The sequence below is a fragment of the Planomonospora alba genome (genome assembly GCF_039534085.1).
GTDB lineage: Bacteria > Actinomycetota > Actinomycetes > Streptosporangiales > Streptosporangiaceae > Planomonospora_B > Planomonospora_B alba.
The window spans coordinates 56,964-172,306 of sequence record NZ_BAAAUT010000005.1 but is presented as its reverse complement, the minus strand read 5'-3'; the positions used below and the strand labels follow the sequence as shown (position 1 = coordinate 172,306).

Annotated in this window: 91 protein-coding genes and 2 pseudogenes (1 of these 93 only partly in view); 49 read left to right on the top strand and 44 right to left on the bottom strand. The window is 69.2% G+C overall.

Annotated features, from left to right (window positions below):
• Positions 1-170 precede the first annotated feature (170 nt).
• From ABD823_RS04560 to aceA, 3 genes are all read right to left on the bottom strand, one after another.
• Positions 171-311 (bottom strand): hypothetical protein, encoded by a 141-nt coding sequence (locus ABD823_RS04560; protein ID WP_344856211.1) that lies wholly within the window; start codon positions 309-311, stop codon positions 171-173.
• Between the two features lie 59 nt (positions 312-370).
• Positions 371-583 carry a hypothetical protein gene (locus ABD823_RS04555; protein WP_344856209.1) on the bottom strand — a complete coding sequence of 71 codons (213 nt, stop codon included), beginning with the start codon at positions 581-583 and terminating at the stop codon, positions 371-373.
• A 472-nt stretch (positions 584-1,055) separates the two neighbouring features.
• Complete coding sequence (aceA, locus tag ABD823_RS04550) at positions 1,056-2,345, bottom strand: isocitrate lyase (protein ID WP_344856207.1); 1,290 nt, start codon at positions 2,343-2,345, stop codon at positions 1,056-1,058.
• A 348-nt stretch (positions 2,346-2,693) separates the two neighbouring features.
• Here aceA and ABD823_RS04545 point away from each other — a divergent pair, with 348 nt between their 5' ends.
• From ABD823_RS04545 to ABD823_RS04530, 4 genes are all read left to right on the top strand, one after another.
• On the top strand, positions 2,694-4,163 hold the full coding sequence (locus tag ABD823_RS04545; protein ID WP_425566563.1) for a helix-turn-helix domain-containing protein: 1,470 nt from the start codon (positions 2,694-2,696) through the stop codon (positions 4,161-4,163).
• 90 nt (positions 4,164-4,253) lie between these two features.
• Positions 4,254-5,210, top strand: a complete 957-nt coding sequence (locus ABD823_RS04540; protein ID WP_344856205.1) for a glucosyl-3-phosphoglycerate synthase — start codon at positions 4,254-4,256, stop codon at positions 5,208-5,210.
• Positions 5,211-5,419: 209 nt separating this feature from the next.
• On the top strand, positions 5,420-6,640 hold the full coding sequence (locus ABD823_RS04535; RefSeq protein WP_344856203.1) for an acyl-CoA dehydrogenase family protein: 1,221 nt from the start codon (positions 5,420-5,422) through the stop codon (positions 6,638-6,640).
• Between the two features lie 266 nt (positions 6,641-6,906).
• A complete protein-coding gene (locus ABD823_RS04530; RefSeq protein ID WP_344856201.1) occupies positions 6,907-7,944 on the top strand; it encodes an ADP-ribosylglycohydrolase family protein in 1,038 nt (345 codons plus the stop codon).
• A 118-nt stretch (positions 7,945-8,062) separates the two neighbouring features.
• Here ABD823_RS04530 and ABD823_RS04525 read toward each other — a convergent pair whose 3' ends face one another.
• Positions 8,063-9,241 (bottom strand): HNH endonuclease, encoded by a 1,179-nt coding sequence (locus ABD823_RS04525; protein WP_344856199.1) that lies wholly within the window; start codon positions 9,239-9,241, stop codon positions 8,063-8,065.
• Positions 9,242-9,416: 175 nt separating this feature from the next.
• Between ABD823_RS04525 and ABD823_RS04520 the strand changes: the two genes are divergently transcribed.
• A complete protein-coding gene (locus ABD823_RS04520) occupies positions 9,417-10,247 on the top strand; it encodes a carbon-nitrogen hydrolase family protein (protein ID WP_344856197.1) in 831 nt (276 codons plus the stop codon).
• A gap of 96 nt (positions 10,248-10,343) precedes the next feature.
• The gene (locus ABD823_RS04515) at positions 10,344-10,991 is read left to right on the top strand and encodes a hypothetical protein (RefSeq protein ID WP_344856195.1); all 648 of its coding nucleotides are present in this window, start codon (positions 10,344-10,346) and stop codon (positions 10,989-10,991) included.
• 357 nt (positions 10,992-11,348) lie between these two features.
• Here the strand turns inward: ABD823_RS04515 and ABD823_RS04510 are convergent, their stop codons facing one another.
• The gene (locus tag ABD823_RS04510; RefSeq protein ID WP_344856193.1) at positions 11,349-11,867 is read right to left on the bottom strand and encodes a DUF2199 domain-containing protein; all 519 of its coding nucleotides are present in this window, start codon (positions 11,865-11,867) and stop codon (positions 11,349-11,351) included.
• Positions 11,868-12,170: 303 nt separating this feature from the next.
• On the opposite strand from ABD823_RS04510, the gene ABD823_RS04505 reads away from it, so the two are divergent.
• From ABD823_RS04505 to ABD823_RS04495, 3 genes are all read left to right on the top strand, one after another.
• The gene (locus tag ABD823_RS04505; RefSeq protein WP_344856191.1) at positions 12,171-13,610 is read left to right on the top strand and encodes a hypothetical protein; all 1,440 of its coding nucleotides are present in this window, start codon (positions 12,171-12,173) and stop codon (positions 13,608-13,610) included.
• Entirely contained in the window at positions 13,607-16,192 is a 2,586-nt protein-coding gene (locus ABD823_RS04500) for a phospholipase D-like domain-containing protein (RefSeq protein WP_344856189.1), read from the top strand. The genes ABD823_RS04505 and ABD823_RS04500 overlap by 4 nt, the downstream gene beginning before the upstream one ends.
• A gap of 184 nt (positions 16,193-16,376) precedes the next feature.
• On the top strand, positions 16,377-17,837 hold the full coding sequence (locus tag ABD823_RS04495; RefSeq protein WP_344856187.1) for an SNIPE associated domain-containing protein: 1,461 nt from the start codon (positions 16,377-16,379) through the stop codon (positions 17,835-17,837).
• Positions 17,838-17,911: 74 nt separating this feature from the next.
• On the opposite strand, the gene ABD823_RS04490 is transcribed toward ABD823_RS04495, so the two are convergent.
• From ABD823_RS04490 to ABD823_RS04475, 4 genes are all read right to left on the bottom strand, one after another.
• Entirely contained in the window at positions 17,912-18,562 is a 651-nt protein-coding gene (locus ABD823_RS04490; protein ID WP_344856185.1) for a DUF2637 domain-containing protein, read from the bottom strand.
• A gap of 199 nt (positions 18,563-18,761) precedes the next feature.
• Positions 18,762-20,027, bottom strand: a complete 1,266-nt coding sequence (locus ABD823_RS04485; RefSeq protein ID WP_344856183.1) for a tyrosine-type recombinase/integrase — start codon at positions 20,025-20,027, stop codon at positions 18,762-18,764.
• A gap of 2 nt (positions 20,028-20,029) precedes the next feature.
• Positions 20,030-20,311 carry a helix-turn-helix transcriptional regulator gene (locus tag ABD823_RS04480; protein ID WP_344856181.1) on the bottom strand — a complete coding sequence of 94 codons (282 nt, stop codon included), beginning with the start codon at positions 20,309-20,311 and terminating at the stop codon, positions 20,030-20,032.
• A gap of 86 nt (positions 20,312-20,397) precedes the next feature.
• Positions 20,398-21,408 carry a DNA-methyltransferase gene (locus ABD823_RS04475; protein ID WP_344856179.1) on the bottom strand — a complete coding sequence of 337 codons (1,011 nt, stop codon included), beginning with the start codon at positions 21,406-21,408 and terminating at the stop codon, positions 20,398-20,400.
• Positions 21,409-21,849: 441 nt separating this feature from the next.
• On the opposite strand from ABD823_RS04475, the gene ABD823_RS04470 reads away from it, so the two are divergent.
• Genes ABD823_RS04470 through ABD823_RS04455 form a run of 4 tightly spaced genes read left to right on the top strand, consistent with a single transcriptional unit; the run spans position 21,850 to position 27,285 of the window.
• On the top strand, positions 21,850-23,001 hold the full coding sequence (locus tag ABD823_RS04470; protein ID WP_344856177.1) for a hypothetical protein: 1,152 nt from the start codon (positions 21,850-21,852) through the stop codon (positions 22,999-23,001).
• A gap of 5 nt (positions 23,002-23,006) precedes the next feature.
• A complete protein-coding gene (locus ABD823_RS04465; protein ID WP_344856175.1) occupies positions 23,007-24,596 on the top strand; it encodes a TrbL/VirB6 family protein in 1,590 nt (529 codons plus the stop codon).
• A complete protein-coding gene (locus ABD823_RS04460) occupies positions 24,593-25,531 on the top strand; it encodes a PrgI family protein (RefSeq protein ID WP_344856173.1) in 939 nt (312 codons plus the stop codon). The genes ABD823_RS04465 and ABD823_RS04460 overlap by 4 nt, the downstream gene beginning before the upstream one ends.
• Positions 25,528-27,285, top strand: a complete 1,758-nt coding sequence (locus ABD823_RS04455; RefSeq protein ID WP_344856171.1) for a VirB4 family type IV secretion system protein — start codon at positions 25,528-25,530, stop codon at positions 27,283-27,285. The genes ABD823_RS04460 and ABD823_RS04455 overlap by 4 nt, the downstream gene beginning before the upstream one ends.
• Before the next feature lie 14 nt (positions 27,286-27,299).
• Here ABD823_RS04455 and ABD823_RS04450 read toward each other — a convergent pair whose 3' ends face one another.
• Positions 27,300-27,899, bottom strand: a complete 600-nt coding sequence (locus tag ABD823_RS04450) for a hypothetical protein (RefSeq protein ID WP_344856169.1) — start codon at positions 27,897-27,899, stop codon at positions 27,300-27,302.
• Between the two features lie 188 nt (positions 27,900-28,087).
• On the opposite strand from ABD823_RS04450, the gene ABD823_RS04445 reads away from it, so the two are divergent.
• Genes ABD823_RS04445 through ABD823_RS04435 form a run of 3 tightly spaced genes read left to right on the top strand, consistent with a single transcriptional unit; the run spans position 28,088 to position 32,777 of the window.
• Complete coding sequence (locus ABD823_RS04445) at positions 28,088-30,493, top strand: type IV secretory system conjugative DNA transfer family protein (protein WP_344856167.1); 2,406 nt, start codon at positions 28,088-28,090, stop codon at positions 30,491-30,493.
• Positions 30,494-30,513: 20 nt separating this feature from the next.
• A complete protein-coding gene (locus ABD823_RS04440; RefSeq protein WP_344856165.1) occupies positions 30,514-31,419 on the top strand; it encodes a replication-relaxation family protein in 906 nt (301 codons plus the stop codon).
• Positions 31,416-32,777, top strand: a complete 1,362-nt coding sequence (locus ABD823_RS04435; RefSeq protein WP_344856163.1) for a C40 family peptidase — start codon at positions 31,416-31,418, stop codon at positions 32,775-32,777. The genes ABD823_RS04440 and ABD823_RS04435 overlap by 4 nt, the downstream gene beginning before the upstream one ends.
• Before the next feature lie 592 nt (positions 32,778-33,369).
• On the opposite strand, the gene ABD823_RS04430 is transcribed toward ABD823_RS04435, so the two are convergent.
• Entirely contained in the window at positions 33,370-33,864 is a 495-nt protein-coding gene (locus ABD823_RS04430) for a hypothetical protein (RefSeq protein ID WP_344856161.1), read from the bottom strand.
• A 182-nt stretch (positions 33,865-34,046) separates the two neighbouring features.
• Here ABD823_RS04430 and ABD823_RS04425 point away from each other — a divergent pair, with 182 nt between their 5' ends.
• A complete protein-coding gene (locus ABD823_RS04425; protein WP_344856159.1) occupies positions 34,047-34,901 on the top strand; it encodes a hypothetical protein in 855 nt (284 codons plus the stop codon).
• Positions 34,902-35,006: 105 nt separating this feature from the next.
• Here ABD823_RS04425 and ABD823_RS04420 read toward each other — a convergent pair whose 3' ends face one another.
• From ABD823_RS04420 to ABD823_RS04380, 9 genes are all read right to left on the bottom strand, one after another.
• A complete protein-coding gene (locus ABD823_RS04420; RefSeq protein WP_344856157.1) occupies positions 35,007-36,035 on the bottom strand; it encodes a DUF932 domain-containing protein in 1,029 nt (342 codons plus the stop codon).
• A 111-nt stretch (positions 36,036-36,146) separates the two neighbouring features.
• Complete coding sequence (locus ABD823_RS04415) at positions 36,147-37,643, bottom strand: YifB family Mg chelatase-like AAA ATPase (protein WP_344856155.1); 1,497 nt, start codon at positions 37,641-37,643, stop codon at positions 36,147-36,149.
• A gap of 5 nt (positions 37,644-37,648) precedes the next feature.
• Positions 37,649-38,707, bottom strand: coding sequence for a DUF4192 domain-containing protein (locus tag ABD823_RS04410; protein WP_344856153.1), 1,059 nt, complete (start codon positions 38,705-38,707; stop codon positions 37,649-37,651).
• Positions 38,708-38,853: 146 nt separating this feature from the next.
• Entirely contained in the window at positions 38,854-39,282 is a 429-nt protein-coding gene (locus tag ABD823_RS04405) for a hypothetical protein (protein ID WP_344856151.1), read from the bottom strand.
• Positions 39,269-39,496 (bottom strand): hypothetical protein, encoded by a 228-nt coding sequence (locus tag ABD823_RS04400; RefSeq protein WP_344856149.1) that lies wholly within the window; start codon positions 39,494-39,496, stop codon positions 39,269-39,271. The genes ABD823_RS04405 and ABD823_RS04400 overlap by 14 nt, the downstream gene beginning before the upstream one ends.
• Positions 39,497-39,578: 82 nt before the next feature.
• The gene (locus ABD823_RS04395; RefSeq protein WP_344856147.1) at positions 39,579-39,737 is read right to left on the bottom strand and encodes a hypothetical protein; all 159 of its coding nucleotides are present in this window, start codon (positions 39,735-39,737) and stop codon (positions 39,579-39,581) included.
• A gap of 57 nt (positions 39,738-39,794) precedes the next feature.
• Entirely contained in the window at positions 39,795-40,133 is a 339-nt protein-coding gene (locus ABD823_RS04390) for a hypothetical protein (protein ID WP_344856145.1), read from the bottom strand.
• 580 nt (positions 40,134-40,713) lie between these two features.
• Positions 40,714-41,535, bottom strand: a complete 822-nt coding sequence (locus ABD823_RS04385; RefSeq protein ID WP_344856143.1) for a hypothetical protein — start codon at positions 41,533-41,535, stop codon at positions 40,714-40,716.
• A gap of 511 nt (positions 41,536-42,046) precedes the next feature.
• A complete protein-coding gene (locus ABD823_RS04380) occupies positions 42,047-42,559 on the bottom strand; it encodes a hypothetical protein (RefSeq protein WP_344856141.1) in 513 nt (170 codons plus the stop codon).
• Positions 42,560-42,976: 417 nt separating this feature from the next.
• Between ABD823_RS04380 and ABD823_RS04375 the strand changes: the two genes are divergently transcribed.
• Positions 42,977-43,630: an HAD family hydrolase gene (locus tag ABD823_RS04375; protein ID WP_344856139.1), complete on the top strand. Its 654-nt coding sequence runs from the start codon at positions 42,977-42,979 to the stop codon at positions 43,628-43,630.
• On the opposite strand, the gene ABD823_RS04370 is transcribed toward ABD823_RS04375, so the two are convergent.
• Complete coding sequence (locus tag ABD823_RS04370; RefSeq protein ID WP_344856137.1) at positions 43,627-44,982, bottom strand: helix-turn-helix domain-containing protein; 1,356 nt, start codon at positions 44,980-44,982, stop codon at positions 43,627-43,629. The genes ABD823_RS04375 and ABD823_RS04370 overlap by 4 nt on opposite strands.
• 200 nt (positions 44,983-45,182) lie before the next feature.
• Here ABD823_RS04370 and ABD823_RS04365 point away from each other — a divergent pair, with 200 nt between their 5' ends.
• From ABD823_RS04365 to ABD823_RS04310, 12 genes are all read left to right on the top strand, one after another.
• Positions 45,183-45,794 carry an ATP-binding protein gene (locus tag ABD823_RS04365; protein ID WP_344856135.1) on the top strand — a complete coding sequence of 204 codons (612 nt, stop codon included), beginning with the start codon at positions 45,183-45,185 and terminating at the stop codon, positions 45,792-45,794.
• Positions 45,795-45,874: 80 nt separating this feature from the next.
• The gene (locus tag ABD823_RS04360; protein ID WP_344856133.1) at positions 45,875-46,195 is read left to right on the top strand and encodes a hypothetical protein; all 321 of its coding nucleotides are present in this window, start codon (positions 45,875-45,877) and stop codon (positions 46,193-46,195) included.
• Positions 46,196-46,254: 59 nt separating this feature from the next.
• Positions 46,255-46,377, top strand: a complete 123-nt coding sequence (locus ABD823_RS04355; protein WP_344856131.1) for a hypothetical protein — start codon at positions 46,255-46,257, stop codon at positions 46,375-46,377.
• A complete protein-coding gene (locus tag ABD823_RS04350; protein ID WP_344856129.1) occupies positions 46,374-47,351 on the top strand; it encodes a thymidylate synthase in 978 nt (325 codons plus the stop codon). The genes ABD823_RS04355 and ABD823_RS04350 overlap by 4 nt, the downstream gene beginning before the upstream one ends.
• The gene (locus ABD823_RS04345; protein WP_344856127.1) at positions 47,348-49,075 is read left to right on the top strand and encodes a carbamoyltransferase family protein; all 1,728 of its coding nucleotides are present in this window, start codon (positions 47,348-47,350) and stop codon (positions 49,073-49,075) included. Before ABD823_RS04350 ends, ABD823_RS04345 begins: the two co-directional genes overlap by 4 nt.
• Positions 49,072-50,130 carry a glycosyltransferase family protein gene (locus ABD823_RS04340; RefSeq protein WP_344856125.1) on the top strand — a complete coding sequence of 353 codons (1,059 nt, stop codon included), beginning with the start codon at positions 49,072-49,074 and terminating at the stop codon, positions 50,128-50,130. The genes ABD823_RS04345 and ABD823_RS04340 overlap by 4 nt, the downstream gene beginning before the upstream one ends.
• Positions 50,131-50,238: 108 nt before the next feature.
• Positions 50,239-50,745, top strand: coding sequence for a P-loop NTPase family protein (locus tag ABD823_RS04335; RefSeq protein WP_344856248.1), 507 nt, complete (start codon positions 50,239-50,241; stop codon positions 50,743-50,745).
• A 43-nt stretch (positions 50,746-50,788) separates the two neighbouring features.
• The gene (locus ABD823_RS04330) at positions 50,789-51,622 is read left to right on the top strand and encodes a class I SAM-dependent methyltransferase (protein WP_344856123.1); all 834 of its coding nucleotides are present in this window, start codon (positions 50,789-50,791) and stop codon (positions 51,620-51,622) included.
• Positions 51,619-52,374, top strand: coding sequence for a phosphotransferase (locus ABD823_RS04325; RefSeq protein WP_344856122.1), 756 nt, complete (start codon positions 51,619-51,621; stop codon positions 52,372-52,374). The genes ABD823_RS04330 and ABD823_RS04325 overlap by 4 nt, the downstream gene beginning before the upstream one ends.
• Entirely contained in the window at positions 52,371-53,018 is a 648-nt protein-coding gene (locus ABD823_RS04320) for a histidine phosphatase family protein (protein WP_344856121.1), read from the top strand. Before ABD823_RS04325 ends, ABD823_RS04320 begins: the two co-directional genes overlap by 4 nt.
• On the top strand, positions 53,015-53,854 hold the full coding sequence (locus ABD823_RS04315; protein ID WP_344856120.1) for an aminoglycoside phosphotransferase family protein: 840 nt from the start codon (positions 53,015-53,017) through the stop codon (positions 53,852-53,854). The genes ABD823_RS04320 and ABD823_RS04315 overlap by 4 nt, the downstream gene beginning before the upstream one ends.
• Before the next feature lie 20 nt (positions 53,855-53,874).
• Positions 53,875-54,879: an NAD-dependent epimerase/dehydratase family protein gene (locus ABD823_RS04310; RefSeq protein WP_344856119.1), complete on the top strand. Its 1,005-nt coding sequence runs from the start codon at positions 53,875-53,877 to the stop codon at positions 54,877-54,879.
• 47 nt (positions 54,880-54,926) lie between these two features.
• Here the strand turns inward: ABD823_RS04310 and ABD823_RS04305 are convergent, their stop codons facing one another.
• Positions 54,927-55,226: a hypothetical protein gene (locus tag ABD823_RS04305; RefSeq protein ID WP_344856118.1), complete on the bottom strand. Its 300-nt coding sequence runs from the start codon at positions 55,224-55,226 to the stop codon at positions 54,927-54,929.
• Positions 55,227-55,762: 536 nt separating this feature from the next.
• Here ABD823_RS04305 and ABD823_RS04300 point away from each other — a divergent pair.
• Entirely contained in the window at positions 55,763-56,224 is a 462-nt protein-coding gene (locus ABD823_RS04300; RefSeq protein WP_344856117.1) for a hypothetical protein, read from the top strand.
• Positions 56,225-56,273: 49 nt separating this feature from the next.
• Here ABD823_RS04300 and ABD823_RS04295 read toward each other — a convergent pair whose 3' ends face one another.
• The 12 genes from ABD823_RS04295 to ABD823_RS04240 form a co-directional block, all read right to left on the bottom strand.
• Positions 56,274-58,766: an AfsR/SARP family transcriptional regulator gene (locus tag ABD823_RS04295; RefSeq protein ID WP_344856116.1), complete on the bottom strand. Its 2,493-nt coding sequence runs from the start codon at positions 58,764-58,766 to the stop codon at positions 56,274-56,276.
• A complete protein-coding gene (locus tag ABD823_RS04290) occupies positions 58,763-59,194 on the bottom strand; it encodes a pilus assembly protein TadG-related protein (protein WP_344856115.1) in 432 nt (143 codons plus the stop codon). Before ABD823_RS04290 ends, ABD823_RS04295 begins: the two co-directional genes overlap by 4 nt.
• Positions 59,191-59,676, bottom strand: a complete 486-nt coding sequence (locus tag ABD823_RS04285; protein ID WP_344856114.1) for a hypothetical protein — start codon at positions 59,674-59,676, stop codon at positions 59,191-59,193. The genes ABD823_RS04290 and ABD823_RS04285 overlap by 4 nt, the downstream gene beginning before the upstream one ends.
• The gene (locus ABD823_RS04280; RefSeq protein ID WP_344856113.1) at positions 59,673-60,071 is read right to left on the bottom strand and encodes a TadE/TadG family type IV pilus assembly protein; all 399 of its coding nucleotides are present in this window, start codon (positions 60,069-60,071) and stop codon (positions 59,673-59,675) included. The genes ABD823_RS04285 and ABD823_RS04280 overlap by 4 nt, the downstream gene beginning before the upstream one ends.
• A gap of 77 nt (positions 60,072-60,148) precedes the next feature.
• Positions 60,149-60,361 (bottom strand): hypothetical protein, encoded by a 213-nt coding sequence (locus ABD823_RS04275; protein ID WP_344856111.1) that lies wholly within the window; start codon positions 60,359-60,361, stop codon positions 60,149-60,151.
• 13 nt (positions 60,362-60,374) lie between these two features.
• Positions 60,375-61,199, bottom strand: coding sequence for a type II secretion system F family protein (locus ABD823_RS04270; protein ID WP_344856109.1), 825 nt, complete (start codon positions 61,197-61,199; stop codon positions 60,375-60,377).
• Positions 61,200-61,225: 26 nt separating this feature from the next.
• Entirely contained in the window at positions 61,226-62,092 is an 867-nt protein-coding gene (locus tag ABD823_RS04265; RefSeq protein WP_344856107.1) for a type II secretion system F family protein, read from the bottom strand.
• Complete coding sequence (locus tag ABD823_RS04260) at positions 62,089-63,522, bottom strand: TadA family conjugal transfer-associated ATPase (protein ID WP_344856105.1); 1,434 nt, start codon at positions 63,520-63,522, stop codon at positions 62,089-62,091. Before ABD823_RS04260 ends, ABD823_RS04265 begins: the two co-directional genes overlap by 4 nt.
• Entirely contained in the window at positions 63,519-64,298 is a 780-nt protein-coding gene (locus ABD823_RS04255) for a CpaE/TadZ family protein (protein ID WP_344856103.1), read from the bottom strand. Before ABD823_RS04255 ends, ABD823_RS04260 begins: the two co-directional genes overlap by 4 nt.
• Complete coding sequence (locus tag ABD823_RS04250; RefSeq protein ID WP_344856101.1) at positions 64,299-64,982, bottom strand: SAF domain-containing protein; 684 nt, start codon at positions 64,980-64,982, stop codon at positions 64,299-64,301. It abuts the gene before it with no gap.
• On the bottom strand, positions 64,983-65,774 hold the full coding sequence (locus tag ABD823_RS04245; protein ID WP_344856099.1) for a hypothetical protein: 792 nt from the start codon (positions 65,772-65,774) through the stop codon (positions 64,983-64,985).
• On the bottom strand, positions 65,753-66,022 hold the full coding sequence (locus tag ABD823_RS04240) for a hypothetical protein (RefSeq protein ID WP_344856097.1): 270 nt from the start codon (positions 66,020-66,022) through the stop codon (positions 65,753-65,755). The genes ABD823_RS04245 and ABD823_RS04240 overlap by 22 nt, the downstream gene beginning before the upstream one ends.
• 893 nt (positions 66,023-66,915) lie before the next feature.
• Between ABD823_RS04240 and ABD823_RS04235 the strand changes: the two genes are divergently transcribed.
• A complete protein-coding gene (locus ABD823_RS04235; protein ID WP_344856095.1) occupies positions 66,916-67,482 on the top strand; it encodes an SHOCT domain-containing protein in 567 nt (188 codons plus the stop codon).
• 62 nt (positions 67,483-67,544) lie between these two features.
• Here the strand turns inward: ABD823_RS04235 and ABD823_RS04230 are convergent.
• The 9 genes and pseudogenes from ABD823_RS04230 to ABD823_RS04190 all read right to left on the bottom strand — a co-directional run.
• Positions 67,545-67,859: pseudogene (locus tag ABD823_RS04230) on the bottom strand (transposase family protein); the annotation flags it as partial.
• Positions 67,860-68,537: 678 nt separating this feature from the next.
• Positions 68,538-71,612, bottom strand: coding sequence for a putative dsRNA-binding protein (locus ABD823_RS04225; RefSeq protein ID WP_344856093.1), 3,075 nt, complete (start codon positions 71,610-71,612; stop codon positions 68,538-68,540).
• A 34-nt stretch (positions 71,613-71,646) separates the two neighbouring features.
• Positions 71,647-73,734, bottom strand: coding sequence for a UvrD-helicase domain-containing protein (locus tag ABD823_RS04220; RefSeq protein ID WP_344856091.1), 2,088 nt, complete (start codon positions 73,732-73,734; stop codon positions 71,647-71,649).
• A gap of 13 nt (positions 73,735-73,747) precedes the next feature.
• Complete coding sequence (locus tag ABD823_RS04215; protein ID WP_344856089.1) at positions 73,748-74,935, bottom strand: McrC family protein; 1,188 nt, start codon at positions 74,933-74,935, stop codon at positions 73,748-73,750.
• Positions 74,932-77,046 carry an AAA family ATPase gene (locus ABD823_RS04210; RefSeq protein WP_344856087.1) on the bottom strand — a complete coding sequence of 705 codons (2,115 nt, stop codon included), beginning with the start codon at positions 77,044-77,046 and terminating at the stop codon, positions 74,932-74,934. The genes ABD823_RS04215 and ABD823_RS04210 overlap by 4 nt, the downstream gene beginning before the upstream one ends.
• An 18-nt stretch (positions 77,047-77,064) precedes the next feature.
• Complete coding sequence (locus ABD823_RS04205) at positions 77,065-81,162, bottom strand: Eco57I restriction-modification methylase domain-containing protein (RefSeq protein WP_344856085.1); 4,098 nt, start codon at positions 81,160-81,162, stop codon at positions 77,065-77,067.
• Positions 81,159-83,990: a helicase-related protein gene (locus tag ABD823_RS04200; protein ID WP_344856082.1), complete on the bottom strand. Its 2,832-nt coding sequence runs from the start codon at positions 83,988-83,990 to the stop codon at positions 81,159-81,161. The genes ABD823_RS04205 and ABD823_RS04200 overlap by 4 nt, the downstream gene beginning before the upstream one ends.
• Positions 83,991-89,195, bottom strand: coding sequence for a DEAD/DEAH box helicase (locus ABD823_RS04195; protein ID WP_344856080.1), 5,205 nt, complete (start codon positions 89,193-89,195; stop codon positions 83,991-83,993).
• Between the two features lie 511 nt (positions 89,196-89,706).
• A complete protein-coding gene (locus tag ABD823_RS04190; protein WP_344856078.1) occupies positions 89,707-90,243 on the bottom strand; it encodes a GNAT family N-acetyltransferase in 537 nt (178 codons plus the stop codon).
• Positions 90,244-90,528: 285 nt separating this feature from the next.
• On the opposite strand from ABD823_RS04190, the gene ABD823_RS04185 reads away from it, so the two are divergent.
• From ABD823_RS04185 to ABD823_RS04130, 12 genes and pseudogenes are all read left to right on the top strand, one after another.
• Positions 90,529-93,849: a hypothetical protein gene (locus ABD823_RS04185; RefSeq protein ID WP_344856077.1), complete on the top strand. Its 3,321-nt coding sequence runs from the start codon at positions 90,529-90,531 to the stop codon at positions 93,847-93,849.
• 19 nt (positions 93,850-93,868) lie between these two features.
• Positions 93,869-98,494, top strand: a complete 4,626-nt coding sequence (locus tag ABD823_RS04180) for a DEAD/DEAH box helicase (RefSeq protein ID WP_344856075.1) — start codon at positions 93,869-93,871, stop codon at positions 98,492-98,494.
• Between the two features lie 243 nt (positions 98,495-98,737).
• On the top strand, positions 98,738-99,490 hold the full coding sequence (locus tag ABD823_RS04175) for a hypothetical protein (protein ID WP_344856073.1): 753 nt from the start codon (positions 98,738-98,740) through the stop codon (positions 99,488-99,490).
• A gap of 155 nt (positions 99,491-99,645) precedes the next feature.
• Positions 99,646-101,157, top strand: a pseudogene (gene istA / locus ABD823_RS04170) (IS21 family transposase); the annotation flags it as partial.
• A gap of 83 nt (positions 101,158-101,240) precedes the next feature.
• Positions 101,241-102,014: an IS21-like element helper ATPase IstB gene (istB, locus tag ABD823_RS04165; protein ID WP_344856071.1), complete on the top strand. Its 774-nt coding sequence runs from the start codon at positions 101,241-101,243 to the stop codon at positions 102,012-102,014.
• 436 nt (positions 102,015-102,450) lie between these two features.
• The gene (locus ABD823_RS04160; RefSeq protein WP_344856069.1) at positions 102,451-102,918 is read left to right on the top strand and encodes a hypothetical protein; all 468 of its coding nucleotides are present in this window, start codon (positions 102,451-102,453) and stop codon (positions 102,916-102,918) included.
• A 112-nt stretch (positions 102,919-103,030) separates the two neighbouring features.
• Positions 103,031-103,795 carry a hypothetical protein gene (locus ABD823_RS04155; protein ID WP_344856067.1) on the top strand — a complete coding sequence of 255 codons (765 nt, stop codon included), beginning with the start codon at positions 103,031-103,033 and terminating at the stop codon, positions 103,793-103,795.
• 1,573 nt (positions 103,796-105,368) lie between these two features.
• Entirely contained in the window at positions 105,369-106,490 is a 1,122-nt protein-coding gene (locus ABD823_RS04150; protein ID WP_344856065.1) for an acyl-CoA dehydrogenase family protein, read from the top strand.
• 13 nt (positions 106,491-106,503) lie between these two features.
• Positions 106,504-107,355: a phosphate/phosphite/phosphonate ABC transporter substrate-binding protein gene (locus tag ABD823_RS04145; RefSeq protein WP_344856063.1), complete on the top strand. Its 852-nt coding sequence runs from the start codon at positions 106,504-106,506 to the stop codon at positions 107,353-107,355.
• Complete coding sequence (locus ABD823_RS04140) at positions 107,352-108,551, top strand: hypothetical protein (protein ID WP_344856061.1); 1,200 nt, start codon at positions 107,352-107,354, stop codon at positions 108,549-108,551. Before ABD823_RS04145 ends, ABD823_RS04140 begins: the two co-directional genes overlap by 4 nt.
• A gap of 427 nt (positions 108,552-108,978) precedes the next feature.
• On the top strand, positions 108,979-109,320 hold the full coding sequence (locus ABD823_RS04135) for a YciI family protein (RefSeq protein WP_344856060.1): 342 nt from the start codon (positions 108,979-108,981) through the stop codon (positions 109,318-109,320).
• Positions 109,317-110,519, top strand: coding sequence for an RNA polymerase sigma factor (locus tag ABD823_RS04130; RefSeq protein WP_344856058.1), 1,203 nt, complete (start codon positions 109,317-109,319; stop codon positions 110,517-110,519). Before ABD823_RS04135 ends, ABD823_RS04130 begins: the two co-directional genes overlap by 4 nt.
• Before the next feature lie 271 nt (positions 110,520-110,790).
• Here ABD823_RS04130 and ABD823_RS04125 read toward each other — a convergent pair whose 3' ends face one another.
• On the bottom strand, positions 110,791-111,456 hold the full coding sequence (locus ABD823_RS04125) for an ArsR/SmtB family transcription factor (RefSeq protein ID WP_344856056.1): 666 nt from the start codon (positions 111,454-111,456) through the stop codon (positions 110,791-110,793).
• A gap of 225 nt (positions 111,457-111,681) precedes the next feature.
• Here ABD823_RS04125 and ABD823_RS04120 point away from each other — a divergent pair, with 225 nt between their 5' ends.
• From ABD823_RS04120 to ABD823_RS04100, 5 genes are all read left to right on the top strand, one after another.
• Positions 111,682-112,842: an NAD(P)/FAD-dependent oxidoreductase gene (locus ABD823_RS04120; protein WP_344856054.1), complete on the top strand. Its 1,161-nt coding sequence runs from the start codon at positions 111,682-111,684 to the stop codon at positions 112,840-112,842.
• A gap of 55 nt (positions 112,843-112,897) precedes the next feature.
• Positions 112,898-113,608, top strand: coding sequence for an ArsR/SmtB family transcription factor (locus ABD823_RS04115; protein ID WP_344856052.1), 711 nt, complete (start codon positions 112,898-112,900; stop codon positions 113,606-113,608).
• Between the two features lie 230 nt (positions 113,609-113,838).
• Entirely contained in the window at positions 113,839-114,177 is a 339-nt protein-coding gene (locus ABD823_RS04110; RefSeq protein WP_344856050.1) for an ArsR/SmtB family transcription factor, read from the top strand.
• A 51-nt stretch (positions 114,178-114,228) separates the two neighbouring features.
• A complete protein-coding gene (locus ABD823_RS04105; protein ID WP_344856048.1) occupies positions 114,229-114,684 on the top strand; it encodes an SRPBCC domain-containing protein in 456 nt (151 codons plus the stop codon).
• A gap of 356 nt (positions 114,685-115,040) precedes the next feature.
• A protein-coding gene (locus ABD823_RS04100; protein WP_344856046.1) for a DUF1702 family protein crosses the window boundary here: on the top strand, positions 115,041-115,343 show its 5' portion. It continues 630 nt past the right edge of the window; 303 of the gene's 933 nt are visible here — the first part of the coding sequence; the start codon lies at positions 115,041-115,043; its stop codon lies beyond the right edge, outside the window.

Below are 115,343 nucleotides of genomic sequence, written 5' to 3'. Positions count from 1 at the left end.
GGGCTGATGACCGGGCCCTCGTCGTGCCCTTCCGCACAGAACACGGCGGGGTGCCCGTACGGTCCCCGCATGCCGTACCGGGCCGGAACGGCGGATGCCCGCCGCCCCCGGTCCGGGGGCGGCGGGCATCCGGTGCCCCTCGCGGGAGGGGCTCGGGCGCGCGGGCCGTCTCAGCGGTGTCGCGGCGGCGGGAACGGCGGGCGGCCGGATCCGGCGGCCAGTCGCTCCGCCTCCCACCGCAGGGCCTCGACGAGGAGGAGCTCCAGCCGGAGGTCCTCGTCGGCGAGGCCGTCCGGGATCTTCACTTCCATCGGGCCTCCCTGACTACACCGACGCCCCGTCGTGCACGGAAGTTCACGGCCATGCCGAATCACGCGGTGACGTGGCCGAACCTTTGCCGCTCGTCGTCGTCGGCCATGACCAGCTCCGCCAGGTCCACGTACCGGCTCACCTCCCGCACGTCGGCGCAGTCGGCCACGAGCGTGCGCTTCCCGCCCACCAGGCGGGTGATCCGCAGGCACGGTCGATCGTTCATCACGAGCGCCTCGACCTCGATGCCGTTCGGTCCCAGCCAGATCCCCATAAGGCCGAGGCTAGGGAGCAATAGGTAAGAACGGGGTAACCCGTGGGGCATATAACGATGGAATGCCGATGACTGCGCAAATCTCCGTAAGAACCATGGCATTCCCGAATTCACGCTGAGGCGCCGGGCCGTACGGCGGGCACCCGGGACCGGACCCGCGGGCCCGGGCCGGCACGGCGCCGACGGCGGGGAGGCGGGCCCCGGGGCGGGCGGAGAACACCGGGAGACGAGGAACACCGGGGACGAGGAACACCGGAAGACGAGGAACCCCGGAAGACGAGGAACCCCGCCTCCCTGGGGGGAAGGAGGCGGGGTCTTCGTCCTGGTCAAGGCGTCCGAGCCCGGGGGACGGGACGGGGCGGTGGACCCGCTTCAGGCGGGGTTCGCCGGGCTGGGTGGGCGGGCTCCGCATGCCCTGAGAGCAGCCGTCGCCTGCCCGGCGTGCGGGACCTCCGCTCCGTCCTTCCTCGGATCAGTGAGCCTCGAACTGCTCCTCCTCCGTGGAGCCCTTCAGGGCCGTGGTGGAGGAGTCCGGCGCGATGGCCGTGCTGACCAGGTCGAAGTATCCGGTGCCGACCTCGCGCTGGTGGCGGGTGGCGGTGTAGCCGCGGGACTCGGCGGCGAACTCCGCCTCCTGCAGCTCCACGTAGGCGGTCATGCCCTCGTTGGCGTAGCCCTGGGCGAGGTTGAACATCGAGTAGTTCAGCGAGTGGAAGCCCGCCAGCGTGATGAACTGGAACTTGTAGCCCATGTGGCCGAGCTCGCGCTGGAACTTGGCGATGGTCGAGTCGTCCAGGTGCTTCTTCCAGTTGAACGACGGCGAGCAGTTGTAGGCCAGCATCTGGTCCGGGTACTGCGCCTTGATGGCCTCGGCGAACTCGCGGGCCACGTCCAGGTCCGGAGTGGAGGTCTCCATCCAGAGCAGGTCGGAGTGGGGCGCGTAGGCCAGGCCGCGGGCGATGCAGGCGTCGACGCCGTTGCGGACCCGGTAGAAGCCCTCGGCGGTGCGGTCGCCGGTGACGAACTTCTGGTCGCGGGGGTCGACGTCGCTGGTCAGCAGGGTCGCGGCCTGGGCGTCGGTCCGCGCGATGATCAGAGACGGCACACCCGCCACGTCGGCCGCGAGACGGGCCGCGTTGAGGGTCTTGATGTGCTGGCCGGTCGGGATGAGGACCTTCCCGCCGAGGTGGCCGCACTTCTTCTCGGAGGCCAGCTGGTCCTCCCAGTGCACGCCGGCGGCACCGGCAGCGATCATGCCCTTCATCAGCTCGAAGGCGTTGAGCACGCCGCCGAAGCCGGCCTCGGCGTCGGCGACGATCGGGGCGAGCCAGTGCGGCGCGTTCTCGTCGCCCTCGGACCAGGTGATCTGGTCGGCGCGGAGCAGGGCGTTGTTGATGCGGCGCACGACGGCCGGGACCGAGTTGGCCGGGTACAGGCTCTGGTCCGGGTAGGTCTGCGCGCCGAGGTTGGCGTCCGCGGCGACCTGCCAGCCGGACAGGTAGATGGCCTTCAGGCCGGCCTTGACCTGCTGGACGGCCTGGTTGCCGGTGAGCGCGCCGAGGGCGTGGACGTAGTCCTCGGTGTGCAGCAGGTTCCACAGCCGCTCCGCGCCGAGCCGGGCGAGAGTGTGCTCCTCCTGGACCGAGCCCCGCAGCCGCACGACGTCCTCGGCGGTGTAGGTGCGCTCGATGCCCTTCCAGCGGGGGTTGGTCTCCCACTCACGCCGCAGTTCCTCTGCGGCTCCCTTGAGGCGATCGTTCATTTTTCACTCCTTGTCGTCCCCTGGGATGCCTTGCCCTGAGTCTGTGCCCCGGCGAAACGTGCAAACAAGACACTTTTCTCGGAAAGATTGCGATTTTTTCTGCCCTATGCAATACTCGCCGGTATTCGGGAGAGAAGAAGTTCAGAGTTTTCGCTATGGACTAGACCAATCGAGTGTGTGGTCCAGCTCGCGGCGGAGGGCGCCGCCGGTGGCCGGCGTGCCCGTCGCGCGGCGGGCGCGCCGGCGTCGGCGCGGAGCCGGGGCGGGATCGGGGGATACCCGTCCCTGACCTGGTGATGCGGGTCGCCGCTGTGGAAGATGGGCAGAAATTTCGCTTAGGATCGGGTCATGACACCTCTGGTCGGAGAAGAACCGCTTTCTTTGACGCAGGAGCTCGACCTCATCGCCTTCGGTCAGCGCCTGCGCCACCTGCGCAAGCAGCGCGGTCTCACCCTGTCCGACCTGGGAGAGCGCGTGGGCAGGGCGCCCAGCCAGCTCTCCCTGCTGGAGAACGGCAAGCGCGAGCCGAAGCTCTCGCTGCTGAAGTCCCTGGCGTCCGCGCTGAACGTCCCGGTGGAGGAGCTGCTCCGCCGCCAGGCGCCCAACCGGCGCGCACAGCTGGAGATGGCGCTGGAGGAGGCGCAGCGCGACCCCGTCTACGCCGGTCTCGGCCTGCCCCGGCTCAAGGTCTCCGCGCGCGTGCCCAACGACGTGCTCGAGCACATCCTCGGCCTCTACGGCGAGCTGCGCGCCCGCCAGGCCAAGGGGACGGCCACCCCCGAGGACGCCCGCGCCGCCAACGCCGAGCTCCGCCGCAAGCAGCGCGAGCAGGGCAACTACTTCGCCGAGATCGAGAAGGCCGCGGCCGAGGCGCTGTCCGCCGTCGGCTACCGCTCCGGAGCGCTGTCGCAGAGCACCGTCCAGGCGCTGGTCACCCACTTCGGCTACACCGTGCAGACCGTCCCGGACCTGCCCCGGACGGTCCGTTCGATCACCGACCTGCGCAACCGGCGCATCTACGTCAAGCACGAGCAGCTCGGCATGCACACGCCGCGCACGATCCTGCTGCAGACGCTCGGCCACCTGGCGCTCGGCCACCACAAGCCGCGCGACTTCGCCGACTTCCTGCGCCAGCGGACCGAGGCCAACTACTTCGCCGCCGCGGTGCTCGTGCCCGAGGCCGCAGCCGTGCCGTACCTGAAGGAGGCCAAGCAGGACCGCGCGCTCAGCGTGGAGGACCTGCGCGACGTGTTCGCCGTCTCCTACGAGATGGCCGCGCACCGCTTCACCAACCTGGCCACGCACCATCTGGACCTGGTCTGCCACTTCGTCCGCAACGACGCCGGCGGGATCATCTACAAGGCCTACGAGAACGACGGCATCGTCTTCCCCGCCGACGAGCAGGGCGCGATCGAGGGCCAGCGCATGTGCGTGCAGTGGTCGGGCCGTCAGGTCTTCCTGTCGCCCGACCGCTTCTCGGTCTTCTACCAGTATTCCGACTCGCCCACCGGCACCTACTTCTGCGTGGCGCACGTCGACCCGAGCCGCGAGCGGGACTTCGCCATCACGCTCGGCGTTCCGTACCGCGAGTCGCGCTGGTTCCGCGGCCGGGAGACCACCGTCCGCACCAAGTCCGAGTGCCCGAACGGCGACTGCTGCCGGCGGCCGCCCGCCGAGCTGGCCCAGCGCTGGGAGGGCTACGCCTGGCCCTCGGCGCGCGCCAACTCCCACATCCTCGCGGCGCTCCCACCCGGCTCCTTCCCCGGCGTGGACGAGGCCGACGTCTACACCTTCCTGGAGCGCCACGCCGCCCGGTGACCGGGGACCGGCCCGGCCGGTGATCGGGCGTGCCGCGGTGCGGCATAGGGTGTATACCCGTGCATTCCGGGGCAATGGGGAGGAAGAACTGTGCTGCCTGAGGTGGAGGCATGGCTGCGCAGCCGTACGTCCTCCTCGGCCGACTGGCCTCTGGCGCGGCTGCTGGAGGCCCGGGGGGACACCACGGTCAGCGTCGTGCTGCCCGCCCGCGACGAGGGCGCGACCGTCGGGGAGATCGTCACCGCGATCCGGCGCGAGCTGATGGAGGCGGTGCCGCTCGTCGACGAGCTCGTGGTCATCGACTCCCGCTCGACGGACGACACCGCCGCGCGCGCGGCGGCGGCCGGGGCCCGGGTGGTGGCGCAGGACGAGATCCTGCCGGACCTCAAGCCGCTGGACGGCAAGGGGGAGGCGCTGTGGAAGTCCCTCGCCGCGACCTCCGGCGACCTGCTGGTCTTCGTCGACGCCGACCTGCGGGAGTTCCGCACCTCCTTCGTGACCGGCCTGCTCGGCCCGCTGCTGGCCGACCCCGGCGTGGCCTACGTCAAGGGCTGCTACGACCGGCCGCTGGCCGACGCCCACGCGGGCGGCGGGCGGGTCACCGAGCTGGTCGCGCGGCCGCTGCTCAACCTGCACTGGCCGCGGCTGGCCGGGTTCGTCCAGCCGCTGGCGGGCGAGTACGCCGGGCGCCGCTCGGTGCTGGAGCGCGTCCCGTTCGTCACCGGGTACGGGGTGGAGCTCGGGCTCCTGATCGACCTGCTGGAGCTGTGCGGCCTCGACGCGCTGGCCCAGGTCGACCTGGGCCGCAGGATCCACTCCCACCAGTCCGTCGAGGCGCTGGGCGGCATGGCCGCGCAGATCATGCAGACCTCGTGGTCCCGGCTGGAGCGCCAGGGGAAGATGGTCCCCCTGCACACGCCGGCGCCGACTCTGGCGCAGTTCCGCAGGGAGCGGGGCGGCCACCGGGCGACGGTCCGGGACGTGGCCGTCGCCGAGCGCCCGCCCATGGTCACCGTCCCCGGGTACGGCTCCCGCCCGCGCCTCTGACCGGCCCGCACGCCTTGCCCGCCCGCGCATCCGGCCCCGCCGGCCCCGCCGGCCCCGCCGGCGGGCGCGGTGGCCGTTTCACCGCCCCCGGTGCGGGGACGGTGAGGAACCGGCCGTACGGGAGAGGGCGGGGTGCTTGCGCGGGAGGCTCTACCGACCAGTAAGGTAGGGGTGTTACCGGTGGTAACCCTTGCCTGGAGGGGTGGACGATGAGCGAGACCGGCTTCTGCCCGGAACTGAGCGACGACGTGCGCGAGGTACGCGACTGGGTGCACGAGTTCGCCCGCACGGTCGTCCGCCCGGCCGGTGCCGAATGGGACGAGCGGGAGGAGACGCCCTGGCCGATCATCCAGGAGGCGGCCAAGATCGGTCTTTACTCTCTCGACTTCTTCGCCCAGCAGTCCTTCGAGCCCACGGGCCTCGGCCTGGCGGTGGCCTTCGAGGAGCTCTTCTGGGGTGACGCGGGGATCGGCCTGTCCATCGTCGGCACCGGCCTGGCCGCCGCCGCGCTCTCGTCCGCCGGCACCCCCGAGCAGCTGGGGGAGTGGCTCCCGCAGATGTTCGGCACCCCCGACGACGTCAAGCTCGGCGCCTTCTGCGCCTCCGAGCCCGACGCCGGCTCGGACGTGGGCTCCATCCGCACCCGGGCCGTCCACGACGGGGCCACCGGCGACTGGATCCTCAACGGCGTCAAGACCTGGGCCACCAACGGCGGCATCGCCAACGTGCACGTCATCGTCGCCTCCGTCGACCCCGAACTGGGCACCCGGGGCCAGGCCTCCTTCGTCGTCCCGCCGGGCACCCCCGGTCTGTCGATGGGCCAGAAGTTCAAGAAGCACGGCATCCGCGCCTCCCACACCGCCGAGGTCGTGCTCGACAACGTCCGGATTCCCGGCTCCTGCCTGCTCGGCGGCAAGGAGAAACTGGACGCCCGGCTGGCGCGGGTCCGCGAGGGCGGCCGGGCCCGGGAGCAGGCGGCCATGCGCACCTTCGAGACGACCCGGCCGTCGGTGGCCGCCCAGGCGGTCGGCATCGCCCGCGCCGCCTACGAGTACGCCCGTGACTACGCCCGCGAGCGCGAGCAGTTCGGTCGCAAGATCGGTGAGAACCAGGCCGTCGCCTTCCTCCTCGCCGACATGGCCACCCGCGTCGACATGGCCCGGCTGATGACGTGGCGCGCGGCCTGGATGGCCCGCAACGGCCGCCCGTTCGACCAGGCCGAGGGGTCGATGTGCAAGCTGGTGGCGGGGGAGACGGCCGTGTGGGTGACCGAGCAGGCGATCCAGATCCTGGGCGGCGCCGGCTACACCCGCGAGCATCCGGTCGAGCGCTTCCACCGCGACGCCAAGATCTACACCATCTTCGAGGGCACGTCCGAGATCCAGCGCCTGATCATCGGCCGCGCCGTCACTGGCCTGCCCGTTCGCTAGAATGTCCGGTTTTCTGATCATGGTGTGAGGCCCCGGTTCCGGCCCCTGTTCCGTCGCTGTTCCGTCAGAGCATCCGGCCTTGCCTCGGGGGAGATCATCCCCTGGCGTGGCGGCCCGGTCCGATCGTCACGGAGAGTGATGTTCTCCTCTGTCTCGCGGTGAGCGGTGAATGTCGGCTTTGCGATGTATGTGAGTATTGTGGCGTCAACGTGCAGGCAAGCCGATGGTGACAGGGGCACTCTCGCCGGTCCCCGGGAAGGCGACCGATGAGTGGACCCGCTACCTGGGCCAACCGGGTCCGCGGCCTGGTGCTGGGCCTCGCGCTGGGCGACAGCGTCGGCCGCGGGGTGGTACCCGCCTCCGGGCCCATCCGGGCCGGGGTCAGCACCCAGCTGGCGGCCTTCACGATCGACGGGATCATCCGCGCCTGGATCCGCGGCGAGCACAAGGGTGTCTGCCATCCGCCGTCGGTGGTCTGGCACGCCTACTGCCGGTGGGCCGCCCTGCAGGGCATCCAGCTCCACAAACGGCACCAGAAGTGCATAGAGGGGGAAAAGTGGCCGGACGGGTGGCTCGCCGATGTATCGATACTGCGGGAGCGACGCGGATCGGCGCCCGCCACCGTCAAGGCGCTGACCGGCGCTGACACGCAGCCCTCATCCAGCTTCGGCTGCCATGCCCTGACCAGGGCACTGCCCATGGCCGCGCTACATCGCAAGCTCACCGCGGATAAGCTGGCCGACCTCGCCCGGGATGTGGCCGCGCTGACCCACGGGGAGTTGCACGCTGGTCATCCGACCGCGGCAGCGGTGGTTCTTGCCGCGCGGTGTCTGAGCATGGCCACCTTTGAGGAGGCGACAGGGCTCGAACCCGACCTGATCCGGCTGCCGCACGTGGCGTGGCTCTTTGGCATGGTCCACGAGGCTCTTGGCCATGTGCGGCAGGCGCCCCGGCAGAAGGCCCGGCTGGCGCAGGTCGCACCCGATGCCACGGCGTCGGCGGCGCTGTCGGGCGGTGTGTACGTCGCGGCCTCCTACCCTGCTCCGGGTGAGGCGATGGAGGCTCTGGCCTTCGCCGCCACGGCTCCTGACGGCGACTCCGTCGCCGTCGTCGCCGGTGCCCTGCTCGGAGCGTTGCACGGCGTCGATGTATGGCCGGTCGAGCTGATCAGCAGGTTGGAGTTGGCGTGGGTCATGGACACGCTTGCCCGTGACCTGGCCTTGCAGATCACCGAGAGTCCCGCCGGTGACGGGTACGGGCCTCCGAAGGATCCGTTCTGGTGGGACCGCTACCCAGGATGGTGATCATCACGGAGCCTCGCTGCGCTGCCGGGCCGCGAAACTGCGGGCGACGGGCAGGACGCGGATCCCACCGGCCGCTTGGGTGATCGCCGACCGGCCCGCGGTCTCCGGAGGTCGTGGATCAGAGGGCCGAGGGAGCAGTACGGTCCTCGGTTCCGTGGGCGGGCCCGATGTTTCTGCGGTGATAGGTGAGATGCTCCGGGCTGATCTCGTGGTTCGGGGCGAGCCGGAGGGTGCCCAGGCGGTTGCCGGAGACCATGTCCACGATGGTCAGGTCGTCCTGGATCGTGATCATTCCCCGGTCGAACAGGACATGGTGGTTGGGGCACAGGCACAGCAGGTTGCCCGGCTCGTGCGGCCGGCCGAGCGGGCGGATGTGCGCTCCCTCCGCGTAGAAGCCCTGGCGGAGGGCGAGGCGGGTGCCGCAGATCTGGCAATGGTGGTCGTGGGCGCGCTTGACCTGCTCGGAGAGGAGAGAGTCGCGGATCGCGCGGGTCGTGGTGATCTCGCGCCGACCGGGTGCCGGCGATCCACCGTCCGGCGCCAGGCCGACTCGGGCCAGGAGCGCGTTGAGGTCGACGCCGTGGAAGTAGACGGTGAGCAGCCGCACCACGATCTGCGCGCGGACGTTCTCCTGCGCGGTGACGAGGTCGTGCACCCAGGCCTGCAGTCCGCTGTCCGGATGGTGTGTTCGCATCCATCGCTGCGCGACCTGGCCGCTGGCGGGCGGTGCGTCGGTGTGGCCGGGCAGGTCCCACAGGCCGTGGTGGTGGAGCCGCAGGACGGGGAACTCGGGGTTGGGCCGGTCGTCGTCGAGACCGAACTCCTCGATGAGCGCTCGGAGTTCCGCGGAGGTGGTCTGCCAGGAGGTGAGGCGTTCCTCACCGCGGACCGCCCGGCCGATCGCCCACAGCAGGGTCAGCGGCTGGTGCCGTTTCGGTGCGCGGGTCACCGGGGAGGTGGCGGTCCTGAGCGAGTTGATCTTCTGGAGGAGGTCTTCGACGGAGTGCCTGTCGATGGCGGTGCCCGGTGTGGTCACCTCGAAGCCGAGGCGGATGAGGGCGCGGGCCACGGTGGCGTTGCCGCCGGAGAACTCGTCGGCGCGCAGGGGCCTGCCGCCGACACCGCGGTGGGCGACGCCGGCGATCGCCTTGGAGTCGTACCGCCTGCCCTGATGGAGGAGGAAGTAGTCGCGCGCGGGGCCGTAGCCGTACCGCTCGAGGAAGGCGTCACGGCCCAGCAGGTCGTACTCGGCGATGGCGTCGAGCACCATCTCACGTCGGAGATCGGAAAGCGCCACGTTGTGATCCTATCTGGGCTTATCGCTGGATCTACTTCCCGTACCGGGGTGAAAGAGCGGGTCCGGTTTCTGGTGCGACGGCGTCACCGGCCGGTGCGCCGCGGTCGCAGGTGAGGCCACCGTCGGACGGGCCCGGATGATCGCTTGAGCGCCGGTGGTGCTACCGTCGCGGCTCATGCTCCTGCGTACGGCCGTCGCCCAGATCCCGGTCACCTGGGACGTCGAGAAGAACCTGGCCGAGATCGCCCGGGTGGTCGAGTCCTGCGCCGGGGACGACCTGGTGGTCCTGCCCGAAGGCGCACTGTCCGGTTACGGCGCGGACCTGTCGCCGCTGGACCGGCTCGACCCCGCGAAGCTGAACGCGGCCGCGGGTGAACTGGCGGCCCTGGCCCGGCGGACGGGTGTCCATCTGATCTGCGGCTCACTGCTGTACAGCGATGATCGCTGGTGGAACGGGGCGCTGGTCGTCACCCCCGGCGGGGCGCGCAGGCCGTACCGGAAGGTGAACCTGGCGGTCAGCGAGCGCGGCGTGCTGGGCGCCGGATCGGATCTCCCCGTCCACCGGCTCGCCTGTGCGGGCGGCGCCGTCGACGTGGGCGTGCAGATCTGCCGGGAGATCCGCTTCCCCGAGCAGTGGCGGCACCTGGTGGGTTCCGGCGCGCAGGTGTTCGCCTACCTCACCCACGCGGCCAACCCTGATGAACCCCCTGGCGTGTGGCGGGCTCATCTGGTCAGCCGGGCGGCGGAGAACCAGCGCTGGCTGCTGGCCGCCAACGCCGCCGACGCGGCCTCGCACTGCCCGACGATGATCGTCTCACCGCGGGGCGAGGTCGTCGCAGAGACGGCCGGCGGCCAGCGGGCGGTGCTGCGCGCGACCATCGACCTGGCGGCCGTCTCCGACTGGTATCTCGGCCAGCGGCGCGACGACGTCCTGGAGTCGCGCTACCACGGCGGACCGGACGGACCGGACGATCGCGAGGGCGGGCGCCGCCGACCGGGCCGGTAGCCCCCGGCAGGGGCGAGGGTCCCGAGGGGGTCACGGTCCCCGCGCCCGTGGCAGGATCGACCCGACCGGCTCACCCTGTTCCTGGAGGAATCGGCCATGGGGATCTTCTCGCCGGAGTCCGCCCGGGAGTGGCGCGAGCCTCCGCCGGGTGTGGTGGCCGCCGCCGCGGACCATCCCGGTGGCTGGGTGTACGCGATCGATCCCGAGCAGGTCGCGGACCCGGACGGGTACGTGCCGCCCGAGGCGATCGCGGGCGCGTGGCGGGTCGGCGACGACGGCCGCCCCACCGGGGAGTACGAGCCCAACCCCCGGCACGGGCCGGTGCGCGACGACTTCACCCCGCTGACCGACCCGGACCACTGGCTGGGCTGGCTCGGAGACGATCCCGCCGCGGCGGTCCGTGGATCGATCGAGGAGATCCTCGGCGAGCAGGTGCCCGGCTCGGTCCTGGAGTGGGTCAAGGTCCTCGGTGCGCCCGAGTTCCTCACCGGAGGGCGGCGCGACCCGGATGATCCGGACAAGGTCGTGGTCGTGCGGGCCGCGCTGGCACTGCCGTTCGCGCTGTCGGTCCGCCCGCCCGGCGGGGAGCGTTCGGTGCTGCAGGGCGTGTTCTCCTGGGCCGCGGCCGGGCTGGACCGGCCCGGCGGGCGGCGGGACCGGGTCTGGTTCGATCTCGGGACCGGTCTGGAGGAGGCCGCCGGGCTGCTGCGCGAGCGGATCTACTCCCTGGATGCCCCGTCCTGACCTGCGGGACCGGGTGGGCAGGCTGTCCGGAGGCGGCGCCGGCCGGCCGACGATGCTCACGGGGCCGCTGTCGGCAATCGGGAGCGGCGGTGGTCTGAGGCCGTCCTGATGCGGGGTTCGAGGTCATGGGGAATGCTCACCTGTCGGCCACCCCGGATCCCGATCGAACCCGGCCCCGTCCACGTGACCGAGTCGGGTACGTCATCGGGGGTGTCGTCGTTGAAGCAGCCGAGCTTCCGCCCCTCGCCGGGTAACCCGTCGTCCCCGCGGGCGCTGGGCCGCATCACCGTGTCCGGCCCGAGACCGCCGGAGCCGGATCCCGCACGGGGCCGGGACTATGTCCGCACACGGATGGCCCTATTCCTGATGTTCGGGGTGCAGGAGCAGTTCGGCCAGTTCCCGGACGCGGGCGCGGGTGATGCCGGCCCGCTGCTCGACGGCGAGGGGGTGGTCGGTGGGCTCCAGTTCGACGGCCGGGCGTAGTCCGACCGGCCGGGTGTGGAGGTTGGTCTTGAGGTTGAGCGTCGTCGGTTCGTAGGCCGGCAGCTCGGAGGAGAGCCAGCCGAAGTACGGAGGTTCAGTCTCGCGGCCCGGGGTCTCCCACAGCCGGCCCATCCGTGTGAAGTTGTCCGGGCTCAGTGAGACCCACACGCCCCAGGTGAACGTCTCGGCCGTGTCTATGACGGGGATCTCGACGAGGCCGTGGACGAAGAAGTGCTCTCCTGCGATCACGCACTGGTCGGAGGAGAGGACGCTGTCGGGCGCGTCGGCCAGTTCGGGGCTCCAGTAGGCGGGTGCGGGCATGTGGTAGCTGAGTGGGAGCTCGTCATGGCGCCGGCCGCAGCAGGAGCAGGTGAAACCGGAATCAGTCGACACGGGCGTCAGCGTAGCGAAGGGGTCGAGATCGGGCCGTCTCCTCTATGGCGTCTGTGACGTGCTCGGGGGTTCCGGTGTGCGCGGGACCGCGGTTCGCCGGAACGCAGAAACTTCGGCCAGGGTCATGGCATCACCTGTATTGCCGGAGACGGTGCGTAGTGAACAGAATCCACCGAGTATCGGATCTCGAAGAAGGCTTTGTGCTGTGATGGTCATGTGATGGCTGTACTTGGACCGAACTGGGCTGTCCGAGGACTTGATCAGCGGGCCGGCCGATATCCGTTGTCGGTGGAGGCGCCGGTCATGCAGGCCGTGGAAGTGCTCGTACCTGGCGTGTCCACGGTGACCCGCTACATCCGCTACTACGCCCTGTACGCGGCGCTGGCGGCTCACGCCGCCGAGCGGAACCTGGACGGTGAGGCGTGCCGACGGCTGCTGCGGCGGAGCGAGGTCATCATGGCTGCGACACACCTCGGTATCCCGGTGGAGACCCCACCGGGGCCCGCGCACGGCATCGACCGGGTTCGAGCGTTCAACGGTGAGCGGCTGGATGTGGCGCGCGGCGCGAGCGATGGACAGACCTCCTACTCACCACGACCCTGGGGATTCTGGGCCCAGTATGGCGGGCCGAGCACGGTCCTGGGCACCGTCGTGCTCGAGAACGGGGCCCTGCGGCCGGGACGGCATCCCTGCCCATCGGAGGTCCGGGAGTTGTTCGATCCGCTCTTCTCCCGCACCGAGACCGACTCGCTGTCGGCTCAGGACTTGGCCGAACTGGGCGATCTGGCCCTGTCTTCGGAGTGCCGACCGGAGGTTCCGTGGATGAGGGACCTGTTCACCGCCTCCCGCATAGGTCTCCACGACCCAGATCAGTGGGAAGCTGATGATCGGATCCGGCGAGCCACTCTCCGTATTCTGGCCCGCTCCGTCGAACTGCACGGAACCGACGGCGGCTCGTTCGAAGAGATGCTCCGCTCGGCCGTGGCCTTCGATGATCAGATCGACCGTGATCCGGTCCTGTCGTCGATCGAACAGAGTCAGGGCTGGCGTGGGGTGTTACTGCGTCACTACTCGGTGGGTGCCTGGCGGCGACTGTGGGCAGCCTTGGTCACCTCGATGGGAAGTGAGGACGGTGAGGCGGATCGGACACGGGAGGAACTGCGGGATTGGCTCGCCGACCAGGTCGAGGACGTGACCGTGGCGAAGGCTCTCGACGGACTTCAGCCGCTGCAGGACGGCTCGGGCCATCCGCATCCCCGTGAGCGGCAACTGCTCGACGGCGACCGGCGGGCACCGCTGACCAACATCAAACTGCTCCTGGTGGGCGGGATGCGCTCCCGCGGACTGTCCGGCATCGCCCTGAAGACGTTTCTGGGGCCGCGACGGCGCGGACGGGGAGAGATCCTCGATCCCACCTGGGTCCATCTCCTGACTGAGGAGTACCGCGGCCGTTCCCTGAAGGACCTGGCTGCGCGTCTCGCGGACGACATGCTGGCACAGGCGATGCGGGTCGCCCGCGCCAAGATGCGGATCGATCCGGTGACGCAGCGACTCCGGCTGTTCTCCCGGGTGCACGAGCGCAACGACCGCTTCTTCAAGACCAGCGACGAGGGCGACGGCGATGTCGGCACACGCATCGAACAGCTCGGTGGCTTCGCGGTCCAACTCGGTCTTCTGCGAACGGATGACAAGGGCTGGGCCGTGAGCGACGAAGCCCGTACAGTGCTGGGACTGACGGCATGAACCAGACGACGTGGCGCTTCTCCTCCCCGCTGTCGCTGCTCAACGACTGGCGCGACCGCGCCGACCAGGCACCCCTGCACGAGGTCCTGCTGCTCGGCTTCACCGTTGACCTGCCGTTCCTGGAGCAGGTCGCGATTCCCACCGCCAGGACACTGGGCGCGCGGATCACCGTGCTCGGCGACGCGGGCCAGGGCCTGTACGACCCCATCGACGTGCGCCTGGCCGGAAGCTCCTACCTGCACAGCCTCGTCACCTGCGCAGGGGCGTTCCACCCCAAACTCGCCCTGCTCATCGGGGAGGACGAGGTGTGGCTGGCCGTCGGCTCCGGCAACCCCACCATGTCCGGATGGGGCGCCAACGACGAACTGTGGACGGTGGCCATCTCGTCCGGCGGCGCCATTCACCCGGTGATCGCTCAGGCAGGAGCATGGCTGCGGCGACTGGCCGACGCCGACCGGGTGTCGATGACACCGTGGACCGCCGACCTCCTGCGCGAGATCGCCGCCGGTCTCGCCACCCGCCCGACCGCGGAGGTCGACCCGCAGGTACGGCTGCTGGACAACCTGGATGAGGCGTTCCTCCACCGGCTTCCGCTCGGACCCGTGGACGAGCTGTGCCTGTACGCGCCCTTCACCGACGCGCAGGCGATAGGCACCCTGATCGACCGTCTCCGGCCGCGGTCCACCGTCCTCGGCCTGCAACCCCGCTGGACGAGCTACGACGGTGACGCGCTGCTCACCGTCCTGACTGGCCACGACGTGGAACTGCGGTCCCTGAAGGAGAGCACCGTACGGCACGGCAAGCTCGTTCAGTGGCGCACCGGCGAACGGCTGTACGGACTCGTCGGCAGTCCGAATCTCACCCGGAGCGCCCTGTGTGCTTCGACCGCGGAGGGGGGCAACTGCGAGCTCGCCATCCTGGCGCCTCTGCCGGAGGACCTCATGCCCGAGGGGACGGCCGCGGAACCTGAGACGATGGTGGGCCGATCCACCGTCCGCACACCGCAGCCCTCTCCGTCGCTGATCCTGCTCGGCGCGTTGGTACACGGTAAGGGACTGGAGGTCACCCTCGCGAAACCCCAGAGGGCGGACGTCGTGGTCAAAAGCTCACCAGACGGTTCTCCCGGCTCCTGGCAGACGGTAGGCGTCATCCCTCCCGGCGACGTCACACTCCGGTCCACGGTGCCGGAGGCATCCGGTTCCGTTGTCCGTGCGGAGATGGTCATGGCCGATGGCCGTGTCGTGCAGTCCCCACCTGTTTTCGCGGTCAACCCGGTGCGGTGCGCTCGCCGTGTCGCGGAAACCGGAGGTCCACGTCTGCGCCGGGAGTACACCGTGGAGGAGGTCTTCACCGATGCCGAGCTGGCCGCCCGCTTCAACGCCGATCTCATCCGCCTGGCGGAGATCTTGTCACATGGCTCCGGCACCCGCCCGGCCGGCGACTCCGCCAGTGGCACGGCGACCCGGTCGGTGATCGAGGATCGCTGGAGCGCACACCTGGAGGAATGCGGCAAGATCTACGGGGCCTCGCTCACCGGCCTGGTCTACGGCCCGGCTGTCGCGGTGCTCCCTGACTCCTCTCGCCTGTCCCGCTGGAATGTCACCGTGAGCGTGACCGGGGAGACCGGAGAGGAAGACGACCCGACGGAAGACGGCACCGACCCGGAAATCGACGTCTCGAAGCGCCCTGTGTACCGGCGCTGGGCCGGCCGGTGGGTGGATGCGGTGACCAAGAGCGATGGGCTCGCGCCGCTGCCGCTGCGCATGCTGGTGGCCGGGATGTATGTGAAGCTGCTGGCCGCAGGGGTGTGGGACTCGTCCGACGACTCTTGGAGGGAACCTCTCGGACGACTGACCCGGACCCTGGTTCCTACGGGCACGGACGACGCGCCCGCTGAGACCAGAGGACGACTGTGTGCCGTCATCGCCACCTGCATGGCACTCCTGAGTCAGGACGTCTCCCTCACCAGCGGAGGGCCGAACGACCTCCTCGCCGCACGCACCTGGGCCGCGGTCGAATCCCTGGTCGCCGAGGCCGATCCCGATCTCGCGGAGGACCTGCTCATCGCTCCCGTACAGCCTCACGCCCGGGTCGCATCCCGAAGTGAGCTCTGCCGCCTCATCGATCTGGCCGCGGACGACGACCCCTTCGCGGAGATCAGAGCCGAGATCGATGCCGACGGCTGGGAGATCACCGAACAGGACGGGCTGTGGGAGATCACCGGGGACTTCACCAATCCCACGCCCGTCGCGGCCCGGGTGGCGACCCGTATCGGCGCATCCGGCGAATCTGCTGCGGTCCTGGCCAGAACCGGAACAAAGTGGACGTTGATCGCCTGGCGGAAACCTGAGCTGGTCCTCCTCGGCTTTCCCGCTTCCACCTGGCGGTTCTACCGGATCATGCCGCCTGCGAGCCCTGAATCTCGTTTCTCCTCGGCGGACATCGCCTCCGTCCCCGGCCTTGTCGGCAGGACGGTCCACATGAGCCAGACGCCTCCCGACCATGTGCGCCAGGTGTTCGCCGACTGCGGGTTCGATCCGATCGAACTGCGAGATCGCATCCTCCGGAAGCAGGTCTCTTGACCTGAGGTGATCTCCGGCGTCTCGCGGAGATCACCTCAGGGCGTGCCGGCTCGGGACGGCTGTCGTCGGTGACAGCCGGAGATTCCGACGGCTCCATGGAACCGGTGTAAACCGTCGCGCTGAGGCGGCTGTCTTCTTCTGTGGCAGATGGTGCGAACCCGGCATGCGGGCGAGGAGGACGTCGATGACGGAGTACCGGTTCAACTCGCCTCCCGGATGGCCGGTCCCGCCTGCGGGCTGGCGGCCTCCTCACGGGTGGCAGCCGGACCCGTCCTGGCCTCCCGCGCCGCCCGGCTGGCAGTTCTGGGTGCCCGTCCACGCGCCGGTGTCCCCGCCCGTGCCCCAGGCTCCGCCGCAGCCGGTCCCTGCTCCCGCCGCGCCCGTACCCGCATCGGCTCCGGTGCTGCCGGAGCGCGGCGGGGGAGGGCTGTTCGGCGGCAAGAAGCGGCTGGAGGCGGAGAACGCCGAGCTGCGTGCCTGGATCGAGCGGTTGGGCGGCATGGACGCGATGCGCGTCTCGGCGATGACCGAGGCCCTGCACACCGAGTACCGCGGTCTGCAGAGCGCCATCGCCGACGCCGCCGATCGGCTCCAGGAGATCGAGCGGCGGATCGTGCGGACCGAGGAGACGGCGCTGCTGCAGGAGGCCGGCGTCTACGAGTACCGGCACCCGCTGAGCGACGCCGTCGCCTACAAGGAGCAGCTCGCCGAGATCAAGACGCGCATCAAGGCGATGGCCCGGGAGGGCCAGGCCGTGGTGGGCTCCACCAGCTGGCAGGTCAACGGCTCGGACGCCGAGGGCCGCCGCATGGTACGCGACTTCTCCAAGCTGATGCTGCGCGCCTACAACGCCGAGGCCGACAACTGCGTGCGCACGATGCGCCCGTACAAGCTGCAGTCGGCCGTCGACCGGCTGGAGAAGGCCGTGGAGATGATCGTCAAGCTCGGCAAGACGATGAGCATCCACGTCAGTGGTGACTACCACCGGCTGCGCGTCCGCGAGCTGGAGCTGACCGCCGACTACCTGGCCAAGCAGGAGGAGGAGAAGGAGCTCGTGCGGGCCCGGCGCGAGCAGCAGCGCGAGGAGGAGGCCGCGCGGCGGGAGTTCGAGCGGGAGAAGGCCCGGTTGCGCAAGGAGGAGGCGCACTACCGGGCGGCGCTGTCGAAGCTGCTGGCCAAGGGCGACGAGAGCGGCGCGCAGGAGCTGAAGGCGAAGCTGGAGGAGATCGGCGCGGCGGTCAGCGACGTCGAGGCCCGTGCGGCCAACATCCGCGCCGGATACGTGTATGTGATCTCCAACGTCGGCGCGTTCGGCGAGGACATCGTCAAGATCGGTATGACGCGGCGGCTGGAGCCCGAGGATCGGGTGCGGGAGCTGGGGGACGCGTCGGTGCCGTTCCGCTTCGACACCCACGCGCTGATCTTCAGTGACGACGCGGTCGGACTGGAGGGGCGGCTGCACGCCGAGCTGAGCGACCGGCGGGTCAACAAGGTCAACCTGCGCCGGGAGTTCTTCCGCGCCACGCCCGCGGAGGTGAGGGCGCTGCTGGAGAAGATCGCGGGTCAGCACCTGCTGGAGTACCGGGACGTTCCCGAAGCGCTGGAGTGGCGCCAGTCGGTTCACGCGGAGACGAGCGCGCACTGATACCGGGCGGCACGGAGCCGGAGGAGGCGGCGCAGGGGCCGGGCCCGCGGGGCAGGGCCGCGCACGTCATGTGCTCACGGCTGCTCGCTGTGCTGCGTACGGAGCCGGACGGCTATGGCGCGGGCCTTGGCGCTGCTGATGGACAACTCCCGGCGGAGGGTGTCGGCCGATATCGGCCGGCCGTGGGCGGCGCGGTGCGTGAGGTCCGCCTGTCGCGCTTTCTCCAGAAGCTCGTCGTCGGCCGCTGCGTCTTCAGCCCGCTCGCCGGGTCGGGAACGTCGCACCGATGACCGCGATGAATGCGCGGATGCTGGCATGAGCCGGCTGGGAGAACCGCCAGCGCTCGGATGGTTGCTGATCGTGTGGATCTCGCGGATCAGGCTTGGTCCGACCTCACTCCAGCCGATCAGCAGGAGCGGTCCGACCGAGTCGAAGAGAGCGCGGCCGTACTCCCCGGCCATGACCGGCTCGGCGACGTTGAGGGCGAGAGTCGTCAGCCCGGAGAAGACGAGGAGCGCTCGGGCCGGCCGGAGGCGAGTCGGACTGACGCCGTTGAGCGTGCAGTAGCGGATGCCGACCAAGAGTCCGACTACGGAAAGGTCCACGGCTGGGCCGATCAGCGGGGCGAGCCACGGCTGAACTCCGAGGCGAAGCCCGAGGGCCCAGATGTTGCCGAAGCTGAAGGCGAACGTCAGGGCGGCGATCAGAACGAGGATCGTGGTCACCGTCCGGCGGGTGAGTGCATCGCTCGGTGCGGATGGAGTGGTGGGGGAGCGGTCAGGAGATTCGGGCACAGGTTCCTGCCCCTCGATCAAGGACGGACCAGAAGGCTCCGCGCGGTGCCGGCACCACCGCGCGGAGCCGCTTGAGGACCGATCAGAGACACCACTGCGATCCTCCGGGCGATTCAGAGCGGGCCGCCGCTCATCGGCTCTCCGCTTGGAGCGTCACCTCGGGCACCACGCGAGGCCGGAACAGGCGGTCGTCGATCACCTTCCGGGCGCGGTCATGGGAACCGGGCTGCAGATGCGCGTAGACGCGGAGGGTGAAGGCCGGGTCCTTGTGCCCGAGGTATTCGGCGAGCTCCCGGACCGAGACGCCTCCGGCGAGCATGACGCTCGCGTAGTAGTGCCGCAGCTGATGCAGCCCTTCCTTCCGCGTGGTGGCGAACCGCTTGCGCTGCCGGGCGTCCTTCGCCGGGGCCGGGATGAGCCCGGCGGTGGCGAGAGCCGGTTTCCACACCAACTCGCTGTAGCTGCGGTACTTGATGAAGTCGTCGTCCGTCCAGCGGAACAGCAGGTTGTGCGTTCGGAGCTTCCCGCCGGGCTTCTCCCATGGCAGCGAGCAGAGGAGCGGCGGATACCGCTCGACGTGCAGGCGGATGGCCTGGGCGGCCCAGGAGGGGAGGGGCACCAGGCGTTCCCGGTCGCTCTTCGGCAGGGCGTAGACGAAGTCCTTTCCCAGCTTCTTGATCTGGCGTCGGACTCTGAGCGACATCTCGTCGAAGTCGACGTCCTCCAGGGCGAGGCCGAACAGTTCTCCCTGGCGTAGGCCACAGGCGGCACCGACGATGGGGACCGTCCGGAACAGGCCGGGATGGGCGTCGATCACCGCATGGACCTGTTCGTCGGACCATGCCTCGATCTCTCCGGCGAGTCGCCTGGGCACCTGGACGATGGGGGACTTGGCGGGGTTCTTCCTGAGGGCCTCGTCCGCGACGGCCAGGTCCAGGACTCCCTGCAGGACGAGGAACGAGGTCTGCACGGTCGATGCGTCGAACCGGGCGCTCAGATCGCTGATCCACCGTTGGACGTGCGACGGCAGGATGCTCCTGACCTGCCGGTGCGCGAAGGCCGGAGCCACGTGCAACCGGTAGAGCGAGTCGTACCGGATCATGGTCGCCGGGTCCACGAGACGTGACTGCAGCCAGCGTTCCGCGACCTCGCCGAAGAGGATCTTTCCTGCGTGGGGGTCGATGTAGTCCCCTCGGCCGACGTCGACCTCCATCTCGGAGGCCTTCTTCTCCGCGTCGACCTTCCGCTCGAACGCGGCGGAGCGCTCCCGGCCGTCCGGGTCCAGCCAGACGGCGAGCCAGCGCTTGCCCTTGCCGTACCGGGCGGTCCGGACCTTCCTCGAGGTGCCGTCCGGCAACCTGGTCGTCACCGTCCAGAGATCTTTCACGTGGGCCATGGCTACTCCTGCTCCTCGACCCAGGCGCGGACGTCCTGCGGCCGGTAGCGGAGGTGGCGGCCGATCTTGCGCCCCTGCGGGCCGATCCGGCGGTGTCGCCATACGTAGAGGGTGCTCACCGGCACGCCGAGGAAGTCGGAGACCTCCTCGACGCCCCAGAGGCGATCGCCCGAGACCGGCACGTGCTCTCCCTTCTCGATGTCGTATGCAGTCGCGGCCGGGCCGCTCGGCGTACGGCCCTGCCTGCGCGAGGATCGCTGGCCGGACGGCGTCCGGCCGGTCACCGAGGATCTCCCCTCGCGGGGCCCTGCAGGATATTCGGCTGAATCCGATTCGGGAGGCCCTGAGCAGGCCCTTTGTAGCCGTTCGGTCACCTGCGCTCACCTCCTTCGGCCCGGTGGGCGCGGATGCGGGCGGCGGCGAGCCGCAGGAACGGTTCGGAGATGTCGATGCCGGTGAAGGCCCGTCCGAGGTCGTGAGCGGCCAGGGCCGTGGTCCCCGCCCCGGCGAACATGTCCAGCACGGTGCCGCCGGGCCGGCAGCCGGCGGCGATGCAGCGGAGAGGGATGTCGACGGGGAACGGGGCGAAGTGCGCGGCCCTGAGCGGGCGGGTCGAGATCGACCACACGTCCCCGGGATTCCGGCCGAGCGGGTGGCATGCGGTGTGGCGGCGGCCGGTGGGGCGCATGGCGGCGCCGGGCCGGTGGCCGCTGAAGGGTTCGGTGTCGCTGTACTTGCCGTCCGGGGACCGGGGCGGCGCGGTGCCGTCGGGCTCCTCGCCGTCCACGTGCCCGCGACGGGTCCGTGGTGGAGCTTCCGCGCCGGCCTCGCGGATGGCGTCGAGGTCGAACCAGTAGCGGCGCTGCTTGACCAGCAGGAAGAGCATCTCGTAGCGCGTCGAGACGCGGTCCAGGACGGACTGCGGCATCGCGTTGGGCTTGTGCCAGACGATGGCGTTGCGCAGGATCCAGCCGTCCTCCTGCAGGGCGAAGGCGATCCGCCAGGGCATGCCGAGCAGGTTCTTGGGCGGCACCGCCGACCGGGCGCGGGGGCGGACGAGCGGCTGGCAGGTGTTGTAGTTCCGTCCGCGGGCCCAGCCGTCGGAGTCGGCCGCGTAGCAGTCACCCAGGTTCAGCCAGAGGGTGCCGTCGTCGGCCAGGACCCTGCGGGCCTCGGCGAAGACCGCCCGCAGCGTCTCGACGTAGGCGGCCGGAGTCGGCTCCTGGCCGTACTGGCCCGGGACGCCGTAGTCCCGCAGGCCGTAGTAGGGCGGGCTGGTGACGATGCAGTCGGCCGAGCGGCCGGGCATCTCCGCGAGGACCTCGCGGGCGTCACCGAGGAAGAGGGTGGCGTGGTCGTGCCTCCAGTAGGGCTGCCTCACCGCGTCGACCTCCCGAGGATACAGATGTCCGAAATAGTGCTGGCGTAGGGCATGGAAAGCGGGTGTTTGTCGGCCGGCGTGCCTGCCGACAAGCGGGGCGGTGCCGCTGGTGCGGCGCCGGTGGACAGTGCGTCGATGAGCGTCGTCATCGCCGTTCGGGGCGGGCCTCAGATCCGCGGCGCCCTCGTGGGCGGACGGCCCGCGAAAGACGCTGTCCACAGGTGAACAGGCACCTCTGGCGAGCCGTTGGCGTGGTTCGGGCGGGGCCGGAGGAGAGCTGTGACGATCTTCGGCGGGCCTCCGGCGCGACGGTCCGCCGGAGATCACGGAAGCGCGCCGGAGCATCGCTCAAGATCATGGATCGGTGGCGCCAGAGGGTCGCCGGAGGCGGCTCCTACACCGGGTTGCGAGACCGAAACTCCTCTCGCAGCGGAGCACTCGATGAGTACCGACCTTCACGAGACGACCGACCCGAGCCCTTCCTCGCCCCTGGACGTCGCCGAGCGCATCTTCCAACTCCTCGCCCGCGCTCCCGGCGGACTGACCGTCAACGGCGTCACGCTCCCCGACGAGCTGCCGCGGTGCCCGATCCCGCTCGGCGAACTGCGTGACCTGCTGGCGGGCCGCCCCCTGTCACCCGCGGCCCGGGACGCGGTCTGGCGTGACCTCGTCATCCGCGCCCGCCTGGACGGCTCGCAGTGGCTGGCCGCCGCGGTCGGCGTCGCCGTACCGGCGCTGCGGGACGTTGCCGGCCGGGTCCGCTGGGGCTACGCCACGGCCGATCCGGCGGACGTCGAGGCGCAGGTGTTGACGGCCTTCGTCGCCGCGGTGCGCACGGCCGACATCGACAGGCCCAGCATCCTGCCGCGCCTGTGCGAGGCGGCCCGGCGCGCCGGTGAACGCGCCCGGCGGGCCGCCGAGAGCGACCTCGCCTGGACCCTCTTCGCCGCAGAGGCCGAGACCACCGAAATCCCCGCGATCACTCCTTCCACCGCCTCCGGCGAGGCCGAGGAGGAGACACCCATGACTTCCGCGCGGAGCCGGATCAGCTCAGATCCGCAGCCCACCATCACCGAACCGAAAGGAGGCCGGGGCAACCCCACCGGCTCCGCGCGGAGCCCCTACAGCCCGACCGGCCGACCGCAGAGCCTCCCCGCCCGCCGCATCACCCCGGGAACGAGAGCGCGCCGGGAACGCCGTATGCGGCTGTCACGGCACGTCCTCCGCGCGCTGGTCGTCTCCGGCATCACCGTCGCCGTCCTGGCCGTCGCGGCGGTGGCGGTCCTCGCCGACGGCGGCACCACGCTCGCCGCGGCGACGCCGTCCGGCGGCACCCGCGCCGTGCGCGCACCCGCGAGCCCGGACCAGCTCGGCCAGGTCTTCGAGAACATGCGGAACTGGATCATCGGCCTGCTGGCCACGCTGGCGACGCTGATGCTGACCATCGGCGGCCTGCGCTACCTGGTGGCCGGGGGAGACCCCGGCGAGGTGCAGAAGGCCAAAGCCGCACTGAAGGCGGCGGCCATGGGCTACGCCCTGGCCGTACTGGCGCCGATCTTCGTCAGCATCCTCAAGCGCGTCGTGGGCGGGTGAGGGCGGTGACCTCCGCGACGCTCATCAGCGACCTGCTGTCCGCCCCCACGCCCTCGCCCTCTCCCGAACCCACGTCCTCGGGGGACAGCGGCCTCGGTCTCGACGTCGGAGACTGGATCGGCAGCCAGATCAACGACTGGTTCGCCGCCCTGGTCGCGCTAGCGATCCGGCCGCTGCTCGACATGCTCGCCACCTCCCTGCTCGCCACCCCCGGCATCGACGCCCACGGCAGGGTCGCCGACCTGTGGCGGGCCACCATGGTCATGGCCAACGGCGCCTTCGTCCTGTTCGTCGTCGCCGGCGGCGTGCTGGTCATGGGACACGAGACCGTCCAGACCCGGCACGCCCTCAAGGAGATCCTGCCCCGCCTCGTCCTGGCCTTCCTGACGGCCAACGCCAGCCTTCTGCTGACCAGCAAGGCCATCGAGATCAGCAACGCCCTCGCCCAGGCGGTGCTCGGCCAGGGGTTCGACGCACGCCGGGCCGCGAACGCGATCCGCTTCCTGATTCTCCAGCCCGGCGACACGGAGATCTTCTACATCCTGCTCGCCCTGGTGGCCGTGGTGCTGCTCGTCCTGCTGCTCATCACGTTCATGCTCCGGGTGGCCCTGACCACGCTGCTGGTGGTCGCCGCGCCGCTGGCCCTGTGCTGCCACGCCCTGCCGCAGACCGACGGCCTGGCGCGGCTGTGGTGGCGGGTCTTCTCCGGGCTGCTGCTCATCCAGCTCTGCCAGTCGCTGACGCTGGTCACGGCCGTGCGGGTCTTCTTCAACCAGGACGGGCAGGAGGCGGTGGGCCTGCGCTTCACCGGCCAGCTCTACAACCTCCTGCTCGCCCTCACCCTGCTGATCGTCCTGGTCCGCATCCCCGGCTGGGTGTCGCGGGCGATGTTCCTGCCCGCCGGGCGCGGGCTCGGCATGGTCCGGATCGTCAAGTACGCCCTGGCCTACAAGCTCACCAACCCGCTGCTGAACGTCCTGCACCTGCGCAAGGGCTCCGGCCGCGGAAGCGGCACGGCCAAGCGTGCCGTGGCCGGCGCACTGGCCGGAAAGGCCCTGCCCGCCCTTGCCGCGGGCCCCGCCGGTACGGCCGCCGCCGGCGTCGCCACGGCTGCGACGGCCGCCTCCGCCGCCCGCGGAGGCGCCGGACCCGTCAAGCACGCACCGGTCGCCGCCCGCCGCCCGATCCGCGCCGGCGACTGGGAGCCCGGACCCGTCAAACACGCTCCCAGCGCGCCGCCGGTCCAGGGCAAGTACCGCACGCCGCCCCGGCCGCAGAAGCCCGTCCCGCCGTCCACGCCCGTCTACGGCTACCCGCGCGAGAACTTCTACGCCGCCGGACCGGCCGGGCTGAACCAGATGCACCGGCTGCGCGCCCAGGGGACGTCCTCGCCCCTGCCTCCGCGCCGGGCGATCGAGCCCCCGCCGATCCCCGGTCGTCCGGTCCGGCCGATCGTCCCACCGAACGCCCCGATCCCCGGTTCGGCGGACTGGCCGGAGAACCCCGCGCGCCGCCGTACACCCCCACCGCCGCCGCCCGCGCAGGGTTCCGCCCGCAGGCGCACCCGCAAGAGGAAAGGAGGTGGCGGGCGATGAGCTGGAGTGAGGTCGTCCGCATCCCCGCCGACGTCGAACAGCCCGACAAGATCGTCTGGGGGTTCACCGCCCGGCAGGTCGTCATCCTCGCAGTGACCGGCGGGGCCCTCTACCTGGCGTACGTGACCTTCGGCGAGGAGATCCCGCCGGCCGCGCTCGGGGCGCTGGCCCTGCCGGTCGCGGTGCTGGGGATCCTGCTGGCCATCGGCACGCACGACGGGATCAGCCTGGACCGGTTCGCGCTCGCCGCGCTCCGGCACCAGCGCGCCCCCAAGCACCTGGTCACCGCCCCCGAGGACGTTCCCGCGCCTCCCGGGTGGATCGCCGCCAAGCCCGGCCCGCTGCCCGCGCCGCTCCGGCTCCCGGCGCGGGGCGTGGCCGGGGACGGCCTGCTCGACCTCGGGCCGGACGGGGTGGCCGCGATCGCCGAGGTCTCCACCGTCAGCTTCGCCCTGCGCACCCCGGAAGAGCAGGACGGTCTGGTCGCGGTCTTCGGCCGCTGGCTCAACTCGCTGTCCGGCCCGGTGCAGATCCTGGTCCGCGCCGAGCGCGTCGACCTGACCGAGACCGTCACGGCCCTGCACGACAGCGCCCGGCAGCTGCCGCACCCGGCGCTGGCCTCCGCCGCCCGCGAGCACGCCGCGTTCCTGTCCGAGTTGGCCACCCGGCACGAACTGCTCCGCCGCCAGGTCTTGCTGGTCGTCCGCGAGCCCGCCGTCGGCGGCAACGGCCGCGCCTCGGCCGCCGCGCGTGCCTACCGGCGGCTGGACGAGGCGGCCCGCCTGCTGGGAGGGTGCGGGATCACGGTCCGTCTGCTGGACGCCGCGGCCGTCACCGCGCTGCTGGCCTCCTGCTTCGACCCGACCGCCCCGCCATTGCCCGCTGACGGGCCGGCCGCTGACGACGCGGTCATCGGCAGGGGAGGCCGCCGATGAGACTCCGCCTGCGCCGTACCGGCTCGGCGCCCTCGAGGATCGGGCCGGACGCGGTCGAGGTCCAGCCGCGCCGCCTGCGCGTCGGCGGTGGTGTCTGCGCCACCCTCGCCGTCACCGGCTACCCGCGCGAGGTCGCGCCCGGCTGGCTGGAACCGCTGCTCGCCTACCCCGGACGGCTGGACGTGTCGGTCCACGTCGAGCCCGTTCCCTCGCTGGTCGCCTCCGACCGGCTCCGCAAACAGCTCGCCCGGCTGGAGTCCGGGCTGCGCGCCGACCACGAGCACGGCCGCCTGCTCGACCCGGGCGCCGAGGCCGCTGCCGAGGACGCCCAGGAACTGGCGTCCCGGATCGCCCGGGGCCAGGCCAAGCTGTTCCGCGCCGCGATCTACCTCACCGTCCACGCCGCCTCGGAGGAGGAACTCGACGACGCCTGCGCCCAGGTCCGCGCCCTGGCCGCCTCGCTGCTGCTGGACGCCCGCCAGGTGACCTTCCGGCAACTGCAGGGCTGGGTCAGCGGCCTGCCGTTCGCCTACGACAACCTGGGCATGCGGCGCACCTTCGACACCCCGGCGCTGGCTGCGGCCTTCCCCTTCACCAGCCCGGACCTGACCGCCGAGCTCGGGCCGACCGCGGTGCTGTACGGGGCCAACACCGCCAGCGCGTCCCTGGTCGCCTGGGACCGGTTCGCCCAGGACAACCACAACTCGGTGATCCTCGCCCGGTCCGGGGCGGGCAAGTCCTACCTGGCCAAACTGGAGGCGCTGCGCTCGCTGTACGTCGGCGTCGAGGTCGCCGTCATCGACCCCGAGGACGAGTACGCCCGGCTGTGCGCGGCCGTCGGCGGCGCCTACCTCCACCTGGGCGCGCCCAAGGTCCGGCTCAACCCCTTCGACCTGCCGCCCAGGGGCCAGCGTGACGGCGACCCGCTCACCCGCCGCGCGCTGTTCCTGCACACCCTGATCGCGGTCATGCTCGGCGAACCGCTCGACAAGGCCGGCAAGGCCGCGCTGGACCGGGGCATCATCGCCGCCTACCGGCAGGCCGGGATCACCATCGAGCCGCGCACCTGGAGCCGGCGCCCACCGCTCATGCGGGACCTGGTGACCGCGCTCACCGGTGACGACGATCCCAAGGCGCACGAGCTGGCCGCCGGGCTCGCGCCGTACGTCACCGGCAGCCACCGCCGGCTCTTCGACGGGCCGACCACCACCCGGCCCGACTCCCACCTGATCGTCTTCTCCCTGCGGGACCTGCCGGAGGAACTCAAGGCGGTCGGCACGCTCCTGACCCTGGACGCGGTCTGGCGGCGCGTCTCCGACCCCCGGAACCGGCGGCCCCGCCTGGTCGTGGTCGACGAGGCGTGGCTGCTCATGCGCGACCCCGAGGGCGCGAAGTTCCTGCTGCGCATGGCCAAGGCCGCCCGCAAGCACTGGGCCGGCCTATCGGTCGTCACCCAGGACGCCGCCGACCTGCTCGGCTCCGAGATCGGCCAGGCGGTCATCGCCAACTCCACCACCCAGATCCTGCTCAAACAGGCACCCCAGACGATCGACCGGGTCGCCGACGCCTTCCACCTGTCCGACGGCGAACGGCAGCTGCTGCTGTCGGCCGAACGCGGCACCGGCCTGCTCACCGCGGGAGCCGGAGCCCAGCGGGTCCCGCTCCAGGTGATCGCCAGCCGCCGCGAACACGACCTGGTCACCAGCGATCCGCAGGAACTGGCCGGCCTCAACTGCGAGGAGGACGACCTGTGACCACGCCGATCGTGTCAGTCAGTCGCAGGCCAGTAATCGAGCGTCTCCTCGCGCGGCAGCAGGTACCCGCAGGATCGCCGCTCAGGGACGGCACCCGGCGTCTGCTCGGTCTCCTCCCCGTAGGTCTCGAAACCGACCAGCGCCCGCCGGAACCGGACGACTCCGTAAACCCGGCGGGCCAGGGACACCAGCCAGTCGTCGAGTGGCCGCCGCCATGCCAACGAGGACGGCTCGTCGTCCTCGTTGAAGGGGAAGGCGCCCACGCGCCGATCTGTCCGTCCCAGCGCCTCCAGCGGCAGGTAGAAGATCAGCCAGCTCGTTCCGTCATCGAAACGGCTGACGAGCGCGCCGCACACGCATGTTCTGCCTGCGGGAGGGCGGGTCAGCCCGTACAGGTGGCCGGTGGGGAGCCCGGATTCCAGCGCGTACGGCACCTGCCCGGCGGGTTCGCGATCGCGTGCCGTGTGGAACCCGTCGAGCGTCGCGGCATCCCGGATGACCTCCAGACCCTTCAGCAAGGGGCCGTCGGCCGTGCCCGCGAACTCCATCGCGAGCTCGTAGAAGCCGCCGCGCCAGTTCTCCTCGTCCGTGAAGGAAGAGGGATCGTCCATCATCGTTCACCTGCTCATTCGTCTGTGCGGCGGGTACCGGCCGTACCCGGCCGCCGGTGCGTCGTGCAGCCGGGCCACTTGCTCCCGAGCCAGCGGAGACAGCAGTCGGCCGGAATCCAGCTCGGCTGGCAGCGGCGACCCCTGGGCCATCCGGCCATCCTCCCCGATCATCGCCGGGGCGGTGAAGCGCGATGATCCACGATCTGCTCACCGATCCCGGTACCGTCCTGGACGGGCTGATCACCTGGTTGTCGGTGCACGTCGGGCAGCTGATCGGCTGGCTGGTGGCCGCCGAGGTCGCCGCGGTGCTCGGGCGGTCCGTGACCGTACGGCTCCGCCACCGGCGGCTCGCCCGCGGTGCCCGCTGTGTGGAGATCCTCGCCCCGCCCGTCGCCGACATGCCGGGTGCCGAGGCGCTGTGGGGCAACCTCATCGGGCTGCTCCGGCCGGCCTGGAAACGGATCCTGTTCGGACAGCCCCATCTGGCCTTCGAGTACGTCTTCAGCGCCGCCGGGGTGCGCATCCGGCTCTGGGTCCCCGGCGTCGTCCCGCAGCACCTGGTGGAACACGCGGTCGAGGCCGCCTGGCCGTCAGCGCGCACCGCCGTACAGAAAGCGGCGCCGCCCGTGCCGCTCACCGGCCGCTCCCACGGCGGGCAGCTGAGGATCGCCCGCAGCGAGCGGCTGCCGATCCGGCACGACCACGACACCGACCCCTTGCGGGCGCTCGTGGGCGCGGCCGTGGGGATGCCGACCTGGCAGCACGCCGCCGTGCAGATCCTCGCCCGCCCCGCGACCGGCCGCCGTCTCACGCACTTCGCCACCGCCGGCCCGGTGTGGCTGGTACGCGGCCTGCTCGACCTGCTGACCCCGGGACCGCTGCACTCGCGCCTGCACCCCCAGCACCTGCGCCAGCACGCGCAGGACCGCGCGCTCCAGCTGCAGGAATCAGCCGAAGCACGCGCCATCAGGGACAAGGCGCTGCAACCGCGCTACGCCGTGACGGTCCGCTACGCCGTACAGGCCGACGAACCGTCCGCCGCCGACGACAAGGTCGCGCACGCCGCCCGCCGCAACGCGATCCGGGGACGCGCCCACGCGATCGCCTCGGCCTTCGCCCTCTACGCGGGACACAACCGGCTGGAGCGCCACCGGCTGCCCTGGCCCGCCGCCCAGCTCGCCGGCCGCCGCCTCGGCCGCGGGTTCCTGCTCTCGGTGCCGGAACTCGCGACCTTGGCACACCTGCCGCTGGACGCTGCGGTCCCGGGACTGCAGCGGGCGGGCGCCAACAGCGTCCCGCCGTCCCCGGCCATCGCCTACGGCGGAGCGAACGCCAAGGTCCTCGGGTTCGCCGACTCCGGTCACGAGCGGCCCGTCGCCCTGCGCGTGGCGGACTCCTGCCACCACGTGCACATCCTCGGCCCGAACGGCACCGGCAAGTCCACGCTGCTGGCCCAGATGATCCTGTCCGACATCCAGGCCGGGCGCGGAACGGTGGTCATCGAGGCCAAGGGCGACCTGATCAGCGACCTGCTCGGCCTGATGCCCCAGACGGCAGGGGATCGGGTCGTGCTGATCGACCCCGACGACCGCCACGCCCGCCCGTCGCTCAACGTCCTCGGCGGGGCCGAGCTGGACATGGGCGTGGACAACCTCGTCGGCATCTTCCACAAGATCTACGCCGACTACTGGGGACCGCGCACCGACGACATCCTGCGTGGCTGCGCCCTCACCCTGGCCCGGCACAAGGGCACGCTCGCCGACGTCCCCACGCTGCTCATCGACGCCGAGTACCGGCGCCGGCTCGTGGCGGGACTGCGCGATCCACTGCTGCTGGGCTTCTGGCACTGGTACGAGAACCTGTCCGACTCGGCCAAGGCCCACGTCACCAGCCCGATCATGAACAAGCTCCGGGCGTTCCTGCTCCGGCCGTTCGTCCGCGACGTGCTCGGCTCGGCCCGCTCCACCTTCGACCCGGGCGCGGTGCTCGACGGCGGGATCCTGCTGGTGCGGCTGCCCAAGGGCGTGCTGGGAGACGACAGCGCCCGCCTGCTCGGCTCCATGGTCCTGGCCCAGGTCTGGCAGGCCGCCTCGCACCGGGCCAAACTCGGCCGCGCCCGGGCGCACGCCGCGCTCTACGTCGATGAGGCGCACAATTTCCTCACCCTGCCGCACGCACTGAGCGACATGCTCGCCGAGGCCCGCGCCTACCGGCTCTCGCTGGTCCTGGCCCACCAGCACCTCGCCCAGATGCCCCGCGACCTGCGGCAGGCGATCTCCTCCGACGCGCGCAACAAGGTGTACTTCTCGCTCTCGCCGGAGGACGCCCGCGAGGTCGAACACCACTTCGCGCCCTATCTGCGCGCCCACGACCTGGCCAATCTCGGCGCCTTCCAGGCCGCCGCCCGGCTCATGTCGCGCTCGGCCGAGGCGCCTCCCTTCACCCTGCGCACGCGGCCCCTGCCCGAGCCCTCACGCGAGGTAGCCGACCGGATCAGAGCCGCGGCGGCCAAGGCGTACGGCCGTACCGCCGCCGCGCCCGCATCCCGGCCGGACGATCCCCGGCTCCGCCACGACGACCCCCGGCTCCACCACTGAGTCACCGAAGGAGGATCCCGATGTCCACATCCCGCTTCACTCCCGCCGTGCTCGCCCAGCTCGCCGCCCGGCTGACCGCACGCGACCGGCGGCTGCTCCGGATGGTCAAGGAGCAGCGTGTCCTGACCGCGCCCCAGATCGCGCGGATCGCCTTCGACACCGACGACGCCGCCCGCAAGCGCCTGCTCGCCCTGCACCACATGGGCGTGCTGGACCGCTTCCGGCCCAACCTGCCACCCGGCATGGGCACCGCCCCCTACCACTACGTGCTCGGACCGGCCGGCGCCGCCGTACTGGCCTCCGAGGACGGCGTGGACCCAGGAGCGTACGGCTACCGCCGCGACCGCGTGCTGGCGATCGCCTACAGCCAGCGTCTGTCCCACACCGTCGGCACCAACGGCTTCGGTGCCGGCCTGTACGGCTTCGCCCGGCGGCACGCGACCGCCGAGCTGGTCACCTGGTGGGCGGAGAACCGGTGCGCGTCCCTGTGGGGCGACACCGTCCGCCCGGACGCCTACGGGCGCTGGCGCGAGGACGAGCACACCGTCGACTTCTTCCTCGAATACGACACCGGCAGCGAATCGCTGGAGCGGGTGGTGCGCAAACTGGACGGCTACGCGGCTCTCGCGGAGGCCACGCAGGTCGTCACGCCGGTGCTCTTCTGGGTTCAGGGCGAGCGGCGCGAGGCGAACCTGCGGCGCAAGCTCGTCCACCACCCCGCCCACATCTTCGTCCCCATCGCCACCGGCAACCCGTCGGTCGCCGCAGGCCCGGTGGACGACGGCCCGGCGGGAGAGAAGTGGCTGCCCTCCGACACCGACGGTCCCCGCCTGCGTCTGGCCGAACTCGCCCTGTACTGGCCCGGCCTCGGATCCCGTACGGCCACCGCCCCGCAGGCCGCTCCGCTGCCGGAGGACGACGAGTGATCATCGAAGCAGGGCTGGGCGTCAAAGCCCTGATCGCGGGCGGGGGCATCGTCACGGGCATCGCGCTGCTCGCCGGGATGACCGGCGGCGCCAAGGTCGCCGTGACCTCGGCCGACCGGGCCGAGCTCGCCGCCGCCGTCTGCGCCTACACCGACCGTCCGCGCCCCGCAACAGAGGCATCCTCCACCCGTCGCCCTCCACGGTCGGAGACGGCCAGGGCCGGGGAGACCAGCGGTCTGGACCGTGAGCAGCTGGCCCATGCCCGGATCATCGTGGACACGGCCGCCGAGATGGGACTGCCCGAGCGCGCCGCCGTCATCGGCGTCGCGACGGCGCTTCAGGAGTCGCACCTGAGGAACGACGTGGTGGGCGACCACGGGACGGCCTTCGGCATCTTCCAGCAGCGTCCCGTGAGCGGCTGGGGGACCAAGGCCCAGGTGACGGACCCGCGCTACGCCGCCCGGAAGTTCTTCTCCGTGCTGGTCACGGTGGAGGACTGGCAGACCGAGCCGCTGACCGTGGCGGCGCAGACCGTGCAGAACTCCGCCTTCCCGGACGCCTACGCCGAGCACGAGGACCGGGCCGTGGAGGTCGTCGCCGCGCTCCGGCCGCCTGGGGGATGGGTGCAGACGGCTTCCCGGCCACGGAGCGCGCCGGCGGCTGAGAAGTCCGCCGAGGAACTCGGACTGACCGCGGCGGACCTGTCGGCCGTGCGATCCAGCATCGAGACCGCCGGCTCCCTCGGAATCGACCGGAAGGCGGTGGTGGCCGACATCGCCTACGCCCTGCACGACGCGGGCCGGGGCGGTGCACCGCCCACCGATCCCGGAAAAGCCCGTAGGCAAGCGGAGAGGATCGTTTCCGTGGTCGCCGGGGACCTCTGCCGCGAACTGGCGGGCGAGTTCTCCGAGGACACCGGTCAGACGGAGGGCACGGGCAAGGGCCTGAAGGGCGCATCCGCACGCGCCATGACAGCCGTGCGAGCAGCTTTGAAGATGCTCGGCGTGCCGTACTCCTGGGGTGGGGGAGGAGCGGGCGGCGCCAGCTTCGGCATCGGCAGGGGCGCCAGGACCAAGGGCTTCGACTGCTCAGGGCTCGTCCAGTACGCCTGGGCCGAGGCCGGCGTCCCCATCCCCAGGGTCACCTACGCCCAGTGGAACCACGGCACCCGCATCCGCGGCACCATCCGCCCCGGCGACCTGGTGTTCTACGAGACGGACCCGAGAGTCCCGGGTCCGGATCACGTCGGACTCGCCGTATCCGCCACCAAGATGATCCATGCTCCACGCACCGGAACGGTTATCCGCATCGACCCTGTGCGGCGATCGGGATACATGGGGGCGGTGCGAATGAATTAGAGGGATATCGTGCAGGGCTTCCTTGCGCGAGGAGGCTAAGCGAAAGGTTGAGCGGGCGTTTTCCCAGCTCACGGCATTAAGGCTACGCTGCCAGCCCGTACAGATCCTGTTTTAGGGCACGCTCTCGCGTACTGGCTTCAGGAATTCTTTTTAGGGCAACACCACGCTTGGTCGGCGAATTTCCGGGAGATTTATCTCTCGCGGTGCGCCATGTAAGCCATCCTGTCAGCCCTGCGGCCATGAGGAGGAAGGTGACTTGAGACGGGGTCGGCGCCTCATCGAACCCGGCGGCGGCAGCGGCGGCGGCCGAGGAGCTCGATGCGAAGGCGACATGGAGGGGCCGTATCTGCCTTGGCCGCCTCTTCCGGCGACGCGCACGACCACCCATGAGCATAGATATACCCCATGGATGATCTCCTCGCGAGGGAGATCGAAGTTTCAGCGATCAGATCTCGTCAACGTGGTTGCCAGCCATCGGATGCTGCAGCGCGTACGCTGGACGTGACCGCTCTCACCGTTTTCTTGGTCGATTGCGATGAGTAGGTCAGGGGGCCGGTTCGTTCGCGAGCCGGCCCCTCTCGTCAGCGCTCCGTCACGCGTTCGGCTCGTCTGCCATGTAGGCCTGGAGCAGGGCGAAGCCCGGCATGCCCTCGTGCGGCCGGATGCCCACGGTGAACACCTCAGGGTCCTCGAAGACGGGTTCACCGCTGGGGCGGCGGGCGTAGGCGACCCGGCCGTAGTCCACGCCCTCGCCGCGGTCGCAGCTCATCCAGGTGATCGCCTCCTGCTCGCCCTCGCGCAGGGGATGGTTCGACACCGCCCGCACGGAGACCGTGCTCGGCGGGGTGAACACCCACACCTGCGGTACGGCCAGCACCCAGCGCGTGGCTGCGATCTCGTGCGCCTTGGCGGCGGCCCGCGCCTCGAACGCGGCAGCGGCCGGCTCGTCGCGCAGGTAGTCGTAGTCGCTGAGCACGAGCCTGCGCTCACCGTCTAGGGCCACGATGGCCGGACAGTCACGGGCGACGATGCTCTTCTCCAGTCGGTCGACCACGTCGAAGAGGAGGGCCGTCGTCTCGTCGTTCATGTCGCTCCCTCCGCTCCCGGACATCCGCTGCCGACATCGAACCATCATCCGACGGGATACGTGACCAGAGCATGAGATCCCGGTTCACCGCCGCCCGCCTGTCCACGGATGCCGTTCGGATACGGCGCTTCCGCGCTTTCCCCCTCCGTGCCCCGCTCAGCGCTCCGGGAGCCGCCGGGCGCGTGGTGATCTGGTCGCTCGCGCTGGCGCTGCCGCTGGCCGGGTGCAGCGGCGGTCCCATGTCGCAGGGGGAGTTCGAGGACCGCGCCCGCGAGGTGGCCGGGCGCTGGCACGGCTCGGCGGCCGACCGCGCGTGGCGCGAGGGCTTCGTGCCGCTGGAGCACCCGGAGGCGGCCTCGGACTGGAAACGGCTGCCCGCCTGGGCGAACCGGAGCGACCACAACGGCGCCTGGAGTCTGGACGTCGACCTGCCCGCGGAGACCCCGCCCGCCCGGCGGCTGCAATGGCCGGACGGCTCGGCCCTGACGGTTCCGCTGGTCACGGCGGCGCAGGCGTACGCGGAGGTCAGCAAGCCGGCCGGCCTCATCGAGGACGACTGTCCGCCCGCCGGGTGCCGGAAGCTGCACGTGACCGGCGTGGAGCTCGTTGACGTGCCGGTGCGCACCAACCGGGGGACGGTCCAGGTGCCCGCCTGGCGCTTCACGCTGAAGGGCCTGACGGCGCGCTTCGTGCGCATCGCCGTCCACCCGTCGGCGATCACCCCGCGCCCGGCGGCGCAGGGCGGCGGCGAGCATGAGGAGGTGACGGCGTTCGACCCCGTCCCCGGCAGGGAGCGGGAGCTGCTGCTGCGCTACCTGCACGGAGCCTGCGACCGCACGTACGGTGCCCGCGCCTACGAGACCCGCGACCTGGTGGTGGTCGACGTGGACGTCGAGCCCACCGGCGACGGGCCGTGCCCTGCGATAGGCAAGATCGACCAGGTCACCGTGACGCTCGACGCGCCTCTCGGGGACCGGCTCCTGCTCGACGCCGGGGGCGGGCTGCCGGTGCTGCCCGGCGTGCCGGCATCGCGCTGAGGGCCTCGCCGTACCGGTGGCGTGGAAGACCGAGGGGCACGAGGAGCCAGTGACTTCCCGCCGTGTGGCTCCCGGCAGCAGAGCCGGGAGCCACACGGCGTGGTCTCATGCCGCGGGGACCGGCACCGGCCGGTCGAGGACCTGCTCCAGCAGGCGGAGGGTCTCGCGGTCCAGGTCGTCGAAGCCACCGGTCACCGCCCGCAGCAGGTTCCGCTCGGCCCGGCAGGCGCCGCGGACCTTCTGCCCGTGGTGGGTGTAGGTGTTCACCGCCTGCATGACGCCCCAGCCGGTGCCCGCCCACGGCGCCACCCGGTCGTCGTGGCGCCAGAGCCGCTGCAGGTTCTCCCGCTTGTTGGCGGCCAGCGTCCAGGACCGTCCCCGCTCCTCGGGCAGGGGCGCGAACGCGTCCAGGAACGACCGCCACTGCCGGTCGCTGACGTCGGTCTCGCACAGCCGCCTGACCTGCGCGGAGAAGTCGTCGGCCACTTGGTGGACGATGCTGAGCGCGTCCCTGGCCTCCTCCAGCCGGAGCTTCGAGTACTTCGAGTGCTTGATCTTCACCTGCTGGCCGCGCTCGGCCAGGCCGGCCGCCATCGTGTTGTCGCAGACCACGTTCGTGACGGCCCGCTTGAAGGTCGTGGCCAGCGACCCGTCGAACGACGTCGCCCCGAACAGGTGCGGCCGGAACTCCACGCCCTCCGGCGTGCGGATGGTCTCCGGCACCTCCACCGAGACCCAGGCGACCGCGCCGCCGCGCAGCAGGCCCGCAGAGCCGATCGACAGGTCGTCGTCGAGCAGGCGGCCGATGGTGGTGATGAGCCACTCCACGTAGGGATGCGGCTCGTAGCCGTCGGAGAAGATCCCCATCACGTGTCCGGTGTCGCTGCGCACGATCGCCTGCCGCTCGGGGATCTCGGCCAGGCCGCCGGTGACCGGGTCCTCCACGTAGATCGGCCGGGACAGAGCCTCCCAGCCGAACAGGCGGCGCTTGACGTCCTCCACGGGGATCGGGCCGGGGTAGTGGTTCGGCTCCGTACCCTGCAAGCCGGCCCGGTAGTGCCAGGCGGTCCCGCGCTTGTCGGTGAAGCCGATCAGGGTGTTGGCGTTCAGCCAGGACAGGGTCTCCTTCGACATGTGTCTTCCCTCCAGACATGAAGAAAGGCACCGGTCCGTCCGGTGCCCAAGGCTGTCGATTCGGTACGGCCGCCGCCCGCGAGGCGGGGCGGGCGGCGGCTCCTCGTGGTCTTACGGCCAGTCGCCCCGCCACAGGGCGAGCGCCTCCCGGATGTCGTCCCGGCCGGGCAGGTCCGCGCCGCGCAGGTCGGTGATCGTCCACGCCACCCGCAGCACCCGGACGTACGACCCGGTGCTCAGCACGCCGGCGTTCAGGGCGTCGTCGAGCGGATCGAGCGCACCGGGAGCGGTCCGGAAGACGGTCCGCAGCTCCAGGAGCGGAATCTCGGCGTTGGTGCTCCACGGCGTACCGGCCAGGCGGGCGGCGGCGCGCTCCCGTGCCGCCGCGACGCGCTCGGCGACGGCCGCGCTGGACTCACCCGGCACGCCGCTCAGGAACTCCGCCCGGCTCGGCCGCTCCACCCGGGTACGGATCTCGACCCGGTCCAGCGGCCCGGCCAGCCGGGCCAGGTAGCGCCGTCTGGCCACGGGCGTGCACGCGCAGGACGGCGTCTCGCACGGGCACGGCGGTGAGGCGAGGACCAGGGCGAAGCGTGCCGGGTAGCGGATCGTCGCGTCCCCTCGGGAGATGACCACCTCGCCGGCCTCCAGCGGGTGGCGCAGGCCGTGCAGGACCGTGGACGGGAACTCGGCGGCATCTTCCATGAACAGCACCCCGCGGTGTGCCAGGGAGACGGTTCCCGGGCGGAGCGCGCCGAAGATCGCCGCCGGTGTGCTGGTGTGGTGCGGGCTGACCAGCGGAGGCTGGGTGACGGCAGGCTGGTCAGAGTCGAGGTGGCCCGCCACCGAGTAGATCTCGCTGACCTCGCGCGCCGCCTCCTCCTCCAGCGGCGGCAGGATCGTGGGCAACCGCTCGGCGAGCATCGCGGCCGGGCTCCCGTACGGTGCCCGCAGGAACAGGTGGTGCCCACCGGCCGCGGCGATCTCCAGCGCCCGGCGCGCCGCCGGATTGCCCGCCACGTCGGCGAGATCCACCGGGCTGCCGGACGGACGCCACCCGGCCGGAGGGGAGGAACGGGCGTGTCCCTCCAGCTCTCCGGCACGCAGCCACCCGGCCAGCCGGGCCAGGTCGCGGACCGGGACCACCGTCACGCCGGGGACCTGGGCGGCCTCACCGGCGTTCCCCTCCGGGACCACGACACGGGACAGCCCGGCGGCGACGGCGGCGCGGATCATCGGCAGCACGCCCCGGACCGGGCGGACCGTCCCGTCCAGACCCAGTTCACCGAGAAGGACCCAGCGGGCGAGACCGGCGGCGGGGACGGCACCGGACGCGGCCAGCAGTGCCACCGCGATCGCGAGATCACCGGCGCTGCCCCGCTTGGGCAGGCCGGCCGGGAGCACGTTCACCGTGGCGCGCGACTCCGGCCAGGCGAGCCCGCTGTTGACGACCGCCGCACGGACCCGGTCGCGGGCCTCCCAGGTGGACGTCTCCGCCAGACCCATCAGATGGAGCCCGGGCAGGCCGTCGGTCACGTCGGCCTCGACCTGGAGCAGGTGACCGGTCAAGCCGACCACGGTGGCGGCGTGGACGGACGCGAATCCCACGCCGGTCACCGCCCCTCGGCCGTGACGTCGCACAGGACCGGGCGGACCCCGTCGGGGTTCTCCGCGACGATGCTCGCGATGTCCTGTGCCATCGTCGGCGTCCGGAGGTCGGCGACGGTGCTCGGCGGGACGCCGATGCTCAGCGCCAGGCGGAGCATTCCGGCGAACCGGTACCCCGGATCGGCCGACAGCGCCCGGTCGACCGCGACGAGCGCGAGGGTCCCGTCTCCGGTCACCAGCGCCATGACCGCGGCCAGGCAGGCGGGCGCGGGCACGTAAGCGGGCTCCACCCGGCGGGTGACCTCCGCCCACAGCCGCAGGTGCGTCTGGTCGGAGTGCTCGGTGAAGGTCAGCGCCGAATCCCGGACCGGGATGATCGTCAGCAGGACGCCGAGCCACGCCACCTGCTCATCCGAGAGCTCCTGCCCCCGGTCCACCTGGCAGAGAGCCTCCCTGATCCGGGCCAGGCCCTCGGCGTACCAGTAGGCGCCGGTCGACGTCGGGGACGCGAGCAGCGCGTTCGCCCGGGCGTGCGCGGCCAGCGTCGCCTCCCGCATGGCCGTACGGCGGGCACCGTCGACCGGGGCGAGCGTGGCCTCCAGCGCACCGCGGTCCGGGAGCGCGACCAGTCCGGCCACCACCGCGTTCGCCGCGATCTCACCGCAGCCGTCGACCGGGAGCCCGTCCGGCGGGCAGCAGGACGGGTCGGCGCAGACGTAGGACCAGCAGCGGCCGTCCTCCACCCGCAGCGCCTCCAGGACTTCGATCCCGTGGCCGGGGAGGGTCTCCCGGATGACGTCCATGACGGGCGTCACCCGGGAGCCGGGACCGTATCCGGCCAGCATGACGCGGGTGACGGCGTTGCGGGTGAGCATGCGCGACAGCTCCCGGGCGATCGACGGCGCGCCGTGGTCGGGCAGGTCGAAGCGGATCGTGCCGAGCACCGAGCCGGAGTCGGACTGCATCATGATCACGACCATGCTCAGGCTGGGGTGGAAGCCGAGCAGGTACGGCACGACCGCGACCAGGTCGGCGGGGCCGGACAGGCGGAGCGGTTCGGTCATGGGAAACCTCCAGGAAAGACGAGAGCCCCCGGCGGTGCCGGGGGCGGAGAGACGGGAACGCGCCGCGCGGAGTGAGCGCGGGCGGGTGGGTTACGGGTCGAGCGGGCGCGGCGGTCCGGGGCGGCGGCCGGTGTTCGCCATGGCGGTCACCGGGCCGTGCAGCCGGGTGAGACGTGGTCCACGCCGCCGCAGTAGCCGCACACGTCCTCCAGCGCGTAGAGCGACAGATCCTCGGCGTGGGCGTCGCGCCAGGCCAGCTGGGTCCCGGCGTAGCCGTCGAAGTACTCCGGATCGGTGTCACCCGGCTGGAGCGTCAGGTACGACAGCACGGTCCGGGCGGCCCGAATCAGTTCCCCGGTGGTCAGGGTGGCACCGGCCGCGGAGCTGATGTCGGAGGCGGCGAAGATGGTTCGCCTCCCGCGCGACAGCCGGTAGTACCAGCGGATCCGGCCGTCGTCGGTACGGCCGCGCGGCCACAGCTCCAGCGTGTGGAGGCCGTCGATCGGCCAGGCCGCCAGCAGCCGGGGAGAGATCTCCCAGCCCGGGGGCAGCACCACCTGGTCAAGCACCGGCATGGAACACCCCCTCCAGGCATCGGTGGACACGGGCGGAAGGGAAGAGCTCCCGGATCTCGCTCAGGCTGCGGACGTCGCCGCTCCAGTCGCCGGGCTCACCGGGCTGGGGCGGGATGTAGTGGTGCCGTGCCGGGCAGCCCGGCCCGTGCGCCTCCGGGGCGACGCTCGGGCAGAGCACGATGACGTGCACGTCATGGGCAGAGGTGTCCTCCACCGAAGATCCTCCTTTCGGGCATGCGGAAGCCGTCCGGGCGGGCCTGCCGTACCGCCCGGACGGCGGAGAGGAGAAGGGGCGTTCAGACCGGGCGGGCCTCGGCCTCCCGGCCCTGGACCCGGGTGATCGTGCGGGCCTCGCGCCGGGCGCAGCGCTCCCCTCGGTGGATCAGCCCGTCGGAGACGAGCAGACCGGTACCGGGATCGCGGACGTACACCCGGTACGGGCGGGGATCGGGCATGGCTGTCCTCCAGCCGGCACGCTGGGAGACACGCGAGATCCCGGCGTGCCGCGCGGTTCAGGCCAGGCGGACGGCCTGAACGCTCGACTGGAAACGCTGCCCGTGCGCCTCCACCTTGCCGTCGGCCCGGAAACCGGTCTTGCCGCTGCTGAAGGTGCGAGGTTGGAGGTCCTCCAGCAGGCCCGAGAGCGCGGCGCCCATCTCCTCCGTCGTCGCCCGCACGACGGCGTTCGGGTCCTGCTTGGAGCCGACCAGTACGGCCTGGGCCTGGCACTGGTAGCGGACCCCGTCAACGGTGATCTTCGCCGAGCCGTGGAAGCCCTTGGACCCCGTGGAGAAGACCTTGGGCGTGAGCTCCGACTTGATCATGTTCACTAGCGCCTGGCTGATGTCCATGAACACTCCCGTGTGCGGCATGGCCCAGGCCCGATGCCCGGGCCACAGCGAGGTGGCGTGTCCAGCCGCCGTCCACGGGTTCAGCCGGCGGGGGACCTTCCGGTCCCGGATATGAAGACCGTTCCGTCGCGTCGTTCCGGATGCGGAGAGCGGAACGGGGACTCTCCGCCGACGGTCGCCCCGCGGTGCCGGAGACACCGCGCGAGCCGGGCGAGCACCGCGCGGAAGCGCGTTTCTCGCCCTCACTTGAATACGGGAGCCGCGGCGGCCCGACCGTCCGCGATCGGCAGGATTCTTTCGTGGCTGCCGGTCGCGCGGACGGCCGGACCGTGCCCGGCGCCCCCGCCGCTCACGTGCCTGCGAGTGTGCGTGAGTCCGAGCATGGGGCGCTGGGTCGTGCGGCGCAGCGTGTGAGCGGTGCCGTGCGGTGTGCGCCGTGCGGTGTTTTCGCTCTCACTTGAATACGGGTGGTGAGGCGGTCCAAGCGTCCGAGCATTCCAAGATTCTTTCGGGCGGTTGTCCCGGCAGATGGCGAAGCGCCCCAGAGCCGGGCGGCTCTGGGGCGCTCTGTGAAGGTCTGTCACTCGGTCCCGGTGCTCAGGGTGCCCCCGTAGACCATCGCGTCTCTCGCTTCGTCGAGACGCTCGGAGAGCTCCCGCCACTCGGCACGCGCGGCGTCACGGGTACGGATGACGGCCCGGCGGGAGCCGTACGCGCCCCCGTGCTGCTCCTGAGCCGTGCGGGCCAGGACACCCGCCCGTCCCAGGTCCTCGGCCTGCATGGCGATGCTGAGAGCCTTCCGCAGGACCGGGAAGTCCTGCCCGTCCCCGAACGCCGTGCGGAAGATCTCGGCGCTGTGCTGAGCCGCGCAGAACGCCACGGCCGCGCGCGTCGCGTTCTCGACATGGGGCAGTCCGCGCATGAGCTGGGCGCCCGGCGTCGCGTCGATCTCATCCGGTGGAACGTCCAGCCGGTAGCCGTTTCGCGCGGCGGCATCCCGCACGGCCCATCGCTGGAGAGTCACACGCGTGATGGTCATCTCTCCGCCGTCCCGGCGGACGTAGACCCACGCCTGAGTCTCACGGGTGGGACCGCTCTCGGGAGCCGGGGCACAGGAGGAGAGGACATCACGGAGACGCTGCGCGAAGAGGAGAACGGCGTCCTGCGTGACGTCGTCCGAGACGTCATCGGTGCCGTACGGGGCGTGTCCCTGCTTGACGACGGTTGCGCTCCCGTCCATCCGCTTACGGGAACGGGTGGAATCGACCGTGCGGCAGTAGCCGCGCGCCAGTTTGCGGATGTCCTCCCAGTCCTCAGCCGTGACGCGCGACATGTCCTCAGGAGTGAGATTCGCGCCGGGGACGTTGGAAGGGACATACTTCCCGAAAATCCAGCTCGACATGAGCTTTCTCCGATCGCTCGCGACGCGCAACCATTCTGCGCGCCACCGTTTTCTTGGTCAATTCAATTGAACCGCGAAATGGAGATCGAATCAACGGATTCCGGCGTCTCTTTGATGTGTTTTACCAGGTCAGACATGGAGGGGTGGAGGGAAGTGCTGGATGGGTCTGGTGTGGGGGATGCATATGCTGTGTGCCTTTGGTTCGTTGAATATGCTGGCTAAATAAATGAAGTAAGTGGCGGAGTTTTGTGCATTATGTGTGGGTGCGAGCTGTCTGCATCCGTCCTTCTGGGGATAGGGGTGAATCCCCATGCGAGTCGGGGTGTCCTCCGGCCTTACTTTAGCCCTCCTGCCTGCTCTGATGTCTCGGTAGGAGGGTCGAGTTAAAATGGCGGGCCATCTGTAACGTTATCAGGAGGGGTAACGGGAAGGGTGCTGGCGACCACTCACATCGGCGCTGAATAGGGTTGTCTCTCCATAGAGGGTGGGGAGTAAGCTCTTTTTTGACTGGTTAGTGCCGTCCATCTAAGCGGACGTTGGTCGCTACCGACTTTATGTAGGAGCGAAGCTTTATTTTTGATCGAACATCCCATATCAAGCACTCGGTGTCGCCGCTCTGGGGCAAGGGAACTGTGGGGCGGAATCTGGGCCACTCTTCCAGAATGATCTTCTCGGCGATCCGGACCTGCCAGCGGGGTGCTTCGATGCTTTGCAGGAGGCGTCCGCCGTGTCGCTCATGGTCGCGAATCCTATTGGCTAAGCCGATTCCGACCTTGATGAATCTTTCTCCATGCCAATCCGGAAACTCTATTAGATACAAGTAGGAGGGCGAGTCATTGTTGAGCGGAAGTCGCCCAAAGTTGATGAACACCCAATAGCCGAGTTCTGGATCGATTCCTGCGCCCGTGTAAGGGAGTCGATTATTGTATCGGGCGGCCTCCATGACCGGATTTTCGTAGTCCAACTCCTGTAGGATTGGCTCAATCTTGTCAATCAGAAGCATTTCCTTCTTCTGGAAGCTCATGATCTTATGTTGGCAGTAGCACTTGGCGGGTGGTCCAACTATTGCCGTGTTGTACATGCGCCGCCTGCCGCAGAGTTCGCATGTTCCAATGATTACAGGGTAGGGACCGATTGGTCCCCGGTCGACAACGATTCGCTCTTCGTGCAACATGTTCAATACCTGCCGGGAGCTAATTGGGGGCGGATTAAATATTGAATCTTGCGGATTCTATCGATTCGGGGTTGCGGATACTTATACATGGGATTGGAGCGACCCACAATAGGGCGCGGTGAGGTGAAGCATTCGGCGAGACTGTCTTGGAGGTGGAGCGGATCGTAGGGAAGTCTGGTGGACGCGCAGGGCAGGGCAGGCCCTCTCTATGCCTGAGAGCGCCCGGCTTCTAATCTTGACCGAGTCGTCCGGTAGATGGAGGTATGCGTGAAGATCGAGGCTGTCTTCTTCGACGTCGGGGAGACGATCGTGGATGAGACCCGCGAGTACGGCACCTGGGCCGACTGGCTCGGTGTTCCCCGGCACACCTTCTCGGCCGTCTTCGGCGCCGTCATCGCCCGGGGCGGCGACTACCGCGAGACCTTCCAGTACTTCCGGCCCGGCTTCGACCTGCACGCGGAGCGGGAACGGCGGGCCGAGGCCGGGGAGCCGGAGAGCTTCTCCGAGGAGAACCTCTACGCCGACGCCCGCCCCTGCCTGGCCGCGCTGCGCGAGCAGGGACTACGGGTGGGTCTGGCCGGCAACCAGACCGCCCGGGCGGAGAAGATCCTGCGCGCCCTCGACCTGCCGGTGGACCTGATCGGGACCTCCGACAGCTGGGGTGTGGAGAAGCCCTCCGACGCCTTCTTCGAGCGGGTCGTCGCGGAGGCCGGCTGCCCGGCCGGGGCCGTGCTGTACGTGGGCGACCGGCTGGACAACGACGTCAAGCCCGCGCAGGCCGCGGGCATCCCGACGGCGCTCATCCGGCGGGGCCCCTGGGGCTACATCCTCCAGGACCCGGAAGCGGCCGAGCGGTGCCTGTTCCGGCTCGACTCCCTGGCCGAGCTGCCGGAGCTGGTCCGCAAGCACAACGAGGGTTAGGCCGACAGCTCGGGACGGTGCAGCCGGTCCAGCGCGTGCAGCCGCTCCCTGACCGTCTGCATCTCGCGCCCGTCCGGCAGCGCCCGCTGGACCCGGTCGATCCGCTCGTAGCCGGTGGCGTACCACGCACCCGTCAGAGCCTCCACGGCCTCGTCGAGCCGCGCGATCGCCAGGTCCGCGTCGCTCCCGGCGTGGGCGGCGGCCAGGTCGGCCAGGAGCACCGACCGCTGCTTGCCCTCGCCGTCGCCGAGGGCGCCGAGCGCGCGGTCCAGGCGGCGCGCAGCCTCGGTGGTCTCGCCCGCAGCCAGCGCGCTGTACCCGGCGAAGCCGTCCAGCCGCGCCCGCCCGAAGAAGTCGAGCCAGGCGGGGTCGTCCCCGGTGCCGTCGATCGCGCGGTCCGCGCGGTCGATGTGCCGCAGGCAGCCCTTGGCGTCCCCGCAGCGCGCCCGGATCTCCGAGGCCACGCAGTGCAGCCAGGCGCGGGTGAGCGGGCCGACGCCGTGCCAGGCGTGCGCGAACGCGGCCTCGATCAGACCCTGAGCCGCCGCTTCGTCCCGTGCGAAACCGGGGACGAAGGCCGCGTGCGCCAGTACGGCCGCCGCCAGGGCGTGGTCGCCGCACTCGCGCGTGGCGAGGATCGCCGTCTGGAAGAGCCGCTGGGCGGTGACGGGCTGCTGCAGGTCGAAGAAGGCGATCCGCCCGGTGAGCAGGGCCGAACGGGCCGCCGCACCGGCCAGGCGCTCACGGAGGTCGGTGCTCGACGACGTGCGGAGCAGCCGGACGCCGAGCTGGGTGTGGGCGGCGGAGGCCTCGAAGAGCTCCGCGGCCGGGGTGGACCAGTAGAGCGCGCTCTGCCGGGTGACGACGTCCGCGTAGGCGTCCACGGAGTCGGCGTCCAGGTTGCCCCGGCCGTCCAGCACGGACTCCAAGCGCTTCCACGCCGGTGAGTCGGGCCCCTCGGTGAGGAGCGGGCCGAACAGTCCCACACCGAGCAGGCCGCGCAGGAAGGTGCCGCGGTCGATGCCCTCGTCCCCGATCATGCTGAGCAACCTCCGTATTTCCCGCACCACGTCGGAGACCGGCCGCATGGCCAACTCTTCGGGGGTGAGCAGTCCCAGTTCACTCGCCGACTTGTTGAAGATCGTCACCAGATGCTTACGGTAACGCGGTTCCGGCCACCGCTCACCTGTCTCCCACCGCCGCACCGTGTTGGCCGTCAGGCCGGTGAAGGTCTCCCCTCCGCGCTCCATGGAGACGCGGATCCGTTCGGCGAGCTCCTCGTAGGACCAGCCTCGCTGCAGCCGCTCCCAGGAGAGCTGTCGGTTCGGCGGATGGCGATGGGTCGTAGGCATCTCACACCCCCGGTGCTGGGCGTCGCGTGACAACTCGACAGTACGGACAACCCATGCCACGCGTCAGCTACTGGCTGTGACTGGATGTGCTCTGGCTGATACTCCGCGCCGGACCGCCGCGGTTTGCTTGCGCCGTACGAACGAGACCGCTCCGTCGGTGAGCGGCACGGCAGCCCACGCGGACCACCGGGAGGTGCGGATTGTCCCCGCAGCAGACGCTCGACGTCGTCTCCCGGCCGGACGCGGGAAACCGGTCCGGCGGACACCGCATCCTGGTGCGGCTGCTCCGGCCCGGTACGGCGGCGCGGCGCGCCCGTGTCGTGATCCGCGAGGTGCTGCTGCGGAGCGGGGCCGACGCCGGGAGCATCGGTGACGCGGAGAGCGCGGTGGCCGAGCTGGCCGCCAACGCCGAAGCGTACGCCCGCTGCCCCTACGAGCTGCGCGTCGTCTTCGACGGCGGCAGACCGGCCTGGTGCGAGGTCGTCGACGGCGATCCCGATCTCGGCGGCATCCCCGCCGTCCTCGACCGGCTCCGCACCGGCGGCGACGAGCCTGCGCTGGACCTGTTCGGGGAGCGCGGGCGGGGGCTGCTCCTGGTGCACCTGCTCTCGGAAGGCCGTTGCCGGGCGTACCCCACCAGGACGTGCGCGACCGGGACTCCCGGAAAGGCCGTCGCCTTCGCCCTGCCCACCAAGACCGGTCCGCGTCCGCGTTCACCCGTGCCGGATGCCGGACCGCCCGGCCGGGCCGGTGCCCGCCATCCCACATCCCCGTGGGCACCGGCCCTCGCCGGTCACCTGTCCTTCCCCTGACCCCAGGACCGGCGGCGGTGTTCCGGGACTCCCGCCGCCGGTCCTGGCCCCACCCCCCGAGTCCCCGTGGAGGGCCACCCATGAGTGACGACCCCCGACCAGCCGGCCGCGCCACCGTGACGATCGAACCGGAGAAAGCCGCCACCGCCCTCCGGCAGCTCGCCGCGGAACTGGAGGGCCGCCGATTCTCGGCGCGGCTGCGCACTAAAGAAGGAACTCCTCCCTGTCTCACCGTGATCAACCTCGCCGCTCCGGCGCTGGCGGACAGCGTGCTCGTCGCCGTCGACGCGGATGACGAGTGGTGCTTCTTCTTCCCCTGGCCGGAACGGATCGCCCCAGTCGGCGACGTCATGGCCGCGGCCGACCGCATCGAGCGCGTCCTCGCCGAGATCGATCGGTAGCCCGGCGCGCGGTGCCCAGGCCGGGAGAACACCCCGGCGGTGTGGCGATGCGCGGCGACATGCGTGCCCCGCATGTCGTCGCGCTGCTCGACCTGGGCTCCTGCCGGTGGAGGTCCACCACGTTCACGACCGGTTCCACCCCGTTCATCCCCGACCAGTCCAACCGTGAGGAGTGCCCATGACGACCACCGGCATGGAAACCCCCGTGTCCCGAGCCGACACCACGCTCGAGGCTGACAGCGTCACCGAGCTGTTCACCAGCGCGGTCGCCCTGACCCTGCGCGGGCGGAGGGTCAGCCCGCGCGGCATGGGCACGCGAGAGGTGCTGGACGTGCGGCTCATCCTGCGCCGGCCCAGGGCGCGGCTGCTGCACCTGCCGCCTGCCCGCGTGCTCAACACGGCGTTCGCCGTCGCCGAGACCGTGTGGATCCTGTCCGGCTCCGACGATGCGTGGATCTACACGTTCAACGACCGGCTCAGGCAGTACGCCGACGACGGCGTCCTGCGCGGCGCTTACGGGCCGAGGATGCGCCGCTGGCACGACCGCACCGATCAGCTGGCCAAGGTCCTGACCACACTCCGGCACGACCCCGACTCCCGCCGGGCGGTCGTCCAGCTGTACGACCCGGCACGGGACGCCGACGGGCACAGCGACGTGCCCTGCACCCTCGGATACCGCTTCCACCTGCGCAGCGGCAGGCTCCACATGTCCACCACGATGCGCAGCCAGGACCTATGGACCGGCCTGCCGTACGACATGTTCGCCGCCACCGTCCTGCACGAGCTGATGGCCGGGTGGCTGGAAGCCGACCTCGGCGACTACCACCACCACGTCGACTCCCTCCACCTGTACGACACGGACCAGGAGAAGGCCGAGGCCGTACCGGACAGTGCGGTGAGGGGCCCCGAGCTGTGCGACCTCACCGTCCCGTGGGAGGGGTTCGACGACCTGCTCTCCCGCGTCCAGGCCGGGCAGCCGGTCGGCCACCCCGGCTGGGACACGCTGGCCGCCGCACTGGCCGGCTACCGGCTGTGGAAGGGCGGCGACCGGGACGCCGCGGTCGACCACGCCGGGCGCATCCCCGGACCGATCGGCGAGGGCATGCGCACCTGGTACGCCGAGCTGGCCACGCGTACGCGGACGGTGGCCGGATGAACGCGGACGGACGCCCGCACGTGGTGCTGGGCCTGTGCTCCTTCACCCACGACTCGGCCGCCGCGCTCCTCGTCGACGGCGCCCTGGCCGGCTTCGTCGAGGAAGAGCGGCTCTCGGCGGTCAAGCACACCCGCGCCTACCCCGCCCGGGCCGTCGAATGGCTGCTGGGGCGCGCCGGGATCACCGCCGACGAGGTCACCGAGGTCGCCTACAACTTCCACCCCCTCCGCTACCTGGACGCGCTCCCCTCCGTGCTGCCGCTGCTGGCCTCCGCCGAGGGGCGGCAGCGGGCACTGCCCCGCGCCGCCGGCTTCGCCAAGGTCGCCGCCCGCACCCTGCGCCGCACCATCGGCCTGGGGATGATGTTCCCGTACGCCCGCGTGCGGCCGTTCCAGCACCACCGCACCCACCAGATGTACGCGTTCGCCGCATCCGGATGGGACAGGGCGACCCTCCTCGTCGTCGACAGCCTCGGCGAGACGCAGACCACCACCGTCGCCGTCGGCCGCCAGGACGACCCCGGCCGCCCTGGCGTGCGGACTCTGCGGGCACTGCACGACCCGGCGTCCCTCGGCTACGTCTACGGTGCGGTCACCGAGCACCTCGGCTGGCGGCGCGGAGACGAGGAGGGCACGGTGATGGCACTGGCGGCCTTCGGGGACCCGGCGCGCTTCCGGTCCCTGTTCGCCCGCGCCGTCCCCGTCACGGCGACGGGATTCACGCTGGACCCGGCCTACTTCCTGCCGAGGGTGCTGTCGTCGAAGTACGCGCGGCTCTCCGCACGGTTCGCCGCCGAGACCTGCCCGCCCCGGAACCCCCGGGAACCGGTCGAGCAGGTCCACCGGGACCTGGCCGCCGCCCTTCAGGAACGCACCGAGACCGTCATGCTGCACCTGGCCCGGCTGGCGGTCGCCCGGACCGGAATCCGGAGGCTCTGCCTCGGCGGAGGCGTGGCCACGAACTGCGTCGCCGTCGGCAGGATCATCGAGGCGGGCATCGCCGACGAGGTGTTCGTCCCGCCCGCCCCGGGGGACGCCGGAACCGCCATCGGCGCGGCGCTGATCGCGCACGTGGAGGCGGACGCACGGCCGGTGACCGGCGTCGCCGGGACCTGCTACCTCGGGCCGAGCTTCCCCGACCCGGCGCTGGACCTGTCCGCCTGGCCCGGCCTCACCGAACTGCCGATCCCCGGGGATCCAGCCGAGTTCCTGGCCGAGCAACTCGCCTCCGGGCGCATCGTCGGCCTCTTCCAGGGCGAAGTCGAAGCGGGACCCCGCGCGCTGGGCAACCGCTCCATCCTCGCCTCCCCGCTCAACCCGGGCGTCGTCGAACGGCTGAACGCGACCGTGAAGTTCCGCGAGCCGTTCCGCCCGTTCGCCCCGATGATCCCCGCCGAACTGGCCGGGGAGTACTTCACGCTCGGCCAGGCGGCGCCGTACATGTCGATGGCCTCCAAGGTCACCGACCTTGCCCGAGAGCGGATCGGTGCCGTCGTCCACGCCAACGGCACGGCCCGTCTCCAGACGGTCACCAAGGACGCCAACCCGTTCGTGCACACGTTGCTGCACGCCTTCGCCGCCCGCACCGGCGTCCCCGTCCTGATCAACACCAGCCTCAACGTCAAGGGCAGACCGATCTGCGGAACCCCCGCGATGGCGCTGGAGTGCCTGGCCTCCTCCGGCCTGGACGCCCTGCTGCTCGAAGGCAGGTGGATCACCAAATGATCATCGGCTACAGCTTCTGGGGCTTCCTCGGCTCCGGCGTCACCGACACACCCGACGGCGGGCGCAGTCACCGCCGCACTCTGATCGACGCCCTCGGCGGCGACGGTCACCGGGTCGTTTCCCTCCAGCCCGATCGCGACCTGTACGAGGCCGGGGACGACCTCGGCGGACGGTACGTCTTCGATCCCGGTCTCCCCGACATCGACGTGCTGTTCCTGGAGTGGCGCTGGCCCATCCCCGGCCGCAACACCACCCCCTGCGGGGAACCGGGCCACACCTGCGACCTGCACCGCCAGCGGCAGCTGCTGGACCACTACGCCTTCGCCCTGGGCACTCCCACGCTCATCTGGGACAAGGACCGGCGTCTGGCCGCCGACGATCCGCTGCGCCGCCGACCCGGCGTGATCGTGTGCGAGGCCGCGCTCAGCCCCACCCTGGGAGCACGGCGGCTGCTCTTCCCCGTCCGCGACACCGATGTGGACGCGGCCGACCCGGCCGAGCTCGCCGCCCGCCCGAGACCCGTACCGCTGGCCTACGTCGGCAACCAGTACGACCGCGACGACGCGTTCGACCGGTTCTTCGCCCCGGCCGCCGCCCGGTTCCGCCACGTCGTCGCCGGCAAATGGACCAGCACCGGCCGATGGCCGCACGTCGCCTTCACCGGCCGCATCCCCTTCCCCCGGGTGAGCGAGCTGTACGGCGAGGCGCTGGCCACCGTCCTGCTGCTGCCCGACCGGTATGCGGCAGCCGGTCAGATGACCCAGCGGATCTTCGAAGCGGTGCTCTCCGGCTGCGTGCCGCTGGCCCCGGCGACCATCCGCCACGTCGACATGTTCGTCCCGCCCCGGCTGATCGTGAACGACGGGAGCGACACGATCCGCACCCTCCACTGGCTCCGCAGCGTCAGGGGCAGCCGGGCGCACGCGGATCTCATCGCGGAATGCCTGCGCCGCCTGGAGGTGTTCCGGCTCAGCCTCCAGCTCCAGGCGCTCCGCACGGTCCTCACCGAGCTGTCGGCGGCCGGCGCCGTACGGCAGGCGGGGAGGCGGAGATGACGGCCCTCGAAGGACGGTCCCGCCCTGCTGGGGACCGGTCGCGCGACCGCAGCGCCGTGCCTCCATCAATGATCTTCATCTCGACTATCGTGGAGCATCGTGCAGCGGATGAACCGGGTCGCCGTCGTCGGCTCCGGAGGGAGCGGCAAGTCCTACGTCGCCCGCGAACTGGGCCGGCTGCTCGACGCACCGGTGACCCACCTGGACGCCGTCTTCTTCGACGACGACTGGAACCCGCTGCCGCAGGACAAGTTCGAGGCCGCGCAGCGCGAGCTGGTGGCGGCGCCGCGGTGGGTCATCGACGGCAACTACAACTCGACCCTGCACGTACGGCTGGAAGCCTGCGACACCGTGGTCATGATGGACGTCCCCACGTGGACCGCCCTCTGGGGGATCTTCTCCCGGCAGATCCGCCACGGTGCGGGCCAGCACGGTGCGGGCGTCTACAACCGCATCCACCGGGGTGTGGTCACCTACGTCGCCACCTACCGCCGGCGGATGCGGCCTCAGGTACTCGACAAGATCCAGCGGTTCGCGGGGGACAAGCAGGTGGTCTTCCTACGCGGACGGCGTCAGACCCGCCGCTGGCTGGAGCAGGTCGCCGCCCGGCGCTGAGCCGCCGCTCACCGGCACTCGCCTGGACGACCGGGCGGCGGCCATGAGCACGGCCAACGCCTTCACCCGCTCCACCGCCCAGCGGGAGCTGTACGGAAGCGGAGCCCGGCTGGCGACCCGCACGAGGGCCCTGCACCGAGCCAAGACGAGCGGCCGTCCCGTGGCCGACGTCATCGCCGAGCTGGCCGCCGCTCACCTACCTACAGCCTCCGGGACGGTGGTCGCCGACATCGGCTGCGGGCGCGGCACCACCAGCCGTGCCCTGACCGAACGGCTCCGGCCCCGGTGTCTGCTGGCCGTCGACGCCTCCGTTGCGATGATCACCGACGCCCGTGCCCGGATCACCGGCGATGCTCCGATCGTCTACCTGCAAGCGGACTTCCACCGCCTGCCCCTGGCCGGTGCGGCGTGCGATCTCGTGGTGGCCGCGTTCTGCCTCTACCACTCTCGTGATCCGCGCTCCGTCGTGGCCGAACTCGCCCGCGTCCTGCGGCCCGGCGGCCTCGCCGCCCTGGTCACCAAGAGCGCCGACAGCTATCAGGCGCTGGACCACCTGGTGGCCGGGGCAGGGCTCGACCCGGACGCGCTGGAACGGCCGAGCCTGTACTCCACGGCGCACAGCGGCAACCTGCCCACCCTGCTGCCGCCGTCCCTGCGGACCGTCCACCTCGAACACGAGCGGCACACGTTCGACTTCACCGACCTCGGCCACGTCGCCGCATACCTGGCCACGACCCCCAAGTACGAACTGCCGCCAGGACTGGCCGGTGATCCGGACGCGATCACCTCACGGCTGCGGGCCAGGCTCCCCGACGGCCCCGTCCACGCCGCCTCCACCGTGACCTACCTGCTGGCCCGAAAGGAGGACACCACGTGAACAGGAAGGTGTTCAGCAAGCCGTACGGCTCGCCGGGCGCCGCTCTCCGGGCCGCCGCGCACCACGCCTGGCTGGCCGAGCACACCCCGCTCCGGCAGCCGGAACTGCTGGCCGTGCACCCGGAGCGGCTCGACTTCGAGCACATCGACGGCCGTCACGCAGGAGTCGAGGACCTGCCGACGGTGGCGGCCGTACTCGGCGAGGCACATGCCTCCGCCTGGTGCGGTGACCTGTGCCGGGCCTCGCTGAACGCCCCGCATCCTCTGCCGTGGGGGCACACCCTGCCCGGCTTCGCGGTCCTCCGACGGGCAGTCCTCGACCGGCACCACCGGGACGGCCTCATCACCGATGAGGAGCTGGAGGCCGCCGTCGACCTGCTACGCACCGATCCGGACGAGCCGACGACCTTCTACAAGGACAGCAACCCGCGCAACATCCTCATCACCCCGGCCGGGCCGACCATCGTGGACACCGACGACCTCACGCTCGCCCCGTTCGGCTACGACCTGGCCAAGCTCGTCGTCACCCTCGCCATGACGCACGGCCCGATTCCCCCGGCAGCCGTCACGGCCGCCCTGACCGCCTACAACGAGGGCGTCGCCTCCCGCACCGACGCGCCGGCCGAGGTCACGCCGTCCCGGCTGCTCGACCACGCGTGGCTCCACCATCTGCTCACCCGTCCCTACCTGGGCCGCGGAGGCTACCGGTACCCGTGGCCACAGGTACGGCCCGCACCGGAGGACCTCACATGATCGTCTCCCAGCTGGTTCTCATCAGGCACGGGCAGGCCCACTGCAACGTGGCGGGCGTCGTCGGCGGCCCGCGGACCTGTACGGGTCTGACCGGCCTGGGACGCCGCCAGGTCGTCCTCACCGCCCAGCGACTCGCCGCCGAGCACTCCCACGACCCGTTCCACGCCCTGTATGCGGGGCCGCGCAGACGGCTCCAGCAGACCGGGCGGATCCTCGCCGAAGTCGTCGGCCTACCTCTGGCCGTCGAACCCGGACTGGAAGGACCCCGCCACGGCGACGCCGACGGCCGGCCCTGGCACGAGGTGAAGTCCGACTTCGGCGGTGGCCCGCACACCAGGCCCGACCTGCCGTGGGCCACCAGCTCCGACACCTGGAACGGCTACCTGCGACGAGCCGGCGAGTTCCTCACCCAACTGATCGGCCGGCACGAGGGCGAGCGCGTCCTGCTCGCCGCTCACGGGGAGACCGTGCTCGCCGTCCACACGCTGCTGCTGGGAATCCCCGCAGGCACGCAGAGCGGGTTCACCGTCGACCACGGGTCCATCACCCGCTGGCAGCTCCACCGCAACCGGTTCGGCGACGACCGGTGGATGCTGGACCGTCACAACGACACCGCTCACCTGGCCGGAAGCTCCGAGGCATGAGCACGGCCACGGAGGCCCTGCTGGCCGTCGCCCAGGACACGCTCGGTCCCGTCACGGTGGAGCGCGCGCCAGACCTTCCCGCGCACCTCACGCTCCTCGCCGACGCCGCGGGCGACCGCTACCTGCTCAAGCGGCACACCGACCCGGAGCGGTTCCACGCTGAGATCCACGCCTACACCGCGTGGAGACCGCAGCTCGGAGCTCGCGCTCCGCATCTGGTCGCATTCGACGAGGGAAGCTGCTCGTTACTGGTCACCTACGTGCCCGGCCGCCGGGCCGACCGGCTGCGGCCCGGATCCACAGCGGAGGAACGCGCCCACCGAGGCGCGGGGGAGACCCTCCGCCTTCTGCACGCGGTCCCCCTCGAACAGCCGGCGGTCGACGTCGCCGCCTTCCTGGCAGGGCGGATGCTCCACTGGGCGGTCCGTGCCCATGCCGCCGCGCTGATCGACCAGGCCGAGCTGCGCACCCTGCACCGGCACGCCGAGGAACTGGCCGCCACCCCCATGGACGGCGTCATCTGTCATCTCGACTACCAGCCGCGCAACTGGATCGTCCAGCCGGACGGCGGCATCGCCGTCATCGACTTCGAGCACACCCGCCCCGACGCGCTCGTCCGGGACCTCGCGCGCCTGGCCTTCCGCCGCTGGCCGCACCGACCCCGGCTGCGGGAGGAGTTCCTCACCGGCTACGGCCGTGACCTGTCCGACGAGGAGGAGCGCCTGCTGTCCCGCTTCGCCGCCGTCGAAGCCCTCACCTCGATGGTGCGGGGTGACGAACGGGGGGACCCTCGCCTCTTCGCCTACGGCAAGGCCCTGCTCGCAGCCATCCTTTGAAGACTCTCCTGGAGGATTTCATGATCGACTCTCTGCGGACCGCCGACAGCTCCCCGCGGGTGATCCGACGAGCCGTGGTCACCGGAGCCGCGGGCTTCATCGGCTCCCACCTGTGCCGCGCCCTGCTCCAACAGGGCGCGACCGTGATCGGCGTCGACCGTCGCGACCCCGACACCGACACGGTCGCCGCAGTCAACCTCGCCGACGTGTCCGGGGATCCCGCGTTCTTCCCCGTCACCGCGGACCTGCGCACCTGCGCGATCGAACCCCTGATTCTGGACGCCGACGCCGTTTTCCACCTGGCGGGCATCCCCGGCGTACGCCCGTCCTGGGGAGCCGGTTTCGACGACTACGTCGCCTGCAACATCACGGCGACCCAACGGCTCATGCACGCCATGATCCGTCTGCGCGTGCCCCGCCTCGTGGTCGCCTCCTCCTCCAGCGTCTACGGCGGCACTCTCGGCCGGCCGAGCGCGGAGACCGACCACCCCCGTCCGGCGTCGCCGTACGCCGTCACGAAGCTGGCCGAAGAGCAGCTGTGCCTGGCCCACGCCGCGCGGCCGGGCTGTCCCACCACCGTGGTCGCCCTGCGGTACTTCACCGTGTACGGGCCCCGCCAGCGCGACGACATGTTCATCCAGCGGCTTCTGACCGCCGCTGTGACAGGCCGACCCATCCAGATCTACGGGGACGGCACCCAGCGCCGTGACTTCACCTACGTCGACGACGCGGTCGCCGCGACCATCGCCGCGGCGACCGTGCCTCTCTCCAACAGCGTGTTCAACGTCGGATCCGGCCGCAGTGTCCGGCTCACCGAGGTGGTGGACCAAGCCCGACGGCTCGTCGACCACCCCATCGTGGTGGAGACGCTTCCCGCGGCCAACGGAGACGTCCACGCCACCTGCGCGGACGTCTCCAGAGTTCAATCGGTGCTCGGTTGGGAGCCCGAGACCGAGTTGATCACCGGTATGGCCACCCATCTGGACTGGGTTCGAGCATGCGGTTCCGTGTTGGGAGCAGCGTGATCGGGTTTCGGCATGCTGTAGGGGACTACCTTCAGCGAGCCGCTCGGTCACCGTCCTATCCCTGCTGGCTCACCGCCCTGCCCGTTCGTCTGCTCCGGGGAACCTCCGTCCTGTGCTGAGGCGGGGCTGTCGAGGGAGCTCTGCGCGGGGCTGAAGGCCTGGCTGAGCGGACGCACGATGCCGCGAAGCACCTGGGCAAGCGCTGTGAGAACGTTGGGCAGGTCACGGGCGTCGGCCTTGTTGATGGCCGCCTTGGCGATCGCGCACACCACGTAAGAGATCACCAGGACGGTTCCGAACCAGGCAGCGAGAAGGAAGACGGGCCAGGGCAGAGAAGTGATGGACATCTTTTCTCCCGGAGAAACACGAAAGCGGCCCCGCAAGGCGAAGCCGCTTTCGAGTGGACAGGGACGGAAATGAAAAGAGCCCTTGTATCTGCATAGAGAACTCAAGGGCTTCTGGGTATGGGCATACGTGCCGCAACTGATGTCGAGTGTAGTGTCCCTGTCGAGTCTGCGGCAATCCTCTTTTCTCCCTGAGCGTGGTGCTGGCTATGCCTGCCGGCTCTATGTGCAGGGTGTCGATGGCTGCATGGTTCAGCGCCTAATCAACGAAGTTGCTGGTGGGGGTGCTTGAAGCTGCTCGCCTACTTCTACTTGACCGTGCTCGCCAGGGCTGGCGAGGGCAAGCTCCGCCTGGGATCGCTGGGTGTACGAGGAGTCTATTTCTGTCAACTGTTGTCAACGGTAGGCGGCGGTAGGGAGTGGTAGTCCGTTCCCCTCCGACGGTTGGTCGCTCTTGTTGTCAACTGTTGTCATCTGTTGCCTACTTGAGGCAAGATGTGGCGAGTATTGCCCCTTCGGGGCTCTCGGAGGGAGGGCTGATGAAGAGTAAAGGCATCAGGATGCGGACTCTGGAAGAACTGCCCGAGGGTCCACATCGCCGGTTCCTTGAAGCGCTGTTCGCTGCATATAAGGATGCTGGTCGTCCTACGCTCCGCGATATAAGTAGGAAGATCGATGATTTAGGGATTGACGTTCGCGTCAGCCCGGAGACGGTGCGCCGCATCCTCCAGGGTATCTTGGTCCCCGGGCGGTGGATCTATGTGGACGCTGTCTTTCTGGCCTTGTGCAAGCTCGGTGGTTATGATCCTGATGATCGATCATGGATAGGTGATGGTCGCTTCTCTGCGAGACGCGAACTCATGCATCTGTGGAACGATGCCATTGACAATCCTGGCCCGGATCCGGAAGCTTCTTCTGGTCCTGGACCTGTCTCGAAAATCGCTCCTGCTCCCGTTCCCGTCGCTGATTTTTACAACTCTCAGGACGACCTTCCTTTCTGATTGCCTCTCATGAGGTCTTGCTGGAATATGCATCATGTTCGATATCTCGTTACTTTGCCGATGGCTCTCCGGTGCGGAGTATTTCGAATAGGCGTTTCTCGATCAGAAGATCGGGGTCAATGCCAAGGGTGCTCTGGTGCTGACGAAGGAGCTGAACGGTTCGGCCTGCCTCGTCTCGGCGGCCGAGTCGTAGCTGGAGGCGGACGATGCGTACGTACGTCTCCTCGACGTCGGGATCCAGGGAACGGGCACGTTCGAGAGCATCAAGAGCACGCTCCGGGTCCACAGTTTCGTACGCTTCGGCGAGCTGGCTGAGCGTGTCGGCCTGTGACCGGGTCAGGGGATAGCGGTGCTCCTCGATCCACTCGGTGTTCAACCCGTGGGCCAATTCTCCCTGGCAGAGCGCGGCGGCCTTCTGGAGCGCGGCGAGACGATCCGCGGAACGGGAGGCCGTCCTCACCTGCTCCAGCGCCGCCTGGTAGTCCCACAGGTCCACGCTGACCAGCTTGGGGTCGATGCGGTAGACCGCGCTGTCCTTGGTGGTGGACGCGTTGATGAACGGTGCCTTCCGAGGCTCGGGGTTCACGTACCCCGTGGCGGTGGTGAGCGCATTGCGGAGATGGCGCAGCGTGTTGTGGATGTCCTTGCAGACCTCGTCGGGCCAGAGCGCCGTCGTCAGCTGGTCCCGCGTCACGCCATGAGGATGGAGGGCCAGGTAGGCGAGCGTGTTGAGTTGCAACCAGCTCAGACCGAGCGGTTGTGAACGGCCACGCACCCGCACGGTGGGCGGTCCGAGGATCGACAGGCGGACCGGTTCAGGACCGTCCCAGGCATCGGCATCCGCCGGAGACGACGGTTCTTCTTCCGTCTCCGTCTCCGAAGGAGGGACCAACTCCCGGAGATGGGCCGCGGCCTCGTCCGCCGTGATGTGGAACAGCTGCGCGCCCTCGAAGGTCTCCGCGAGAGGACCTTCGACCCCGCGAATCCGGTGGTCGTCGTCGACCTCACAGGTGGTGCTGCCCGTCCACGGGCCCAGGACCAGTGCACCCATCCCGGTGCTCTGGCCGGAGCCCAGCAGCGCGGTGATGCGCTTCGATGCCTCGTCGTCGGGTTCGGCCACCAGCACGACCACGGGCAGAACCTCACCCGGATCCCGCTCACGCAGCTCTCCGAGCGTCGACGCTTCGCGCTCCAGGAGCATGCGCCGCCGGGTGAAGTGCGTCTCCTCGAACCGCTTGAGCGCCTCCTCGGGTGAGGGGACGACGGTCAGACCCGGTACGGCCCTCGCCATCACGTCCGGTTCATCTGCGGGGAGGCCGAGCAGGCTCTCGGCGAGAGCTGTGCACAGGACCACCTCGGCCCTGAAATCGCTTGCCTGCCGGAGGAGGTCGACGATCAGGTAACGGGCGACGTTGGGTGCCCCGGGCCCGGTGACACCCAGGCGGAGACCGGCGAGCTGGAGGCGAACGGGATCACCATCAGGCCGTCCGCCGATCGCTGTCCCATCGGGTACGTCAGTGGAGTCGGCCTGCCGCAGCAGTTCGGCGTCGGTGGGGACGTCCTCGCCGCGCTCGGTGAAGGTCCGCCGATGGGCCCGCCGGAGCTCCCGGACGGCCGGCGCCGGCTCTGGCTCGGGAGTGATCTGCACACCCTCCGGGATCGAGGGCGGGATCCGGCGGCGGCGCCGGTGGAGTAGGTTCGCCGCGTAGGCCGTACTGATGCCGGCCGCATAGGCGAAGGCGACCAGCGATCCGGAGGACAGCTCGATCGCCTCAGAGCTCCGGAAAGCCTGCTCGACAGAGGGTTTCGCGGACGGAGTTTGCACGGCGCCGGGCTTGGGAAGGCGGATGCCTCGCGCCGAGGAGTCGGCGGCCGGATCCTTCCTGGCAGGTTCGGCGGCAGGTGGTTTCCCCGTCGGGAGCCGGAGCTTCCACCTCGGGTGGATGAGGTCGGGATCGGTGAAGACCCGTCCATCGGGTTGACGTGAGTAGGCGTTGAGCTTCCAGATCTTCACCCAGCGGCGTGGGTTTCCCAGCCTCTTGTCGGCGATCTCCCGAAGGGTGTCGCCGGGCTCCACCCGATGGAACCGCTCCTCCGATGCATCGAGGTGGTCGGCGAGCTGCGGATGGAGTGGAGCCATCGCGGCGACCGGTGGGGGAGGGGCGACCGCGGCCGTGGCCGCGGAGACCGGGGCGCTGACCGCGAGCGCGGCGGAGGCAACCAGGTAAGCGGCCAGGCGCTGCATCCCGCCCAGCCCGCGGAGCTGCGGCGCGGCCCGCAACCCGCGCAGCCGTGCGACGATCTCCATCACCACGGTGAGACAGAACGACGCCCAGGCGCCCCAGGCGACGATCTCGACGACCGAGATGAACAGCGTCCCGTCGTCACGGCTGGTCAGCCTGTCTGCGACCTCCTGCACCGTGGGAAAGTGATCAGGGAACGGAAACCCGGCCACGCTGTGGAACAGGACGGGAAACCCGATCACCACGGTGACGAGTACGGCTGTCGCGAGCAGCGCCCGCAGGAGACGGATCAGGATCATCGGTTCGGCCCTTCGACACCGGAGACCAGGTCGGCGGTTGCGGTGGCGGTCGCCGACACGGAGGAGAGCCCGACCATGGACAGCAGCCAGGTCGGCTTGGTGACCGTGACGCTCACCCGGATCGAGTCCGGCCCCGCGATGCCGACCGCGCCGCTGTGGCCACCGGCATCGAGATACGCCCGGGCGGCCCGTACGGCGGCGCCCCGGTCCACCACGAAGTCGTCACCCCGGTAGGCGGCTGCCAGATCGATCTGCCCGGCACCGGCCCGGGCGGCCTCCTCGGCGACGCCGACCGCTTCCCACCCCGCCCGCAGTTTGGCCCCGCCGTCCACCGCCAGCCCGACGAACAGCAGCAGGACGGTGATGAAGACGAGCGTGTACGGCGTGACCGCGCCATGTTCCGGACAGGGAGACGCTGAAAACCTCATCCCACCGCCCCCACCAGAGCCTCGACAGGGACCAACCCCACCGCCCTTCCCCGGTAAGGGTCCAACGGGCTGGTGAAGGTCGCCCGCCGTACGACGCTGCCTGGGAGACCGGGAAAGGCCAGGTCGCTGAGCGGCACCGTACAACTCACCGACGCCGACACGGTGGCAGGAGTACCGACCGGACGGCCGAAGCCGCCGGTGTCCACCCTGACGTCCACTGACATGCAGCTCACGCCCTGGCTCCGCAGCGACTCCTGGGCGCTCTCCCGTGCCTTCGCGCCGGCCGCGCTGCCCGCCCGGGAGATGGACGCCTGCCGCGCCGCGTCCCGGGCGGCGGCCTCCACCGCCGCGGTGACCACGGCGACCCGACCGGCGGCGGCGCCGAACAGCAGGACCAGGACGAGCGCCGTGATGCCGAGCATCGCCTCCACCGACGCGCTACCGCGATCCCGCGACCACCGCCGGTCCGTTCGCACGCTCATGGCTCCGCCCCCTCGGAAGGAACGGTGAACCGCTCGACGGCCCCCGCGGCCTCCCCGGTGACCGGGATCGACTCCAGGAACGGCACCATGGACAGCGACCGCCCCCGCACGACCACCCGGACCGTCGTCGTGTCCCCTCCGGCCGACGCGCTGATCGAGTGCAGGAAGCCCCCCGCGGTCCGTTCGGCATAGCTGCGGGCCGCGTCGGCGCCGGCCGTACGGGACGCCCCCTCGGCGCGGGCGGCGCGCACCCCCTGCTGGGCGGCGGCCAAGGCCACCGAGCGGGCGAAGAACAGCAGGCAGACCTGCATGCACGCCAGCACCGTGAGCATGATGACGGGCAGCACGATGACGACCTCGACGGTGATCGAACCCGCATCACCCCGCCGCGCCACCCGCCACCGGCGGTGACCTCCACGCCCCGCCGGTCCCAGTGCGGCCCGGCCTCTTCCACGACCGCTCACCGCGCGGCTCACAGGCTGATCTGGTTCGCTTTTTCGACGATCTTCGCGGTGACGATGCCCATCACGGTCAGGGCGACGAGCGCCAACGCCGCGATGATGATCATTGTTTCGGCGGACATGGCCCCCCGCTCCGGGTCCTCCCGCAGTCGCGCCAGCCTGTCGCGAAGGAGATCCACGCGGGCCGTCCAGTAGGCGGCCTCCGGCGGAAGGTGCTTGCGCATCGCGATCCTCCTCCTAGCTCATGATCCGGTAGACGGCGGGGAAGCAGACGAGAACCAGGAACCCGAACACCGAGACACCGATGGCGACGGGCATCTCACTGGTCCGGCTGTTGGCGCTGGCCCGGGCGTCGGTGAGCGCCGCGGTGCGCATGGACTGGGCCTTGGCCAGGAGCGTGGACAGCACCTGGGTGCCCTCCGAGCCGGCGTCCTCGGCGATGTCCGCCAGCTCGGTGAGCTCGGGGATCCCGACCCGCTCACCGAGAGCCGCCAGGCCGCGCCAAGGCTGTTCACCGGCGCGCCTGGCGTGCTCCAGCACCCGCTTTATCTGCGCGAACACCCACCCCGAGCAGACGTCCGCGGGCGCCTGGAGCGCCTGCGGCGGACCGGCTCCGGCGGCCCGCTCCAACGCCACCATGTCCAGGTAGGTCGCGAGCGCCGCCCGGAACTCCCGGCGGCGCTCCCGCGCCTGGGTGCGGGCCGCGTAGTCGGGCACCAGCGCGAACAGCACCCCGAGCACCACTCCCGCACCCGCCGGAACCGTCCAGGGCAGCGGGAGGCCCGCGACCAGGCTCAGCAGACTCAACGGGGTCGGAAGGACCAGCCCGAACAGCAGGAAGGCGACCCTCTGCAGCATGAAGCGCTCGACGCTGATGCCCAGGAGCGCCAGATCGTCACGGGGCACCGGGAGCCGCGCCAGCCGTACGGCCAGCCACCCGCCCACCCCCGACGACCGGGCGGTCGGGTCGGGCACGCCGTCGAGCCGGGCCAGGGCCACGTCCAGCCGCGGAGGCGCGGGCCACGCCTCGGCGACCACGACGAGCACTCCGAGGCCGACCATGCCTCCACCAATCGCCGCGAGCGCGCTCACCTCCGCCGCCCCCGATCGCCCAGGAAGCGGTGCCCGGGCGCGGCGCTGCCCAGACGGTGCAGCCACCACAGCGCCACGCCGTACAGGCCCGCGACCACGGCCAGCACGAGCTGGCCGACCGGAGTGCCGAAGGGTTCGACGTAGGACTGCTGGAAGACGGCCACCGCGCTGAAGACCACGAGGATGCCGATGATCCAGCGCACGGTCGTACGGTGCTCGGCCCGCGCGGCCTCGACCTCCCTGCGGTCCGTCACGTCCCTGGCCACCAGCTCGGCGAGCCGGTTGAGCACGGTGCTCGCGCCCCGGCCGCGGCGGCGCGCCACAAGGATCAGCGCGGCGGCGATCCGGTCGCCGACCGGGTCGTCCAGCTCGTCGGCGAACAGCCGGAGCGCCTGCTCGGTGGGCATGCGGGTGACGGTGAGCCGCCGGGCCAGGGCCGCGACCGGGCCCGCGATCGGAGCAGGGACGCTGCGCGCGGCACTCTGCTCCAGCGCCTGCTCCAGAGCCCGCCCCGCGACCAGCAGGTCGGCCAGGCGGCGGGTCCACTGCTCCAGCGCCTCCAGCTTCCGGATCCGCTCGGCCGCGGCCCGCCCGGTCACCACCCGGGGCAGGGCCAGTACGGCCACCGCCGCGACGAGCCCGGCGACCGGCCACCCGGTCAGCCCGAAGACGACCACCCCGGCGGCGACGGCGGCCAGGAGGAGACGGTGGTGCCGGGCGAGAGCCGTACGGACCGCGATCCAGCGGGACGGCGGCCTGATCGGCGCGTCATCCGCCTCGCCCGCCAGCTCGGCGGCGACGCACATCACCCCGCTGAGGAGAGCCGACACCCCGAGCCCGGCCACGAGGGCCGCCGCGCTCACCCGATCTCCCACATGGCCGTGTGCGGGTCGAGCAGAGACGGGTCGAACCCGGCCGCCATCAGCCTCGGCAGGCACTGCGGCGTGACGTCGGGCACGGCCCGTCCACCGGGTCCCGTGGCCCGGTAGACGTGATTGCGGCTGGGCAGATCGCTGTCCGCCGGCGGCAGCACCTCCAGGATCTCGGAGACGAAGCGCGTGTTGGTCTCCGGATCCATCCGCAGGTGCACGACGAGGTCGACGGTCTCGCCGGTGTTCAGATGGATGACGGCCGGCGGGGTCTGGGCACCCACCCCGCGGGTCCAGAGCATGACGATCCGGTTGAAGATCTCCTCGGTGCCGTCGGCGTGGATCGTGCACATCGAACCCGGGTGGCCGGTGTTCATGGCCTCGAACATCGGGACTATCTCGTCGGCGCGGACCTCCCCGACGATGATCCGCTTGATGTTCTTCCGCAGGGAGTGCGGGATCAGGTCGTTCAGCGAGACCGCTCCGGCGCCTTCGGAGTTGGCCTGCCGTACCTGGAAGGCGATGACGTTCTGGTGCCGGTGCCCGAGCTTGTGCAGGAACAGCTCGTAGTCCGACTCCAGGGTGGCCAGGCGCTCGGCGGGGTCGATCACCGACGCCAGGGCGCGGAGCAGGGTCGTCTTCCCCGCGGCCGTGCCGCCGGTGACGACGATGTTCAGCCGCGCCCGTACGGCGGCGCTCAGGAAAGCGTGCAGGCTCCGGTTGACGGTGCCGAGCCTCAGCAGGTCGTCGAGGGTGACGTCGACCAGGCGGTGGCAGCGGATGCTCGCGCACGGCCGCGGGGTGACGGCCATGGTGGCGCTGAGCCGTACGCCCACGCCGTCGTCCCCGTCGCCGGGCCGGAGCGCCGTGTTGAGCAGCGGGTTGGCGGCGGAGAACTCACGCGGGTTGTAGCTCTTGTGCAGCGCCCACATCTGGATCATCTTGATCAGGTCGTCGTCGCTGGCGGCGACCGCCGGCCCGCGCTCACAGGTGCCGTCGCTGTAGGTGATCCACACCTCGTCGTACCCGTTGAGGTCGATGCTCTCGACCCGTTCGTCCCTGATATACGGCGTGAGCACGCCCAGCTCGAAGCGCTCGTCGACCACCGCATCCACCAGCCTGCGCTGAGTGGCGAAGCCGATCGGCACCCCGTCGGCGAGCCGGTCCTGGACCCAGCGCTGCACCCGCTCCCGGATGACCTGGAGGGCGGCCTCGCGGTCCTCGGTGTCCTTCAGGTCATCGGCGACCGAGGCGGTGATGCCGAGAACGGCCTCGCGGAACACCCTGTCGTCGAGATCATCGATGGGCTGCGGTGAGCGCGGGAGCAGCCCCAGGTCGCTCGGGTGCGTGACGGGGTGGGGTGGCCACTGCGCCCTGGAGACACCGGATGCCTCGGGTGCTCCGGGCGGCCAGCTGCGGCTCATCCTGCCGCCACCGCCTCTCCGAGGTCCTCGGTGGTGGTGAGGCGTCGGCGCATGGCGTCCGCGAGGCGGGAGGCACCACGCATCAGGGTGGAGGAGCGCAGGGGTCTCCGGGCGGAGGCGCCGTCGGACAGCACCGCCGCCGACCTGGGATCGTGCGGGATGGTGCCGATCACCGGCAGCCCGTACAGTGCCCGGCTGATCTGTGCGGGCGTGTAGTCGCCCTTGCCGACCAGGCAGAGGGCGACCGGGACGGTCGTGCCGACGTAGCGGCCGAGTGCGTCGAGGCGGGGCTTGGCCTCCGCCGCCTGCCGCAGGGTCGGGCGCAGCAGCATGACGGCCATGTCGGAGGCGGCGATCAACCGCATCGGCGTGTCGGGCCGGCCGATCTGCCCGACGTCGAGCACGACGTCCATCGCGCCACGGGTCGCCGCGGTGAGCACCTTGGCGATGGCGTCCCACGCCCCGGAGAGCTGCGCCATGTGGCGCGGATCCCGGACTCCGGGCAGGAGCAGCCACTCGCGCGCGTGCTGGTCCAGGGAGATGACGTGGTCCCAGAGGACACCGGGGTCAGGATTGTGGGCGATGGCCAGCGCGAGTTCGAGCAGGCCGCCGCGGAGCCCCGCCATCTGACCGGCCAGGAAGCCGGGCAGGACGTTCCCGCCCTTGGGATCGCACTCGGCGAGCAGCGTCCTGCCACCCCAGACATGGGTGACCGCAAGAGCGGTGGTGGTCACCCCGGGTGAGCTTCCCGGGCTCATCAGCGTGTAGACCGCCACTCATGACCTCCGGGGATTGAGGACGAAGGCGACCTCGCCGTCGGCGGCCAGCGTGGCGAGCCGGGAACCGTCGTCGCCGCCGACGAGCAGGTCGACGACCACCAGGCCGTCGGTGTCCGGGCCCTTGACCTGGTCGATGACGGCCTCGATCTCCGTCCGCGTGGTCGATCTCGTGCTGGCCGCGGTCTGGGTCCCCGGAGCCGGCACGACGAGGACCATGTCACCGGGCGCGAAGCCGCGGGCGGGCAGACGGCTCGGTTTGACCGCCACCGGCACCAGCTGCTGGCTCTGCGCCGGGGTGAGCCGGTCGGTGACGGCCTTCCGCTGGACCAGGGCACCGCTCATCAGGTCCACGGCCGCCCGCATGCCGACCACCCGCTGGAGCTCATGGCCCGGGACGGTGGCCACCGTCTCATCGGCCCCGACCATCGCCGTGGTGACGTCGCTCCTGGTGATCTCCTGGCCGACGGCCACATCGCGGGCCATGACGACGACCGGCACCCGATCGCTGAGCTTTCCCATCCCGTGGTAGGTCAGCGCGCCACCACCCGCGATGATCAGTAGCCCGAAGACCACCATCCCTCGGCGGCGCTGCCTCGGCTGGCCGGGCAGCCTCGGCACCGTCACCGGCGGCGCGCCGCCGGCCGTCCGCCCCGGCGGGGTGGACAAGATCTTGGGGGTCATTCAGGAACTCCTCTGGATCAGCGCCTGCCCTTCGGCGATCCGCAGCGGGAAGGTGGTGGAGGTGGTGATCGGGGCGAGCGTTCCGCCGGCGCCTCCGGAGCCGGTCCAGGTCGCCGCCCACACGATGGAGGCGGTCACCCGGTACTTCGATCCGGGCAGTCCGGCGCTCGATCTGGTGAACCGGTGGGCGCAATCGCTCTTCTGGTCACCCGGCGACCTCGACGTGTCGTACGGCGTGCCGGGTCCCCGGCAGGTGATGCCGGGCTGGCCGGATCCCGGATCGATCACCAGGCTGGTCGGCGTCGCGGTGACCTCGGCCCAGACCGGTCCCGCCGTGGCCCGCTTACTGATCGGACGCCACTGGCTCTTCTCGACCCAGAAGAAGTGCCGGAGGCCGACCAGCCCTTCCTTGCCCCGCGGAGGCGCCGTCGTGATCCGGGGCGCCGGTGGGCGGAGCTGCCGCAGGGCCTCGTCGCGGAGCATCTCCGGAGTGACGGCAGGGTCGGCCGGCTCACCGGGAGCGGCGCCTTCGAAGAGGTTGCTCTGGTTGGCGGGCCCGTCCTCGCACTGGACGTAGCGGATCCCGTCCGGGCCGGGAAGGCTGTGGCAGTCGCTCCACGGGCTGGCACCGCCGTCGCTTCCTCCGGCGGTGGCCGCGGCGCCGGGCCGGCGGGTCTCGTGGTTGCCGAACACCACCCAGCCGCCGCCCCACGGGTAGGCGCCGTTGTCGTCGTCACCGGGGTCGCTGAACAGAGCCATGGCGAGCGCGGTCACGAGGAGGGCGGAGTGCACGGCGCCTCCTTGATCTTCAATCCGGTGAGACGCCACCGCCCATCTGAACTCCGCTTCATCGACGCCTCGATGTTGGCCGTGGGCTTGCTGCTGGCGCTCCCGGGGATGCGCTGGTGCGTACGGGCGTCCGCCATGCCGGCACCGGAGACGTCCTGGCAGTCGATCACCAGCGCGTCGTTCTTGCTGATCCGGACCTCCTTCACCCGAGGAACGACCTTGCCGTACGGCTCGCGCCCCTGCTCGCGCATCCGCCGGACACCGTCGACGAGGTGATCCAGGTAGTCGCCGGTGGCGTAGGGCTTGAGCAGAGAGCGCGCCTGGTCGGGGGAGGACTTGCCGGCCTTGCTGAGAACCGTCCAGTACCTCAGGTAGGCCGTCAGGACGATGTCATGAGGTGTCGTCGGTGAAGGTTGCGGAGCGGAGGGCGCGGAAGCCGCTGAGACGGCAGGACGAGGCGGAAGAACGGAGCTTTTCTCCTCCTGGCATGCCGTGCTGGCAGCAACCGCAGCCAGGAGAGCTGCTGTAGCCAGTAGCCGACCGATTGCACGTATCGCCACGAATCCCCGCATTCCGACTGTGCGCAATCAAGTTATTACTCTGGGTGCAGAGTAATGGTCAGTCAAGGTGCTCGCAAGGGCTGCAGTGGAAGCATGTTGGGTCAACTAGGCTGAGACGAGGTTGGTTAAAGCAAATATCACTTTAGTCCAATTTGGCGTCATGGTCTCTTCTGGGTTCGAACTTGGCAGCCTTGGCTGGTGATGTGACCGGAAACGGGTACTGGATTGGTGTGTAGAGCGTCCTGGCCGGTTGGAACAGAAGCTGTAGCGGATCTTATGGTGCGGCAGTTCACCCTAGCCGATTTCGATCATCCCAACCACGCCGTCCAGGCTGGGGAGCTGCACACCTGATGCGCTGGCGCAATGCCCGCGCCATCATTCCGGCGTTGCTGGCTGCCCAGCGCTGAGCGCGCGCCCGCATCCGTGGTGAGAAGGGCGCAGGCGGAACAGCTGAACACGGGGGGCGGTGCTGGCTCAGAGTTCGGCGCATGACAAACTGGTATTCGCGGATGCCAGGACCCTCTGGGCCTTATGAATCAAGGGTGAGACTTTGATAAGCCGGATCATGGCAGGTGAAGATCGGGATGAAGTGGTTCAACCAGGAAGATCGCGCTAAGAGGCAAGCTGAATCAGCGGCCCGCCGCCAGCAAGAAATCGCAAACTTCGGTCGTCAGGTCGCGCGGGAAACCTTCGCTGGAAAGGTCATCGCTATCCATGAGCGAGGTTTCGTCAAGATGGGAGGCGTATTCCAGGAAGGTAAGTTTGAGCGCTTGGTGTCGATCGAGGCAAGTGCAGATGTCGGGAAAAAGAGTGGGCTGGGTCGCGGTGTGGCTGCGGCGATGACCATGGGCGTCAATCTCCTTGGGTCAAACAAGCGGGGTGATGTCTACTTGACCATCGTGACTGACTCGCAGACCTATGCGCTGCGCGAGACTCCCCCCACAGCCGGGAATATGGAACGCTCCAAAAAGCTTGAGGCTGCTGGGAACGCGGTTCTGAGGGCCCGCGCAGGTACTGGTAATCGCGAGTCTTCGAGTGGTAGTGCTGGTGTACGTGAGCGAATGAACGAGTTGAAGGGGTTACTGGCTGACGGCCTTATCACCAAAGATGAGTTCGAGCAGAAGAGAAAGTCGCTGCTTAAAGAGCTGTGATCGCGCTCGGATTGCTTTGCAGACTGAAGGAAAGAGCGGTTTTGTCGATTCCATTTGAATGACTAATTTCGATATATATTCGATCTGTCAGTCCCGCGTGCTCCATAGAGCGTTTTTAATCCTGAGTGGCGGTCCCCTCCGATGAGCTGCAAGACGAGGATGGCCTGGACGATCGCGGTGGCGCGGTGTGAGCGGCAGCGCAACAGAACTAGCACCTTCCATCCCTTCAGAGTCGAGGCGGCGCGTTTCCTGATCGCTGGGATGCGGGCTTGGGAGCGGTTGACGGACTTCTGGTGATGCGACAGGCGCGGACGATGCCGATGGCGCTTGAACGAGGTCCGGATCGTGCCGCTTGCTCCCTGGTATCCCCGATCAGCTCTGCCAGCCGCCCGGCAGAGGCGCGATCTTTTCATGGGACTCGTGGTCCGGGCTCAGTGAGTGCTCACCTGCCGGTTGGCTACCAGGTTCGAGTCTGCCTGAGGCAGGCCCGTCAGTTCTCATTAGGGCTCATTGAACCGAACTGCAGAACAACCAGCCGAAATTGTGTCTCTGCCAGGCCTGCGCGCCTGCTCCATGCGGATGGCTCGTTTCGCCTGAGCAGCGCAATATCATGCCGTCGCTTCCGTGATACACCGACACCACACCGCCATGATGACTGCATGCCCCGCGTCGGCCGATCGCCGCGGACGCCGAGCCGTCCCGGCATTCCGAACCCATGTACTTCCAGGTCACACCTACGAGATGAGATGGAAGAGGAGAAGGACTCTCTAGCATTGGGCTTGGGCCAGATGACTCCCGGACCTCGTGCGCCACGTAACCGAACGTGAGGAACGCCAGAACACTCGCCGCGGCGAGCTTGACGTGATCTCTTAGTTCATCATTCAGCGGCACCTTGAAATGACGCGGAAGACGTCATTGTAGTTGTCATCCAACACCAGATATGGGACATACTATCGCCTTCGCAGGACCAGGGGCACACCACCATCCATGCGAGGTTCCATGCTGCTTGACCTCAGGCTGCCGGGATGGAGCCGGCAGCTCGGGTGAGAATTTTCCTACAGACTGGCGGCCAAGCGCCGGATGGCAGCGGCTTGCTTCTCTGCGGCGTCGAGATGTTCGCTCGCTTCCGCGAGTTGAAGATATCGGGTAGTCCGGTCGGCGTTCACGGCAGCTGATCGTGCTGATTCGAACGCGACCACAGACTCGTGGATGTCGGCGACCAGATGGTGTAGCTCAGGAAGGATCCGTCCTCCACTGCGAGCGAGCTTCATGGCGGTGAGGCCGGCGTGGGCCATACCTGAATCGGGTATGTGAGCCTCCTTGCTCACCTTGACGATGATGTCGTGCCGATTCAGATAGCAGGTGATCGATGGTGCGATCTCGGCCATCAGCTCCGCGACAGGGCCGAGAGTTCCTTCGATATCCGTCTCCGGGGAGCTGAGAAGAACGACGACATCATCGTCCATGGAGGTTGCTTCGATGCTTCCAGCGTGACCGTGTGCGGCGGATGCAGAGGCTGCCCTGTTCAGCAGGATTCCCAGTGCTCCGATCTGTTGCGGCTGAAGAAAGACGTCCTCGTCGTGGAGGGAGGGATCCACGGTCAAAGATGCCGAGTGCTCATCGGCTATCCGGGAGAGGAGCCCGGGAAGGTCCGTTGAGCTCGGCTGCGTTGTGCTGCTCAGGACTGTGGAGAGGAGGGCGAGGCGCGTGAGGCCCGGTGACTCTTGAATGGAGCCAGCCATCTCCGGGTGGAGTGACTGGATCCAGTCGGCGAGCCGGAGGAGTTCTTCCCGGAGCCCGGGTGTCGATCCGCGATAGACCTCAGCCAGGCACTGTGAATAGAAGTCGGTCAGCTTACCGACGGTCTCCGGGGGGATGCTCCCAACGAGTTGTTCCGTGGCCTCCGCCCACTGCGTGAAGCGTTCGGAGTCGCCGGCGACCAGGTAGTCCATTCCCAGGTGTCGTTGGAGTACGCACCGCATGAGGTGCCTCCGGGGCACCTTGTCGACGTTAGTGATCTGCTGCCAGAGATAGAACGCCAGAAGATCGGTTTCCAGGGTGTTCAACTGCGACAGGTCATCGGAGTATGAGCTGAGAAGAGAGAGTACTCCGTCGACGGCCTTCTTCTTCGCGTTCGCCTTGCTCCCCGGGAAGAAGTCGCATTCGAGGACGAACTGATCATCTCCTGACCGGAACTCGATGTCGACGGCGTAGGAGCGGTCATGCTCCAGCCCTTCCTCGTAGAAGGAGCTCTCGAGTTCGATGCCGTACATCGCACTCATCGCCTGGAGTTTGCTGTATGGGTCCAGGACCGGTGTGTGCGTGGTCAGGAACTCGTGAAGCTGCTTCGGTCGCCGTTCCAACAGCGTGTTTCTGCGAAAACGCCATGCCACCGCCAGGAGTGCTTGGCTGACATCTGCTCTTGCGACATCCGGATTGCTCGCCTGTCCCTTGCCGAGCAACACCGAGCCTTTCAACTCCAGAAGCTCGAAGAGCTCCGCACATGATTCCGACGAGAGAGTGTCGGTTCGACCCGCGTCCTCTGTAGGGGCGAAGCCGTGTGCGGCCATGCGGAGCACGAGCTCGTGGGTCGTGAGCGTCTCGGCGACGGAGGAACCATGGTGGGCGAGGAGGGCGTTGTCTCGCTGGCCGGCCTCGGTGACGCGTTCCTTGTTCTCGTAGGTCCAGGAGCTATGGGTCAACGCCTGCATGAGCCAGGGGTCGGCGTCCGGGGGAAGGTCGAACATGCGTCGCAGGTCGCACACGGCCTGCCAGTGCTCGCGAGGAGGATTCAGGTAGCGGGAAGGCGCCGAACCCGGAGGCGGGCCCGCCTCCGCCGTGGCGTGCTGTGTCTGCTTCAGAGCCTGTGGGATGTGCTTGCGGAGGAAGTCCTCCGAAGCTCGCTGGGAGGCTTCCTTCTTGCTCCGCCCCGCTCCGACTCCCTTCCGGCCTCTTGGGTCGGACACCGTCATCTGGAAGGAGACATCATGATCGGGACCCTCCCGGTGTTCGAGCCAAGTGAGGGAACCGTCCTGGACCTGCTGCTCCAGCAATGTCCGCCAATCACGCTTCTTCGCGATGCTGGGAAGGCCGTTGTCGTATGCCGATCGTACGAATCTGTGGATCTGCTTGATTCCATCGAGAAGCGCGATGACCCCGATCACCTGAAAGTTCACGTTGGAGAACGCTCGGGAAGGCCGGTCGGCGGCCTGCGCGGCCTCGCCTTTCCCGAGGAGCGTGAAGCCGAGTGGGGCGAAGAAATCATCGATGTACTTGTTGATGGCGGCTCCCAGCAGGCTGATCTCAGAGCTCTGCTGGCCCACCTTGGCAGGGTGGTGCTTGGCGGTGTAACAGTCGAGGAGTGAGAGCTTCACCCATCTCCTCCCGACTTCCTCGATCGCTCTGAGGAACACCCCGTTGACCGGGGCGAGAAGACGGCCGTTGTTCTCGTAGAGATAGCTCGTATGCATTGAGGCGATACGGATCCAGCGTTCGCGGATCGTGTTCCCCTTCACGCTCCAGCCCCACTTCTCGAGCTCCTCCGCCAGGGCGTCGCTCAGGGGGATGCGGTCCGCCCATTCACCGGGGTCCCCCAGAACCGGGCGGTCTGAGTCGTCGACGATGACGATGTCCCGCTGGGGCGGGAGGAAGACCAATCTTGGGACAGCGGTCTGTGCCACCTGACGCGTCCGCTGGGGCGGTGCAGCAGGCACTCTTCTCGACGGCTCGGGGCGCCGCGGAGCGGAGAAGTTCCTCGCCGGTCGCCTGGTGCGGGCGCTCAGATGCGCACGTGACCCGGCAGCCGGACGGTGGGTGAAGTCGAGGATCTCTTTCCCGACCCAGCCCGGCAGCTCACCGTAGCCGCCGCCCTGCCTGGACAGGGTCCGGGAGAGGTCGAAATAGTAGGCGGCGCGGCCCCAGTTCTCGCCGAGAGCGTGGCGTTCGGCCAGGCGTTGAAGAGCACGGCACACCTGCCGTACCGGCATCTGCTGGCCGGGGGCGACGCTGATGTGGTCGAACTGCGACAGGGACTGCCGGATGGCCGCCATCTTGTGGAGCGGGACAGCCACAGGCGGCTCGATCAGCGAGACGACCCCGACCCAGCGGTTTCCGCCACTGTACGCAGGCATGACACTCTCCTCGCTTCAGGGGATCAGCGGCTGCTCACCGGATGGAGTGAGCCGAGAGGAAGGGGCTGGGGTTCCCGTGCCAGGTGACCAGCAGGTCTTCACGGGCGCGGGTGGCGGCGACGAACAACAGGGAGCGTTCGCGCTGGAGATCTCGTGCGTGGGCATGGGCGTCGATCTCCGCGGAGACGATCGCTGAGGGATAGGGGACGTAGTGCTCGTTGACGCCGATGACCGCCATGCAGCGGAACTCGAGTCCCTTCATCCGGTGCATCGTGCCGACCGCGACCTCGCTGTCGTTCACCGAGTGTTTCGCCAATGACACGGCGGGGATGCCGGCGGCCTTCAGCACCTTGATGGCCTCGTCCGCCACCATCGAGGTACGCGCGGCGACTCCGATCTGACCTGCTTCGACGCCCTTGTCGAGCCACTGCCGGATGGCCGAGGCCAGGTGGGCGAGTTCCGCGTTGCGGGTGGGGAAGCCCTGCACGGTCGGGGGAGTGCCGTGAACCGCCGAGCGGCAGCCTGCGAGCCGGTCGAGGCCCTCGTCCATGTCGTCGATCGGCTCACCGTGAAGCAGGCCGATGCTCCAGGCGAGGATCTCCGCGGTGGTCCGGTAGTTCAGCTTGAGGCGTTCGGCACGGCCGGCGATGTCGATGCCGACCTGCCGGAGCGAGACGCGGTGCTCGTAGATCCTCTGGTGGGTGTCGCCCGCGATGAACAGGTCGTCCTGTCCGGCGGGCACGGCGGCCCGCAGGAGCCGCCACTGCCACGGAGCCAGGTCCTGCGCCTCGTCCACGACGATGTGCCGGTAGGGCTTGTCCCCGTCACGGAGCAGCCGGGCTGCCTCCACGCAGATCGTCTCGTAGGTCCAGACACCGTCCACGGCGAGTCCGTCCGCAAAAGCGGTGACCGCGTCCCAGATCTGCTCGCGCTGGACCGAGCCGAGCCGCACACCCCGGCCGGTGCGGCGAGCACGCTGGTAGTCCAGGAGCGAAGTGATGTCCTGCGCGAGGATCACATGCCGCCACTCCTGGGCGAGGAAGGCGTCGGTGAAGGGCAGCCCGAAACGCTTGATGATCTCCAGCCAGCGGTTCTTCTCGTCGCTCTCCTTCAGCACCGGGAGGCGGCCGTGCTCGCGAGAGGTGATCTGATAGGCGAGCTGGTCGATGTGCCGGACGTCGATCCGCCGGAGCAGGTCTTCATCGTCGATCAGGATGCGGAGCCCGTCCTCGAGGGAGGACGCCAGCGTCTTGGTGAAGGTGGTCAGCAGGATCGACCGGTCTGTCGCCGTTCGCTCGGCCAGGTGGCGGGCCCGATGGAGTGCGACGACGGTCTTCCCGGTCCCGGGGCCGCCCATCACGCGGGCCGGGCCGCTGTAGGAGGCGTGGGCGGCGCGTTCCTGGGTGGGGTGGAGATAGATCCGCCACAGCGCGAACGGGTAGGTGAACGCCTCCATCAGCTCGTCCGGTCCGGTGACGAGCACCGCACGCTGCGGAGAACGGGCGATGGCCGCCGCCACGTCGCCCGGATCGATCGACGTGGGAGGAGGCGGCATCTCCTCCCACACCTGCTCGGGTGTGTATCCGGCGGCGAGGGCGAGCAGCACGTCGTACTGCGCCTCCGGCAGCATCCCGCGAGCCGACTCCAGTTGGTCCACACGCGTGAGGGTGCGGGCGAACCCCCGCACCTGCTCGTCGACGCCGAGCCGTTCCAGATCGACATCGGACACATCCGCCAGCAGCGGTGCGGTGCCGGGGTGGTCCGGGACCTCGGCCGGATGCTCCTCGATGGCGACCATGTCGCGGATCTCGACCACGCCGATGGCCGCGTTGACGGTGGCCTTCCGGCGCGCGGCCCACTGGTAGGCATCGTCGTGCGGAAGCACCTTGAGCAGCATGTACGTGTCACCCGATTCGGGCGCGAGCACGACACCGCGCCAGAACTGGTCGATCCGGATGGTCCGCATGCGGCTGTCGTGGGCGTTGTTCACCTTCTCCAGGTGCAGGCCGGTGTGGGTGGCCTGCTCGAACTTGCCGAAGACGTCGTAGACCTTGTCCTGGACGGACTTCTCCAGCTTGCCGAACTCGAAGAAGAAGCCCTTGTCGATGAAGAGCTGTGCCATGTCGCGTCCTTCCTCAAGCGGCCCGCTGGGAGCCCGCCATATCGGTCACGATATGCCGCATATGTGACAAAATCGCATCAGATGGGCGAGTTAGATCGAGGGCATGGCAGACGATCTCGACGCCCGTGTGACGCACGACGTGCCGAGCGGCGTCGGCGTTCCCCTTCGCGTAGACGAGGTGGCCGCGCGGTAGCCGGAGGGCCGTGCAGTACGCCAGCATCTGGTACAGATCGGCGTCCGGGTACCCGGCCTGCTTCTCCCGCTTGTACTTGGCATCGACCACCGCCGCGGGCTCTCCTCCCCGCATCCACACCAGATCCGGTTTCATCCGTACGGCGAGCGCCTCGTCGAGATGGCAGGGGTACTGAGGGTGGGCCGCTCCGCCGTACCGTGCGGTGAGCTCCTCGGAGACGGCCACTGTCACGAAGTCCTCGAAGATCTTCGGGAGGTCGAACAGGAAGCCGTTGGCCGGAACCGAGCCGGGGGAGTGCTCGGGAGAGGTGGCCTGCAGGACGACTTCGGAGAGCCGCAGGGCGGTGTGGTAGCGCTGGTTGAGCCGGTTCGGCCGCCAGGCGGGCAGAACGGCGCCGCGCACGGGCGTTGTCACGTCGGCCAGCCGGGCTCGGAGCGCGGTGAGACGCCGCCGGGACTCGGCGTCGAGCCGTGGGACGGTCAGCATCCGGGAGACGGCCGCCAGCAGGATCTGGTTCTCCGCGATGTCCACGGTGAAGTCGTCGTGCCGGATCTCCATCGGGATGACCCGGCCGTGGTGCCGCCGGATCTGATCGGTCTCACGTAGACGACCGCGCAGCACGTACGAGGACTCCTCGGACGTGCGGTACCCCTGCAGGAGTCCCTGCCGGAGCGCGTTCTCCGCCTGCCGCCAGAGCGCCTGCGCGACGGCAGGCACCAGGTCCTTCTGCGGATCCAGCCCGACGGTCTCCTCCCGCCACCCCTTGGGGTTCTTCGCGTATCCGACGAGGAACAGAAGCCGGTCGATCGCCAGCTTCGGCGTCACCCACACCTCGACGTCGCCGATCCGCGCCACCCCGACGCCGCCGCGCGGGCTGATGTCCCACACGGTCGCGTCGTACGGCGAGGGCACCGCGGTGACGATTCCCGAGGCGGCCAGCAGGCGGCCCTGTTCGGGGGTGAGCACGCACTGCGTCTGCCCCGTCTCCGCCACCTCGACGCGGATCACTGCGCCTCTTCCGCCCCGTGCCGTACGGCTATCGCCTGGCGGAGCGTCTTCAACCGGTAGCGGTCGAACACGGCGGGTGGGCTGCCGTAGTGGTACTCGGCAAGCAACGGCAGGATCGAGGTCTCCCAGACGGTCTGCAGACCGTCCTCCCTGCGGTAGATCACCGGCTTCATCAGGTAGGACGGGCCGATCGCCAGATCGTGGTCCTCGATACGGGAGTTCAGCTCGTCCAGCACCTCAGGAGCGTCCAGGTTGTGCACGGCGAGCTCGTCCTTCTCCCGCCGGTCTGCCAGCCAGCGGCCGAGCAGTCCCTTGACCGGCGGCCGTGCCGGATGGAGCTCCACGAACCGGAACCGGCGCCGCATCGCCGCGTCCACCAGGGCGATCGACCGGTCGGTGGTGTTCATGGTGCCGATGACGAAGACGTTCGGCGGGAGCATGAAGTCGGACTCGGCCGAGTACAGCAGGCTGATGGTGTCGTCGCGGTACTCCAGCAGGAAGTACAGCTCGCCGAAGACCTTGGCCAGGTTCGCCCGGTTGATCTCGTCGATGATGAGGATGTACGGATCGGACGGGTGCAACCGGGCGGCCTCGACGAGCTGCCGGAACGGCCCGGGACGCAGCTCGAACGCGAGCTGACCGTCGGCCCGCTGTACCGGCCGGAACCCCTCGAAGAAGTCCTCGTAGGTGTACGACGGATGGAACTGCACCAGCTTGACCGCGCCGGGCTCGGCCAGCTCCCCGGCGAGCTTGCGCGCGATGTAGGTCTTCCCGGTCCCCGGCGGGCCGTACAGGATGAGCTGCCGGTCCTCCTCCAGGAGGTCGGCGAGGCGCTGGAGCTGCTCCCGGTCGGTGAAGAGATCGTCGGCGAGGCCCTGGCTCACCTCGGGGAACGACAGCTCCTTGGGCGGCTTCACGGGACCGCCGCCCCCGCGGAGGCCCAGGGCGGACAGCAGCTCCTCGACGGCGGCCAGGTTCTCGGTCAGCTCGACCACGTCGGCCTGGCTCTGCAGCTTCGCCGGCAGCGGCTGCGGCAGGTGCGCGAACGGGACCGGACCGGTCGGGTTGAGCCACTCCACCGGGCGGCGGAGATTGGAACGCTGGTCGGGCGAGTGGACGAACTCCGCCTCGCCGGTGATCCGGCCGACGTACGTCTTGCCCTGGCTGGTGGTCAGGACGTAGTCGCCGGGCCGCATCCGGTTGCAGAACGCGTCGAACTCGGCGAGCTTCACCTCCCGCGCGGCGTACGACTTGTGCTGATAGTCGTCCTCGACGATGGCTCTCAGCTCGTCGCGGGGCACGGGAGGTGAGATGGGACGCAGGCTCGCGCCGGCCAGCGACACCGACTCCTTGTGCAGCCAGACCGGGACGAGGTCCCGGCCGTCCACCGACGACCCTCGAACCAGCCAGGCCCGGCGGGTGGCCGGTTCGGCGCCCATGTCGGAGAGCATCTGCCGGAAGTCGTCGGCGGTGACGCGCTGAGCCTGGCTCGCCCGGCCGAACTCGTCGAACTCCAGTCCTTCACGCTTCAGGACCTCGCGCGGGTCGTCGGTCCGGTTCTCGTCAGCCCACCGGAATTCGGGGGAGACCCGGCCATCGGTCCGCAACACCCGGTGGCCGCTGGGCAGCGGGTTCTCGGCCAGGAAACCGCCCACGGACTGGGGGGAGATCCCCGACAGCTCGGCCAGGTCACCGTAGGACGTCCAAGACTCCGGTTCGAGCAGAGCCAGTGCGTCGAGTATGACGCCCCAGCGGGGATCCGTATAACGACTCCGCTGGCCACTCAGGCGCTTCAGGCGGTACTGCCGCCCGAGCTCCCGGTGTAGTTCGTCACCAGCGTGGGACTTCAGCGCCTGGAGCCCCGCTTCGGTGATCAGCCATCCGTCCTGCCGAGTCACCCAGCCGACAGCCGCCGCCTCGCTGATCTTCCATCCCAGATGGGTCTGCCAGCGAGGTCGTCCCCGGCGGTCAGGCCGTTCGTCCTCCGGTGCGAACTCGAACCGCCGGTGCACCTCGTCCATCACCTCGCGGCGCGGCAATGCCCGCCCTGCCTCGGCGAGCACCTCCATCGCGCAGCGGAAGAGCGGTGCGATCCTCACGGCATCGGCCATGAACGAACTCCCTCGGGTTCAGGCGTCGGTACGGGCCGGATGACGAGGACCATGGCCCGGCGCGGGGTCGAGAACGGTGACGTACGGCCTGCGCCCGGTGATCGCGTCCGCCATGGCGTCGTAGATCTCCAGAATGGCCTTCTTCGTGCGGGCGAAGCGGTCCGGGTCGTTGTTCTTGAATGCTCGGAAGGTGTCCATGACGTAGTCGACGTCGTCCCGGGCGACGCCGTACAGGTGGAAGTAGGCCGCGTCCAACTCCGCCCGCAGCCAGAACCGTCGCTCCTCGTCCCACCGGTATGGCGGGCCGTTGTCACCGTGGTCACGGGCGAAGGACTCCATGTCGTAGGAGGTGTAGGAGAGCTCCAGCGCTCGTGCCGTGACCCATGCACTCAGTCGCTCGTCCGGCTGCCATGGAGCGGATTCTTCGTATGCTTCTGGAGGAAGTGCAGGGAGTTGTTTGAATAGGAAATATTTCAACGATGTGCCGACTATTTTCTGGCGGGCGCAATAGTCAAGGACGAAAGATGTCAGGTTGGCTTGAAGAAGTGCTGCCCCATGAGGAGCTAGGGCGAGCAGGTATTTGTCTCCCACGGCCGATAGGGGAATAGCGCTACTGATTACAGTGCGGGTGTCGGAACTGCGGCAGATGTCGCGCCAGCCGAGAAGCCATTTTTTGTCCCACTGCCGATAGCGGCGACTGCTTTCGGCGTCGGTTTCCGGACAGAGTCTGGCCTCGACTTCCTTCTCGGCCACCCAGTAGCGGGGGAGGGCGGCGAAGGCAGGGTCGTTTTTCTGTTCAGGAGTGGGGCGGGGGAGTGTACCCATGTTGGCCTGGGCCTGGGTCTGTCCTTCGTAGGTGCCGAGACGGTGGTCGAAGTGGTGAATCATCTTCGCTTCGATGAGCGGCAGCATCCGCTGGCCATCACGAATGAAGACGTTGCCGTCCAGCTCCCAGCCGTCGTCCTCCAGTTGCTGACGATCGTGGAACAGCCCAGAGTCGTTTGCCATGTGCAGCATGGCCATGAACGACAGCCCCCAGGGGTTGTCCTCCGGCTCCTCCCGCCACAGCACCGGCATCCGGCGGTAGATGCGGAGGGTGATATCGGCGTTCTGCTTGAAGTCGAACACCGGGCAGGTGCCGGTGTTCGGGTTGAGGAGAGTGATGTCCTCCGGCGTGAGGACGAATCGCCGGTCGGTGAGCTGAGGGACCTGCCGGAGCCGGAACGCCAAGTTGATCCGGTCCTGCGGCGCATGGTGGCCTGATCCGGTCCACAGGCAGAATCGGAACGAATGGTGGACGTTGGGAAAGAGCTTCTCCTCGTTCTCGAAGTCGTAGAGCGAGGCGAGTGTCTTGGTCGTGACCAGATCTTTGAAGAAGTACTGGGTGGTGGCGTCGGTGGCGATGCCGGTGGGCAGTACCATGCCGACCCGGCCGCGTGGAGAGAGCACGGTCCGGCCGGTCTCGGCGAAGACCGCGTAGGTGTTGATGTCACCCCGGCCGGTCAGCGGATAGCGTCCTGACACGCGGAGCAGATGGCTCCACCCTTCCGCTTTGCGGAGCTCACCGGCGAATTCGGCGAAGAGCCGTCGGTCGGCCTCGTCCTCACTGGTGGCGAGCGCCGCGATGGCCTTCTTCCGGGCGGCGGCGTTCCTGGCGTTCGCGATGTCCTCGTTCCGGGCTGCGAAGAACTCCTTCTCCTGGAGCTTCACCCGCTCCCACGGCGGATTACCGATCACGCAGGTGAAGCCACCGCGCCAGCCGGTCGCCGGGTCCGCGTCCGTGCTGTCCTCGGGAACGGCGAAGATGTGCGGGAACTCCACGTGCCAGTGGAAGAAACGGTAGCCCTCAGTCAGGTTCTCTACCCGCTTCGCCACGGCCTTGTGGTGGGAGGTCCACTCGGAAGGGTCACCGCTGATCCAGTCGAGTGTCGAGCCGGTGATGGCGAGTGGCTCCGTCTCGGGGGTCTTCTCCTGCACGAACGCCGCGCACCAGGCATCGGCCTTCCGCTTGAGCGGCAGCCGCCCCGCGTCGATGTCGCGCAGGCGCCGGCGCTGCACGAGCGCGCCGGTCAGGTCGCCGGGAAGCGCGCGGACCAGCTCGGCGGTCTCCCTGCCGATTTCGGCGTTGGTGAGCAATCCGGCCGCGTAGAAGTCGAAAATTCCGAGGGTCTCCTTGGCGTTCTTCTTGGCGATGAGCGTGGCGATCTTCTTGTCGTCACCCTCGATCGGCTTGAACGCGTCCTTCGGAATGCCCTTCTCGATCAGCGCGGGCGTCACGCCGAGCAGGGCGTTGCCGACCCGGATGTTCGTGTCCAGGAAGGCGAGGGGTTTGCCCGGCTCCACCGACTCCAGCCAGAGCGAGACCTTGGCCAGCTCGGCGGCCATCTCGTTGATGTCCACACCGTGGATGCAGCGGGCGACCACCTCGCGCATCGCCGTACGGACCAGGTCGGGGGAGGGCTCGTCCTCGCCGGAGCGGATCTCGGCGACGCGCCGGGCGATCCGGCGGGCCGCGGCGACCAGGAAGTGCCCGGATCCGCAGGCCGGGTCGCACACCGTGATGCTCAGCAGCGCTTCCACCTTGGCCGCCGCGTCATCCGCCGTGCGTGCCGCCTCATCGAGGAGCGGATTGAGGGTGCTGTCCAGAAGGGCTCCGGTCAGCGAGGGAGGCGTGTAGTAGGAGCCGGTGGTCTTGCGTTCGTTGCCCGCCGCCGTGGTGAGCGTGTAGGTCTGCTCGGCGGGGTCGTAACGGGGGTGGAGCTCCAGCAACGACTCGTAGACGCTGCCCAGTTCCTCGGAACCGAGGTTGCGGAAGTCCACCGGACGTCGCTGGTCGCCGGTTTCGGCGATGGCCAGATGGCGGACCGCGGTGATCAGCGCCTGGTTGGTGAGGCGCAGACCCTCCAGAGGCTCGTCCAGCTCGTCGGGGCGCGACGGATCGAGCGGCTCACCGCTCTCGTCACGGGTGATGCGTTCGAACAGGCCGCCGATGCCGGGCAGCGCCAGCTCGGGCAGGCCGCTCTCCGTGCCGAGGGCGGTGAAGACGAGTCGGACGGTCTCCCACAGGTCGTCGTGATGGTCGGCGCCGCCGCGGCGGGCACGCTCCCGGAGCCGTTCGGCCGAGAAGAAGCGCAGGTAGCGCTCGCGTGCGGCAGCAGGGGCGGAGGGATCGAGGAGCACGTCCCGATCCTCGGTGACCATCCAGAACAGCATCCGGTAGACCAGCCGGAGCACCGACCGCTGGTAGTCCTTGAGCTTCAACGTCCCTGAGGCCAGCTGTTCGCGCAGCGCGGAGTTCGCGGGATGGCGCAGGAAACCGGTGCCGAGGGTGTTGATGGCCTGCTCGACGCCGCCGCGCAGCCGCTCCTTGACCCGTTCGCCCTGCTGGATAACGGTGCTGCGCCACTTCTCCAGCCAGCATGAGGACGGGTGCTCGTCGGGCTGCACGGCGAAGCGTGAGGCGTGCACGAGCCGGAAGAGCAGCATGAAGTCGGAGAAGAGCTGCTCGCCGAAGATGAGCTCCAGATCGAACTCGACGTACGCCGATCCGGCCAGGGAGCGCGAGTCGCGGATCAGACGCAGCTTGGCGCCGTTGGACAGGATCGCCCACAGGTGGTCGCTGGAACGGTTGAGCAGTTCCTGCAGCATCGACTGCGGAGCGGCGTCGGCAGCGCCCGCCACGCCCTTGGTGCGGTGGTCGAGATCGACGGCCCAGCCGAGCAGGTGAATCGGGACGTGCATCCAGCAGTGGCTGACCTTGAACGTCTTGTCCTCGACGCCCTTGACGGTCAGGCCACCTGCAGACGTCGTGACCAGCGCACCGTAGCCGTAGTTGAGCTCGTGGAACAGGATGAGCAGCCAGCGCTCCCGAGTGAGTCCGGTGAGAGGGCGGCCCTCCACGACGGCCCTGTCGCGTTCGCGGACGAATGCCTTCCACACGCCGCTGAGACGGTCCCAGGCACGGGAGGCGGCCTCGCGGACGTTCTCGTGCGGAGCCAGGCCGTACGCCGCCGATTCCCGCCCGGGAAGGTCCTTGTCCTCCAGCACCCGGGTGAACAGGTCGGCGGGGAGCAGACCGCCCGCGACGCGCAGAGAGGGGAAGGGCGAGCGACTCACTTGGCTCCTCCTGCCACGACCGGGAGGTAGATGTACAGGCCGAGGACGTCGGCGGGGGTGTGCGCCTCAACATTGATCTTGCTGATGCCGCTCTGCCGGGTCGCCTGCCGTACCCGGACGTGGGATTCGCGGAGACGGTCCGCGGCGACACGGGCCTCGGCGTCCAGGTGCGGCCGGAGCTGCTCGAGATGGCCGATGACCCGGGTCAGGTCGTCGGCGGCCAGTTCGGGAGCGATGTTGCCGCCGGGCTCGGCGCTGAGCAGGGCCTCGACCTCCTCCTTCGGCAGCCACTCGGGCTCGGTCGGACGGCCCCGGTAGGCGAGCACCCGTGCCTCCTCCGCGACCATGGGCCTGGGGCCCTCACGGCCCGGCAGCGTGAGGTGCATCCGGAAACGCACCAGCAGCAGGGTGGTGCGGCGCGCTACCGCGCCGGTGCGCATTACACCGCAGCGCCGGGCCGGACGCGGACCGGGGGCCATGGGGTCGAGCGCGCTGTCCAGGACGTATCGCGCCACCGCGCCCACGTGCGGGTCGGTCCGGTCCAGATGCGCGTGCTTGCGCGGCACGGGAAGAGCGCGGTGGAACGGCAGCGGCTGGGCGTGGCCGGGCGGAAGGGCGTCCCGCAACCCCACCGGGAGCGTGGCGGTGACGGCGTCGAACCCGTAGTCGCGCTGCGAGAACGACGAACCGAGCGCGTTGAGGGCCTCGTACACGAACTCCTCGATGTCGCCGCCGGTGCCGAGACTCGCCCGGACCTCCTCCAGCTCGCGGGCGACCTCCTCCGGCTTGATGCCGGCCTGAGCGAACTTGGTCCGCGACTCCTTCTCCTTGGCCGCGGAGCTCTCCCACTCCTGGTGCAGCTGTGTGCGGCGCTGCCGTCCGAGGTCCTCAAGCCCTTCCAGCGCCGGCTGGTGCGCTGCGGGCTGGTTGACGAGGAGCTCTTCCAAGACGGCCTCGACGACCTGGTTCGCCGAGTCGGGCACCGGAACGCTGACGCCGAGCTGCTTTCTGATCTCGTTGTGCTTGCGGACCAGGACCCGCATGACGATCTCGTCGATCTGGTTGTCGGCCCCGATGATGGTCACCGCGCGCACGACGTCGTAAGGCTGGCCGAACCGGTCGACACGGCCTTCCCGCTGCTCGTGCCGGGTCGGGTTCCACGCCAGGTCGTAGTGGACGACCGCCTGGAAGTGCTCCTGCAGGTTGACGCCCTCCGACAGGCAGTCGGTGGCGATCAGGACGTGGCGGCCCTTCCGGTCGGTGAGCTCCCGGATGCGGTTCTCCCGGTCGGAGGGCGGCAGGGCGCCCGTCACGCATTCGACTACGGCGGTCGTGCCGAGAGAGGTCCGCAGATGCGCGGTGACGTATTCGGCGGTGTCGATGAACCGGCAGAACACCACCGGGTCGTAGCCGTCGGCCAGCAGTCCCTGGACGGTCTCGTCGAGCTTGGCCAGCTTGGCGTCGGCCTTCCCCGCGAGCTTCTCGGCCCGCCGGGCGAACTCCAGCAGCCGACGCCGTTCGGGGCTGTCACCCTCGGGTGCGCTGTCCGCGCCGGGCAGCACGTCGACGGACTCCGCGGATTCGTCCTCGCTCTGGTCCATGACGGTCGCCTGGCCGAGCTTGTCGGCCTCCTCCGGCGTCTCGGCGTCGGCGGCCTTGGCGCGGGTGCGCAGCGTCGCGGCGGCGGCCTTGGGGGATGAGGCGAGGGCCCGGAGCAGGGCCAGCGCGGACCAGTAGCGGACCCGCTGGCGGAGATGGCCGCCGGAGGAGTCGCGCACGGTCTCGCGGGCGTAGGCGAGGACCGCGTCGAACAGCTTCCGGTAGTCCTCGGTGAGGTAGTACTGCTCCTCGCGGGTCTCCCGGTCCGAGGGGAAGCGGGTGTCCTCCAGGAACTTGCGGATGTCGCCGCGGCGGCGCTGCACCATGTGCTTGGCGAGCCGGTCACGGCCCTTGGCGGTGGCCAGGTTGAGGTCGGCGAGCTCTGGGTCGAGCAGGCCGATCAGATTGCGGAAACCCTCGTCCTTGCCGCTGTGCGGGGTCGCGGTGACCAGCAGCAGGTGGCGGTCCTTCTTGGCGGCGAGCTTGCGGACCAGGTCGTAGCGGAGCGTCCGGCCGCCGCTGGACGAACCGTCGGCGACACAGGTGTGCGCCTCGTCCACGATGACCAGGTCCGGGCAGGCCCGCACGAAGTCGTCGCGGTGCTTGGCCGACTTGATGAAGTCGGTGGAGACGATCGTGTAGGGGTACCGATCGAAGACCGACTGGTCGTCGAACAGGCCTCGCTCCAGCTTCTTGACGGTGCTGGAGAGCACCAGTTCGGCGTCGATGCGGAACTTGCTCGCCAGCTCGGCCTGCCACTGCTCGGCCAGCGCCGGACTGCACAGCACGGTGAGTCCTCTCGCGCTGCCCTGGGCCAGCAGTTCGGCGGCGATGAGTGAGGCCTCCACGGTCTTGCCGATGCCGACATCATCGGCGATCAGCAGGCGCACGGTCTCCTGGCGCAGAGCCATCAGCAGCGGGACGAGCTGGTAGGGGCGCGGTTCGACGGCGAGGCCGGCCAGTGACCGGAACGGTCCAGCGGTCGCGCGGAAACCCACCTGCAGCGCGGTGCGGAGCAGGCCGGCGCTGAGCGCGTTCCCGGCGTCCTCGGGCAGGGGAGGAGGGAAGGTCGCCTGGGTCACCTGCTCGATGCCCGTCAGGATGCCGGCGACCTCGTCGTCGCTCCCGCCGAGCGGGCGGACGACCAGCATTTCGGGGCCGGAGTCGGGCAGGACGACCCAGTCTCGGCCGCGTGCCCGCACCAGTGATCCGACTGTGAAGCTCTGCACTTACCCGTCCCTCCGGCTGGTCCCGAAAACGCTGGGGTACTTACGGACGATCTCGCTGTATTCCGCACCATAGGGCACGCGGAGAACACCCCAGCCGAGCTCACGCAGCTCATCCGCCATGAATTCGTCCCGGTCGGGCCGGTCGGCGTCGTCCGGTCCGTCGACGAAGACCGCGACGGGGCCCGTCGAGAGCCGGTAGACCAGGTCGACCTTCGCGCCGCACCCCTCCACGGTGACGGCGACCTCGTCCGGGCTGAGGTACTCGCGCTCCTCCAGCCAGCAGACGAAGGCGTGGCGCGGGTCGTCGGACTCGACGGCCTGACGGACCTCCTCCCATACCTTCACCGGGTCGGTCTCGGGCGTGTCCATCCTGGTGGCGGAGTGCGCGCAGGCCACCAGCAGGTCCCGGGCCAGGTGGCGGTCGATGAGCTGGTGGGTGCCCTGGTTGGCGTACGACAGCAGGCAGTCGTAGCAGGCCCGGGCACAGCGCTCCCCGTTGACGACACCGCCGAGGTCCTCGCCGCTCTCCGGGTCGAAGTGGGCGATCTCCAGCGCGCGGCGCGCGACCCGGCGCAGGGCGTCGGGTTCGGTGAGGAGCCGTCGCAGCACGCCGGCGCCCCCCTCGGAGCTCTCGACGAACAGCGTCCTCCCCCGGTCGTCGGGGTCGGGCAGCAGCTCACTGGCCAGCTCGCTGTCCTCGAGCTGGAACTCCGTCTCGATGCCGCGCTCCAGCGCGTACATGAAACTGATCGCCGCCTCCTTCGAGACGGGCCGGCCTACGGCGTTGCGGACGATGAGGATGTTCCGGCTGTCCTCGACGTAGGGGATGACCTTCTGCTTGGTCTGCACGCTGTCGGCGTCACCCAGCTCCTGCACAGCGGGGTCGGCGTCCAGGGCCTGCTTCTCCGACAACCACCGGCCATTGCGGACGTTGATCCAGTAGCCCTCGCTCTCCTGCTTCCTGCGGCGCAGGCCGAGGTTGGTCACCCGGACGGTCGCGGTGTCGCCGTACTCGAGGTCGAGCAGCGGCTCCTCGCCGTGGACGACGGACGCGTCGAGGCGGCCGGGCCGTACGCCGTGGTCGTTGAACCGGTAGGAGGTCATCAGGTCGTAGCCGGCCCGGCGCCGTTCTTCCTCGTCGGAGGAGATCCGGTCGCGCCGCGAGGCCTTGACCGTCTGCAGGCGCAGCAGGCGGTGCATGGGTCGGCCGAGCTTGCGCCGGCAGCGGTCGCAGAAGTCGTCATGCTCCTCGTACAGGTGACCGCAGGACTCGCACCGGCGGGAGGTGCGCGTGTCCAGACCGTCGCCGCTCTGCTCTCCCGGGGCGAGCTGCACCTGGTTCACCTGGTAGCGCAGTCCCTCGTGGTAGATGAGCGCGCCGGGACCGAACTCGCTGATCGCGATGAAACGAGGCCGCTGGATGAACTCGCCCTCGTTCTGCAGGCCGCGCCGTCCGGGCACGTACGCGCGGAGCGGGAGACGGGGGAAGGAGTAGCCAGGCAGGAACCCTTCCGAGGCGAGGTAGCGGTAGGTGTAGAAGTCGGTCTGGAAATCCTCGGCGTTCTCGTTGATCAGCAGGCGGAGCTGGTTCTCCGCCTCGCGGCGGCGCGCGCTCGCGTAGTCGCGGTCCTTCTTGCTGACCGAGTGGTCGCCGATGATCCGGTGCTGGTGCTCGCGCTCGGCCAGCGCCGTCCGATACAGCTCACGCCAGCGCTGACACGCCTGGTCGAACTCCGCCGGAGCGTCCTCGGCGGCCCGGTCGATCCAGTCGTCATGCCACCAGGAGGTCCTGGCCAGCTCTTCCGTCAGTCCGGAGAGCATCCTGCGTGCCCGTTCCGCGGTCCGCACCCGAGCCTCAGAGGAACTGATCGCCTTCTTGACCTCGGCATTGAGCGGCAGAGCCGTGTTGTCCTCGGAGATGTCGATGACGCCGGCCATCGAGCGGTCCAGGGCGAGACCGGTCTCGGCCAGCCAGATCGCATGGACGTGCGAGCGGATGAGGTCCTCGTTGGTGAGGTCGAGCCGGGGAGCGGCGACCGAGCCGGCCACCATCTGGTCGCGGTGCCGGAAGAAGTACTGGTCATGGGCGCTGCCCGTGGCGCAGTAGGTGACGGCCAGCGCCGGCTGCCCGGACCGGCCGGCCCGCCCGGCCCGCTGGGCGTAGTTCGCGGGGGTGGGCGGCACGTTGCGCATGGCCACCGCGTTCAGATTGGCGATGTCGATGCCCAGCTCCATGGTGGGGGAGCAGTACAGGACCGGAAGCTCACCCTCGCGGAAGGCCTTCTCCCGAAGTGCCCGGTTCTCGTTGGTGACCTGGGCGGTGTGCTCGCGGGCGTGCAGACCGGCAAGCGTGTCGGACAGGTCGGCGTACAGCCGCTGGAAGAAGGGGTTGACGCGTGGCCCGAGCTCGGCGGTGACGGTCTTGCGGAGCGGGTCCTCGGCACCCGACTTACCGTCCCCGGGCCGCCACAGGATCGCCGACGCTTTCAACTGGTATCCGGGAGCGCCGTCCTCCTTCGCCTCCTGCACGATCGTGAGGAGGTCGGCGGACTTCAGGACCTTCAGCAGGTCGCTGATGATCTTCTGGGCGTCGTCGCGAGTGAGCTTGTGCTTCAGGTGAGGGAACTGGTTGGGGCGCAGCAGGTAGCGGCCGAAGGCGCCGTGACCCGTCAGATGGAGGTGCCGCCGCGAGCCGCCCTTGCCGCCGGCCCGGGCGAAGGCGATCCCGGTCTCGGGCTTCTGCTCCCGCTCCGGCAGCGCCCACGGGTCCCGCAGATGCTGCTCGCTGAGCTTCTCCACCTGCTCGAAGCCCACATCGGTCAGGCAGTCCACCTCGATCGCGAGGACCCGCCGCAACTCGTCCAGCAGCACCCGCATGAGCTCCTCACGATGCTGAGGGGCGTCGTCACGCAGGGCGTGGTGCTGGGATTCCCACAGGTCCTCAGCGGCGGCGATCTCCGGCAGGTCGAGGTAGTCGACCTTGAGCAGCCCCGTCTGCTCGAGGTTGGGCATCGTGATCCGCCAGCCCCGCTCCAGGTCGAGGTAGAGCCGGTAGCCGATGACCCGGCGCAGCGCCTCCCAGGCCTTCTTCTCGGCACTGAAGCGAGCCTCCGGATTCCGGGCGAAGTCGGCCATCCGGAGACCCAGAGCATCGGTCACCTTCTGCTCGATCACCTCGTGGGTGAGCCCCTCCGGGCTCGAGGCGAGAGCCCGGTGCAGGGCACCTCGCAACTGCACGACCTGGATGAAGTCGTTGAAATGCCCGGCCTGGAGGCTGGCGTCCTGCCGGTTGTCGGAGAACGCCAGCAGCTTCTTCGCCTCGTCGTCGACGGGCTGCTCCCGCAGACTGCGGACCACACTCGCGCTGACCACCGACGTCGCCGAGCTACGGCCTTCCAGAGCCAGCGATCCGAGCCGGGCGAACTCGCTGCCCCGCGCCTGCTCGTAGGAGGTACGGCACTGCAGGCAGAACATGAAGGGACTGGCAACGTAGGCGGCCCTGATGCCCTCTCCCTCGTCCACCTGGTAGCCGGTGGTGTCGACATGGACGATGGACGGCAGGTACTTGCGGCGGGCAGGCGCCACCGTCACCGATCCGTCGTCAGAGGTGAGCAGCCACGCCTCGGGAATGCGCTGCTCGCTGATGGCCACGTCAAGCGAGTCCGGCCAGGGGACCTGAGAGGAGACGAACAGATATCCGTTGGCCGCTTCACCACCGCTGGCGTCCCGCTCCTGGCGGGCGGTGAACCGGACGCGTCCCTGGTCGTCGGTTCTGGAGACCGACAGGTACTCCTGACCGCACTCCCGGCAGAAGGACGCGGGCACGAGGATGCGGTCCTTGGTCGAGGGCCGTGCCTCGGGAACGACGGTCTGGTAGCGACTGGTGATGTATCTGACGTCCTCCGGCTCGATGCTCAGGTAGACGTTGTCCCCCTTGGAGAGGAACTGGTGCAGCCGGAACGCGAACACCGGCCGCTGGGTGCGGGGATGCGACAGCGCGGCGCCACGCTGCAGGGTCTCCTGGATGGCCCTGACACAGCTCTCGTTGGGCTGCCCGGTCAGCCGTTCCAGATCAGCGGCCGCCTCGGACACGGTGCGGGGGCGCGGTGGACGCCGGAGCCGCTTGGTCTCGAGGTCCTCCACCACGCCGAACTGGCTCTCCACCCATGCGGAGAGGGGAGCGGACACGAACCGGTCGTAGTCCAGATCCGAGATGCCGCGGAACGCGTCGCCCGTCAGCACGCTGCTCGGGTCGGCGGTCGTGGCACGCTCCAGGGTCTCGCCGATGACATGGGCTCGTGCCACCGGGACCCCGAAGAGCCTGGTGGCGACCTCGGCCACCTTCGCGCGCCGGTCCGCCTCGCTGCCCTCGGTGGTCATGGTGGCCGAGGTGCCGACGCACTGGATGTCCTGGGCCTGACAGGCGTCCCTCAGCCGCCGGACCAGCATCGCCACGTCGGCGCCCTGACGTCCGCGGTAGGTGTGCAGTTCGTCCAGGACCAGCCAGTGCAGGCCCCGCGCCGCGGTGATGAGGCGCTCCCGCTCCTTCGGTCGGGTCAGCACCAGTTCGAGCATCACGTAGTTGGTGAGCAGGATGTCCGGCGGGTTCTTGAGGATCTCCTCCCGCTCGTGCTCCTTCTCCTGGCCGGTGTAGCGGCGGAACGTGACCGGCTCTCCCCCCTCGGGATAACCACGCTGCAGGAACTTCTCCAGCTCGTGGAGCTGGCTGTTGGCCAGGGCGTTCATCGGGTAGACGATGATCGCTTTCACCCCGGGCTGGTAGGTCCCCTTGTGCTGCTGCCGCAGGACCCAGTCGACGATCGGGACGATGTAGCTGAGGCTCTTGCCGGAGCCCGTGCCGGTCGTCAGGACGTAGCTCGATCCCTGCCGGGCGATCTCGATGGCCTCACGCTGGTGCTTGTGCAGGCCGACGATGTGCCCTTCGAACCCGTGAGGCTCGTCCTTGTGGACGCGGAAGATCTTCTCGCACTCGGGCTGGAGCAGGTCCTGAGCGACGAGCTCGCTGACGGTCCCACCGGGAGCGAAGTTGGGGTTCAGCGCGAGATACGGGTCGGGCCACTGCTCGCCCTCGGCCATCCGGGTCTCGACGTGCTCGCGGATGCGGCGGTCGTAGATCTCCGTAAAACCGGAAGTGAAGGCCTGGTAGTCGGCGATCAGTTGCTGATGAACTTCAAAAACGTCCATACCGTCCACGATCTTCGGTCTCTGCTCCCTGCCGGAGAAGCACGTTACAGGTCTGCACCGACACGGAACACGCCGCTCTTCCAGGCAATCTTCTCCCTCCTATCATCACTCCATTACAAACTGTTACATCGCCGGAGGTCGGCTACGGGCACTTGTTGCCGAACGGAGACATCTTGATCGACGGGTGCATGGTGAGCGGTCCTCTTCGGTGCCTCGGCGGACGGAGACCCGAGGCCGGCCGATTGCCACGAAGGGCGGACCCTCACTCCGTCGCGTCAGCGGCTGCAGCGGCCATTTGTTCCAGCCGCTCCGGCGAACTCGTACGAGCTCGGAGGCCCAGCGCTTGACGCCGGACCCGGGAGGGGCACCGCCGAAGAAAGACGACCACGTCGCTCTCCGAGCTCGCTATGGTCGTCACCTGGTCGATGGGGACCGACGCTCCATCGGCTCTGCAGGACACCTTCGATCGGATGCTCGACGCTCGGTTCCACCGCCTGCAGGAACGTAAGGTCTACGACGCGTTCACCGTGTTTTCTCCCGTAGGCGGGCGATCAGGCATCGCCTGATCGCCGGTCGATATCGGCTTGCTCAGCCGTATCTCCTCCGCCGCATATCCCAGCGCGCGGTAGAAGCCACGGGCTCGGGTGTTGGCCGCCCCAGTCTCCAGCGTCATGCGCTGTAGGCCACGGTCGCGCGCCCATGCCTCGGCGGCATTCACCAGAGCACGCCCGATGCCCGTCCCCTCCGCCTCGGTAGAGACGACGAGCTCGCCGATGTAGGCGTCCACTTGGCCGGTGAAGTGCCGACGGGTGGTCACAGTGACGAAGCCCGCGACGCTGCCGTCGCCGATCGCCACCAGTACGCCATGACCATCGCTGCTACTTTGCTCGAGAGAGTCGGTGACCCAACCGTGTACGGCGTCGGCAACGACGGAAGCGTCCCGCCAGGCCGCGACGCCTTCGGTCAGGCGCGAAGCCAGCGCGACAACGGCGTCACGGTCGGCATCCCGATAGGGCCGGATCACGACGGAGACCTGTCCATCACTCATGATCGAGAGTCTGTCATCAGCCCCTCATGTGAAAAAACAGTTCCAACGTGATTCATCGAGGGCTCATGTCGCCGTTGTCGCCTGCTGATCCTGAGGGTGGAGATCGTCATCGGTTCGTGGGCGGCATCACTTGAAGATCTTCATCGACTCCGATCGGTAGGACATCTCGGAGCAGTACGGCTTCTGATCGTCTACCGCCGGCCAGTGACGGAGATGATCAAATGTGATGACCCGTTATATGTCACATCTTGCATGATTGCCTCCAGTTATACATAGAGTTATGCCATGTCAGACTCGGGGAGGGTGATCTCCCGAACAGCGTCTCCCTCGGAGTGGCTTGACGCGGCCGAGGCGAAGTGGGCACCGCAGCTCCGTGATGTCTCCCTCGTGTGCGAGGTGGATGTCAAAAGGCCCACTGTCCTGAAGGCAGCTCAGGCGCTGGGCATGGTCTACCGGCAACGGATCATGGCGGATCGGTTTCGCGGGATGTTCGAGCGCTGGCCCGCATGCGTCGTCATCGCGATGACAGGAGTGGCCCGCTTGGAGTTCAAGCAGCACACGTTCTGGCCAGAGTGGTGGGACGCCTGTGGCTGGCGGGGTAACGACATGCACCACCGGGAATGGGGAAGCGCGTACATTGCGGCTCTTCGAAGCCTTGATCTCCCTCTCTCCACATCTGGCCAGGCATACCTCGGCTCCATCGTCATGCATGCCGGAATACCGGCGTACTGCCTGGAGGACCTGCTCCGATTGCTCCTGCAACGGAAGGCCCAGGATCCTGGGCTCGACGCCGCAGCGTTCTTTCATTGGGCGACCGCGGGAGAGCATCGGCTGCACGGTGTCGACGAGCCGGTGCGACGGTTCCTCCTGGCGGACTCGGAGTACGCCCACGATGTACTCGACCGCTGCATCGACCTGCTTGATCGTCTCACAGAGCCGGAGCCTGATCTCGACGCCGTCGGCCTGCCGTCTCACATCGTGGAAGCCGCTCAGAAGTTGGCGGAAGAGGGCAAACTGACGCTGGAGCGGTCAGCCGCTGAGAGGGGAAGCAGTTCCCGTTGTCGAAGTCCGCAGGTAGGGCTTGATCCGTTCGGTTACGGCGTTCAGCTCATCCTGCCTAGGACGGGTGCCATATCAGCAGAGGTCACCGAATGGACGATCAACGCTGACGGCGTTCGAAGTACGGTCCGGAGTCAGAGCGCATGGGTCGGTGTGGCGGAGGAGGCGCCGCCAACCACGTATCCGCTCTCCCAACCGGTCCGCATGGTTCGCGTGCAGTCACCCCGCCTCTCGAAGGAAGTGACACTGCAGGTCATCGATCCGGCGGAGCCTTGGTTGATCTTCACTGAGGATGGCCGGAGACTGCCGGCCGGCCGGCAGTTGCCTCTGGAAGCAATCTGGGTCCTCTATCCCGACGATCTGAAACTGGACTCGGACACCCCTCTACGGGAGATGGCAGAGGGGAGGCTGCCGCTTGGTTGGAACGGGTGGCGGTTGGTTCTGTTGTCAATGGAAGGCAGACAGTGGCTGGGACTCGCCGGGAGGGAATTCAGCCGAAGAGCTGTACGAGGCCGAGCCCAACCCAGATTGATCACTGGTGAGCCTCTGGTCGGTGTCACGACGCCATACGGTTCCGCCGTGCATGCCGATCTCCCAGAGATCTGGCTGCCCGCAGAGTCCCAGATGACGTGGCATGTGGAGATAAGGCGGGTGGGTGGTCCCGTTGTTTTCTCCAGGAGCTACACAGTCGACCAGGCTGCCTCGGTGAAGAGAATGTGGGAAACGGTGGAGCGGCCTATTCTCGGTGCTTTTGAGATCACGGTTCGCGGATCGATCGGCCGAGGCATGCGCAGGACCGTTTTCATTGCCGAGGGCTTGTCCGTTTCTTACACACCCGAGATTCGCCTGTTCACAGAGGAAGGGCTGGTTTCAGGGCGGAGCATTGTGGTTCCTCCGGAGGGCGGCAAAGCCAGCCCGGCCGAAGTGAGCTTCACTGCGCACGACGTGGCCGAGGTGATCGAATACCGTGCAGGCGATGAGACCGAGCCGCTGGTTGTCACACCACCCCATGCTCAAGTTCTCCTGCAGAACTCCACGGAGCCAGCCACGTGGAGTGCTGGACCGGTGCAGCTCACCGCAGAGTCTCTCGAGGATGGCGGAACGCTGCTCCTGCGTATTCCGGCAGTTGATGATTCTGAACCGCTCCATCTCGTGTCAGGCGGCGCCGACCGTCAACTGGTGGAGGTGAGTGGACGGCAGAACGGTACAGGGAGATACAACCTTGCTCGGCTGGCCGATACCGTGCGCTCTTACCCTCACGCGCAACTCGTGGCGACAGTGAAAGGACAACGATTTCCTGTCGCGCATATCCGGCCCATGCGCCTTGCCTCTTATGTCGAGCATCACGGTGAGATCCTCCGGCTTGGAGATCCGGCCCATGTCGAGGGATTGACCGCAGGTATCTACCTTGCGACCGCGCCCTGGCGTGAGCCCATAACTTATCCAATAGAAGCCGACGGAACGGTGTCTTTGCCTCCGGCGCTTCAGAACGCGGGGCCGATGATTGTGCACCTGCGGATTGAGGATCCATGGGTGCAGGTCGATTGGCCGCGTTGGCCGGACTATTCTGCTGCCTTTGTCTGCGCTAATCCGGGTGTGTATCCAGGAGATGACCCCGAGGAGGAGACCCTGGCTCGCTACATGGCCGGATACGCGAAGATTTCGGGTATATCTAGGCTCGACCGGCTGTGGACCCTCATAGACCTCGCGGATCATCTCCGTTTCGGTCCCGGCGCGGCGAAACTGGTGGCAGACTGTTCTGCGGAACTGCGTAATTCGCCATTGGCGGCGCTGCGGGCGCTTCGTTCAGTGGAACTGAACCCAGGCAGAGCTATCGTCGTCCTGATCGACTCTGGGTTCGCCGCTCTAGCGCCGGAGAGTCATGACGATGAGGAAACGACGCGCGAACTCTGGTCATTCTTCCCCGCCGCAGCAGTCCTGCTCTCCACCGCTCAGCCTGTAGGAGAATGGACCCTCCACGCTGAAGACCAGTGTGGCGACAGCCTCGTGGACATCCTGGATGGTGGAGATCCTCACATCGCTGTAGGAAGATTCGGGCCCGGTGCCGAGCAGTTGGCCGCACTGCCACCAGAGCAGCAGGACATGGCGATCAGGGCGTCAGGTTGCGTGCCGGCCGCGCTGCTAGACGAGAGAAACCGAGCATTCGCCGCTCACAAACTGCTCGGCGAACGGGAAACCCCTCAAGCGGCGAATGTTGCCCGTGAGTCCTCCAGGATTCTCAGGCGTGCCCGTCACATCCTCGCCCATAAACATCGATCCCGTGATCTCCTGCATTTTGTCGAGGAACGCCGTCACCCGGAAGGAAAAGGCGGATGGCTCGCCCTCCCTGCCGTCTCCCTGGGATTGGCTCTGATCGCGAGACTGGCAGCGCGTGGGGATGACGAGTGCGTCGCTGTGGAGCGGGAATTCCGCTGTCACTGGCGCTTGCTGGCAGAAGTCGCTCCCGACTTCATCACCATCGACCTGGTTCTCGCTGAGCTTCTTCTCGTCTCCCAGGACATACGGTCGGCGAAACCTCTCACATAGAACAACGTACGGAGTGAATGTGGACCTCCTGGCCACGAGCAGCCTCATTGCCTCGACCTATCGGCGCTATCTTCAGTCGATCCTGCCGGTCCGGGATCCGGAGATCGCCGAGGCGCTGGCCGCCGAGATCAGCGGTAGTCCCATGCTGACCAAGGGACCGCTGCTGGAGGCGACTCCGCCCTATCAGACCGGGGCCACACTCCGGCAGCTCATCGGCGAGGGAGTGCTCACCCCGGGCTTCGCCGACCTCGGTGGTCCCGAGCTCCCACTCGACCGGCCGCTCTACCTGCACCAGGAGCAGGCCCTGCGTAAGGCCACCGCCGGGCGGAACCTCGTCGTGGCGACCGGCACCGGATCGGGGAAGACCGAGAGCTTCCTGCTGCCGATCTTGAACTCTCTGGCCGCCGAGCACGCGCGCGGCGAACTCGGACCGGGCGTGCGGGCCCTGCTGCTCTACCCCATGAACGCTCTCGCCAATGACCAGCTCAAACGTCTGCGCCGACTGCTGGCCGCCGCACCGCAGATCACCTTCGGCCGCTACACCGGCGACACCCGGGAGCGGAGCGGGGACGCGCAGGCCCTGTACGACCGGCTCCACCGCGGGCAGCCGCGTCTGCCCAACGAGCTGCTCAGCCGCGAGGAGATGCGCGCCCGCCCGCCGCACCTGCTGCTGACCAACTACGCCATGCTGGAGTACCTCCTGCTCCGCCCGGCCGACCTGGACCTGTTCCAGGGCCCGTACGGCGGGCACTGGCAGTTCATCGCGCTGGACGAGGCGCACGTCTACGACGGCGCCAAGGCCGAGGAGCTCGGCATGCTCCTGCGCCGCCTGCACGACCGGGTTGGCGACGGGGAACGGCTGCAGTGCATCGCGACCAGCGCTACGGTCGGCGACGAGCCCAGCGCGGTCATGGAGTTCGCCACCAAGCTGTTCAACGTGCCCTTCGAGTGGGACGGCACCGACGCCGGCCGCCAGGACCTCGTCCGCGCCACGCGCGTGCCCACCCCGTCCGGCCCGTTCTGGGGACCGCTGCCCGGAGAGGCCTACCGGGAACTGGTCGGCTCCGACGATCCGTCCGGCGCCCTGCTCCGGCACGCCGCCGCCTGCGGTACCGCCTTCGACGACCCGGGCCTGGCCCTCGCCCACGAGCGGAACATGGCGGAACTGCGTGGCGCCCTCGCGGACGGCCCGCGCGGCTTCACCGAGCTGGCGCGGCTGCTGTTCCCGGACGACGGCGCGCGGACGCTCGCCGCGCTGGTCGCGGTCGGCGGCCGGGTCCGCGACCGCTCCGGCTCGCCGGTCCTGTCGGCCCGGTACCACCTGTTCGCCCGGGCCACCGAAGGCGCTTTCACCTGCCTGACCCAGGCGGGCCCGCACGTCTCGCTGAGTCGGCACGAGGTGTGCGCCTCCTGCCAGGGAGCTATGTTCGAACTCGGCACCTGTAAACGGTGCGGGTCGATCCATCTCATCGGCGCAGTTCGGAGTGGCCCGGAGGGAGATGGCTTCCATCCGCGGATCAGACATGACGAAGTACGCACATGGCTGCTCGTTGGTGAAGCACCCGAGCTGACCGACGAGGACGACGAGGCCCTGGAGAAGGTGGCTGACGCCTCGGCCGAGGAACGGTACCTGTGCCCGCGATGCGGTGCTCTTCACGGAAACAGACCTGCCCAGTGCGGGCGGGAGGGATGCGGGGAGACCCTGCTCCGGCCGGTCCGTAAACTCAAGACCAGGGAAAGCTCACCCACCGGCTGCCTCGCCTGTGGTGCTCGTGGTACCGGGATGATCCGCCAGTTCGAGAGCGGCAACGAAGCGGCGGCAGCCGTACTTGCCACCGCGCTCTACGGTGCGCTCCCGCCGGACCGCGACGAAGAAGCAGCGGACAAGCCCGGTAGCGGTCGCAAACTGCTGACCTTCAGCGACAGCAGGCAGGCCGCTGCCTTCTTCGCGCCCTATCTGGAGAACAGCTACTCGACGATTCAGCGCCGACGTCTCATCCTCAGCGGTCTGACGCGAGCTACTCGTGACGGTGAGCCTGCGGGTATTGACGATCTGGTGCACCATGTCGACAAGGCGGCAGTCGCAGTAGGAGTCTTCGAACGTAGGGCGTCCAAGCAGCAGCGTCAGCGCGATGTGGCCCTGTGGATCATGCAGGAACTGGTCGCCATGGATGACCGCCAATCCCTCGAAGGACTCGGTCTCATGCGTGTCGAGTTCGACCGTGAACCCGGCTGGCGTTTCCCCCCAGCCCTGTCCTCCCTCGGACTGACAGAGGTCGAGGGCTGGGCGCTGCTCGGTGAACTCACACGGACGCTCCGTCAGAAGGGTGTGCTGACCATGCCCGAGGACGTCGATCCACGCGATGAGGCCTTCGACCCCCGTCGTGGTCCGATCTTCGTCCGGCAGGACGGATCTGAGCAGAAGGTGCTGAGCTGGTTGCCGACCAAGGGCACCAACCAGCGCCTCGACTACGTCCGCAGGTTGCTCGCCGCGTTGGGGTCCGGCCAGGACGAGCGGAAGGTGCTCGCAGGCTGCTGGAGAGTGATCACCAGTCAACCGGATGGGTGGCTCCAGATTTCGTCTTCGGCACCCTCCAAGCTTGGTGAAGTTCGCCAGGTAGATCACGGACGGCTCCTGTTGACGCCTGTTGCCACGGCTTACCAATGTGATCTGTGCCGTCGGGTCGCCCACGTTTCCATCCGGGGCGTCTGTCCCACCATCGGATGCATGGGCACCCTGGTCGAATTCACTACTCCCGATGTGGAGAAGGACGACAATCACTACCGGGTCATGTACCGGTCCATGGAACCGGTCCCGCTGACCGCCCGCGAGCACACCGCCCAGTGGACCGGCGAGGAGGCTGCGGCCATCCAACAGCAGTTCATCAATGGTGAGGTGAACGCGCTGTCGTGCTCCACTACCTTCGAACTCGGTGTCGACGTCGGCGAGCTACAGGCCGTGATGTTGCGCAACATGCCGCCGACCACGGCGAACTACATCCAGCGCGCCGGCCGGGCGGGCCGCCGCGCCGACTCTGCGGCACTTGTGGTCACCTACGCGCAGCGGCGCTCACACGACCTGTCCCGGTACGCCGAGCCGGAAACGATGATCGCGGGTAAGGTGCGCGCGCCGTACGTGCCGCTGGGCAATGAACGCATCGATCGACGGCACGCCCACTCGATTGCGCTTGCCGCGTTCCTCCGGCAGGCCAAAGCCACCACCGGAGAGACTTGGAACACCGCGGGGGACTTCTTCCTCGCTCCCGATGGTGAGACGGCACCCTGCACCCGGGTCCGGGGCTTTCTCACCCCGGTGCCCGCGGACATCGCTGCATCCTTACGGCAGGTGATCCCCGCGTCGGTACAGGAGAAGATCGGGATGGCGGCGGGTACCTGGGTGGACGAACTGTGCGAACTGTTGGAGAAGATGCGCGCCGAGCTGGCTCAGGACGTCGAGAGCTTCGACCAGCGACGCGAAGCGGCGGCAGTGGCCCGCAATTACCGCTTGGCGGATCGCTATCAGCGCACCATCAACACCCTGACGAGACGGCCGTTGATCGGGTTTCTCGCCAACCACAACGTGCTGCCCAAGTACGGTTTCCCGGTGGACACCGTCGAATTGCGCACGGCCTATACGGACACTCCGATCGGAGACAGACTCGAACTCAGTCGTGATCTCTCTTCCGCCATCTATGAGTATGCTCCCGGCTCCGAGATTGTCGCAGGCGGTCTTCTGTGGCGGTCCGGCGGCCTCTACCGCTTGCCCAACCGGGAACTGATCAGCGCGAGATATTTCGTGTGCACCCAGTGTCGTCACTACTGGGAAGGAGCCGGTCTGGAGCCGACCTGTCCCGCATGTGGGCATGTGATGCTGACGGCACCTCGGGAGTACTGCGTTCCCGAGTTCGGCTTCGTCGCGGAGAGTGCTACCTGCAAGCCCGCCATGACACCTCCCAAACGCTCATGGAATGGTGCGACGTATGTTCTCTCTCTCGCTGCCGAAGTGACTGAGCAGCGTTGGCGTACGGCATCGGGTGGCACCGTTACGGCCAAGGCCGGCCCGCGCGGAGAGCTCATCGCGATTTCAGAAGGACCCAGCGGGGCCGGTTACATGATCTGTGATTGGTGCGGGTGGGGGAGTGGCTGGACGAACAAACTTCCTAAGTCTCATACAAACCCCCTCAACGGCCGTGAATGTTCTGGGCGTCCGAAGCAGCGATCATTGGGGCATCGCTATCAGACGGACATCCTCGAGCTGAGTTTCGACTCGCTTGCCGCTCCGGCTCACACGAGCGGTCAACACTGGCGTTCGACGCTGTACGCCCTTCTTGAGGGCGCCGCTGAGCGGTTGGAAATCAACCGTGACGATATCGACGGTACGCTCTATCGAGACGGGTTGGTCATCTTCGACACCGTCCCGGGAGGAGCGGGTAGTGTCCTGCGTATCGCTGAAGCCTTTGATCAGGTGGTGGAGGCGGCTCTGAAGCGGGTCGCAGCCTGTGACTGCGGTGCGGAGACTTCGTGCTACGGGTGTCTGCGTGCCTATCGCAATCAGTCCTTCCATGAAGATCTGAGCAGAGGGGCGGCTCAGCAGGTCCTGTCCCACCTGATCGGGAACGGTGCGTTCGTGCGCCTTCTCGAGTAGAGGACTACTGGATCTCCGTGGAGCTTGATGTTTCGTTCCTTGAAGCAGGACGGCGACACGGATGTCGAAGAGCGGGCCGTCCACCATCCAGGCGCCAGGTCCGGCGGTCGAGTAGACCGGTCACGATGTTGCCGAAGCGATCTGGACCTGATGGAGGTGATGTCCTCCGGATTCCGCGAGGCCGGAGGAGATCGGGGTGATATCGGGTCGAACCCGGAGCGCATCGAGTGGAACGATGTCCGGATGACAGGCACGACGGATGGGCTCCGGCGGTTCACTGGACACGAGGAGACGCCCGGGGACCCGATCACGGATTCGATCCACCGGCTGGTCCTCGCGGGCGGGCGGGGCAGCCGCGCCGTCCTCGACGACCTCTCCTGCGCCCTGTTCAACGTCGTCTCCGACACCGGCCTCGCGGAGCAGGCCCTCGACGTCCTGGCCGGCGCGGAGCCGAGGACCTGGATCGAGCTCGACGCGGCCCTGCGCTCCTGGACGTACGGTTACCACGGCCCGCGGAGCACGCCGCGGGCCGTGGCAAAGATGAGCAACCCGCTCGCCGTCCTGCTGGCCGCCTGCGGCCGGGACGGCCGCGAACGCGAGAAGGCGCTGGCTCACCCCGCCATGCGCGTGGACGCGAGGCTGGCGCCCGTGCTGGCGATCCGGACCGTCGACTGGGTCGGCGCGGTCCGGCGGCGGGCGCTGCGGACCTTGGCCGAGGCGCTGTCCGGCGCGGACGCGGCGGCGCTGCGGGCGGTCGTCCCGGTCGCGGTGCGGCTTGGGGAACGGCACCGCGGCCAGGCCCTGACCGACCTGGTCCGCGACGCGGTGCTGCGCGCCGACGCCGGGACGCTGCACGCCGTACGACGGAGCGAGGACCTGCGGGCCCGGCGGTTCGTCCTCGAGGTCGCATTGCAGGCGGGGCGGATGGACCGGGAGCAGCTCGTCGAGGCGGCCCTTGTCGACGATCACAGAATTCCCCAGCTTGAGCTGCCGTAGCGTCACGTAATTCCCCACCCCCGCCGTCACGTAATTCCCCATGGGGACGACGGTGGCGGGTTTCGGGGTCCTGGCCATCGAGATAACGGCACGCTTCCCTCGTTCAGTGGTCGAGCGATCGAGGGACAGCCCGGATGGCAAGGAGAACGTTCACCGTGGTCGACATCACCGAGATCTACCTCCACTGGTACGCGGGCCGCTCCAAGAGCGCGGTCGCCACCTCGCTGGGAGTGGACCGCAAGACGGTCAGGAAGTACCTGGCCGCGGCGGAGGCCGCCGGGATCACCCCGGGCGGGCCGCCGATGAGCCAGGCCGACTGGGCCGCGCTGGTCAAGCGCTGGTTTCCCGAGCTCGCCGATTCCGCGCTGCGGCAGATCACCTGGCCGCAGATCGACAAGCACCGCGACTACATCAAGGGCCTGCTGGGGACGGTGACGGTCACCACGATCCATCAGCGGCTGCGCGACGAGCACGGGCTGAAGGTGTCGATCTCCTCCTTCCGCCGCTGGGTGCACGCCACGCTGCCCGAGGAAGCGCAGCGCTCGCAGGTGACGGTCCTGCGCCAGGAGATCGAGCCGGGAGCCGAGGCGCAGATCGACTACGGCTTCCTGGGCCAGTGGACCAACCCGCGCACCGGCACCCGGCACCGGATCTGGGCGTTCGTCATGGTGCTGCCCTGCTCGCGGCACATGTTCGTCCGGCCGGTGCTCCATCTGGACCAGCACGCCTGGACCGAGGCGCACGTGGAGGCGTTCGGCTTCTTCGGCGGGGCACCGCGCCGGCTGGTGCCCGACAACCTGCGCACCGGGGTGGACAAGCCCGACCTCTACGACCCGAAGATCAACAAGGCGTATGCCGAACTGGCCACCCACTACGGTGCGCTGGTCGACCCCGCCCGCGCAGGCAGACCGAAGGACAAACCGCAGGTCGAGCGGCCCATGCCCTACATCCGTGACTCGTTTTGGCGCGGGCGGCAGTTCGTCTCGATCGAGCACATGCAGACCGAGGCGATCGGCTGGTGCATGCAGGTCGCGGGCCGCCGCCAGTGCCGCCCGCTGGGCGGCGCCGCCCCCGCGACGGTGTTCGAGGCGGTCGAGGCCGGGGCGCTGCTGCCGCTACCGGCCCGGCCGTTCACGCTGGCCCGCTGGTCGGCGGCCACCGTCGGGCCCGACATCCACGTCAAGGTCGGCCGCACCCTGTATTCGGTGCCGTGGAAACTGATCGGCCGACGCGTCGACGTGCGCTCCACCGCCACCATGGTGCAGATCTTCTGCGACGGCGCCCTGGTCAAGACACACGCCGCGCTGGAGCAGGGCAAGCGCACCGACGTGGGCGACTACCCGCCGGAGAAGATCGCCTTCCAGATGCGCACGCCGGTCTGGTGCCGCGCCCGGGCCGAGGAGGTCGGCCGGTCCTGCCGCGCGGTCATCGATCATCTGCTGGAGGTCAACGCCCTCTACCGGCTGCGCGCCGCCCAGGGGGTGGTGGGCCTGGGCGCCAAGTACGGGCCGGGGCGGCTGGAGGCCGCCTGCGCCAAGGCGATGACGGTCGGTGATCCCTCCTACCGCACCATCAAGGGCATCTTGGTGGCCGGCACCGAGAGCGAACCGGAACCGGAGACCGGCGGCGACGGCGGAGCCGGCGGCTTCCTGCATGGTCCGCAGCAGCTGTTCGCGGCCGTGCAGTTCCCGGGAACGGCGGAGGGCCTCCGCCAGGGCCAGTGCCATGACGAGGCTGAGGGGGCCAGCCGATGAGCTTTCTGGATGCCGGTCTGCGCGAGGCCCTGAGGACGCTGAAGTTGTCCGGCATGCTGGAGACCCTGGACGCCCGGCTGGCCCAGGCGCATGGCGGCGAGTTCGGGCATCTGGAGTTCCTGCAGGTCCTCTGCCACGACGAGATCACCCGCCGGGAGAGCGTCGCCTTCCAGCGGCGGTTGAGCCGGGCCCGGTTCGAGCAGCAGAGCACGCTGGAGGAGTTCGACTTCGCCGCCTCGCCCAAGCTGCCCGCGGCGCAGATCCGGGACCTGGCCGCGCTGCGCTGGCTGCACGCCGGAGAATCGGTGATCTTGTTCGGTCCCGTCGGGGTCGGCAAGACCCACATCGCCCAGGCCCTGGGGCATCTGGCCATCCGTCAGGGCGCCGGCGTCCGCTTCGCCAAGACCAGCCGCGTCCTGGCCGAGCTGGCCGGCGGGCACGCCGACCGCACCTGGGACAAACGTCTGGCCGAGCTCCTTCGCCCGGACGTGCTCATCTTGGACGACTTCGCGATGCGCCAGCTCACCGCCACCCAAGCCGACGATCTCTATGAGCTGGTCAGCGAGCGCCGCGGCCGGTCCCTGATCGTCACCAGCAACCGCGCTCCCAGCGATTGGTATCCGCTCTTTCCCAACCCGGTCGTTGCCGAATCGCTCCTGGACCGGCTGATCAACACCAGCCATCAGGTCATCATGAACGGCCCCAGCTACCGGCCGAACAAGCGGCCCCAAAACGGCGCCGGCAAGACAAGCGCCACGCCCATCAGCTAGACATGAAGCCAGCCAGGCCCTGGGGAATTACGTGAAGTTAGGGCTGGGGAATAACGAGATCGTCCACAGCTGCACGAGCCCGACGTGGTCTCCCACGTCCGGTGCGCGCGGGCGCTGTCGGCCGAGGCGGTCGAGCACGGCCGGCCCGAGATCATGGAACCGCTCCTGGAGTGTGCTTCGGCGCGGGTCCGCGTCGAGGCGCTGACCACGCTGGTGCGGCTCGGCCGTACCGAGGCGGGGCCGCGGTTTCTGGCGGATGGTTCCGCGATGATGCGGTTGACCGCGCAGTGGGCGGTGCGCCGGGCGGGTGGCGACCCGGCCGGCTTCTACCGGCGGAGTCTGTCGGATCCGGCGGCGGGGGGCTCGCGCGGGCTGCTGGCCGGGCTCGGCGACTGCGGTGTCGCGGCCGACGCCGATCTGGTCCTTCCCTATCTGCGTGATCCGAGGCCGCGGGTGCGGGCCGAGGCCGTACGGACCCTCCGCCGGCTGGGCGCACGCCGATGTCTCGGCGATGCTGGAGGACCCCGCGCCGGTGGTGGTCCGCGCGGTGCTCACCACGGTGCGGACCTCGGGTCCGGGGGTGCCGGTGGAGCGGTTGTGGGCGCTGCTCGGCGCCGGTCGTCCCCGTCACGTACGGCAGGCCGCCCACCGGCTCCTGGCCGACCGGGACGCCTGGACCCGGGTCAGGGCGGACCTGCTCCTGGCGGGGGACGCGGACGAGGTGCTGAGCCTGCGGGCCCGTACCGATCTTTCCGCCTGGTGCGCGCGGGACGCGGCACAGACCTACCAGGGGTGCCCCGACGGGATCCGCGATGAGCTGGAAGAGCTGCTGTCCGCGGTGGAGGGGAGGATCGGCGAGGGCGACGCCCGCCTGCTGCGCTGGCTGATCGGGACCGGCGGGTGAGCGCCGCGGGACTCATGGGCGTGCCCGGTGTCCGTCTGACGGCGGCGGGCGGCGGTGCCGAGCGGCCGACCGCCCGACCGCCCGGCGCTGCCTCGGTGGATAGGGTGACGGGGTGCGTTCGGCGACCGAGCTGCGGCAGCGCTGGCTGGAGACCATCCCCCGGGTGATGGCACGCACCCGCATGTACGCCCGGGACGGCCGGGAGATGGAGACCGTCGGCCGGACCCTCCTGGAGAATCTCTGCTTCGTCGACGAGCGCGACGACGACTTCGCCGCGGTCGGCGGGATGTTCGCCGGCCGCTACGGCGAGTTCGGGGTGCACGGGCCGTTCGCGGCGATGTTCGGCCGCGACCGCGGCTGCGTGGAGGAGGTGGCGTCGGTCTACGCCGAGCAGTTCCACCGGCTGGGTTACCTGGAGGTCGGCCGGGTGCTCGGTGAGAGCGCGTGGAACGCCCTGATCGGCGAGGTGCGCGGCCGGTTCGGGGAGCGGGACATGCGGCGCGACGAGGTCGAGGCGGCCTTCGGGGCGCCCGGCCTGGTCGTCGGCGGGCGGGTTCTCTGCTACGTCTCCGCGGCGGGGGAGTGGGCGTTCTTCGACTGCTGGGACGAGCCCGTCCAACGCTACGTGCCCGGCAGGGGGACCTACGAGTCCGTCTCCGAGGGTGCTCCGCTGGTCCGGTCGGTGCGTGTCCCGGCGGACGACGTCGAGGGCGGCCTGGTCCTGACCCTCTACGGCAAGGTCCTGCGCTGGGGGACCGGGTGGTGGATCCACCATCCGGGTGCGGACGCGGCGGAGGAGTCTCTTGCGATCGCCGCGCAGCTGAGGGCCGTCGAGGCGGCCGATCCCTCATCCGGGCTCGGCCGGGGCCTGGCGTAGCGGGCGAGAGCCCGGCTACGGGAGTCGACGGGGCCATGCCGGGATCGGATGTTCCGATCACACTGAGTAGTGATTTGCTGTGGGCTCCGCGACGGGGCCGTGTACCGTCTGTTCCGTCGCTGTTCCGCCAGAGGGTGAAAGACACCGCGCACCCGTGGGTGAGAGGTGCAGGCATAACCGCTGCTCAGCGGGCTGATCGGCGTGTTGCCGCAGGTAGGCGTGGTGCAGGTCGATGAACTACACCATCTTCGAGGGCACCAGCGAGATCCAGCGCCTGATCATCGGCCGCGCGGTCACCGGCCTGCCCGTTCGCTGAAAATGCCGGATTCCGCGAACCGGCTCTGACGGGCGTTTCGGATCTCTGGTCCGTCACCGGTCCGTGAGAGCCGGAGGAGCGGTGCCGACGGCCGCGCTGGAGCGGCCGTCGCCTGTTCACGGAAGGCAACCGGCTGACCGATCGTGAGCAGCCGCGAGTCTCGCCCGGCATGGCGGTCCTCGGCCTGCGATCGGCTGCTCGCTCCCCGGATCCCCAGGGGGGCGCGTATCGCGCAAGGCCACGCCGGTGCCGATCCTCGTCCGATGCCGGGCGGACATCGGACCGGGCGAGTCGCCGATCACCGGCCGGTGTCGCCGGCGGAGCACGGACCGCTGTGCTGGCGGACGGATCGATCTCGGCGAGGCGGCGGGGCGGTCTGCAACGGGCCGGTCGGCTCCGATACGGCGCGCCGGGCGGCACCTTGGCGACTTCCGCCGGGGGAACCGGTTGAAGAACCTGGATGTTCTGCTCCTGTCTCGGGGCGTCACCGCCTCGCCTGCCGCCACCCGCCTGAAGGTCATCGGTCAGGTGGATGTGGCGACGAATCCAGTATCGGGCGTACGGAAAGAAGATTCCGGCTTTCCTTTTCGGTGGGTTCTCTCGCGCCGCAGCATCTGCGCCGGATCTGGGTGGCCGGCCTCCGATAAACGCGAACAATTTTTGACAGTTGACGCTAACGGAAGGCTGGGCGTACGCTCTGTGTGCGGTTGATCGCTGTTTCTGTCGGTCGTGACGTTTCGTCGGACAATCCAATAGGTGGAACCCGTTCCTTTGCGGCTGGGGATCATGTAGGCCCTTTTGGATGAATGAGATCATGAGACGTTTAAGCTCTTGCGTCCCTGTGGCGGGGTGCTCCTTGGAAATCGATCCCTTTATTCTCGATATGTGCCCACCGGGTGTCTGGAACTCCTGAAGGGCTGAGGCGAGCTGGGGATACACCCTCGATCCCCGTTTGTGTCGCGAGGTTGACGCGTTCAGTCCATGGAGTGGGTGATCCCTGTCGGACCTTATCCCTGTGCGATTGATCCCTGATCGATTACGGCGCGGTCGGCCGATGATGATTCTCCTGGGAATCGTCCGGTCCTCATTGACGTGCCGATGAGGAGGACGATCGCTTCTTCTGTCGGATGGGATGGGAGCTGAATCCGTCATGGGCGCTTTCTCGGGCCGAATGGTCGGCTTCGCTCCGTGAAGTGCGGTGAGTGCCAGGCCGGGTCCAGGTGATCAGTGGCCGTTCCGATTCGAAAGGTGATGTTCATGACCGGTGACTACATGGATTCGCTGGAGACGGTGATCGAGACCGTGATCGCTCCCCAGGCGGCGGAGACGGACAGGTCGGGCACGTTTCCCCGTTCCAGCATGGACGCTCTCGCCAAAGAAGGGTTGCTCGGGCTCATCAGCGCGGAGAAGGTGGGCGGCAGGGGAGAAGGACTCCCCGCCGCCGCCCGGGTGATCGAGCGTCTGGGAGGCGTCTGCGGTTCCACCGCGATGGTGCTGCTCATGCATTACGCCGCCACCGCGCTGATCGAGGCGTACGGTGACGAGCGGGTGCGCGGCGAGATCGCGCGAGACGAGCACCTCACGACCCTCGCCTTCTCCGAAGCCGGCTCCCGCAGCCACTTCTGGGCTCCACTCGGTACGGCGACGGCCGAGGGGGACCGGGTACGGCTGGACTCACGCAAGAGCTGGGTCACAGCGGCCGGGGAAGCCGACAGCTATGTGTGGTCGAGCCGTCCGCTGGACGCGGACGGGCCGATGAGCATCTGGCTCGTCCGCAAGGACACACCGGGACTCGACGTCGGCGGGCCGTTCGACGGATTCGGGCTGCGCGGCAACGCCTCCAACCCGATCGCGGGCGAAGCCGTCATGGTGGAGCGGTCGGCCATGCTCGGTGACGACGGTGCCGGTCTCGACATCGCGCTGCAGACCGGGCTGCCGTACTTCCTGGTGCTGAACGCCTCCTTCTCTCTGGGACTCATGGAAGCGCTGGTCGCCAAGGCGCACGACCATCTGCTCCGCTCCCGGCTCGACCACCTCGGTCAGAGCCTGGCCGACCAACCGGTGCAGCGGGCCCGGTTCGCCCAGCTGCACACACGCATGGACACGGTCCGGGCGTTCATCGGCGACACCCTCGCCGCGCTCGGAAGCGGGCGCGGAGACGCGACCTTGCGTGTCCTCCAGGTCAAGGCCGTGGCCGCCGAAGCGGCGGCGGAGGTCGCCGACGGCGTGATGCGGCTGTGCGGAGGATCGGCCTTCCGCAAGGAGACGGGCGTGGAGAGGTTGTTCCGCGACGCGCTGGCCGCCCGCGTGATGGCCCCGACGACCGAAGCGCTGCACGACTTCGTCGGCCGGGCGACCCTCGGCATGCCCCTGTTCTAGAAAGGACGCCACGATGACATTGGTGATGGGCGCCGTCGCCTACGACCCCAAGGTGGTCACCATCTGGGGAGGCTTCCGGGCATGGCTGGCCGAGCACGGGCTCCCCTTCGACTTCGTCCTCTACTCGCACTACGAGCGGCAGGTCGAGGACCTCGTCGCGGGCCGCATCGACGCGGCGTGGAACTCACCGCTGGCGTGGATCCGCGCACGCCGCCTGGCGGAAGCCGCGAACCGCCGGCTGACGCCCCTCGTCATGCGCGACACCGACCGGGACCTCACCTCCGTGATCGTGGTCCGCAGCGACTCGCCGTACAAGGACGTCGCGGATCTGAAGGGTGAGACCATCGCGGTCGGAGCCGTGGACTCCCCGCAGGCCACGCTCATCCCGTCCTCATTCCTGGCCGGATGCGGCCTGCGGCCGGGGGTGGACGTCTCGATCCGCAGGTTCGACGTGGGCGTCGGCCTGCACGGTGACCACATCGGAGGCGAACGGGACGCTGCCAGGGCACTGATGGCAGGTGAAGTGGCCGCGGCATGCATGATCGACTCCAACCACCTGCTGTTCGGGCGCGAGGGCACGCTGGCGGCGGGAAGCACACGGGTGCTGGCGCAGACCGCGCCCTTCGACCACTGCAATCTGACCGTCGGCGACACCGTGCCCGAGGAGGTGATGCGCCGCTTCGGTGATCTGCTCCTGTCCATGTCGTACGCGGACCCGCAGGTACGTCCCCTGTTCGACCTCGAGGGCCTGACCGTGTGGCAGCCGGGCCGGACCAGCGGATACGCCGCCTTGGAGGCCGCCGTCGACGAGAGCGGCTTCTACAGCGGGCGGGGTGCGGTCACGGCGGCGGGATACGCGCCATGACGCGGCACTTCCTGGACCTCGGGGAGCTCGGTTTCGAGCGCGGTGCGCACCTGCTCGTGCAGCGGGCGCTGCACGGACTGCATCCGGGGGCGGAACTGGCGGTCACCGGCCGGGACCCCGCCCTCCTGGTCCATCTTGAGGCATGGTGCCGCAAACAGGGACATCCGGTTCGGCGCGCCGACGACGCCGATGACGACGTCCGTGCGTGGGTCACACGTGGCCGTACCGACCTCGATCGCTGGGCTCACGCGGAACGGGCGGGCGGGCCGGCTCCGAGCGGCATCGTCGCCAGACCCGAACTCCACTGGGGACTGGCGGCACGCGGGGCGCTCGTCGAGCCGGGCGGACCGGAGATCAGTGCCGATCTCGTGGAGCGCGACTACGTGTGGGCCGACATCGCACCGAGCCTGTACGCGAGTGCGGCAGCTGCGCAGTGGGATCCCGGCAAGGCCGTGAGCTGGGACGCCGAGTTCAGCATCCCGCCGGAGATCGAGCAGGCGGTCGTGCAGGTCATGACCTTCCTCGTGGAGAACGAGCAGGCGGCCCTCGTGGTGCCCGCCCGCCTGCTCGCCCGGGTCCACCCGCACTTCAGAGAGGTCCTCCAGCTGCTGGCGGTTCAGGCGGCGGACGAGGCCAGGCACGTCGAGGTCTTCACCCGCCGGGCGCTGCTCACGGGAGGCCAGATGGGCACCTCCTCCGTGGGCGGCCGCGAGTCGCTCACGACCCTGCTCACCGAGCCGGACTTCTCGCTCGCCTCGTTCCTCCTCTCCGTCCTGGGGGAAGGCAGCTTCCTGAACCTGCTGACCTTCCTGGACAAGCACGCCCCCGATCCGGTGACGCGCCAGGTGGTCAGGCTCGCCCGGCAGGACGAAGCCCGCCACGTCGCATTCGGGGTCGCCCACCTGCAGCACCAGTCCGCGGTCGACTCCTCGCTGCGGGGCAGACTCCGCAGCGCGGTGGAGCACCGGCACCAGACGTTGATCACGAACTCCGGGCTGAACCAGGACGTGTTCGACGCGCTGGTCGTCCTGGCCGCGGGCGAATGGACGCCTCAGGGCATCGAGCGCGGGTACGCGGCCGTTCAGCGGCTGCAGGCGGAGATGGATGAAGGGCGGCAGCACAGGCTTGTCCGTCTCGGCTTCCCGCATGACGAGGCCGCCGAACTGTCCGCGTTGCACACGCGCAACTTCATGTAGCCCCGTGGTCGCCGCGGTCCCTCTGCGGTACCGCGGCCACGTCTCCACCGGGTGCCCTCGATGCCGGTGGCCGCACGTGTTCGGCCACCGGCTCGAAACCCTGACATAGGCGGATCCAGGCCGCCCGAGGCGCCGACGGAGCCACCGCGCCCGGCCGCAGGGCGATCTCACCGTCTTTCCCTCCTCCACCGCGCGCACATGTGAGACTGTCCGGCGGAGTCCGCGCCGCGCCGGCCCCGGCGGACGCGGTCGCGGCCGTCCGGCGGGAGCGGTCCGGTAGGCCGATGCCGGAGAACGGCGTGCTCCTGGGCTCCGTCCGGATCCGCACGACGCGGCGCAGGCGCTCGCGACGGGTGAGCCACATCGCCTCGGGGATGTGTCGAATCCGGTCGGCCGCCGTTCGTCTAAGGGGTAGGAGGTGGTGCACGTGAAGTACGTGTTGATGTTCGTGGAGACGGAGCAGTACAGGAAGGAGTGGGAGGCCAAGGACCAGGCCGAACGCGATGCGGCGTTCGAGAAGGTCGGCCGCTGGTTCGCCGAGCATGCCGCCAGCATCACCCACAGCACCCAGCTCCATCCCGCCGCGGCCGCGACCACGGTACGGCTGGAGAGCGGGTACGAGCCGATCGTCACGGACGGTCCCTTCCTCGAGGGCAAGGAGGTCGTCAGCGGTTACGTCGAAGCCGAACTCGACGACCTGGACGAGGCGCTGCGGATGGCACGCTCCTGGCCGGCCTGCCCTGTCGTGGAGGTACGGCCGGCGCTATGACCGCCGATGTCGCACACGACGTGCTGGCCCGCGTGGTGCGTGAGCACGCGGGCCGGCTCGCGTCGTCCCTGATGTCTCTGCTCGGCGACTTCTCCGCGGCGGAGGATCTGGTTCAGGACGCCGTCGAGACGGCGCTGCGGCGCTGGCCCGCCGAGGGCATACCCGACCGGCCGGATGCGTGGCTGTTCACCGTCGCCCGCAGGCGAGGGCTGGACGTGCTGCGTCGTGAGATGACCTACCGCGACAAACTCGCCCAGTTGTGCTGGCCTCCGCGGCCGGATCCGGACGACCGGCTCAGGCTGGTCTTCACCTGCTGCCATCCCGCGCTGTCACGGCAGGCGCAGATCGCGCTCACTCTGCGGGTCGTGTGCGGCCTGACCACCGCACAGATCGCCGCTGCGTTCCTGGAGCCCGAGGCCACCGTGGCGCAGCGGCTGTCCCGCGCGAAGAAGAAGATCGCCGGTGCGGGCATCCCGTACCGGCTCCCGGCCGAGGATGAGGTACCCGAACGCCTCGACGAGGTCCTCGCCGTCGTCTACCTCATGTTCAACGAGGGGTACCTCTCCAACGGCGGCCAACGCTCGCACTCCCGCAGCCTGGTCGACGACGCCGAGTGGCTCGCGGCGCTGCTGGCCGGATTGATGCCTCGCGAGCCGGAAGCCGCCGGGCTGCTCGCCCTGATCCGGTTGCACCGGGCCAGAGCCGCCACCCGGTTCGACGCGTCGGGCCGGCTGGTACTCCTGCCGGACCAGGACCGCTCGCTGTGGAACCGCGCTGCCATCGCGGATGCGACCGCGCTGCTGACCCGGGCCGCGCGTTCTCATCGAAGGCCGGGGCCCTACCAGCTGCAGGCCGCGATCGTCGCCTGCCATGCCGAGGCCGGCCGCTGGGAGGACACCGACTGGCCCCAGATCGTCGTGCTGTACGACATGCTGCTCCATCTGGCGCCCTCACCGGTGGCGAGACTGCACCGGGCCATCGCCCTGCGGTACGCCGCGGGGCCGGAGGCGGCGATGAAGGAGCTGGAGAGCCTGGAGGGGGACCTCGACCGGTATCCGCTCTACCACGCCGCACGTGCCGAGCTGCTGCGTGCCCTCGGCCGCCCGGCGGAGGCGCAGGACGCCGACCGGCGCGCACTCGCGATGACGGCCAACCCCGCTCAGCATGCGCTGCTGGAGGAACGGCTCGGCTGGGTGTAGGAGAAGCCGGGACACGGCCTGGCAGGATACCGGCGGCCGGAGGCGTCCGGTGTGTTTGCGCGGACGGGGCGGGGCCGTGCTCGAATCCGGATCAGGCGAGACGCCACGGTGCGTCCGGCACGGTGTCCCGCGCCGCCGCACCGACGCGCAGGGCGTAGGGCGGCCGGCCGGAGGGAACGGGCCCGAGACAGGCATGCCCGGTCAGGTGGCACCAGGCGGCGAGGTCGGGTGCGGTGTCACCGAGGAGGCCCTTCCTCCGGAGGCGGGTCGCTCACTCGCCCCCGCTCTCCACGGGCAGCCCCGCCACCTGCCATTCGAGCATGCCGTCGGCCAGCCGCTTGGCGTTCATGCCGTGACTGGTCAGGAGGCGGACCGCCTCCGGGGCGAACACACAGTAGGCGCCACGGCAGTAGGCGACGATCTCGGTGTCGGTCGGCAACTCGTTCAGCCGGTCCGGCAACTCGTCGATCGGGATGCAGACGGCTCCGGGGATGTGGCCGGCGTCGAACTCCTCGACGGGCCGGACGTCCAATACGGTGACCTGTCCCGCGGCCGCACGCTGGAGGAGTTCGTCCCGGGTGATCTCCTCGGTGTGCTCCCCCAGGTAGGCCGCCACGGCGGCCTGGACGTCCGCAAGATGCGTGGCGGCCACATTGCGCAGGCGCGCGTACAGGTCTATGACGTCGTCACCTGCCAGGCGGTAGAGCACGCGGGTGCCCTCCCGGCGGGTGGAGACGAGTCCTCCCTGCTTCAGGGTCTGGAGGTGAGCCGAGGTGCTCGTCACACCGAGACCCGCGGTCTGCGCCAGGATCTCGACACTCCGTTCCCCCTGTGCGAGCAGGTCGAGGAGCTCCAGGCGCTTGCCGTGACCGAGAGCTTTACCGACCCGGGCGATTTGGTCAAAGAGGGAGGCTTTCCTACGTGGATCTCCCACCATATAATCCTCCAAGGAGCAATGGATTAATGGATCCATGGAGGAGTATATCGTTTTTGATCGTCGATGTCCCCGTGTTCATTGCTTCGTCAAGTAGCCGCTGACAACGTCTGAGCCGGTCCGTGACGGTGCGACGCGCCCGAGCCGGATCCATGGCTCCTCTGCTGCAAGTTCGCGTGTCCGCACCGAAAAGATGATCACGTCTAGGTACAGCGGGAGCTCTGCACCATGTCAAAGACCGTTGCAGTCCTGGGGGCAGGCGTCGGAGGGCTGACCGTGGCCGGCCGCCTCCGCGAGCGACTTCCGGACGACGACCGCATCCTTCTCATCGACCGCTCCTTCGACGGGACCCTGGGACTGTCCCTGCTGTGGATCATGCGCGGATGGCGCGCCGCCGAAGACGTCCGGGTCCGGCCCACGGCAGCGGCGCTCCCCGGCGTGGAGATGATCGAAGCGTCGGTCAGGCTCATCGAGCCGGAGCGGCGTGTGGTCCGCACCGACGCCGGGGACTTCCACTGCGACGCCATGGTGATCGCGCTGGGTGCGGACCTGGCCCCCTCCTTGACTCCCGGGCTGGCCGAAGCGATCGAGGCGGGAAGCGCCGAGCAGTTCTACACCGCGGAGGGCGCGAGTTCCCTCCACGGGAAGTTGCGCGACCTGCGTGAGGGCCGGCTGGTGGTGCTGATCGCCGCACTGCCCTTCAAGTGCCCGGCGGCTCCCTTCGAGGCCGCGTTCCTCGCCGCTGACCTGCTGCGGGAGGAGGGGGTCGGCGATCGCGTCCGGGTGGACACGATCACGCCGGACCCCCTCCCGATGCCCGTCGCCGGCCCCGCCGTCGGTCGGGCTCTCGTCGGCATGCTCGATCGGTACGGCATCGGCTTCCTCGCGCAGCGGGCGGTGGAGAAGGTCGACGGTGACGCGCGTGAGCTGATCTTCAAGGACGGGAGCCGGGAGGGATTCGACCTGCTGGCCGTCGTGCCGCCGCACCGGCCGCCCGCCGCGGTGGCGGGCATGGGCGGCGGGGGATGGATCTCCGTCGACTCGCGCACGCTGGCCACCGGCATCGACGGGGTATGGGCGCTGGGCGATGCCACGCTGCTGTCACTGCCCAACGGCAAGCCGCTGCCCAAGGCGGCCGTCTTCGCCGAGGGAGCGGCGGACGTGATCGCCTCCGGGGTCGCTCGCCATCTCGGCTACGTGGCTCCGGAACCGTGGTTCACGGGGTACGGGTCCTGCTACATCGAACTGGGCGGCCACCAGGCGGCCAAGGGGGAGGGGAACTTCCTTGAGCCGCCGGCGCCCCAGGTGACGCTGTACGAGCCTTCTGCCCGCTTCCACCAGGAGAAGGCCGATCAGGAGGCCGACTGGCTCAAGCGGTGGAACGTCTAGCCCCGCGCTCATCCTCGGTTCGAAAGAGAAATGGTGGGAAATGCCTCCGCATAAGATGAGCACCGTGCTTGCCGGGTTCGCCCGCGTAGCCAAGGCCATGGCGAACCCCGTCCGGCTCCATCTGCTCGATCTGCTGTCCCAGGCAGAGCGCAACGTCGAGGATCTGGCCGCCGCCGCGAACGTTCCCATCGGGAACACCTCCGCCCAGCTGAAGGTGCTGCGGGACGCCGGGCTGGTGTGCAGCCGGAGGGAGGGCACACGGATCTACTACCGGCTCGCGGGTGACGACGTCGTCTCCCTGTACGCCGTCCTCCGCGAGGTCTCCCAGCACCGCCTGGCCGCCGCTGAGGTCCTGAGCGTCGGCCACGTCGGCTCGGCGCAGTCTTCCGGCATCGTCACCCGAGAGGAACTGCTCCGCAGACTGTGGGACGACAGAACTGTGCTCATCGATGTACGGCCGACCGTGGAGTACCATTCCGCGCACCTTCCCGGAGCGATCTCCGTACCTCTCGAAGAGCTCCGTTCCCGGGTCGACGAAGTGCCCGTGGGCAGCGAGGTCGTCACCTACTGCCGGAGCGCTCATTGCCTCCTGGCCCAGGAGGCGGTCTGGTTGCTCAGGGCGCATGGCCGATGCGCACGCCGGCTGGAGGAGGGGATGCTGGAATGGCGCCTGCACCGTCTTCCGGTGGAATCCCAGGAAACGCGGCGCCATGCTCCGCCCCAGCGCCCACGCGAGTACGTCCATGCCGTGGCGCGGAGCGCGTAGGAGCCGCCGGCCAATATGACAGTTGACGCTAACGGAAGTGGATGCTTATGATCGATTAATCTTCGGTCAAACCGCCCTCGGCCAGGTCCTGTCGGCGGATGCGAGGTGGGCGAGTTGGCACCCCCACGATGGAGCCGGGCGTCACCCTGCGGGGGCCCGGCCGGCCGCAAGGGAGGCCGGGCAGGCGATGGAGCGCGGCGGTCCGCAGGTCACTGGCTAGAATCGAAGCCATGAGCGCGGACCTCGATGACGTGCTGCGAGCCATCGCTGAGCCTCGCAGGCGTGCGATCCTGCGCCTCGTGGCCACTGAGGAGCTGCCCGCGGGGCGCATCGCCGAGCATTTCGACGTCACCCGCTCCGCGGTCTCCCAGCACCTTCAGGTGCTCAAGGACGCTGGTCTGATCGTCGAGCGCCGTGACGGCACCCGCCGGATCTACCGGGCCAGCGAAGGGGCCCTGGCGCAGCTTCGCGACCTCGTCGAGTCGCTGTGGCGCGACAGCATGATGAGGGCGCGTGACGCTGTCGAGGGTGTCGATACGCAAGTGCGCGATGAGTCAGCGGTGAGTTGACGGATCTGGCAGACTGGGAACGCCGTTCCGACGTTCGCTGGGGTCACGCCGATGAAAAGCTCGACTGGGGTGGAGCCGATCCGTCACGCCGTCACGGTTGAGGCGGATCAGGAGCGCACCTTCGGAACCTTCACCAGGCGACTGGTGACATGGTGGCCCATTGATTCCTTTGCCATCGAGCCGGGAAACGTTCAGGACGTCTGTCTTGAAGAGCACGTCGGCGGGCGGATCTACGAAGTCCTGCAGGACGGCAGGGAACGCGACTGGGGTCGTATTCTGCGCTGGGAGCCGCCGGCTCTGGTGGCTTTCACGTGGGAGGTGATTCAGGGTCCTGCGTTCACCGAGGTCGAATTGGTGTTCAAGCCGCTCGGCCCTTCGCTGACCCGTGTGGAAATGACGCACAAGGGCTGGGAGAACCTTTCTCCGATGCTCATGGGCCACTATCTGGCGCACCGGTCGGGATGGTCTCTGATCCTGGGGCGTCTCCAGTCGGCTCTCTCGGCTTAGCCGTCACGGCCTGCTCCCTTCTTCCTGCATGCCCTGACCTGCCCGGCCGTCGCGGCGTGCAGCGGACCGCTTGGCAGCGTCTGCCAGTCGCGCTCTTGACTGTTGCCGAAAATTGACATTGCATTCGGCTTCCAACCGCCTTTCCTTGATCGGATCATTTCCGCGGGCGCGCACGGTGACTGATCCACAGCGGCGCATTATTCAAAAGATTATTATAAATTTCGTTTTGCCTGGCAGTGTCCTTATCGCGGAATTTGTGTTGACATTTACCGGTCGGTGTTATTAGTTGCCTTTCAGACCTCCCTCTGATGCAACGGGGTTTGATGATGGCTCCTTCCGGCTCATTCCTGAGATCGTTGCTGCGGCGGCCGCTCACGCTCGACGTCGACGATCTCGACCTCGGCAGGCGAGGCTTCGCATCCGCCTCCCCGCAGGCCCGACCGGCTCTCGACGCCGCCGTGACGAGCTTCGCCGCCGGCTACAACGCCGCACTCGTACGGGAACCCGACGCGCTCACCTTCACGCATCTCGACCCCGGCCTACGCGGTTTCGCGTTCGAGGGCGCCGCGATGAGCACCGCGCTCCTGGACCTGCTCACCGGCACGAGAGGCCGCCGGCTGCTCGCCCTGCAGAGGGGAGACGGCCGGCGCTACGTCCAC

Excerpts from the sequence above, each read along its gene's own strand:
- ABD823_RS04395 (WP_344856147.1), bottom strand. The coding sequence starts at position 39,737 with ATGCCCGATCCCCGCCCGTACCGGGTGTACGTCCGCGATCCCGGTACC.
- ABD823_RS04520 (WP_344856197.1), top strand. The coding sequence starts at position 9,417 with ATGCTCCTGCGTACGGCCGTCGCCCAGATCCCGGTCACCTGGGACGTC.
- ABD823_RS04440 (WP_344856165.1), top strand. The coding sequence starts at position 30,514 with ATGTCCACATCCCGCTTCACTCCCGCCGTGCTCGCCCAGCTCGCCGCC.
- ABD823_RS04555 (WP_344856209.1), bottom strand. The coding sequence starts at position 583 with ATGGGGATCTGGCTGGGACCGAACGGCATCGAGGTCGAGGCGCTCGTG.
- ABD823_RS04340 (WP_344856125.1), top strand. The coding sequence starts at position 49,072 with ATGATCATCGGCTACAGCTTCTGGGGCTTCCTCGGCTCCGGCGTCACC.
- ABD823_RS04145 (WP_344856063.1), top strand. The coding sequence starts at position 106,504 with ATGACATTGGTGATGGGCGCCGTCGCCTACGACCCCAAGGTGGTCACC.
- ABD823_RS04330 (WP_344856123.1), top strand. The coding sequence starts at position 50,789 with ATGAGCACGGCCAACGCCTTCACCCGCTCCACCGCCCAGCGGGAGCTG.
- ABD823_RS04120 (WP_344856054.1), top strand. The coding sequence starts at position 111,682 with ATGTCAAAGACCGTTGCAGTCCTGGGGGCAGGCGTCGGAGGGCTGACC.
- ABD823_RS04545 (WP_425566563.1), top strand. The coding sequence starts at position 2,694 with ATGACACCTCTGGTCGGAGAAGAACCGCTTTCTTTGACGCAGGAGCTC.
- ABD823_RS04240 (WP_344856097.1), bottom strand. The coding sequence starts at position 66,022 with ATGCGCGAGCAGGGGCGCGAGCCGTACGGCAAGGTCGTTCCTCGGGTG.
- ABD823_RS04130 (WP_344856058.1), top strand. The coding sequence starts at position 109,317 with ATGACCGCCGATGTCGCACACGACGTGCTGGCCCGCGTGGTGCGTGAG.
- ABD823_RS04295 (WP_344856116.1), bottom strand. The coding sequence starts at position 58,766 with ATGATCCTGATCCGTCTCCTGCGGGCGCTGCTCGCGACAGCCGTACTC.
- ABD823_RS04530 (WP_344856201.1), top strand. The coding sequence starts at position 6,907 with ATGAGTGGACCCGCTACCTGGGCCAACCGGGTCCGCGGCCTGGTGCTG.
- ABD823_RS04175 (WP_344856073.1), top strand. The coding sequence starts at position 98,738 with ATGACAGGCACGACGGATGGGCTCCGGCGGTTCACTGGACACGAGGAG.
- ABD823_RS04225 (WP_344856093.1), bottom strand. The coding sequence starts at position 71,612 with ATGCCTGCGTACAGTGGCGGAAACCGCTGGGTCGGGGTCGTCTCGCTG.
- ABD823_RS04195 (WP_344856080.1), bottom strand. The coding sequence starts at position 89,195 with ATGGACGTTTTTGAAGTTCATCAGCAACTGATCGCCGACTACCAGGCC.
- ABD823_RS04385 (WP_344856143.1), bottom strand. The coding sequence starts at position 41,535 with ATGTCGAGCTGGATTTTCGGGAAGTATGTCCCTTCCAACGTCCCCGGC.
- ABD823_RS04220 (WP_344856091.1), bottom strand. The coding sequence starts at position 73,734 with ATGGCACAGCTCTTCATCGACAAGGGCTTCTTCTTCGAGTTCGGCAAG.
- istB (WP_344856071.1), top strand. The coding sequence starts at position 101,241 with ATGAGCTTTCTGGATGCCGGTCTGCGCGAGGCCCTGAGGACGCTGAAG.
- ABD823_RS04125 (WP_344856056.1), bottom strand. The coding sequence starts at position 111,456 with ATGGTGGGAGATCCACGTAGGAAAGCCTCCCTCTTTGACCAAATCGCC.
- ABD823_RS04105 (WP_344856048.1), top strand. The coding sequence starts at position 114,229 with ATGAAAAGCTCGACTGGGGTGGAGCCGATCCGTCACGCCGTCACGGTT.
- ABD823_RS04320 (WP_344856121.1), top strand. The coding sequence starts at position 52,371 with ATGATCGTCTCCCAGCTGGTTCTCATCAGGCACGGGCAGGCCCACTGC.
- ABD823_RS04235 (WP_344856095.1), top strand. The coding sequence starts at position 66,916 with ATGAAGTGGTTCAACCAGGAAGATCGCGCTAAGAGGCAAGCTGAATCA.
- ABD823_RS04185 (WP_344856077.1), top strand. The coding sequence starts at position 90,529 with ATGTCAGACTCGGGGAGGGTGATCTCCCGAACAGCGTCTCCCTCGGAG.
- ABD823_RS04140 (WP_344856061.1), top strand. The coding sequence starts at position 107,352 with ATGACGCGGCACTTCCTGGACCTCGGGGAGCTCGGTTTCGAGCGCGGT.
- ABD823_RS04270 (WP_344856109.1), bottom strand. The coding sequence starts at position 61,199 with ATGGTCGGCCTCGGAGTGCTCGTCGTGGTCGCCGAGGCGTGGCCCGCG.
- ABD823_RS04115 (WP_344856052.1), top strand. The coding sequence starts at position 112,898 with ATGAGCACCGTGCTTGCCGGGTTCGCCCGCGTAGCCAAGGCCATGGCG.
- ABD823_RS04495 (WP_344856187.1), top strand. The coding sequence starts at position 16,377 with ATGACGGAGTACCGGTTCAACTCGCCTCCCGGATGGCCGGTCCCGCCT.
- ABD823_RS04460 (WP_344856173.1), top strand. The coding sequence starts at position 24,593 with ATGAGCTGGAGTGAGGTCGTCCGCATCCCCGCCGACGTCGAACAGCCC.
- ABD823_RS04310 (WP_344856119.1), top strand. The coding sequence starts at position 53,875 with ATGATCGACTCTCTGCGGACCGCCGACAGCTCCCCGCGGGTGATCCGA.
- ABD823_RS04345 (WP_344856127.1), top strand. The coding sequence starts at position 47,348 with ATGAACGCGGACGGACGCCCGCACGTGGTGCTGGGCCTGTGCTCCTTC.
- ABD823_RS04250 (WP_344856101.1), bottom strand. The coding sequence starts at position 64,982 with ATGACCCCCAAGATCTTGTCCACCCCGCCGGGGCGGACGGCCGGCGGC.
- ABD823_RS04260 (WP_344856105.1), bottom strand. The coding sequence starts at position 63,522 with ATGAGCCGCAGCTGGCCGCCCGGAGCACCCGAGGCATCCGGTGTCTCC.
- ABD823_RS04515 (WP_344856195.1), top strand. The coding sequence starts at position 10,344 with ATGGGGATCTTCTCGCCGGAGTCCGCCCGGGAGTGGCGCGAGCCTCCG.
- ABD823_RS04150 (WP_344856065.1), top strand. The coding sequence starts at position 105,369 with ATGACCGGTGACTACATGGATTCGCTGGAGACGGTGATCGAGACCGTG.
- ABD823_RS04445 (WP_344856167.1), top strand. The coding sequence starts at position 28,088 with ATGATCCACGATCTGCTCACCGATCCCGGTACCGTCCTGGACGGGCTG.
- ABD823_RS04335 (WP_344856248.1), top strand. The coding sequence starts at position 50,239 with ATGAACCGGGTCGCCGTCGTCGGCTCCGGAGGGAGCGGCAAGTCCTAC.
- ABD823_RS04370 (WP_344856137.1), bottom strand. The coding sequence starts at position 44,982 with ATGCCTACGACCCATCGCCATCCGCCGAACCGACAGCTCTCCTGGGAG.
- ABD823_RS04305 (WP_344856118.1), bottom strand. The coding sequence starts at position 55,226 with ATGTCCATCACTTCTCTGCCCTGGCCCGTCTTCCTTCTCGCTGCCTGG.
- ABD823_RS04470 (WP_344856177.1), top strand. The coding sequence starts at position 21,850 with ATGAGTACCGACCTTCACGAGACGACCGACCCGAGCCCTTCCTCGCCC.
- ABD823_RS04450 (WP_344856169.1), bottom strand. The coding sequence starts at position 27,899 with ATGATGGACGATCCCTCTTCCTTCACGGACGAGGAGAACTGGCGCGGC.
- ABD823_RS04560 (WP_344856211.1), bottom strand. The coding sequence starts at position 311 with ATGGAAGTGAAGATCCCGGACGGCCTCGCCGACGAGGACCTCCGGCTG.
- ABD823_RS04350 (WP_344856129.1), top strand. The coding sequence starts at position 46,374 with ATGACGACCACCGGCATGGAAACCCCCGTGTCCCGAGCCGACACCACG.
- ABD823_RS04285 (WP_344856114.1), bottom strand. The coding sequence starts at position 59,676 with ATGAGCGTGCGAACGGACCGGCGGTGGTCGCGGGATCGCGGTAGCGCG.
- ABD823_RS04110 (WP_344856050.1), top strand. The coding sequence starts at position 113,839 with ATGAGCGCGGACCTCGATGACGTGCTGCGAGCCATCGCTGAGCCTCGC.
- ABD823_RS04300 (WP_344856117.1), top strand. The coding sequence starts at position 55,763 with ATGAAGAGTAAAGGCATCAGGATGCGGACTCTGGAAGAACTGCCCGAG.
- ABD823_RS04505 (WP_344856191.1), top strand. The coding sequence starts at position 12,171 with ATGCAGGCCGTGGAAGTGCTCGTACCTGGCGTGTCCACGGTGACCCGC.
- ABD823_RS04420 (WP_344856157.1), bottom strand. The coding sequence starts at position 36,035 with ATGTCGAAGGAGACCCTGTCCTGGCTGAACGCCAACACCCTGATCGGC.
- ABD823_RS04275 (WP_344856111.1), bottom strand. The coding sequence starts at position 60,361 with ATGCGCAAGCACCTTCCGCCGGAGGCCGCCTACTGGACGGCCCGCGTG.
- ABD823_RS04410 (WP_344856153.1), bottom strand. The coding sequence starts at position 38,707 with ATGACCGAACCGCTCCGCCTGTCCGGCCCCGCCGACCTGGTCGCGGTC.
- ABD823_RS04355 (WP_344856131.1), top strand. The coding sequence starts at position 46,255 with ATGCGTGCCCCGCATGTCGTCGCGCTGCTCGACCTGGGCTCCTGCCGG.
- ABD823_RS04430 (WP_344856161.1), bottom strand. The coding sequence starts at position 33,864 with ATGAACGACGAGACGACGGCCCTCCTCTTCGACGTGGTCGACCGACTG.
- ABD823_RS04315 (WP_344856120.1), top strand. The coding sequence starts at position 53,015 with ATGAGCACGGCCACGGAGGCCCTGCTGGCCGTCGCCCAGGACACGCTC.
- ABD823_RS04485 (WP_344856183.1), bottom strand. The coding sequence starts at position 20,027 with ATGGCCCACGTGAAAGATCTCTGGACGGTGACGACCAGGTTGCCGGAC.
- ABD823_RS04455 (WP_344856171.1), top strand. The coding sequence starts at position 25,528 with ATGAGACTCCGCCTGCGCCGTACCGGCTCGGCGCCCTCGAGGATCGGG.
- ABD823_RS04405 (WP_344856151.1), bottom strand. The coding sequence starts at position 39,282 with ATGCCGGTGCTTGACCAGGTGGTGCTGCCCCCGGGCTGGGAGATCTCT.
- ABD823_RS04535 (WP_344856203.1), top strand. The coding sequence starts at position 5,420 with ATGAGCGAGACCGGCTTCTGCCCGGAACTGAGCGACGACGTGCGCGAG.
- aceA (WP_344856207.1), bottom strand. The coding sequence starts at position 2,345 with ATGAACGATCGCCTCAAGGGAGCCGCAGAGGAACTGCGGCGTGAGTGG.
- ABD823_RS04390 (WP_344856145.1), bottom strand. The coding sequence starts at position 40,133 with ATGGACATCAGCCAGGCGCTAGTGAACATGATCAAGTCGGAGCTCACG.
- ABD823_RS04190 (WP_344856078.1), bottom strand. The coding sequence starts at position 90,243 with ATGAGTGATGGACAGGTCTCCGTCGTGATCCGGCCCTATCGGGATGCC.
- ABD823_RS04360 (WP_344856133.1), top strand. The coding sequence starts at position 45,875 with ATGAGTGACGACCCCCGACCAGCCGGCCGCGCCACCGTGACGATCGAA.
- ABD823_RS04290 (WP_344856115.1), bottom strand. The coding sequence starts at position 59,194 with ATGAGGTTTTCAGCGTCTCCCTGTCCGGAACATGGCGCGGTCACGCCG.
- ABD823_RS04210 (WP_344856087.1), bottom strand. The coding sequence starts at position 77,046 with ATGGCCGATGCCGTGAGGATCGCACCGCTCTTCCGCTGCGCGATGGAG.
- ABD823_RS04500 (WP_344856189.1), top strand. The coding sequence starts at position 13,607 with ATGAACCAGACGACGTGGCGCTTCTCCTCCCCGCTGTCGCTGCTCAAC.
- ABD823_RS04380 (WP_344856141.1), bottom strand. The coding sequence starts at position 42,559 with ATGAGCTTCCAGAAGAAGGAAATGCTTCTGATTGACAAGATTGAGCCA.